Annotated in this window: 80 protein-coding genes and 2 tRNA genes; 31 read left to right on the plus strand and 51 right to left on the minus strand. The window is 67.7% G+C overall.

Going from position 1 to position 83,260, the window contains the following annotated elements; all coding sequences use genetic code 11:
* Positions 1–145: 145 nt before the first annotated feature.
* Positions 146–1,453 (minus strand): hypothetical protein, encoded by a 1,308-nt coding sequence (locus ACFXN1_RS05250; protein WP_379443514.1) that lies wholly within the window; start codon positions 1,451–1,453, stop codon positions 146–148.
* A gap of 133 nt (positions 1,454–1,586) precedes the next feature.
* On the opposite strand from ACFXN1_RS05250, the gene ACFXN1_RS05255 reads away from it, so the two are divergent.
* On the plus strand, positions 1,587–2,138 hold the full coding sequence (locus ACFXN1_RS05255) for a TetR/AcrR family transcriptional regulator (RefSeq protein WP_379380818.1): 552 nt from the start codon (positions 1,587–1,589) through the stop codon (positions 2,136–2,138).
* 221 nt (positions 2,139–2,359) lie between these two features.
* Here the strand turns inward: ACFXN1_RS05255 and ACFXN1_RS05260 are convergent, their stop codons facing one another.
* From ACFXN1_RS05260 to ACFXN1_RS05270, 3 genes are all read right to left on the minus strand, one after another.
* Positions 2,360–2,896, minus strand: coding sequence for a YbhB/YbcL family Raf kinase inhibitor-like protein (locus tag ACFXN1_RS05260; protein ID WP_379443515.1), 537 nt, complete (start codon positions 2,894–2,896; stop codon positions 2,360–2,362).
* A 19-nt stretch (positions 2,897–2,915) separates the two neighbouring features.
* The gene (locus ACFXN1_RS05265) at positions 2,916–4,265 is read right to left on the minus strand and encodes a M20/M25/M40 family metallo-hydrolase (protein ID WP_379443516.1); all 1,350 of its coding nucleotides are present in this window, start codon (positions 4,263–4,265) and stop codon (positions 2,916–2,918) included.
* Positions 4,266–4,434: 169 nt separating this feature from the next.
* The gene (locus ACFXN1_RS05270) at positions 4,435–5,739 is read right to left on the minus strand and encodes a hypothetical protein (protein ID WP_379443517.1); all 1,305 of its coding nucleotides are present in this window, start codon (positions 5,737–5,739) and stop codon (positions 4,435–4,437) included.
* Positions 5,740–5,918: 179 nt separating this feature from the next.
* Between ACFXN1_RS05270 and ACFXN1_RS05275 the strand changes: the two genes are divergently transcribed.
* From ACFXN1_RS05275 to ACFXN1_RS05290, 4 genes are all read left to right on the plus strand, one after another.
* Complete coding sequence (locus ACFXN1_RS05275; protein ID WP_379443518.1) at positions 5,919–7,019, plus strand: phospholipid scramblase-related protein; 1,101 nt, start codon at positions 5,919–5,921, stop codon at positions 7,017–7,019.
* Between the two features lie 64 nt (positions 7,020–7,083).
* The gene (locus ACFXN1_RS05280) at positions 7,084–8,601 is read left to right on the plus strand and encodes an FAD-dependent monooxygenase (protein WP_379443519.1); all 1,518 of its coding nucleotides are present in this window, start codon (positions 7,084–7,086) and stop codon (positions 8,599–8,601) included.
* 169 nt (positions 8,602–8,770) lie between these two features.
* Positions 8,771–10,222: an FAD-dependent oxidoreductase gene (locus ACFXN1_RS05285; RefSeq protein ID WP_379443520.1), complete on the plus strand. Its 1,452-nt coding sequence runs from the start codon at positions 8,771–8,773 to the stop codon at positions 10,220–10,222.
* A 260-nt stretch (positions 10,223–10,482) separates the two neighbouring features.
* Positions 10,483–11,361 carry an NAD(P)-dependent oxidoreductase gene (locus ACFXN1_RS05290; RefSeq protein ID WP_379443521.1) on the plus strand — a complete coding sequence of 293 codons (879 nt, stop codon included), beginning with the start codon at positions 10,483–10,485 and terminating at the stop codon, positions 11,359–11,361.
* A 101-nt stretch (positions 11,362–11,462) separates the two neighbouring features.
* Here the strand turns inward: ACFXN1_RS05290 and ACFXN1_RS05295 are convergent, their stop codons facing one another.
* The 9 genes from ACFXN1_RS05295 to ACFXN1_RS05335 form a co-directional block, all read right to left on the minus strand.
* A complete protein-coding gene (locus tag ACFXN1_RS05295) occupies positions 11,463–12,686 on the minus strand; it encodes a hypothetical protein (RefSeq protein WP_379443522.1) in 1,224 nt (407 codons plus the stop codon).
* A gap of 5 nt (positions 12,687–12,691) precedes the next feature.
* The gene (locus tag ACFXN1_RS05300) at positions 12,692–12,913 is read right to left on the minus strand and encodes a hypothetical protein (protein ID WP_357005732.1); all 222 of its coding nucleotides are present in this window, start codon (positions 12,911–12,913) and stop codon (positions 12,692–12,694) included.
* A 107-nt stretch (positions 12,914–13,020) separates the two neighbouring features.
* A complete protein-coding gene (locus ACFXN1_RS05305; protein WP_379443523.1) occupies positions 13,021–15,387 on the minus strand; it encodes a GMC family oxidoreductase N-terminal domain-containing protein in 2,367 nt (788 codons plus the stop codon).
* A gap of 11 nt (positions 15,388–15,398) precedes the next feature.
* A complete protein-coding gene (locus ACFXN1_RS05310; protein ID WP_379443524.1) occupies positions 15,399–16,427 on the minus strand; it encodes a hypothetical protein in 1,029 nt (342 codons plus the stop codon).
* Between the two features lie 13 nt (positions 16,428–16,440).
* Complete coding sequence (locus tag ACFXN1_RS05315) at positions 16,441–17,964, minus strand: aldehyde dehydrogenase family protein (RefSeq protein WP_379443526.1); 1,524 nt, start codon at positions 17,962–17,964, stop codon at positions 16,441–16,443.
* Positions 17,965–18,188: 224 nt separating this feature from the next.
* Positions 18,189–18,911: a FadR/GntR family transcriptional regulator gene (locus tag ACFXN1_RS05320; protein WP_379443527.1), complete on the minus strand. Its 723-nt coding sequence runs from the start codon at positions 18,909–18,911 to the stop codon at positions 18,189–18,191.
* Positions 18,912–19,282: 371 nt separating this feature from the next.
* On the minus strand, positions 19,283–19,765 hold the full coding sequence (locus ACFXN1_RS05325; protein WP_379443528.1) for a hypothetical protein: 483 nt from the start codon (positions 19,763–19,765) through the stop codon (positions 19,283–19,285).
* 36 nt (positions 19,766–19,801) lie between these two features.
* Positions 19,802–20,575, minus strand: coding sequence for a hypothetical protein (locus tag ACFXN1_RS05330; protein WP_379443530.1), 774 nt, complete (start codon positions 20,573–20,575; stop codon positions 19,802–19,804).
* Positions 20,568–21,770, minus strand: a complete 1,203-nt coding sequence (locus tag ACFXN1_RS05335) for a neprosin family prolyl endopeptidase (RefSeq protein WP_379443531.1) — start codon at positions 21,768–21,770, stop codon at positions 20,568–20,570. The genes ACFXN1_RS05330 and ACFXN1_RS05335 overlap by 8 nt, the downstream gene beginning before the upstream one ends.
* Before the next feature lie 292 nt (positions 21,771–22,062).
* Here ACFXN1_RS05335 and ACFXN1_RS05340 point away from each other — a divergent pair, with 292 nt between their 5' ends.
* Positions 22,063–23,193, plus strand: coding sequence for a glycosyltransferase (locus ACFXN1_RS05340; protein ID WP_379463497.1), 1,131 nt, complete (start codon positions 22,063–22,065; stop codon positions 23,191–23,193).
* A gap of 136 nt (positions 23,194–23,329) precedes the next feature.
* On the opposite strand, the gene ACFXN1_RS05345 is transcribed toward ACFXN1_RS05340, so the two are convergent.
* Entirely contained in the window at positions 23,330–24,445 is a 1,116-nt protein-coding gene (locus tag ACFXN1_RS05345) for a hypothetical protein (RefSeq protein WP_379446646.1), read from the minus strand.
* Between the two features lie 325 nt (positions 24,446–24,770).
* On the opposite strand from ACFXN1_RS05345, the gene ACFXN1_RS05350 reads away from it, so the two are divergent.
* The 6 genes from ACFXN1_RS05350 to ACFXN1_RS05375 all read left to right on the plus strand — a co-directional run bounded on the left by ACFXN1_RS05350 (position 24,771) and on the right by ACFXN1_RS05375 (position 28,478).
* Positions 24,771–25,955, plus strand: a complete 1,185-nt coding sequence (locus tag ACFXN1_RS05350; RefSeq protein ID WP_379463498.1) for an anion permease — start codon at positions 24,771–24,773, stop codon at positions 25,953–25,955.
* Between the two features lie 11 nt (positions 25,956–25,966).
* Positions 25,967–26,260, plus strand: coding sequence for a hypothetical protein (locus tag ACFXN1_RS05355; protein WP_379443495.1), 294 nt, complete (start codon positions 25,967–25,969; stop codon positions 26,258–26,260).
* A gap of 3 nt (positions 26,261–26,263) precedes the next feature.
* Positions 26,264–26,566, plus strand: a complete 303-nt coding sequence (locus ACFXN1_RS05360; RefSeq protein WP_379443493.1) for a DUF3349 domain-containing protein — start codon at positions 26,264–26,266, stop codon at positions 26,564–26,566.
* 32 nt (positions 26,567–26,598) lie between these two features.
* The gene (locus tag ACFXN1_RS05365; protein WP_379396771.1) at positions 26,599–26,910 is read left to right on the plus strand and encodes a DUF3349 domain-containing protein; all 312 of its coding nucleotides are present in this window, start codon (positions 26,599–26,601) and stop codon (positions 26,908–26,910) included.
* Between the two features lie 186 nt (positions 26,911–27,096).
* The gene (ald, locus tag ACFXN1_RS05370; protein ID WP_379443492.1) at positions 27,097–28,203 is read left to right on the plus strand and encodes an alanine dehydrogenase; all 1,107 of its coding nucleotides are present in this window, start codon (positions 27,097–27,099) and stop codon (positions 28,201–28,203) included.
* Positions 28,204–28,256: 53 nt separating this feature from the next.
* On the plus strand, positions 28,257–28,478 hold the full coding sequence (locus tag ACFXN1_RS05375) for a hypothetical protein (protein ID WP_379396775.1): 222 nt from the start codon (positions 28,257–28,259) through the stop codon (positions 28,476–28,478).
* Between the two features lie 58 nt (positions 28,479–28,536).
* On the opposite strand, the gene ACFXN1_RS05380 is transcribed toward ACFXN1_RS05375, so the two are convergent.
* Both ACFXN1_RS05380 and ACFXN1_RS05385 read right to left on the minus strand, forming a co-directional pair.
* Entirely contained in the window at positions 28,537–29,037 is a 501-nt protein-coding gene (locus ACFXN1_RS05380) for an Lrp/AsnC family transcriptional regulator (RefSeq protein ID WP_379396777.1), read from the minus strand.
* Positions 29,038–29,103: 66 nt separating this feature from the next.
* Entirely contained in the window at positions 29,104–29,304 is a 201-nt protein-coding gene (locus tag ACFXN1_RS05385) for a hypothetical protein (protein ID WP_379443491.1), read from the minus strand.
* Positions 29,305–29,620: 316 nt separating this feature from the next.
* On the opposite strand from ACFXN1_RS05385, the gene ACFXN1_RS05390 reads away from it, so the two are divergent.
* The 4 genes from ACFXN1_RS05390 to ACFXN1_RS05405 all read left to right on the plus strand — a co-directional run bounded on the left by ACFXN1_RS05390 (position 29,621) and on the right by ACFXN1_RS05405 (position 32,608).
* Positions 29,621–30,496, plus strand: coding sequence for a helix-turn-helix domain-containing protein (locus tag ACFXN1_RS05390; protein ID WP_379443490.1), 876 nt, complete (start codon positions 29,621–29,623; stop codon positions 30,494–30,496).
* Positions 30,493–30,702 (plus strand): DUF397 domain-containing protein, encoded by a 210-nt coding sequence (locus ACFXN1_RS05395; protein ID WP_379396783.1) that lies wholly within the window; start codon positions 30,493–30,495, stop codon positions 30,700–30,702. Before ACFXN1_RS05390 ends, ACFXN1_RS05395 begins: the two co-directional genes overlap by 4 nt.
* On the plus strand, positions 30,702–31,478 hold the full coding sequence (locus tag ACFXN1_RS05400; protein WP_379443489.1) for a class I SAM-dependent methyltransferase: 777 nt from the start codon (positions 30,702–30,704) through the stop codon (positions 31,476–31,478). The genes ACFXN1_RS05395 and ACFXN1_RS05400 overlap by 1 nt, the downstream gene beginning before the upstream one ends.
* A 218-nt stretch (positions 31,479–31,696) precedes the next feature.
* On the plus strand, positions 31,697–32,608 hold the full coding sequence (locus ACFXN1_RS05405) for a DMT family transporter (RefSeq protein ID WP_379443487.1): 912 nt from the start codon (positions 31,697–31,699) through the stop codon (positions 32,606–32,608).
* A 73-nt stretch (positions 32,609–32,681) separates the two neighbouring features.
* On the opposite strand, the gene ACFXN1_RS05410 is transcribed toward ACFXN1_RS05405, so the two are convergent.
* Positions 32,682–33,509 (minus strand): acyl-CoA thioesterase, encoded by an 828-nt coding sequence (locus ACFXN1_RS05410; protein ID WP_379443486.1) that lies wholly within the window; start codon positions 33,507–33,509, stop codon positions 32,682–32,684.
* Positions 33,510–33,729: 220 nt separating this feature from the next.
* On the opposite strand from ACFXN1_RS05410, the gene ACFXN1_RS05415 reads away from it, so the two are divergent.
* Positions 33,730–34,392, plus strand: a complete 663-nt coding sequence (locus ACFXN1_RS05415) for an HAD-IA family hydrolase (protein WP_379443485.1) — start codon at positions 33,730–33,732, stop codon at positions 34,390–34,392.
* A 44-nt stretch (positions 34,393–34,436) separates the two neighbouring features.
* On the opposite strand, the gene ACFXN1_RS05420 is transcribed toward ACFXN1_RS05415, so the two are convergent.
* From ACFXN1_RS05420 to pruA, 6 genes are all read right to left on the minus strand, one after another.
* A complete protein-coding gene (locus ACFXN1_RS05420) occupies positions 34,437–35,120 on the minus strand; it encodes a hypothetical protein (RefSeq protein ID WP_379443483.1) in 684 nt (227 codons plus the stop codon).
* A gap of 80 nt (positions 35,121–35,200) precedes the next feature.
* The gene (locus tag ACFXN1_RS05425) at positions 35,201–36,628 is read right to left on the minus strand and encodes an amino acid permease (protein WP_379443482.1); all 1,428 of its coding nucleotides are present in this window, start codon (positions 36,626–36,628) and stop codon (positions 35,201–35,203) included.
* A gap of 389 nt (positions 36,629–37,017) precedes the next feature.
* Positions 37,018–37,563, minus strand: coding sequence for a GNAT family N-acetyltransferase (locus ACFXN1_RS05430; RefSeq protein WP_379443500.1), 546 nt, complete (start codon positions 37,561–37,563; stop codon positions 37,018–37,020).
* Positions 37,564–37,621: 58 nt separating this feature from the next.
* The gene (locus ACFXN1_RS05435) at positions 37,622–38,503 is read right to left on the minus strand and encodes a class I SAM-dependent methyltransferase (protein ID WP_379443480.1); all 882 of its coding nucleotides are present in this window, start codon (positions 38,501–38,503) and stop codon (positions 37,622–37,624) included.
* A gap of 306 nt (positions 38,504–38,809) precedes the next feature.
* Entirely contained in the window at positions 38,810–39,769 is a 960-nt protein-coding gene (locus ACFXN1_RS05440) for a proline dehydrogenase family protein (protein ID WP_379443479.1), read from the minus strand.
* Positions 39,769–41,427, minus strand: coding sequence for an L-glutamate gamma-semialdehyde dehydrogenase (gene pruA / locus ACFXN1_RS05445; protein WP_379443478.1), 1,659 nt, complete (start codon positions 41,425–41,427; stop codon positions 39,769–39,771). The genes ACFXN1_RS05440 and pruA overlap by 1 nt, the downstream gene beginning before the upstream one ends.
* 232 nt (positions 41,428–41,659) lie before the next feature.
* Here pruA and ACFXN1_RS05450 point away from each other — a divergent pair, with 232 nt between their 5' ends.
* Positions 41,660–43,372, plus strand: a complete 1,713-nt coding sequence (locus tag ACFXN1_RS05450) for a PucR family transcriptional regulator (RefSeq protein ID WP_379443476.1) — start codon at positions 41,660–41,662, stop codon at positions 43,370–43,372.
* A gap of 24 nt (positions 43,373–43,396) precedes the next feature.
* Here the strand turns inward: ACFXN1_RS05450 and ACFXN1_RS05455 are convergent, their stop codons facing one another.
* The 3 genes from ACFXN1_RS05455 to ACFXN1_RS05465 form a co-directional block, all read right to left on the minus strand.
* Positions 43,397–43,957 (minus strand): alpha/beta hydrolase, encoded by a 561-nt coding sequence (locus ACFXN1_RS05455; protein WP_379463513.1) that lies wholly within the window; start codon positions 43,955–43,957, stop codon positions 43,397–43,399.
* Positions 43,947–44,225: an alpha/beta hydrolase-fold protein gene (locus tag ACFXN1_RS05460; protein WP_379443475.1), complete on the minus strand. Its 279-nt coding sequence runs from the start codon at positions 44,223–44,225 to the stop codon at positions 43,947–43,949. The genes ACFXN1_RS05455 and ACFXN1_RS05460 overlap by 11 nt, the downstream gene beginning before the upstream one ends.
* Positions 44,226–44,326: 101 nt before the next feature.
* Complete coding sequence (locus tag ACFXN1_RS05465; protein WP_379443474.1) at positions 44,327–45,559, minus strand: lipase family protein; 1,233 nt, start codon at positions 45,557–45,559, stop codon at positions 44,327–44,329.
* Between the two features lie 140 nt (positions 45,560–45,699).
* On the opposite strand from ACFXN1_RS05465, the gene ACFXN1_RS05470 reads away from it, so the two are divergent.
* Entirely contained in the window at positions 45,700–46,764 is a 1,065-nt protein-coding gene (locus ACFXN1_RS05470) for a hypothetical protein (protein ID WP_379443472.1), read from the plus strand.
* 22 nt (positions 46,765–46,786) lie between these two features.
* On the opposite strand, the gene ACFXN1_RS05475 is transcribed toward ACFXN1_RS05470, so the two are convergent.
* Genes ACFXN1_RS05475 through ACFXN1_RS05485 form a run of 3 tightly spaced genes read right to left on the minus strand, consistent with a single transcriptional unit; the run spans position 46,787 to position 49,553 of the window.
* Positions 46,787–48,031, minus strand: coding sequence for a cytochrome P450 (locus ACFXN1_RS05475; protein ID WP_379443498.1), 1,245 nt, complete (start codon positions 48,029–48,031; stop codon positions 46,787–46,789).
* The gene (locus ACFXN1_RS05480; RefSeq protein WP_354832567.1) at positions 48,027–48,221 is read right to left on the minus strand and encodes a ferredoxin; all 195 of its coding nucleotides are present in this window, start codon (positions 48,219–48,221) and stop codon (positions 48,027–48,029) included. The genes ACFXN1_RS05475 and ACFXN1_RS05480 overlap by 5 nt, the downstream gene beginning before the upstream one ends.
* Before the next feature lie 18 nt (positions 48,222–48,239).
* Positions 48,240–49,553: a hypothetical protein gene (locus ACFXN1_RS05485; RefSeq protein ID WP_379443471.1), complete on the minus strand. Its 1,314-nt coding sequence runs from the start codon at positions 49,551–49,553 to the stop codon at positions 48,240–48,242.
* 455 nt (positions 49,554–50,008) lie between these two features.
* Here ACFXN1_RS05485 and ACFXN1_RS05490 point away from each other — a divergent pair, with 455 nt between their 5' ends.
* Positions 50,009–50,323 carry an NADPH-dependent FMN reductase gene (locus ACFXN1_RS05490; protein ID WP_379443469.1) on the plus strand — a complete coding sequence of 105 codons (315 nt, stop codon included), beginning with the start codon at positions 50,009–50,011 and terminating at the stop codon, positions 50,321–50,323.
* Positions 50,324–50,440: 117 nt separating this feature from the next.
* Here the strand turns inward: ACFXN1_RS05490 and ACFXN1_RS05495 are convergent, their stop codons facing one another.
* On the minus strand, positions 50,441–51,148 hold the full coding sequence (locus ACFXN1_RS05495; protein WP_379443467.1) for a TetR family transcriptional regulator: 708 nt from the start codon (positions 51,146–51,148) through the stop codon (positions 50,441–50,443).
* A 300-nt stretch (positions 51,149–51,448) separates the two neighbouring features.
* Between ACFXN1_RS05495 and ACFXN1_RS05500 the strand changes: the two genes are divergently transcribed.
* The 6 genes from ACFXN1_RS05500 to ACFXN1_RS05525 all read left to right on the plus strand — a co-directional run bounded on the left by ACFXN1_RS05500 (position 51,449) and on the right by ACFXN1_RS05525 (position 59,118).
* Positions 51,449–52,855 (plus strand): DUF1254 domain-containing protein, encoded by a 1,407-nt coding sequence (locus tag ACFXN1_RS05500; protein ID WP_379443466.1) that lies wholly within the window; start codon positions 51,449–51,451, stop codon positions 52,853–52,855.
* Positions 52,856–52,932: 77 nt separating this feature from the next.
* Positions 52,933–53,925 (plus strand): NADPH:quinone oxidoreductase family protein, encoded by a 993-nt coding sequence (locus tag ACFXN1_RS05505; protein WP_379443464.1) that lies wholly within the window; start codon positions 52,933–52,935, stop codon positions 53,923–53,925.
* Positions 53,926–54,080: 155 nt separating this feature from the next.
* Complete coding sequence (locus ACFXN1_RS05510; RefSeq protein ID WP_379443462.1) at positions 54,081–55,076, plus strand: RNA polymerase subunit sigma-70; 996 nt, start codon at positions 54,081–54,083, stop codon at positions 55,074–55,076.
* A 241-nt stretch (positions 55,077–55,317) separates the two neighbouring features.
* Positions 55,318–56,559: a glycosyltransferase family 4 protein gene (locus tag ACFXN1_RS05515; protein ID WP_379396828.1), complete on the plus strand. Its 1,242-nt coding sequence runs from the start codon at positions 55,318–55,320 to the stop codon at positions 56,557–56,559.
* Positions 56,556–58,655, plus strand: coding sequence for a glycogen debranching N-terminal domain-containing protein (locus tag ACFXN1_RS05520; RefSeq protein WP_379396830.1), 2,100 nt, complete (start codon positions 56,556–56,558; stop codon positions 58,653–58,655). The genes ACFXN1_RS05515 and ACFXN1_RS05520 overlap by 4 nt, the downstream gene beginning before the upstream one ends.
* A 49-nt stretch (positions 58,656–58,704) precedes the next feature.
* Positions 58,705–59,118 (plus strand): hypothetical protein, encoded by a 414-nt coding sequence (locus ACFXN1_RS05525; protein ID WP_379443461.1) that lies wholly within the window; start codon positions 58,705–58,707, stop codon positions 59,116–59,118.
* Positions 59,119–59,230: 112 nt separating this feature from the next.
* On the opposite strand, the gene ACFXN1_RS05530 is transcribed toward ACFXN1_RS05525, so the two are convergent.
* The 3 genes from ACFXN1_RS05530 to mihF form a co-directional block, all read right to left on the minus strand.
* On the minus strand, positions 59,231–60,580 hold the full coding sequence (locus tag ACFXN1_RS05530; protein WP_379443460.1) for a flavin monoamine oxidase family protein: 1,350 nt from the start codon (positions 60,578–60,580) through the stop codon (positions 59,231–59,233).
* Between the two features lie 551 nt (positions 60,581–61,131).
* Positions 61,132–61,216, minus strand: a tRNA-Leu gene (locus ACFXN1_RS05535).
* A gap of 139 nt (positions 61,217–61,355) precedes the next feature.
* Positions 61,356–61,670, minus strand: a complete 315-nt coding sequence (gene mihF / locus ACFXN1_RS05540) for an integration host factor, actinobacterial type (RefSeq protein ID WP_354832585.1) — start codon at positions 61,668–61,670, stop codon at positions 61,356–61,358.
* Between the two features lie 274 nt (positions 61,671–61,944).
* On the opposite strand from mihF, the gene ACFXN1_RS05545 reads away from it, so the two are divergent.
* Entirely contained in the window at positions 61,945–62,778 is an 834-nt protein-coding gene (locus tag ACFXN1_RS05545; protein WP_379446598.1) for a tetratricopeptide repeat protein, read from the plus strand.
* Positions 62,779–62,787: 9 nt separating this feature from the next.
* Here the strand turns inward: ACFXN1_RS05545 and ACFXN1_RS05550 are convergent, their stop codons facing one another.
* On the minus strand, positions 62,788–65,058 hold the full coding sequence (locus ACFXN1_RS05550; RefSeq protein WP_379446597.1) for an ATP-binding cassette domain-containing protein: 2,271 nt from the start codon (positions 65,056–65,058) through the stop codon (positions 62,788–62,790).
* Between the two features lie 174 nt (positions 65,059–65,232).
* Here ACFXN1_RS05550 and ACFXN1_RS05555 point away from each other — a divergent pair, with 174 nt between their 5' ends.
* A complete protein-coding gene (locus ACFXN1_RS05555) occupies positions 65,233–65,541 on the plus strand; it encodes a hypothetical protein (protein ID WP_379446596.1) in 309 nt (102 codons plus the stop codon).
* Between the two features lie 93 nt (positions 65,542–65,634).
* Positions 65,635–65,719: transfer RNA gene (locus ACFXN1_RS05560), tRNA-Leu, on the plus strand.
* Between the two features lie 78 nt (positions 65,720–65,797).
* On the opposite strand, the gene ACFXN1_RS05565 is transcribed toward ACFXN1_RS05560, so the two are convergent.
* The 6 genes from ACFXN1_RS05565 to ACFXN1_RS05590 form a co-directional block, all read right to left on the minus strand.
* Complete coding sequence (locus tag ACFXN1_RS05565) at positions 65,798–65,944, minus strand: hypothetical protein (RefSeq protein WP_379444005.1); 147 nt, start codon at positions 65,942–65,944, stop codon at positions 65,798–65,800.
* Positions 65,937–66,350, minus strand: a complete 414-nt coding sequence (locus ACFXN1_RS05570; RefSeq protein WP_379444007.1) for a PPOX class F420-dependent oxidoreductase — start codon at positions 66,348–66,350, stop codon at positions 65,937–65,939. The genes ACFXN1_RS05565 and ACFXN1_RS05570 overlap by 8 nt, the downstream gene beginning before the upstream one ends.
* Positions 66,347–67,231, minus strand: a complete 885-nt coding sequence (locus tag ACFXN1_RS05575) for an AraC family transcriptional regulator N-terminal domain-containing protein (protein ID WP_379444008.1) — start codon at positions 67,229–67,231, stop codon at positions 66,347–66,349. Before ACFXN1_RS05575 ends, ACFXN1_RS05570 begins: the two co-directional genes overlap by 4 nt.
* Before the next feature lie 45 nt (positions 67,232–67,276).
* On the minus strand, positions 67,277–68,038 hold the full coding sequence (locus tag ACFXN1_RS05580) for an SDR family NAD(P)-dependent oxidoreductase (protein WP_379444010.1): 762 nt from the start codon (positions 68,036–68,038) through the stop codon (positions 67,277–67,279).
* A gap of 145 nt (positions 68,039–68,183) precedes the next feature.
* On the minus strand, positions 68,184–68,555 hold the full coding sequence (locus ACFXN1_RS05585; protein WP_379444012.1) for a hypothetical protein: 372 nt from the start codon (positions 68,553–68,555) through the stop codon (positions 68,184–68,186).
* Positions 68,556–68,587: 32 nt separating this feature from the next.
* Complete coding sequence (locus ACFXN1_RS05590; protein WP_379444014.1) at positions 68,588–69,670, minus strand: alpha/beta fold hydrolase; 1,083 nt, start codon at positions 69,668–69,670, stop codon at positions 68,588–68,590.
* 138 nt (positions 69,671–69,808) lie between these two features.
* Here ACFXN1_RS05590 and ACFXN1_RS05595 point away from each other — a divergent pair, with 138 nt between their 5' ends.
* Complete coding sequence (locus ACFXN1_RS05595; protein WP_379444015.1) at positions 69,809–71,011, plus strand: PucR family transcriptional regulator; 1,203 nt, start codon at positions 69,809–69,811, stop codon at positions 71,009–71,011.
* Positions 71,012–71,437: 426 nt separating this feature from the next.
* Here ACFXN1_RS05595 and ACFXN1_RS05600 read toward each other — a convergent pair whose 3' ends face one another.
* The 11 genes from ACFXN1_RS05600 to ACFXN1_RS05650 form a co-directional block, all read right to left on the minus strand.
* Positions 71,438–72,151: an aspartate/glutamate racemase family protein gene (locus tag ACFXN1_RS05600; RefSeq protein WP_379444017.1), complete on the minus strand. Its 714-nt coding sequence runs from the start codon at positions 72,149–72,151 to the stop codon at positions 71,438–71,440.
* 12 nt (positions 72,152–72,163) lie between these two features.
* Entirely contained in the window at positions 72,164–73,453 is a 1,290-nt protein-coding gene (locus ACFXN1_RS05605; RefSeq protein ID WP_379444018.1) for an NAD(P)/FAD-dependent oxidoreductase, read from the minus strand.
* Between the two features lie 9 nt (positions 73,454–73,462).
* Positions 73,463–74,338 carry a family 3 encapsulin nanocompartment shell protein gene (locus ACFXN1_RS05610; RefSeq protein ID WP_379444019.1) on the minus strand — a complete coding sequence of 292 codons (876 nt, stop codon included), beginning with the start codon at positions 74,336–74,338 and terminating at the stop codon, positions 73,463–73,465.
* On the minus strand, positions 74,332–75,156 hold the full coding sequence (locus ACFXN1_RS05615) for an SDR family NAD(P)-dependent oxidoreductase (protein WP_379444020.1): 825 nt from the start codon (positions 75,154–75,156) through the stop codon (positions 74,332–74,334). Before ACFXN1_RS05615 ends, ACFXN1_RS05610 begins: the two co-directional genes overlap by 7 nt.
* Positions 75,157–75,162: 6 nt before the next feature.
* Positions 75,163–76,104: a sulfotransferase gene (locus tag ACFXN1_RS05620; RefSeq protein ID WP_379444021.1), complete on the minus strand. Its 942-nt coding sequence runs from the start codon at positions 76,102–76,104 to the stop codon at positions 75,163–75,165.
* A 15-nt stretch (positions 76,105–76,119) separates the two neighbouring features.
* Positions 76,120–77,274: an MFS transporter gene (locus tag ACFXN1_RS05625; protein WP_379463499.1), complete on the minus strand. Its 1,155-nt coding sequence runs from the start codon at positions 77,272–77,274 to the stop codon at positions 76,120–76,122.
* Positions 77,271–78,458, minus strand: coding sequence for a DegT/DnrJ/EryC1/StrS family aminotransferase (locus tag ACFXN1_RS05630; RefSeq protein ID WP_379444023.1), 1,188 nt, complete (start codon positions 78,456–78,458; stop codon positions 77,271–77,273). The genes ACFXN1_RS05625 and ACFXN1_RS05630 overlap by 4 nt, the downstream gene beginning before the upstream one ends.
* Positions 78,459–79,674: 1,216 nt before the next feature.
* Complete coding sequence (locus ACFXN1_RS05635) at positions 79,675–80,439, minus strand: class I SAM-dependent DNA methyltransferase (RefSeq protein ID WP_379444024.1); 765 nt, start codon at positions 80,437–80,439, stop codon at positions 79,675–79,677.
* A gap of 100 nt (positions 80,440–80,539) precedes the next feature.
* Positions 80,540–81,181 (minus strand): hypothetical protein, encoded by a 642-nt coding sequence (locus ACFXN1_RS05640; protein ID WP_379444025.1) that lies wholly within the window; start codon positions 81,179–81,181, stop codon positions 80,540–80,542.
* Positions 81,182–81,252: 71 nt separating this feature from the next.
* The gene (locus tag ACFXN1_RS05645) at positions 81,253–81,609 is read right to left on the minus strand and encodes a DUF1330 domain-containing protein (protein WP_379444026.1); all 357 of its coding nucleotides are present in this window, start codon (positions 81,607–81,609) and stop codon (positions 81,253–81,255) included.
* Between the two features lie 28 nt (positions 81,610–81,637).
* Positions 81,638–82,195, minus strand: a complete 558-nt coding sequence (locus ACFXN1_RS05650; protein WP_379444028.1) for a TetR/AcrR family transcriptional regulator — start codon at positions 82,193–82,195, stop codon at positions 81,638–81,640.
* A gap of 67 nt (positions 82,196–82,262) precedes the next feature.
* On the opposite strand from ACFXN1_RS05650, the gene ACFXN1_RS05655 reads away from it, so the two are divergent.
* Positions 82,263–83,210 carry a haloalkane dehalogenase gene (locus ACFXN1_RS05655; protein ID WP_379444029.1) on the plus strand — a complete coding sequence of 316 codons (948 nt, stop codon included), beginning with the start codon at positions 82,263–82,265 and terminating at the stop codon, positions 83,208–83,210.
* The last annotated feature ends 50 nt before the right edge of the window (positions 83,211–83,260 follow it).

Genomic DNA, 83,260 nt, shown 5'->3' on the forward strand with positions numbered 1-83,260 from the left:
TTTGTGGGGGGGTGGGATAGATGTGTGTGGCTCGTGTGCCGCGCCCCCCCCCCACCCCATGGAAAGAGGGGTGTTCTGGCAAGCTCCCCCCACCCCCACAGCCGTTTTCGCGTCCGCTGCTACGGTCGCCGCATCGCCGGTGGCGTCACCCGCGCGCCGCGGCCGTCCGGGTCACCCGGGCCAGCAGATCGCTCATCGACTCGGCGATCCGCCCCATCTGGCGGTGACTGTGCTCGGCGGTGTCGTACTCCACCTGAATCGTCAGCCGATCTCCGACAGTGAAGATCGTCATCTTCGGCGGCATGCCGGCCGCCATCGCGAACACCTCGTCCCGCACGAACTCCAGGCCCGGCGGCATCGGATGCGCGGGCAGCCGGCCCATATTCGACAGTGCGATCGCCGGCGCACCCGACAGTATCGCCGCCACCTCCGGCGTCAGCGCCCGCTGCGAGGCCCGCATGAACAGCGCCGGGAACCGTGTGTCCAGCATCTGCCGCATGGTCGCGTCGACCACCGCGCCCAGCGCCCGCGGATCGGCATCCCGATCCACCAGCGCCGGGGTTCCCGCCCCCGAGGCGCAATTGAGCATCGTCGAGACCGGCAGTCGCGGCGACAGTTCCGGCCGCAGATCTGCGGCATGCCCGCACATCAACGGCAGCGGCCCGTCCTCGGCGAGCTCGGCGCGCACCGCCGCCAGGGCGGCACCGGCGAGCAAGCTGTTGACCGAGATCCCCTGTCCGCGCGCCACCTCCACCAGCTCGCCGGTGTGCCGGGGCGACAATTCGATGCGGCGCAACGCCAATCGCCCGCCGGGATCGCCCGACCCGTCGCCGTCGTGCGGCAAGGTCCGCGGCGCGCCCTCGGGCCCGACGGTCGCCGCCATCTCCCGTACCTGCGCGAGGAATCCGTCGACCTCGGCGTCGGTGGTGACCCGAGCCAGCAGTCGATCGACCCCGTCGAGCAGGTCCCGATCCGAATCCTCCAGCGGCAGTATCGTTCCCGCGAAGTGTGCGCTGTAGCGCCGCCACATCTCGTCCAGCAGTGCGAAAGCCGAACGCCCATCGCTGATCCCGTGATGGATGACCAGCACGATGTGGTTGTCCACGGGCCCGCGCAGCAGCACCGCCCGGAACAACCCCGCACTCCAGTCCGGGCGGGTGTTGACCAGTTCCCAGTACTCGTCGACCTCGCCGTCGCGCACCTCCAGCGGCGGCGCATAGCGCTCGTCCACATCGAACCGCGACACCCCCGCCGCGGTGACGGCCCGGCTGCGCAGCAGCACATGCCCGGCCGCGAGCTCGCCGAGCACCCGCCGCAGCACGGCGGGATCGATCGCGCCGCGCACGGTGGTGCCGATGAACAGCGGCATCCCGCCGATCGGCACGCTGCCGAGGCGGGTGTCGGTGGCGAAGTAACTGGTTTCGAAGGGGGACAACAGTCTCTGCTGAGTCATATCCAGGCTCGTACTTCCGTGTGATGGATCGTGCCGAACTCGACCATACACACGTTTCAAACATATGTACAAAACATCTGTTTTAAACGGCCGTTACAAACGACCGTTTCACCCGGTGCTAGGCTCTACCGCCGTGGGAACCCGAGAAGATCTCCTCGCCGCGACCAAGCAGTGCCTGGCCGACCGCGGCTACGCCCGGACCACCGTGCGCGACATCGTCGCCGCCTCCGGCGCCAACCTCGCGGCCATCAACTACCACTTCGGCACCCGCGACAAGCTGCTGAACCAGGCCATGCTCGAGGCCACCGCCGCCGCAGTCCAGCAGATCCTCGACTCCCTGCCCGCCGATCGGGCCGGCGACCCGGCCGCCCGCCTGAACACCTTCTGGCACAAACTGATCGACTCGTTCACCACCGATCGGGTGATCTGGACCGCCAATATCGAATCCACCGCCCAGGCACTGCACTCCCCCACCCTGCGCGCGGAAACCGGTGCCGCACAGCAACAAGCCCGCGCCGGCCTCACCGAAGCCCTCGGTGCCGGCGACCCCGCCATCGGCGCACTCCTGCAAACCCTCATCGGCGGCCTGCTGGTCCAATACCTCATCGACCCCGACCACTCCCCCACGCCCGAGGATCTCGCCGCGGGCCTGCGCGGCCTGGCCCAGCTCTCGACCCCCGACTAGCCACCTGCACCCGCCGGTGGGCTCGGCCGGCCGAGCCGCCGCTGCCACACCGCGACGAACCTCGGGTGTCCGAGTCGGGCGACCGGCCCAGTCTCGTTGGACCCCAGCGCCGTCCGGGTGCTGTCGGATGTCTCCACGGTCGGACACGGGTCGTGTTGCCCGGACATGACTGTGGCCCCGAGCGAATTCGCCCGGGGCCACAGTCGTTTCGGCGTGGACGCCTACTTCTGCTCGTGAGTGCCGATGATGGTGGCGCGGCCGATGGCGTTCATGAACAGGTTGAAGCCCAGGTAGGCGGGCGAGGCGTTCTCGTCGACCTCGAGGCGCTCGACGCCGACGGCATGCACGACCACGAAGTAGCGGTGCGCGCCGTGCCCGGCGGGCGGGAACGCGCCGGTGTACTCGTGCAGGCCCGCGTCATTGCGCAGGTGGATGGCGCCGGCGGGCAGGGTGCCGCCCTTGCTGGCCTGCCCGCTGGTGAGGCTGGTGGTGGTGACGGGGACATTGGCGAGGACCCAGTGCCAGAAGCCCGAAGCGGTCGGCGCATCCGGGTCGTACATGGTGACGGCGAAACTCTTGGTCTCGGCCGGGAACCCCGACCAGCTCAGCTGCGGGGAGATGTCCTGTCCGCCCGCGCCGCCCAGCGCGCTGACCTGATCCAGGTGCAGAGGCTTGCCGTCGCTGATATCGGTGGAGGTCAGGGTGAACTCGGGCAGCTGCGGCAGCGGCGCGTAGGGATTGTAGGAGTAGTCGGGCACGAGCAGTCCTTTCGAATCGTCAGCTGTGCAACAGGAAGTGTTCCAGTACGCGGGTACCGAATTCGAGCGATTCCACCGGAACCCGCTCGTCGACCCCGTGGAACAGGGCGGAGAAGTCCAGTTCGGGCGGCAGCCGCAGCGGAGCGAAACCGAAGCAGCGAATCCCCAACTTGGCGAAGGCTTTCGCGTCGGTGCCGCCGGAGAGCATGTAGGGCACGGTGCGCCCGTTCGGATCATGGGCCAGGATGGCGTCGTTCATGGCGTCCACGAGATGCCCGTCGAAGGTGGTCTCGTAGGAGTCGAGCTTGGTGATCCACTCCCGTTCCACATCCGGTCCGATGAGCGCGTCCACCTCCCGCTCGAATTCGGCCTGCCGTCCCGGCACCACCCGGCAGTCGACGACGGCCTCGGCGGTCTGCGGAATCACATTGGCCTTGTAGCCCGCCCGCAGCATGGTCGGGTTGGCGGTGTCGCGCAGGGTCGCGCCGATGATGCGGGAGATGGTGCCCAGTTTGGCCAGCTGACCCTCGATATCCGGTGAGCCGGGATCGAATTCGAGCCCGGACTCCTCGGCGACGGCGGCCAGGAACTCCGCGACCGAATCGGAGACCACCAGCGGGAAGGTGTGGGTTCCCAGCCGCGCTACGGCCTGCGACAGGATCGTCACCGCGTTGTCCTCGTGCAGGAACGAGCCGTGCCCGGCACGGGCCTTGGCGCGCAACCGCATCCAGCCCAGGCCCTTCTCCGCGGTCTCGACCAGATACAGCCGCCGGTCGCTGCCGTCGGGCCGCGGCACGGTCAGCGAGAATCCGCCGACCTCGCCGACCGCCTCGGTGACGCCCTCGAACAGGTCGGGCCGATGCTCGACCAGCCACTGGCAGCCCCAGCGCCCGCCGTTCTCCTCGTCGGCCACGAACGCCCACACGATGTCGCGCGGCGGCACCGTGCCCTCGATCTTGAACTGGCGGGCCACCGCCAGCATCATGCCGACCATGTCCTTCATGTCGATGGCCCCGCGGCCCCACACGTAGCCGTCGCGCACCGCGCCGGAGAACGGGTGCACACTCCAGTCGGCGGCCTCGGCGGGCACCACGTCCAGATGCCCGTGCATCATCAGGGCCCCGCGCGAGGAGTCCGCGCCCTGCAGCCGCGCGAACACATTGCCGCGCCCCGGCGCACCCGATTCGACGTATTCGGTGGTGTACCCGGCATCCTCGAGCTGTGCGGCCACCCACTGCGCGCATTCGCGCTCGCCCTTGGTGGTTTCCAGTTCGCCGGTATTGGAGGTGTCGAACCGGATCAGCGTGCTGACCAGGTCCACCACTTCCGACACGGCGCGAGGGGTGCGGGTTTCGGCGGTTTCGGACACGTCACCTTTCCTACCACCTCCCCGGCACCCCGTCGCCCACCGCCGCCCGCACGACCCGCCCCGCCGCAGGTCGACCGACGACCGGGAGTTGGAATCATCCGTGGCACAAGGGTTCCCGTACCCGGCGGGAAAGCACCCCGCGCGCACCCGATCGACGACGGCGGCGCGTTCAGCGCAGGAAACGAATCGTGTTGGTCAGCGTGGCCAGCAGCGAATCCAGGTGCTGGTCGGCGATGCGGCGTTCGAGGACCTCGAGGTCCAGGCGGGTGGCGGTGGCCCACAGCTCGCCCACCCGGGCCTGGACCTCGACATCGGTCGCGGACAGCACCCACAGCAGCGGCGGCCACAACCGGGCGGCCTGGGCCAGCGCGGGCAGCATGAGCAACGTGGGGGCGTCGAGGGTGGCCAGGCGCAGGCCCGCCCGGCGGCGCACCTCGGAGGGAGTGCGGGCGAGGGGTTCGAGGACCCCGCGCCACACCGCCAGGTCGCTGCTGCCGTCGACGGCGTCGACGAGGGTCTCGGCGATCTCCGGCAGCACCGGGTTGAGGGCCAGCCGGGTCAGGGCGTTCGGGCTCAGCCGGCCGAAGAAGCGCAGCATGTCGTCGGTGGCGTCGGCGGCGATATAGGTGGCGATCAGGTCCGCCACCGCCGAGGGCGGGGCCACCTCGAAGAGGATGTCGCCCACCGCGGCGATCACATCGGGGCCGCAGCGCGCGAACACCGACAGCGCCGCGAGCCGTAACTCCTTGGAACCATTGATGACCGTGCCCAGCAGCCGCGGCACCCGCTGACCGCTGCCCGCGAACACCGACAGCGCCGCGAGCCGTAACTCCTTGGAACCATTGATGACCGTGCCCAGCAGCCGCGGCACCCGCTGACCGCTGCCCGCGAGCAACTGGCGCATCACCGCACTGAGCGATTCCCCCGAATATGCGTAGGCGGCCGAGCGGATGAGGCCCTCGTCATCGGGTACCCCCTCCTCGACCGCCTGGATCAATTCCGGTGTCGCATAGGCCAGGAACGGCCCCGCGGTGATGTAGTCGCGCCGGGCCAGCAGCTCGTTCAGGATCGCCACCACCGGCGCGGGCGGCGCGTCGTCGGCGAGCTGGCCGACCGTGCGCGGATCCAGATACGGCGCACAGTCCGCGGCGTATCCGACATCCAGCCGCAACAGCGCCTCGATCGCCTTGGCCGGATAGTTCACCCCGATCGCGCCGGCCGCGCGCCCGGTCATGGTAGGCGGCACCAGCCGCTGCACGATCGGCAGCGAGATGCTCAGCGGGATGACGGGGACCAGCCTGGCGATGCGCTCGAACACCGTCGCATGCTGGTCGAAGAGGTTGCCCGCCATGCGTTGTTGCAGCTCGTGCAGGCGATGCGGGCCGAGCCGTTCGAGGTGGGCGAGCCGTTCCACCGGCACGTGCAGGGTCCGGGCCAGGAGGACGAGCTGGGCTCGCGTCACCAGTTCGGTCATAAGCCCGGCCGCACCGTGTACGCGTGGCAACCCGCGAATTCGACTGTGGCGGACATACTTTCCCCGTTCCCCCGGTGACCCGAGCTGGGCCTCCGGATGTCGACCGCCCATCATAGAGGTGACCGCGGGGCGAAAAGTGCAAAAAGTGCAGAGTCCCTGTACACCGTTAGGATGCGGCCATGAGTCAACCCGCGGGGTGGTACCCCGAGCGTCCCGGATCTCCAGTGCTCCGGTGGTGGGACGGCAGCCAATGGACGAATCACACTCAGCCCCAGCAGCAACCGGCGCCGGCGCCGCAGCAACCGGATCGACCCCGGTCCGACCAGTTCGCGCAGCAGCCCCGCCCGCAGCACCCGAACCAGCCGCACGCGCAGCAGTCGCAGCCGCACCAGGTCCAGCAGCAGTCCGCGCCGCAACAGCAGCAGTACGGCCAACAGCCCCAACAGCAATACGGCCAACAGCCGCAACAGCAGTTTGCCCAACAGCCGCAACATCAATACGGTCAGCGCCCGCCACACCCGCAGCAGCCGGGCCAGTCCTATGGCGCGCAACCGCAGCAGTTCGGTGGTCGCAGTGAGGCCAGCCCCTGGGAGCTCGAGGTCGGCAGCGCCAACAACCCCGCCGACATCCAGCGCCAGGTGCAGCAGCAGGCCGGGATCGCCCCCGCCCAGGCCGGTGGCGGCACCGTGTTCACCGAACCTGTGCTGGTGGTGAACCAGAAGGTCAAGTTGATCGAAATGGTCAACGAGTACAGCGTTTTCGACCAGCACGGCCGCCAGATCGGCGCGGTCGCCGAGGTCGGGCAGAGCGCGCTGAAGAAGGCCGTGCGCTTCCTGTCCAGCTACGACCAGTTCATGACCCACAAACTGGAGATCCGCGACGCACACGGCCAGTGCCTCATGCGAATCACCCGCCCGGCCAAGGTCTTCAAGTCGAAGTTCCTGCTCGAGCACGGCAATGGCGCGCCGATCGGTGAGATCATCCAGGAGAACATGATCGGCAAGATCAACTTCGCCTTCGTGGTCAACGGTCAGCAGATCGGCGGTATCCGCGCCGAGAACTGGCGGGCCTGGAACTTCGCCATCCATGACCACACCGGTCAGGAGGTCGCCCGCATCACCAAGACGTGGGAGGGCCTGCTCAAGACCATGTTCACCACCGCCGACAACTATGTCGTGCAGATCCACCGCCAGCTCCCCCAGCCGCTGCTGTCCATGGTGGTGGCCTCCGGCCTGGCCATCGACACCGCCCTGAAACAGGATTCGCGCGGCTGGAACTGACCGCGCAAGCGGCGCGCAAGCTGACGCAAGCGCCCGGTGATCGGCCACCACCACAGTGATTCTCATGAACGAGACGCGAGATGTCGTGGTGGCCGGGGCCGGACCGGTCGGGCTGATGCTGGCCTGCGAGCTGCGGGTGGCGGGAGTGGACGTGCTGGTCGTCGAGCGCCTCGCCGAACCGAATACGACGATCAAGGCGGGCGCGATCAATGTGCCCACCGCCCAGGCGCTGGGCCGGCGCGGTCTGGTGCCGGAGCTGCGTGCGGCCCACGAGGCGGCGCTGGCCCGCATGGGCCGGATGTTCGCGGGCGCAGCGGTTCCCACCGCGCCGCGGCGTACACCGGCCGGCGCGCACTTCGCCGGGATCATGCTGTGGGCCGACAATGTCGACGGCGCGGATCCGGCCTTCGCCGATCTGGGCCCGGCGGCCGAATACCGCTTTCTCGATCAGCAGACCATCGAGGCAGTCCTGGCCCGCCGCGCCGCCGACCTCGGAGTACCGGTGCGGCGCGGGGTCGAGCTGACCGGATTCGACGACGACGGCGTCGGTGTCACCGTCGACTGCGGCGGGCACACCGTGCGCGCCGGCTGGCTGGTGGGCTGCGACGGCGGCCGCAGCACCGTGCGCAAACTGGCCGGATTCGAATTCCCTGGCCTGGACCCCGAAATCACTGGCCGCCAGGCCCTGGTCGAGATGACCGGTGCGGAAAACGTGCCCCTGGGCTGGCACACCACCCCGACCGGCATCTTCGTCAACGGCCCCCAACCCGGCCGCATCCTGACCGTGGAACTCGACGGCCCGCCCGCCGACCGCACCAACCCGGTCACCGCCGGGGAGCTCGCGGACAGCTTCGAACGCGTCACCGGGGTGAAAGTGCAGATCTCCAGGGTGGTTTCGGCCACCCGCTTCACCGACAACACCCGTCAGGTCCCCAACTACCGCAGGGGACGGGTCCTGCTGTCCGGCGACGCCGCCCACGTCCACTCGCCGTTCGGCGGCCAGGGCCTGAACCTGGGTATCGGCGATGCGGTCAACCTGGGCTGGAAGCTGGCCGCCGTGATCCGCGGCCGATCCCCGGAGGCGTTGTTGGACACCTACACTCGCGAACGCCACCCGATCGGCGCCTGGGTGCTGGACTGGACACGCGCGCAGATCGCGCTCATGCGCACCGATCCGCGCAGCCGCGCGCTGCGCGCGGTCACCACCGACCTGCTCGATACCCCGGCGGCCACCACGCAGGTGGTGAAGAAGCTCTCCGGCGTGCTGCACCGCTACGACCTGGGCAGCGGTGACCCGCTGGTCGGTGCGGCCACACCCGATTTCGAGCTGTCCGACGGCACGAGCGTGTCCGGTCACTTCGCCGACGGCCGTGGCCTGCTGCTGGATCCGAGCGACTCCCCCGCACTGCGCGCCCGGGTCGAGCCGTGGGCGGATCGCATCCGGATCGTCACCGCCAAGCCCGCCCAGCCGCGCGAGCCGCTGTCACTGCTGATCCGCCCCGACGGCATCGTCGCCTGGACCTCCGCCGAGCCGCATGGGTTCGAACAGGCCTTGACCACTTGGTTCGGCAGCCCGGCGTGACCGGCCCCGCGGCGCCGGCCCGCGGTGGGCAGCTCACTTCACCACCGCGGCCGACGGCGGCAGTTCGCGTGGCCGCGTCGGTGGTATCCGGTGAGTGAGACAGGCCTTTTCGGTCGGCGCGACGGGCTGGGACCGTTCGCGGTGGACGAGATGGAAGGACGGTGCGGTCGTGGCCGACTCGGGTGTGGTGTGGGATGTCGAAGCCGATGTGGTGGTCGTGGGATTCGGCGGGGCGGGCTGCGCGGCCGCCGTCGCGGCCCACGATGCCGGGGCGCGAGTGCTGGTGCTGGACAAGGAATCCGGTGGCCGGGCCGGTGGCAGTACCCGGGTGTCGGGCGCGGTGTGGTTCGACAACCGGGATCCCGAGCGGGCCGCGGTCTACCTGCGCAGCCTCAGTGCCGGGCGGCCGATCCCGGAACCGGTGGTGCGGGTGTGGGCGCAGGAGACCGCCCGCAACAGCGAGTGGATGGAAAGCCTCGGCATCCCGGTCGGTCTGGCGGTGCCCGCGCCACCGGAATTCCCCGACCTCGACGGCAGCGACGTCATGTGCGGCTGGATCGGCGTCGAGGGCCGCATGGGTGACGGACTGCTGTGGGCGGCCCTGTCGGAGGCGGTCCGCGCCCGCGGCATCGAGGTCCGGTTGCAGACGCCCGCACACGAATTGATCACCGGCGACGGCACGGTGCTCGGCGTTCTGGCCACCGCACCGGACGGGAGCGCCCTGCGGATCCGCGCCGACCGCGGAGTCGTGCTGGCCACCGGCGGATTCGAGGCGAACCCGGAGATGGTGCGCGATCAGCTGCGCCTGACCGACCCGGTGGTCTGGGGCACGCCCGCCGCCACCGGCGACGGCCTGCGCATGGCGGTCAAGGCCGGAGCGGACCTGTGGCACATGTCCAACATGATGACCCTGCCCGGATTGCGTGCTCCCGGTTACGAAGCCGGATTCTACACCGCGTTCCCCAACACCAACAGCTTCGTCTACCTCGGCCTCGACGGTCGCCGCTACTGCAACGAACGGGTGGCCCTGGGCCACGGCCATGCCCGCATCAACGGCAGCTACCAGCTGTTCCCCACCACCCCGATGCACATCGTCTTCGACGAATCCGCCCGCCGCGCAGGCCCGATCGTGCCCGGACGCGACCGCCTCGCCGTCGGCTGGGCCAGTCTGATCGAAGGCTACGACTGGAGCGCCGACAACAGCGCCGAGATCGGCAAGGGCTGGATCCACCGCGCCGGCACCCTCACCGAACTCGCCGCCATCCTGCACGTGGACGCCGACGTCCTGCAGCAGACCGTCGACCGCTACAACGCCGCCTGCGCGGCCGGGATGGACGACCAGTTCGGCCGCCCCGCAAAGACTCTCGCACCCCTGTCCGAGCCGCCCTACTACGCCTTCACCGCTGCCCCCATCCTGGCCTGGAGCAACGGCGGCCCCCGCCGCAACGAGAACGCCGAAGTCCTCGATCCTTTCGGCGCGGTCATCCCCGGCCTCTACGCAGCGGGCAATGTCAGCTCCACCTACTCCTGGTGCAAGGACGGCGGTTTCCACATCGCCGACGCCCTCGCCTTCGGCCGCGTCGCCGGGCGGCACGCAGCCGAACGCGGCGGGAGCGCGTAGCGCCGAGCGCCGGGAGGCGGGACTGGCAAACTGGCCAATATTCAGCAACCCCGAGATCTCACCTCCGATCGGAGCCACAGATGAAGGCAGTCCCCTTCAGCCGGTTCGGGGGCCCGGAGGTCCTCGAGCTCTGGAGACAAACCTTTTCGTAAGTAGCTGAGCTATTTGTGCGTACTTGTGGGACGACTCCCTAACCGGCAGCCTCGAATTCAGCGCGCGCCGGAACCACTCGCCAACGAGCGACAAGGAGTTGTCCTGTAATGACGAACATCCAGCACAGCCCGGTGACCGTACTCGGCCTCGGTGCGATGGGGCGGGCGCTGGCGGCCGCGTTCCTGAAGGCCGCCGTGGCGACCACGGTGTGGAATCGGACGCCCGGGAAGGATGCCGAACTGGTTGCCGCGGGCGCGGTTTCAGCTCAGACGGCCGGGCAGGCGGTGGGCGGCGGTGAGCTGGTCGTCACGGTGCTGCTCGATCACGCGTCCGTGCACGAGACGCTCGATCCGATCGCGGCGGAGCTCCGCGGCAGACACTGGCTCAATCTCACCAGCACCTCACCCGAACAGTCGCGGGAACTGGCGGCCTGGGCGGCCGGGCACGGCATCGATTTCCTCGACGGCGGGATCATGGCGGTCCCGGACATGATCGGGGCGGAGGGCTCGAGCATTCTCTACAGCGGGTCGCAGACGATCGTCGACGCCCACCGCCCCACCCTCGAATTACTGGGCTCGGCCGAATATTTCGGCACCGACGCGGGCCTGGCCGCGCTCTGGGATTTCGCGCTGCTGTCGACCATGTACGCCATGTTCGGTGGGTTCTTCCAGGGCGCGGCCCTGGTCGGCTCGGCCGGAGTTCCGGCCTCGGAGTTCGCGACTCGCGCGGCGGCATGGGTGACCGCCATGTCCCGGACGCTGCCCGCCTACGGCCGCATCATCGACACCGGCGACTACACCGGCGACGTCTTCCAGGACCTGGTCTTCACCAAGACCGCCCTGGATACGTTGCGTCAAGCCGCATTCGATGCCGGAATCACCGCCGAACCGCTCGACGGGATCGCCTCCCTGGTGGACCGTCAGGTCACCGATGGACATGGTGCGGCCGCGTTCGAACGCAGCATCGAGGCCCTGCGCGGGCAGTGACGGCCCGCGCGCCCGGGCGGTGACCGCGTCGTCCGTGAGTACCGAAAGCCGCTGCGGCCCCCAGCGACTCGAATGTCGCCGGGGCCGCAGCGTCGGCGACATTATTGCGTGAGCTGCAATGTTGCGATCAGTGTCGTCAACTGCTCGCCCAGGCCGAGATCGGCGATGCGCTGCTCGATCTCGTTGCGCTCCAAAGCCGGCAGCGGCGACCACAGTTCCCCGATCCGCGACTGCGCGTCCGGCTCGGCGGTGGCGAGGACCTTCAGCAGCGGCGGCCACAGGTGCGCGGTCGCCGCCAGCCCCGGCAGCCCGGTCAGCGTCGCGGTGTCGAAATGCGAGATGGCCCCGCCGATCCGGCGCGCGATGCCCGGCTCGGTGCGCTCGGCCAGCTCCAGCAGACCCCGCCAGACCGCGGCCTCGCTGCTGCCGTCGGCCGCGCCCGCGACGGCGTCTATGGACTCCGGATCGGCCAGAATCGGATTGGCCGCGAGCAGGTCCAGCGCCGCAGGACTCAGCTGCCCGGCGAAGCGCAGCGTCTCCGGTACCGCCCCGGCGGAAATGAAGGTCTCGATCAGATCGGCGATCTCGTCGGCCGAGCCCACATCGAAGAGGATGTCGCCGATCGCCACGATCACATCGGTGTCGCAGCGCGCGAATACCGACAGCGCCGCCAGCCGCAACTCCTTGGAGCCCTGCAGGATTGTGCGGACCAGTTTCGGAACCCGCCGCCCCTCGCCGGTCAGCAGGTGCCGGATGATCACGCTGATGTTCTCACCGGAGAACGAGTACGACGCCGACCGGATCAGGCCCTCGTCGTCGTGCACGTCACGCTCGACCGCGTGCACCAGATCCGGTGTCGCATAGGCCAGGAACGGTCCCGCCGTGATGTAGTCCCCGCGCCGCAGCAGCTCGTTGATGATCCGCATGACCGGCCCGGCCGGCGCGATATCGGCCAGCTGCCCGACGCTGTGCGGATCCATGTAGGGCGCGGCCTCGGCCGCATAGCCCGGATCGAGCATGCCGACCGCTTCGGCTGCCTTCCGGGGGTGATCCACCCCGATCGCACCCGCGGCGCGACCGGCCATCACCGGCGGCACCAACTTCTGCACCAGCGGCAGCGAAATGCTCAGCGGGATGATCGGCACCAGCAGCGACAACCGCGAGAAGATCGCATTGTGCTCGGCGAACATCACCTGCGCCATGCGTTCCTGCAGTTCGTGCAGGTTGGCGGCGCCGAGCTTCTCGAGATGGGCGAGCTTGTCCTCGGAGACGTGCAGCGTCCGCGACAGCAGGGTGATCTGCGCGCGGGTGACCAGGTCGCTCATCGCCCCTACCCGAGCTTGTTGCCGAACATGATCTTCTTGGCGGCCGTGCGCAACGGCCACGGCAGCGCGCCGACGGTCTTGTCGACGGCCTCGACCATGGCGATGTTCTCGGTGCGCTGCGCCTGCTGGAAGATCGCCAGCAGATCGGCGGTCTCGGCCTCGGTCAGCAGATCCAGCGCGGCCAGCGACCCACCCAGTTCCCGTTCCAGTTCGGCTCTGGCACCCATTGATTCGTCCCCATCCTCCGGCATGATCCGGATCACCCCTTTTGTGCTTACACCAATCTCTACCAAGATCACAGGTGGTGCGCCAGAGGGTGACGGGGCGAATCCGGTCAATTGAGGTCGGCTGCAATCAGATCGGCGGCGCGCAGCGCGAAGGCCATGATGGTGACCTGCGGATTGACCCCCAGTGACGTCGGGACGACCGAACCGTCGGCGACATACAGACCGGTTGTGCCGAATACCCGATGGCCGAAATCCACCACCGCCGTCCGGGCATCACGACCCATCCGGGCGGTGCCCAGCGGGTGCGGGCCCATCATGCGGAATTGCCGCGGACTCAACCGGATCTCGCCGACCGTGCGGGCCTGATCGAGGGTGCGGATCGGCGGGGTCCCCGCGATCGGCAATGCCACCGCCTCCGCCCCGCCGCGCAGGAACAGCTCGGCCAGGCTCGCGCAGGCGTGCTGCAACGCGGCCTGGACGCGCGGGGTCAGGTGATAGCGGATCAGGGTCCGCCCGCCCGGACCGTGATGCACGCTGCCGGTGCCGGTGTCACGCACCATTGCGCCGAACTGCTCGGTGTGGGTCCAGCGGTTCATCCATTCGGTGAGCCGCGCACCGTGGAACGGCAGCGTGCCGGCCGCGAACTGCGGTGGGATGGCCACGCCTTCGAAGGTGACCAGCGGATCGCCCAGTCCTTCCACCTGATAGCCCTGCGGGATCCCCGACCACGGTGTTCCGGGCGTCGGCATCATGGCCACCGCGCCCAGGGACGGATGCACCGACAGGTGGCGTCCCAGCGCGGACAGGGTCAGGCCGTTGCGGCGCAGCAGCAGCGGCGTCATGAGCGTGCCGGCCGCGATCACCACCGCGCGGGCGTGGATCTCCACCGTTCGCGGCGCGCCGTGCGCGTCCTGGCCCTCGGCCAGCACACCGGTGGCACGGCTGCCCGACAACAGGATTCGGGTGACGGTCAGATTCGTGAACAGCTGCGCACCGCCCTTCAACGCCCGCGGCACCCAGCTGACATTGCTCGAGCGTTTGGCCTCGGTTGGGCAGCCGTGCACGCACTGGCCCTGCCCGTCGCAGCCCACCGCATTGCGCGGCAGCGGACCGTGCGCCGCGCCCAGCGCGTCCGCCCCCGCGCCGATGATCTCCGCGACCCGGCCCAGATAGCGGGGATCGGCGGGGCCGATACCCAGTTCGGCGGCGACCTCGTCCAGGTAGGGCGCGAACGCCTCGGGGGTGAAGTCGCCGGGGAAGCCGAGGTCCAGCCATTCCCGCAGCACCGCGTCCGGGGTGCGGAAGGCGGTGCCGGAATTGATGGCGGTCGTCCCGCCCACCAGCCGACCCGTGCTGACGCCGAGCACCGTATTGCCGAGTGCCAGGTTGTATCCGCCATCGCGCCAATACTTCTGGGTGCGCTCTCCCAGATCCCCGCGGAACTGTGAGCGACCGGCGTAGTCGCCCTCCTCGACCATCACCACGCCGAGGCCGTGCTCGGTGAGCCGGGCGGCCGCGGCCGCACCGCCCGCGCCGGTGCCGATCACCACGACATCACAGTCGATCGTCTCCCGCCGCGACAGCTCGGTCGGGGTGGTGACATTGGCCATCCAGCCCGGCCGCTGCTCGAGCACGGGCTCGTCATAACGTGGCGCGCCGATCGCATCCAGATAGCGGCGGTCACCGAAATGCGCGATCCGCAACGGAGTCTCGACGGCATCGACCGCGTGCCGTAGGGCGCCGGCGCGCCGGGCCTCCTCCACGAGGGCCCGGCGTTGCGGAACCGTCAGCGTCGCAGCGCGTTTGCCGTGCCGGGCGCGCGCCGCCGCATCGAGGCCGCGCAGTGCCGCCCGCAGCCCGGATTGCATGAGCGGGGTCATATTGCCGATATAGGTGTCGACCCGGTCGATGGTGGCGGTGCCGACGGGCGGCACCGACCCGCCCGGTTCGATCAGCACCTCGGCCAGCGCTGCGAGAGTCTCGCGATGGCCCGGGCCGAGTATCCCCTCCGGATGGCGACCCTCGGGCAGGTCGGCGCGCAGCGACACCCATGGCTGGAACGAGCGCAGAAAACTCGGATAGTCGTTGGCGAAGAACTGCATTCGCCCCTGCGCGACCTGTTCGCCCTCGCACGACAGGGTGGTGGCGAGGTTGGTCAGGCTGGCGTGCGCGCCGCGCAGCCAGCGCACATCCTTGCGACCGCTCAGCTGCCAGGCGCGACCGTCGTCGTCGCGGAACTCGAGTTCGTAGCTCATCAGCCGCTTGGTCACCGGTAGCGCGATGAGGGTGCCGAGCACCGCCGCGCCGTCGGCCCACGGCAGCGCCCGGATGGTGCCGGTGATGCGGGCGCGCCCATTGGTGACGAATCCGCGCGCGTGCCCTGATTCGCAGCGCAGATCCATGGCCACGTGATGAGCCAGCCCGTCGGCGTCGTAGAGCTCGCCGCGCATGGTCTCGAAGAAGGTCAAAGGCATAGCGAGCTCTCTCAGACGATCGGGGACACCGACGCAACCGGGTGCGGGACAAGGAATTCCAGCGCGCCGCCGTGCGGGCTGCGCAGCTCGAAGGCATTGCCGTTGATCGGGGTGACATGCACGGAGACGGCGGCGGTCTTGGAATTGAGGCAGTAGCTGGTGTCGCGCGCCGGGTTCCGGTAGGCCAGGCACACCATCTGCTCGGGCTCGGCGTACATGCGCAGGTCCGCAGTGCCGTGGCGGCCGCGCATGCGCAGGGTCCATGCGGGGAAGTCGAGCCGGGGGCGCTGCCGCCACAGGTCGACGATCCGGTCGAACCGGAATTCCTCGTCGCCGCGGCGGATGACCAGCATGGACAGCAGCGGCGAGGTGCGGCCCGCGATACGGGTGCGGCCCGAGGCGGCCTCCATCACGGCGAAGGGCTCGCCGCTCCGGGCATCGGTGAAAACGCACTGGCCCCAGGCGTATTCGGGGCTGTGTTCGCGGCCCCAGTTGTGGCCCTGCATCCCGTGCCAGCCGCTAAGGTCCCAGCGCTCGCCCTGCCACTCCAGCCGGCCCGTGCAGGTCAGCACTGGAAACGGGGTTACCAGTTTGTTGTTCGGCACCGGAGTATCGAGCAACCGGTCGCTGGGCAGCAGCGACATCGGCTCACCCAGGCCCTCCACCTTGCTGAACCCCAGATCCCAGGCGACGGTCTGTGCGGCATCGGACAATGTGCCGCCGGTCGTACCGCCGTTGCCGGTCAACGACAGGGTCAACGGACCCACGGTGACGTCCTGCCCGATCGCGTGCGCCTCGAATCGCGCCGCCGCCAAGGGAATATCGAGACACCACGCGTGCGTGCGCTGCCCGTCGAAGACGCTGCACCACGCCTGCGCCACCGCGGTCCCGTCGCGCGCGGTGAGCACGGTCGCCTTGATCCACACCGCGCGCGGCGAGTGCGGGTCATTGGCGCGCACGAACCACGATTCGACGTTATCGGCCCCCGCTCGCAGCCGCGGCGCGTTCTGGGCGATCGCGGTCATGACTTGGTTGTTCACCGATTCCCGTCCTTCAGAGTTTCGGCTGCCGGCTGAGCATGCCCAGCAGCAGGTGACCGGCCCGCCCGTATCCTCGCAGCCGAGCCGCTGCCCGCGGCGTGACCGCGCCGGAGGCCAGCGCCCGCATGGCGTCCTCGAGTTCGGGCCCGTACGGATACCACCAGGGCCGCTTCGGCCCGAACGCCGGGCCGCGCGGCAGCTCCACCACCTGCACCCAGCTCGCATCCAGCAGCGCGTCGACCCCGTGCGAGCGGCCGAAGCCCGACCCGCCGACCCCGCCCCACGGCAGCTCCGGTGTCGAATACATGGTCGCCGCAACATCATTGATCGACACCGCGCCCGCCCGCAGCCGCTGCGCCAGCGCGCGGGCGCGCCCGACATCGGCGGAGAACACGCTGGCGGTGAGCCCGTACTCGGTCGCATTGTGCAGCGCCACGGCCTCGTCATCGGACCCGAACCGGGCGATCGCCGCCACCGGCCCGAACGTCTCCTCCCGCCACACCTCGGCCGTCGTGACACCTGCACCGCTCACCAGTGCGGGCGAGAGGTGGCGGTCCCGCAACGGTTCTCCGCCGTGGACCTGCACGCCGCCCTGCCGCGCCGCCGCGAGATGGCGCTCCCACACCCGCTGCTGGCGCTCATCGATGGCCGGCGCCAGATCCCGCGCGGTGTCGATGCGCCGCACCTTGTCCTCGAGCCGGACCACGAACGCATCGTGCAGCGACTCGTGCACAAGCACCCGCTCGATCGAGCAACAGGCCTGTCCCCCATTGAAATTCGCGCCCCAGGCCACCGCCGAGGTGGTGAACTCCAGGTCGGCATCGTCGAGCACGATCGCGGCGTCGATCCCGCCCAGCTCCAGCCCGACCGGAATCGGGAAGCGCGCGGCCGCCGCCATCACCGTCCGCCCGGTGGCCACCGAACCGGTGAACAGCACCTTGTCCGGCCGCCCGGCGATCAACTCGGCGCCGACCGCGCCGTCCCCGACCGCCAGTTGCAGCACTCCGGCGGGCAATCCGCAGTCGGAGATCAGCTCAACGAGCGCTTCGGCGACCCGCGGCGTGAGCTCGGAAGGCTTGAGTACCACCGCATTTCCCGCGATCAATGCGGGCAGCACTTGACTGAACGGAATCAGGAACGGCAAGTTCCAGGGCGCGATGGCGACCACGACCCCGTAGGGCCGATGCGTGCGCAGCGCCTTCCGATGCGGCACGGTCGCCGAGCTGATCCGGGTCGCGCCCAGGGTGGCGACGGCACTGTCTAGGTGATGGCGAGCCAGGGCGATCGCCGGGACGACCTCGTGCGCCAGCGCCTCGGCGAGTGGCTTGCCGTTCTCGGCGACGATCTCCTCCGCGATCCGGTCCATCCGGTCGAACAGCAGCTGCGGCAGCGACCCGAGCGCCTGGACCCGTTCGGCGACCGTCAGCGCAGCCCACTCCGGCTGCACTTCCCGCGCCTGCTCGAGCAGCACGGCCGGGGCAACCATGTCCGGCCGCTCGGCACGAGCCTCGCGTTGCGATTGCAGAGAGGGCGTCATAGAGGTACCGCCTTGTCCTGACAGATGATCTTGGCCTGATGGCCAAGTGGTCAGACCAATATATCGATCCAGTGTCGAAACACAAGACTGTCGTCCGGATCTGTCAGCTGTGCCCAACGGTCGCCGGGGTAGGGCTCGGTACGCGCGACGATCTACACGCGGCGGCCGGGCCAGTGCGGGCGGTGGGTTCCTACGCGCGGGCCCGGCCGGTGCGAGCGGGCTTCCTACACGCCGGGTCGAGCCTGCCGCAGAAATGCGTCGAACGACTCCGCCGCGATCGCCAGGAGGGCATCCGCCGCCGCTCGCGCCTCCTGGGCGTCGCCCGCGATGACCGCCTCGGCCAGCCCGCGGTAGCGATCGATGCTGCCCACCTCACCCGCCATCACCCCCGCCAGCGCCTCCACCGCGGGTTCGTACACCGCGCGCAGATCGTTGTAGAGCAGCCGGTACACGATCGAATCCGCACCATCCACCAGGTGATCCCAGAAGGTGACCGCCGACATCTGCTGTGTCACCGGATTGCGTTCCGCCGCAAGCGCTTCCACCGCCGCGTGTAGCGCCTCGGCCAGCCCGGCTCCGGCGCGCTCGGCGGCCAGCCCCGCTACCTCCCGCCCGAGCACCCGCCGCGTCTCCAGGATCGACCGCACCACCGCGTGGTCCAGCTCCCCCTGCCGGATCAGCAACCGCGGCAACATCTCCAGCCCCGCGTGCCGCCGAAAGTCCTGTACCGTCGTCGACCCACCCTGCCGCACCTCGACCAGCCCCGTGTGCGCCAACCGCTGCAGCGCCTCCCGCACCGTCGGCCGCGACACCCCCAGCGTCTCCGCCAGGGCCCGCTCGGCCGGCAAGGCCGTCCCCGGCGCCAACTCTCCATCCAGCACCTCGCCCACGAGCTGCTCGAATACAGTGTCCGGCACCGTCCGCCGATCGATCCGCTTGAACGCCATCCCCGAACGCTAAATGCGCCCACTCGACAGGTCAAGCGGCCAGACCAGTCACCGCCCGCTACCCCACACCCGAACCGCCCGCAGCGGCGGTGAGGTCCTGACAGCAATCGCACAGGACCCTCTGATGGACCCCAGTCCGACGCAGCCTGTCGCTGAAGAGCCTGCGACGCCATCAGCCTGCTGGCTGCACCGGCGACCGAAGTGCGCCAAGGGTTTTCGACACATTTCTGGACCCGAATCGGCAGGATGACCAGGGGATCCGGTCCCTGTAGTGCCAGCAACAGACGTCACGGGCCCGCGATAGTCGAATACGCGACCTCACCAGTCCGGAACCCCGAACTGCAGCGCGAAGTCGTCGCCGCCCTCGGGGATCAGGCGCTGCGCATGTGTCCGGCGGTATGGACTTCGGCCTTGTCGTCGGTTGGTGTGTTGCCGGCCCCCGCCTTGATCTGGGCGATTTGCTTGGCGGCGTCTGCCGTGAAGTACCCGCCGACGACAACGCCGGTGAGCACGGTGAAGTTCGCAGTCAACGGATCCAGGCCATTCCCGCCTCGACCGATGAGATTCAAGAAGGCCGTCCAGGCGACGAGAACCAGATAGGTTACGACGAATCCGGCGGCGATGGCATCACGCATCGAGTTCCGGTTCGCCCGCCCCTGTGCGTGCTTGCGTTGTATGAGCCAGACCCCGAAAAAGGTCGCCGCCGCTATCACGCCGGCGCCGCCCGCGAGCGGGGCATCCCTCTTGCTGAAGAAGTAGTCCCACAGTGGGGCAGCAGCCGCGACGACGATGACTGAGGTCACGAGAACCGTCGCGCCGACCGTGGTCGCGCTGAGTTCGGAAAGTTTGGGCATGGTGTTCTCCCGAGGGCAGGTCCGCCCGGCTCGGTGTCAGCCACCGGTTCCGTTGAGGGTGTTGATATCGGCGCGGAGGGCGGCGATGTCGATGAGGTGCGTGTTGGTGTCCTCCTGGGTGATCACGACCCAGGCCTCGTCCAGGCAGGCCGCCGTCCATGCAGTGGTGGACTGCTGCCGCGCGCCCCAGGTGACCCAGGTGTCGGTGCCGTTGCCGTCAGCGGCCACCTTGAGGATGCAGTGGCCTTCGCGCGGGTCGGGCTGTTCACCGTTGGCGACGGTCCACGGCCGGCGTCGGCTGAACAGCTGGTCGGCATCGTCGGTGAGGGAGACCCCGCAGTAGGTGCCGGTGAAGGCGGCCATAGCGGCGTCGACGGCAGTCGGGTCGGTGTGGTCGACGGGGGCGAAAGCGAGGATCTTGTCGGCCCGGTACCACGCGAGCAGCAGATGGGCGATGTTGGCTCCGTTGTCCACCCCATGGTCGTATTTCAGATATTCCGCGACGAGATCGTTGGAGCTTTCCCAGCTTTCGCTTTCCTGGCCGCGGGCCGCCTTGGCCATCCGGTAGTGCTGGCGGCCGGCGAAGGTACAGTCGCCGACCCCGTTCGGGTGACTGTTGCAGGCCGGGTCGGGTCCGTTGCCGAGCATGCCCCAGTCGGTGATGCCTTGACTGACATCGACCGGGTATTGGGGTGCGGGCAACGGTTGGCCCGACCGGGTGTAGTCATGCAGATATTTCAGCGGGAACCGGTCGGCGGGCGCCAGTGCCGGGAGCCGGCCGCGTTTGCCGGGGAGGCGGTGGTCAGACATGTGCTTCTGCCTTTTCGGTGACGAGTCGCGTGAAAGCCGGTGCGACGCCGTTGCCCGGGCCGCCTGCGAAGAAGTAGCTGCCCCAGTCGGCGCCGCTCTGCATGGTCTGGGCGATGTCGTAGTAGGTGGAATCCTCTTGGGAGGCACTGCCATTGAGGTCGGACATGGTGCCGTCGCTGACGGTTTGGACCTGAATGCCGTGCTGGAAGCAGGCATTCGGCCAACCGGCCTCGGCGAATTCGCCGCTGCCCATCTGCGTCGTGGTCTGGGTGGGGTCGGCCAGCGCGGAATACACCTCACCCCAGAACCCGGCCCAACCGGCGTGGTCGGCCAGGGCGGCGGTCCCGAACAGCGAAGCCGGATAGTAGCCGAGCCAGACGCCTTGCACCTGGAACCACCAATTGCCCTGCCACAGCCGGAATTTCATGCTCACGCCGAGTTGCGGGCCGCCGATGACGCTGACGCCGTTGATCGCCGCGCCCGGGTGGGCGGTGGCGTCGTATTGGATCCAGCCTTGCACGGTCTCGTTGTAGCCGCCGAGGTTGTCGCCGTCCTTGGTGTAGCCGTTGGTGGTGTAGTAGGTGAAGATGTGTGGGTTGGCGTCGCCGTTGAGGCCCTGGTCGACAGTCCAGCCCGCCTCGAGCGACTGCGGCTGCGGATTGTCGTAATTCTGCAATCCGAATTGATTGATCGAGTGATCACTGCCGTTTTCGACCGACGGGTCGTATACCGCGAGGTAGGACTGGCAACCGTAGAACGTGCCCGACTGGCCGCTGGTGGCGTGGTAGTAACCGAACGGATTCGGGTCGGCGGCACCGGCATCCTGCCCGGCGCCGCGACGGTCGATCCCCTTCTTGTCGGCGCCGCGCCGGGCGACGCGACGAGCGTGGACGGCCAGGTCCCGCAGGATCGGCACGGTGCCCTCGGGCCCGCGTTCGGCGTTCGGGTCCTGCAACTCGAACGCGACCGCGCCGAGTTCGCCGGGAGACGGGGCGGTCGCTTGCCGCGAACCGGAATCTTCGGGGGCGGGCGGCGGTGTCGCGACCTGTCCGCCGGGAACCTGGGATTCGATCGGTACCCAGTCGATGAGCCGCCCGCCTGCAGTGGTGGTTGTCGCCACGGCCGCGGGATGCGGTGCCACATGCCGAGCGGCGATCGCCTTGGCGTCCTTGTTCGAATCTGTCTCGTTGTTCATGTCTACTCCAGTGGAATCGGGTGCCCTCCACTACAGCCGCATACCGGACCTGCGGAAACGATCAAATCGAGCCAAGGTTTTCGCCGATTGCGATCGCCACCGGGAAACGGGACGGACGCCGGGAACTGTGCCTACCTCAGGCCAGGCTTCCCGATCTTGGTGGTCTGGGTCGTTCGGGTGGGCGGGTGCGGGGTGCCGACTACGCCGGGTTCGCTGGGTCTTTCGCGGGTGTTCATGTGGTGTTGGCGCCAGGGGTGCCGACGGTAACCCGTTGCCCTGCACGATCGGCCACGTGCGCATCGTTCAGCTGGCGAACTTCTATGGTCCGCGGTCGGGTGGGTTGCGCACCGCGTTGCATCACCTGGGTGAGGGATATGCCGCCGCCGGGCACGAGGTGGTGCTGGTCGTGCCGGGGCCGAAGCGGGCCGAGGAGATGCTGCCGACCGGGGTACTGCGGATCACTGTGCCCGCCCCGCAGATCCCGTGGACCGGCGGTTACCGGGCCGCGGACCCGCGCCGGGTCGCCGACACCCTGGCCGGGCTGCGGCCCGATGTGCTGGAGGTGTCGGACCGGTTGACACTGCGTGGCTTCGGCCGGTGGGCGCGCCGCCGCGACATCGCGGGCGTGATGATCTCCCATGAACGTCTCGACCGGTTGCTGGGCCAGATTTTGCCCGGTCCGATCGCCCGCCGGGCCGCCGACGCCGCCAACCGCCGCACCGCCGAGGACTACGACGTCGTCGTCTGCACCACCCAGTTCGCGCGCGAGGAGTTCCACCGCATCGACGTCGAGAACGTCGAACTCGTCCCGCTAGGCGTCGATCTGGACATGTTCCGGCCGGACCGCCACGACCATCGCCTGCGCACCGATCTCGGCGCCGACGACTACCCGTTGCTGGTGCATTGCGGCCGCCTCTCGGTCGAGAAACGGGTCGACCGCAGCATCGCCGCGGTGAGCGCACTGCGTCGCCGCGGCCTCGACGCCCGTCTGGTCGTCGCGGGCGACGGCCCCCGCCGCGACGCCCTCGAGCGCCGCGCCCGCACCATCCCACCGCTCCCGGACGGCCGCCCCACCGTCCACTTCGCCGGATTCATCGACGACAGAACCGCTTTGGCCACCCTGCTGGCCACCGCCGACGTCTCGCTGGCCCCCGGCCCGCACGAAACCTTCGGCCTGGCCGCACTCGAAGCCCTCGCCGCCGGCACCCCGGTCGTGGTCAGCCGCTCCTCGGCGCTGGCCGACATCATCACCGCCGAAGCCGGCGCGGTGGCCGCAGACCACCCCCGGGCCTTCGCCGAAGCCGTCACCGACGTGCTGTCCCGCCCCGCCGCCGAACGCCGCCGGGCCGCCCGCAGCCGCGCCGAGGAATTCACCTGGCCCGCAGCCGTTTCCGGCATGCTCGGCCTGCTCGGGCAGGGCTGACCGCTCGCCTCGGGGAGCGACGGATCAGCATGCCGGGTGAGCAGTGCGCAAGGCGCTCGCACCTCTCACCCGGGCTACCGGGGACGACCCTCGTACAGCAAACCTGACTCTCAGACCTGACTTTCGCTGAAGCCGGTCAGTCGCGCGACGGGTCGGGCTGCCAGGGCACGTAGGGCCGGCCCGACGCCTCCGCGGCATTTTTCGAGGAGTTCAGCTGGTACGGCGTGATCCCGCCGGGCTGCCACGGTCCGGCCGAGCCCGCCGCGAGCGCCGACCCGGCCTTGGGAACCAGGCCGATCTCGTTGCGCACCACCGTGATCGGGCGGTCGGCCAGCGAGAACCAGTCCAGGTCGAGGAAGTCGTGGCTGCCCTGGGTGAGCGCGCCGCGCCGCATGGCATCGCCGAGCCGATCGGCCATGCCCCGGGTGCTGAGGTGGCCCTCGTCGGCCTCGAACAGTCCCGCGCCCGCGCGCAGGTACCCGGTCTCGAACAGCGAAATCACCATGGCCAGCAGGCTGAACGCGCGCGGGTCGTCATTGGCGCGGGCCATGAAGGCGAAGACCTCGATCTCGTTCTCGAGGGTGGTCCCGTACCCGGCGAGCACGTGCACCCAGTCGTGCTGGGCCAGCAGCGGCGGCGCGGAACCGGGCAGACCCGGGGTGACGAAGCCCCGGTCACGGTAGAAGTCGGCGACACCGCGTCCCAGCGTGCCGACGGGCAGGTCCCACAGTTCGGCCCAGCGCCCGGCCAGCACCGGATCGTCGGTGACCGCGCTCCACGAGCTGTCCAGGCCCTCGGTGTGCAGCGCGTCCAGCCGCAGCGTATTCGTATTGCCCAGATAGCCATTGCGGGTGAAGTCGACCGCGGCCAGATCCACCGCGCCCTCGGCGTAGCGCTGCGCAACAGCGATCATGTCGTCGTCGACGCCCAGCGCATCGGCGAACTCCCGCAGCCGGTTTCCCACTTCCGCGGGCAGCGGCCGCACCACCAGCGCCGCGAGCAGCATGGTCTGCACGATCCGTTCCCGGAACACCCGATTGCGCCGCGCCATGCCGTCCGCGAACTCCGCCGCCCCGATCGGGCGCACCTCGGCCAGTTCCACCGGATGCCCGGTCATCGACAGGAACAAGGCCGGAACCAGCAACTCCTGCAGCGGCGTCAACCCCGCCTCTCCTGCCGCCGCACTGACCACACCCCGCGCCAGGAACCGCACCTCGGCGGCATCCGGCGGCGTGAGCAGCACCTCGTCCATCAACACCCTCCCGAACCTCGGGGCCCCAGCGGCCCGCCTCATTCTCACCGCGAAACACCGCCGCTGCGCGCTCATTTCACTGACGGCGTAGTCCGCCCACCTCCGGCCCCCGCGCGACTCCGAATCCTGCGGGAGGAGGTGATCGGGAATGAACCCGCTGCAGATGCTGTGCAACTGGATGTGCACGCTCATGCCCGGCTGCTGCCAGGGCATGTGAGAGGCCGGACAACCCCGGGCGACGGTCCCGGGGTTATCCGATTGAATTTCGAGTGAACACCGGCGTGTAGCCATGATGCGCGCGGTATTCCGTTGTGACACTGGAGTTGTGAGCGCTGAGCTACTGGTTCTCTTGATCGTGGTGGTTACCGCGTTGGCGTTCGATTTCACCAACGGGTTTCACGACACGGCGAATGCGATGGCGACCTCCATCGCAACCGGCGCGCTCGCTCCCCGGGTGGCAGTGGCCCTTTCGGCCGTGCTCAACCTGGTCGGAGCGTTTCTGTCGGTGGAGGTCGCCAAGACGGTCTCGGGTGGGCTGCTGAATATCGGCGGTATCCACGGTATGGCCTTGCTGCACATAGTTTTCGCGGGCCTGGTCGGCGGAATTCTGTGGAATCTGTTCACCTGGCTGGTCGGAATTCCGTCGAGTTCCTCCCATGCCCTCTTCGGTGGCCTGATCGGGGCCGCGGTCGCCGCGCTGGGCGCGAGCGGGGTGATCTGGACCGGGGATCAGAAGACCGGCCTGATCAACAAGATCATCCTTCCGGCCCTGCTGGCCCCCTTCGTCGCCGCACTGGTGGCCGGACTGGGCACCTACGCGGTCTACTGGCTGACCCGCCACTCCCGCAAGGACCGGGTGAGCACCGCATTCCGCTGGGGCCAAATCGGTTCCGCGTCCCTGGTCTCGCTGGCCCACGGCACCAATGACGCCCAGAAGACCATGGGCGTCATCTTCATGGCCCTGGTCGCCCGCGGCACCTACACCAATGCCGACGACATTCCGCTGTGGGTGAAGGTGTGTTGCGCCCTGGCGATCGCCGCGGGTACCTATCTGGGCGGCTGGCGCATCATCCGCACCCTGGGCAAGGGCTTGGTGGAGATCGATTCGCCGCAGGGTTTCGCGGCCGAAACCTCCTCGGCGGCCATCATTCTCACCTCGGCCCAGTTCGGCCTGCCGCTCTCGACCACCCAGACCGCGACCGGATCCATCCTGGGCACGGGCCTGGGCAGGCCGGGCGCGGAGGTGCGCTGGGGTGTCATGGGCCGCATGGCCGTGGCCTGGGTGCTGACCCTGCCGCTGGCCGGTCTGGTCGGCGCGGCCTGCTGGTGGGTCGCCGATCTCGGCGGTGGCCTGCTCGGTGTGCTGATCGTGCTGGCCGTGCTGATCGCCCTGTCGGTCTACATGTACCTGCGCTCGCGCCGCAATCCGATCGACACCAGCAACGTCAACGACGACTGGGCGGACGGCCGCACCCCGTCGGCCCCGCCGCGCGAGACCGCCGCGGCCTGAGGAGAGCGAGCATGCACACCTTCGACGCCATCGCCAAGTCCCTGGGCGAGGTCACGCTGATCGCGCTGGTGCTCGGGGTCGGGGTGCCGGTGATCTTCGGGATCGGCGTCCGGCTCTCGGCCCTGGAACCGGCCGCCGACGGCCCGGCCACCGCCAACCGCAACGTGGTCGTCACCGCCATCGCCTACCTCTGTTTCGCGGCCGCCCTGATCGTGGTCGCCGCCGGAATCCTCTATATCGCCAAGGATTTCATCAGCCACACCTTCGACATTCAGTTGTTCGGCGCGAAACCCCCGAAGAAGTGAGCCATGACGACCAATCGTTCGATCCTCGCCACCGTCCTGGCCTGGCTGCGCGCGGGCTACCCGCACGGCGTCCCGCGTGAGGACTACGTGGCCCTGTTCGCGGTGCTGCACCGCAAGCTCACCGACCGCGAAGTCGACGAGGTCATCGAGGGATTGCTCGTCTCCGGCGGCGTGCTGGACCGGGCCGCCATCGAAACCGCCATCGCGCAGCTCGCGCACGAGAAGCCCGGCGCCGACGACGTGAACCGGGTCGCGGCCCGGCTGGCGGCCGGCGGGTGGCCGCTGGGCAACCCGTCCGAGGCGTGAATTCCGTTCCGGCAGAGTAGAACCGAGCACCGATGGAGTTGTCCGAGCTACTGGCCAGAATTGTCGGCTGGCTGCGCGCCGGGTACCCGCACGGTGTTCCCGACACCGACTATCTGCCGCTGCTGGCCGTGCTGGCCCGGCGGCTGTCCGAGGACGAGGTGCGGCAGGTGGCCGCCGAGCTGGTGCTGCTCGGCGCGCTGCCTGCCGACCGGGCCGACGTCGGGGTGATCATCACCAAACTCACCGACGAGATGCCGCGCACCGCCGATCTGGATCGGGTCCGCGCCCATTTGCGGGCGGGCGGCTGGCCGATCGACGACAGCTGGCCGGAGCCGTTGCAGTAGCGCCGCAAACGCCGAAGATGCTTCGGTGTGACCCAGCTCGCACTCGCGGAATTCGAGTATTCCGATAGTCGAGTGCGAATTCGGAGAATCTTATTCACCACTCTGGTACTGATATCGCACAATATTCATACTGACTCTCTGGCGGCGATCCCGCCGAAACCCCAGTCGAGAGAGTCAGGAGTGCGGATGAAGATCGGAATTCCCCGCGAGGTCAAGAACCACGAGTACCGGGTGGCCTGCACGCCCGCCGGCGTGCACGAGCTGGTGGCCCGCGGCCACGAGGTGGTCGTCGAGGCCGGTGCGGGTGTCGGCTCGACGTTCGAGGACGACGCCTACCGCTTCGCCGGTGCGCAGGTGCTCGACACCGCCGACGAGGTCTGGGGCGTCGCCGATCTGGTGCTCAAGGTGAAAGAGCCCGTCGCCGAAGAGTATTCGCGCTTGCGTGAGGACCAGGTGCTGTTCACCTACCTGCACCTGGCCGCCTCCCGGGAGTGCACCGACGCCCTGCTGTCCTCGGGCATCACCTCCCTCGCCTACGAAACCGTCACCGCCCCCGACGGTTCCCTGCCCTTGCTGGCTCCGATGAGCGAGGTCGCGGGCCGGCTGGCGCCGCAGGCGGGCGCGTATCACCTGATGCGCAGCGGAGGCGGCCGCGGCGTGCTCATGGGCGGTGTGCCGGGTGTGCGCCCGGCCCGCGTGGTGGTGATCGGTGCGGGTGTGTCCGGGCGCAATGCCATCGCCGTCGCGCACGGCATGCACGCCGAGGTCACGGTGCTCGACTTGAACATTCAGCGCCTGCGCGAGATCGACGACCTGTACCACGGCCAGGTGCGCACCGTCATGTCCAACCGGCTCGAGGTCGAGAACCTGGTGCGCGAGGCCGACCTGGTCATCGGCGCGGTGCTGGTGCCCGGCGCGAAGGCGCCGACCCTGGTCTCGAACGACCTTGTCGCCCAGATGAAGCCGGGTTCGGTGCTGGTCGACATCGCCATCGACCAGGGCGGCTGCTTCGCCGACTCCCGCCCCACCACGCACGCCGAGCCCACCTACCAGGTGCACGACTCGATCTTCTACTGCGTGGCCAATATGCCCGGCGCGGTGCCGCACACCTCGACGGTGGCCCTCACCAACGCCACCCTCCCCTATGCGGTCGCTCTGGCCGACAAGGGCTGGCGCGCCGCTGTCGCCGCCGACTCGGGCCTGGCCGCGGGCCTGAGCACCCACAAGGGTGAACTGCTCGCGGAATCGGTTGCGGCAGCACACGGTTACGCCGCACACTCCCTGGCTGCCTGAGGCCACACATCCGGAAAGGTCGACGCGGTAATGCCCGGGGATGGCGATCGGCCATGAACATCGAAGGATGGTTCCCGCCCGAAGGTGATGTCCACGTGCGAATCTGGCTGGCCGACGTGGGCTTCGACTACACGGTCACCGCGGTGGCGGTACGCAACTTGATCCACGATTGGAGGCAAAAGCATTGGTTCACAATCGAATTCATACGCAACACCTTCGACGACTGTCGGCTGCTGCCGCGCCTGCCGTGCGAACGACTGTTCGTCGGACCGTGAGGGTTCCCGCCTGCTGAACCAACCTTTCCGGACATGGCACCAGCCCCCGCGCCGCCGATCAGGTCGCGGGGCGATGCCCCGGGCGCACGTGCTCGAAGATGAGGATCGTCTCCGTGGACGCGACGGCGGGATGCGCGCTCAGATGCTCCAGCACGAAGGTGCGCAGCTCGCCGGAGTCGGCGGTGGCGACATGGATCAGGTAATCGTCGGCCCCGGCAATGAAATACACGTTCTCGACCTCCGGCAGCGCGGCCATCTGCTCACCGAATTCGGCCAGCTGGCCGCGCGCCGCCGCATGCACCCGCACTGCGATCATGGCCTGCAGATCGCGACCCAGCGCGGCCGGGTCGATATCGGCGTGGAACCCGCGGATCACCCCGTGCTCCACCAGCGCCCGCACCCGGCCCAGGCAGGTCGAGGGTGCGATCCCCGCCGCCGCGGCCAGCGCATTGTTGGTCATCCGCCCGTCGCGGGCCAGCTCGTCGAGCAGCAGCCGGTCGATGGCATCCAGCGGAACCGCCCCGCCCGACACATTCGATCCTGAAGAAACCTTCTTCATGGAGGAACTGTATCGAACTTCCTTCGTGCGGGAGGGGCGGATCAACGGAATATTCGTCCCGAGCGGTCACTCACCGGCCCAGATGTTCCAGCTGGTGGCGCCGCGCTCCCGGTACCCGCTCCGCTCCAGGTAGGGCACCTGTCGACTGAAGTACCGCTTCGCCTCGCACTCCTCACCGCACTGTGTGTGCTGAGCCAAGGCTCGTTGCGCGACTTCCAGATTCAGCACCGGGTGGTCCGGCATGCTGTGCGTAACAGGTCGATTCACCACATCAACTCCCTACGTGTCGAGCGTCGGCGGGTGCCGGCGCCCCGCACGCGATGAGCCGACGCTTGGCCTGGTTCTTCACCGGACACACCGAAACCGGACAATTCCGGTGTGTCTGCATGGTCAGATGCGCGTATTCGATTGTCATCGTTGGCAATTCGCTATGGTCGGTGATGGATGGGTTGGACACGAACTCAGATTTACTCCGATGCCAAGAGATTTGGGGCCGCCATGGGTGGCCGGTCGCGGCTATTGCGCCGGACTTCCACTACGGGGGGTTCCAAATTTCAGTGCCTTCGATAGAAAGGCTAGGAAAATGTCTGGCTCCACCCTCGCCGCCCGCGCCCTCGGTCGACTCTTGGCCGAATACCGTCAACGCGCGCAGCTGACCAGATCCGCCGCGGCGCGGGTCGTGGACACCTCGATACAGACCATCGGCCGCCTGGAAGACGGTCTCAAGACCAAAGTGTCGCGGGTCTGGATCAATGCGCTCGCCGACGCGTACAAGTGCAGCGACGACGAGCGCCGCCTATTGCTCGGCCTCGCCCAGGAAATGGCCTCGGCGCAGCAGAATTGGTGGCGGGCGTACGAGGATGCGATGAAGCCTCGATTCGATTACTACCTCGGGTTGGAAGCTTCCGCCCGCCACGTGTCCTTCTGGCGACAGGCGGACGTACCCGGACTGTTCCAGACGCCTGCGTATCGTCGCGCGATCGAATGGACCGAGCATCCGACGATGCCACCAGAGCAGGTGGAGAGGCGCGTTGAAATGGCCATGAGGCGAAAGAACCGATTGGAAGACAAAGGGTTCGAGATCGATGTCGTTTTGTCGGAAGCTGCCCTGCGGGGTCAGATCGGCGGACCGGCAGTTCTGGCCGAGCAGCTTCGATACTTGGCCGATCTGAGCCAGCTGCCGAACGTGTCGATTCGGTATGTTCCCCACGATGCTCCGAGTCATCTCGGTTCGGTGGTGGAATCCTTTGTCCTACTAGAGTTTCCCAAACTTCCGGCAACCGGGATGGTCGAGCCGCCGGTGGTCTACATCGAAGGTTTTGTGGGAGACCTCTACCTGGAACGAGAGCCAGAGGTGCGGCGGTATCGACATGCGTTCGGCGAGATCAGCCGAGTAGCATTGGATCCGGTCACAACCAGGCAGGTCATGTTGTCGAGAGCCAAGGAGTGCGGCGAATGAACATCGAACTGTCCGAAGCCGATTGGTTCAAATCCAGCTACAGCCATTCGGGCGGAGAATGCCTGGAAGCCGCCCACCTCAGCCGCGGCAGGGTCGGAGTACGGGATTCGAAACTGGGAGACTCGAGCCCGGTGCTCGTGTTCGCTCCGGCGGACTGGGCCGTGTTCAACGCTGCCGTGCGGGCCGGGAAGTTCGATCTCGGCTGATGTCCGGGGACGGTCGAGGGCCTGGTCCGTGGCATTTCGATGCCCAGGCAGAGATCTACGATCGCGCTAGACCTGACTACCCGGCCGCACTGTGGAAACGGTTGCGGGAGTTCGGGTTACTACGGTCCGGCGTCCAGGTGGTCGAGCTCGGCGCCGGCACCGGATTGGCGACGGGGCCGATGCTGCAGGCCGGTGCCGCCGTCACCGCTGTCGAGCCGGGGCAGGGCCTCGCCGCCCGACTGCACCGTCGATGGCCGGCAGCGTCCGTGCTCATCGACAGCGCCGAAGCAGCGCCCTTGCCGTCCGCCGCCTTCGATCTGGCCGTCGCGGCGACTGCCGTCCACTGGTTCGATCTCGACGTGGTGCTGCCGAGAATTCACCGCGCGCTGGTCACTGACGGTCATTTCGCGGTGTGGCGTCACGTCTTCGGCGACCCGTCGGCCGCCACCACCCCATTCCGGCAGCGAATAGCCGAGATCGTCGCGCGCCGCGGCGACCATTCCCCGTCGCGCAGACCGGCGGACTTCGACACCGAGGCATGGGTGCGCCGCCTGACCGGCAGTGGGCACTTCGTCCCCGCCCATGTCGAACGGTTCTCCTGGACAATCGAACTGAGCGCCGACCGGATCCACGATCTGTTCACCACCTTCAGCGATTGGACGGCCGCCGAAGTCGACGAGGCCGCCGGCGCGGCACACGCCCTCGGCGGGTACGTACTCGAGCACTACCTCACCCCGCTGATCATTCTGAAACGCGCCGGAACCGCCACCACCTGACCACCGGGCGGACCGGGCGGACCGGGCGCGAGGCTGTTGGGTAGTCTCGGCCCATGGGTACGTTCTGGCACTCCGTCACGCCGCCGCCGGCCGCCTGATCGGGCGCAGCGGCAGACTCTCGTTTCGCGTTCCGGCTGACCTCCGACGGCAGCCCGGATCCGTCGTGCGCCCGTTTCGATTCCTTCCCCCTTCGGAATTCGACGACGGAGTACTCGACAGTGTCCGAACGCACGTCCACGCTGACCCCTGAACAGACCCCTTCGACCTCTTGGCGCGGTAGTGCGCCGATCCTCGCCGCGTCGGTGCTGTGGGGCAGCACCGGTACCGCGGCAACGCTGGCTCCAGCCGGAACATCGGCTGCCGCAATCGGTTCGGCCGGCTTGGCCCTCGGCGGACTGCTGCTGTTCGTCACCGGCCGCGGGCATCGGATGCGCGCCGCCGTGTCGGAACGGTGGCTGCTGCTGCTCAGCGCGTGTGCCGTGGCGGGGTATCCGGTCACCTTCTATCCGGCCGTGGCCCGCACCGGCGTGGCCGTGGCCACGGTCATCGCCCTCGGAAGCGCACCGGTCTTCGCGGGCCTGCTGGCCTGGCTCACCGGCCGGGGACGACCGTCCGCGAGATGGTGTGCCGCCACCGGGCTGGCCGTAATCGGTTGCGCCGTACTGGTTATGGGGCCGCGATTCGGGAATGCGACCCCGATCGACCTGCTGGGCATTCTGCTGGCAGCCTGCGCGGGCCTCACCTACGCCGTCTACTCCCTGATCGGTGGCACCCTCATTACCCGCGGCCACGCCTCCGGCTCGGTCATGGGCATCATGTTCGGTCTCGCCGCCGTCCTGGTCCTGCCCGTGGTCGCAACCTCCGGCCCGATCTGGCTGACCACGCCGCGGGGCCTGGCGGTCGCCCTGCACCTCGCGTTCTTCACGACCTTTCTCGCCTACCGCCTGTTCGGTTACGGACTGCGCCACACCACCGTGGCGTCCGCCACCACCCTGACGCTCGCCGAGCCTGCGGTCGCCGCTCTGCTCGGCGTCACCGTCGTCGGCGAACGCCTACCCGTGCTGTCCTGGTGCGGCCTGGTCGTCCTCGGTGCCGGTCTGGCCGTCCTGACATTCCCGGCCGAGCGGTGAACGCCGCTGTTCCCCAACCACTTCCGTTGTCCGTAGTCGGGGCGCGCCGACTGCTGCCCACGGTGGGGCGGGGTCAGTCCTTGAAGTACACGAGCTGGTGACTCGTGGCCAGCGCGGTGCCTTCTTCGGTCCACAGGTGGGCCGACTGATCGAAGAAGCCATTGCCGAAGTGCTGTGCCCGGGCGGTCGCGAGAACGAACTGTCCCGGATCCGCGAGCGGGTCGAGATCGGCGTGGAAGTAGGTGGTGAGCGAGACGGTGCCCGCGGGGACCATCCGGCCCAGGCGCAGCATGACGCGCGGGAAGAAGATATCGCTCATCGCCGCCATGGCCCGAAAGTCCAGCGAGCGCGCAGGCGTGTCCCGAACCCACAGGGTGGAGGTGGACGTCGGGGCCGGTGCGCCGTCATCGCCCCCGGCGAACGGGCCGCGGCCCGCCACGAACCGCATCTCGTAATTCCGCAGCCACGCAGGAGATTCGGGCAGTTCCGCCACCTCGAGGGAGTCCGGTGCGGGCGCGGCGGGCGGGCTGATCTCGGTGTCGGACCAGGTCGAGCGACGCAGCGCGCACACCACGGTCGCGGTGGTGGCCACGGTGTCGTCCTGCCGCATGGTCACGACCCAGTGCTGGGTGGTGCGATTGGTCCGCACGGGCTCGGCGTCGATGGTGAACGCTCCCGTGGCGATGGGCCCGGCGTAGTTGACCGTGAGCGACAGTGGACTACCCGCGCAGCGTGGGTCGTCGAGAACGGCCCGCAGCATGGTTGCGGCCGTGATCCCGCCGAAGGGACCCACCATGTTCGAGTACTCGGCGGCGGTGTGGCCGAGAAAGCGGCCCTCCCCATCCGGGGTCAGCGCCGTGGCGGTATCGAACGGGTGCTCGAGGGTTGTGGTCGACCCCAAGACGAATTCTCCTTCGGACAGGTGCAGATTCGTGCGCGCGAGCGCGTGGCCCTCCGTCTCGTCGGAGAATAGCCTCCGTCGACCATAACGACCGTTATAGACCGGTCCGGCACGGGCCTGCAGCTGTGTGGCTCCGAGGTGCGAAGTGCGAGGATTCGTTGCCCGCGACACGGATTCGAGACATATTGCATGCCCGGTATCTTGTGGTTATAACCAGCTTATGACGGTTGATGCCACGCTTGCCGCCCGCGGCCTCCTGCTCGATATGGACAGCACACTCGTGAATTCCGAAGCCGTAGTGGAGTTGCTGTGGCGACGCTGGGCCACCGAGCACGGCCTGGCGGCAGCCGATGTGCTGGCCGTCGCCCACGGCCGCCAGGGCTGGGCGACCATGGCCGAACTGCTTCCGGACCGCCCCGCCGAGCTCAACCGCGCCGACAACGACCGCATGCTCGCCGAGGAAGCCACCATCGTCGACGGCGTCATACCCATCGCCGGCGCCCCGGAGTTCATGGCCGCCCTCGCCGACCTCCCCCACGCCCTGGTCACCTCCGCCAACCACGTCCTCACCGAAACCCGGATGACCACCGCCGGCCTCCCCATCCCCCGGATCCGCATCACCGCCGAATCGGTGACGGTGAGCAAACCCGACCCGGAAGGCTTCCTGAAAGCCGCCGCCGAACTGGGCCTTTCAGCCGACGACTGCCTGGTCTTCGAGGACTCACAAGCAGGCATCACCGCCGCCAAGGCAGCAGGCATGCGCGTCATCGGCGTCGGCCCCCGCGCCGCCACCCTCAACCCGACCGCCCACGTCCCCGACCTGACCCATATTCGGATCGCCCCGCGCCCGGACGGCTCGATCGACATCCACGTGTCAGCGTGACCCCGAACGGGCCTCATCCCTTCCGAGTCTCCGGTCGGCGCGGATCACAAAAAGTCGGTGAGGTTCCTGAGATAAACCCTGACGGTGTTGTTTCTGATGTACACGCTCGCTGTTTCGAATCGGTCCGTGCGACAGCCCGGGCTGAACCAGTCGAGAGAGGTGCTCGGCAAAGGGGAACAGCCGTACGTGTCGTGGAGGTGTTGTTCTATCCGGGCAGCGATCTCCTCGGGCGTGCCCGGGCCGCTGATGGAGTACGCCCGTGTGCAGGCGTCGGTCGAATCTCCGCTCGTGCAACCCTGGTTCTCGGTGCTGATCATCACCAGCGGGCTCGGCAGGAGCAGGATGGCGTCTGCGGCGGGGGCTTTGGTCACGAGCAGGCCCAAGATCAGCATCCCCGCGAGCAGCAAGGCTGTCAGGCCGGAGTAGACGAGACCGACGCAGTGCCCGAAGAACATGCGTACCTTGGTGATTCGGGATTCTTCGCCGAGGTTTCTCGTCAGCGGAAGTTCGGCGAATGGTGCAGCGACCGCCACGACGATCCCGACCGCAGCCAGACCCATCGGCCCGTAGTCCCGCAGATCGTTGCCGAACCATCCGTTACCCGCTGCCCACTCGGCCAGCATCAGGACGCCGAGGACCGCGGCACCGACCAACCGCCCCATCCAGGTGCGGGCCGCCAAAGCCCATAAGAGCGTGGGAATTCCGGTGAAAGCCAGCGCGAAGATCACGCCGCGAGACTAGCCCGCGGCAGGTGTGAACCGGGTCCGGGCGGCGCCGGCGTCGGTGCGCCGCCCGGAGTCTTTCCGGCTCAGATGTTTTCGATCGAGGCCGGGCGGCCGAGGCGGGAGTTGAAGCGGGAGTAGCCGAAGTACACGATGAGGCCGACGATCAGCCAGGCCACGAAGCGCACCCAGGTTTCCCACGGCAGCGACCAGATCAGGTAGATGGAGAAGCCGATGCCCACCACCGGCACCACCGGCATGAGCGGCAGCCGGAATTCGCGCGGCTCGTCGGGGCGGGTGTAGCGGAGCACGATCACCGACACGCTGACCACGATGAACGCCATCAGGATGCCGATATTGGTCAGCTCCGCAACGGTATTGATGGGCAGCAGCCCGGCCAGGATCGCCGAGCCGGCGCCCACGATCCAGGTCACCCGGGTGGGAACCTTGCGGGTGGGATGGGTTTTGGCGAACCATTCCGGCAGCAACCCGTCGCGGCTCATGGCGTACCAGACGCGGGTCACGCCCAGCATGAAGGTGAGCACCACGGTGATGATGCCGACGATGGCGCCGATCGCGATGATGTTCGCGATGCCCGGCATCCCCACGGATTTGAACGCGGTGGAGAACCCGGAGGTCGGGCTGATCTCGGTGTACTTCTGCATGCCGGTGAGCACCAGCGTGGCCAGCACGTACAGCACCATGGCGATGGCCAGCGAGTAGATGATCGCCTTGGGCAGATGCTTTTTCGCCTCGGTGGACTCCTCGGCTGCGGTGCTCATGGCGTCATAGCCGAAGACGGCGAAGAACACCGTGGCCGCGCCCGTCCACACCGCGCCGGTGCCGAACGGGAAGTACGGGTGGTAGTTCGCGCTGTCGATCTTGAACAGGCCGAGCACGATGATCAGCAGCACGATCGCCACCTTGATCCCCACCGCGACCGTCTCGAACCGTCCCACGCTCTTGATACCGCGCGACAGCACCCACGCGCTGCCCAGACAGAACAGGATCGCGAACACATCCACCACATGCCCGTCCCCGGTGCCGGAGGCCCCGAGCATCCAGTGCGGCAAGGTGATTCCGATCTGATCGAGCAGGAAATTGAAGTACCCGGACACGCCGATGGCGACCACCGCCGCCACCGCCACGTACTCGAGCAGCAGATCCCACCCGATGAACCAGCCTGCCAGCTCACCCAGCGACACATACCCGTAGGTGTAGGCCGACCCCGCTCTGGGCACCATGCCCGCGAATTCCGCGTAGCAGAGTGCCGCACACGCACTGGCCACACCCGCGATCAGGAACGAGATGAGGACCGAGGGCCCGGTCGTATTGTGTGCGACCGACCCGGCCAGGGCGAAGATGCCCGCGCCGATGATGCCGCCCACCCCGATGGCCGTCAGCTGCCACAGACCGAGGTGTTTCGACAGCCGCTCGTCCGCAGGCGTGTCGTCGTCTACCTCCGAGATCGGCTTGCGGCGCAGAATCTGGCCGCGCAACTCCGCAAAAGACATGCGGGATCCTTTCGTTCCGCTGCGCACCGCCACTCTGCGGTAACGCAGGTCACACTCGAGCTAGCTCAGCTAATCGGACCATGGCCGATGCTGTGATCGGGCGGTTGGTTAAATAAAGTTCAGAATCGTCGTCTTATCGGCCAAAGCTCTCGTGTTCGGCGTGTGTGTTGTGCAGTGCGCCTACCCGCCGCGTCGTCCGAGCCGCTATCGCGCGGAACGCCCTGTGGCTCGGGGGTTTCGGTAGTCAAGGTCGCCGAGTTGATCGGCCCATACCTACACGTTCCGTGGTGTGATCTCCAACGGCGACGCTCTGGACATGGAGGTCCATCGGTGCCGGATCCTCTACAACACGATCTTGCCGCAGACGGCGGGGGCGTTCGCGACGGAGTTCATGGCCGCCATACGAAGCGGATATCCGGCTCGCGCTCCTCGTTCCGCGAGCCGTCCGTTCGGTCGACCTCGACGAATCCGTGCCGCTCATAGAATCGCCGCGCGGGTTCGTTGACCTGGAATGTCCACAATCCCAGCCCGTTCGGTCTCAACCGCTTGGCCAAGTCCACAAACCGGTCCTCGAGGCCACTACCCCGCCATGACGGTTCCAGATAAAGCTGTTCCAGTTCGCCGGCATCGAGAACCAAAAGCCCGCGGACCACACCGTCGGCAACTGCAACCCACGTCTCCTGCTGGGGCACAACCACATCGGAGAACCAGCGCCGAACGGCAGCATCGGTGCCCACGTCTGACCATCGGCAGCGCTGCGGCATACGATCGCAGCCACACACCAGCGATGTCGGCAGCATCGGTGTTCTCGGCACGCCGAAACAGCAGATCCATGGCCCGAACGCTAACCCGACGAGGCTGACCCCGGCTGCCCGACCGAATACGCGGCATTCGGCTACTCGAGACTGGACCGGGGTGGTGGTGTCGGCCAACATCACCCCCGGCACCCCGGCGGCGCGCAGCGGCCTCGGCCACGACGGCGCCGAACCGTCCTCACGACCCGATCTTGATGCAGGTGAACTGCATGACGTCCAGGTGGCCGTGACGGAAGTAGTCGGCCCACCCGGTCATATGGCTGATGTAGGCGTTGTAGGTGTCGCGCCCGGCCAGTTCGATCGCCCGATCGCGGTGCTCGTGCAGCGCGGTGGCCCAGTTCTGCAGTGTGGTGGTGTAGTGCGGTCCCAGTTTCCCGATTCCGGCGATGGTGAATCCGGCATCTTCCGCGTACTCGGTGACCCCCTTGGGGTTGCGGCCGGTCGGTGGCGGAACTCGGTCGAAGGGCAGGATAGTCCCGGGCGTGAACACGGAATCGGTACTCGCGAAACGCGTCTGGTGGGCATCGGAGGGGTCGCGGCCCGGTGCGACGACGGTCTGCACCAACAGCACTCCGTTATCGGGCAGGATCCGGTAGGCGAAATCGAAGAAATCGGCGTAGCGCTGCGGGTGGAGGTGTTCCAGCGTCCCGATACACACGATGCGGTCCACGCGGCGGTCGAATTCCTCCCAATCCTGCCGCCGGACTCCGCCGTAGGGGCGGCCGCGGATCAGCCGGTCGACGAGCCGGTCCCGCACATACCGGTACTGATGGCGATTGCTGGTCAACCCGATCGCGTTCACCCCATAGGCGTCCATGGCGCGCAACATGGTCGAACCCCAGCCGCAGCCGACATCCAACAAGGTCATCCCCGCCTGCAGACCGCACTTGGCCAACGCGAGGTCGATCTTCGCCGACTGGGCTCGTTCCAGGGTGTCGTCCGGGCGAGTCCACAGCGCGCAACTGTAGGTGCGGGTCGGGTCGAGAAACAGGGCGAAGAATTCATCCGGGAGTTCGTCGCGAGATCGGACCTCACCAAGCACGGGTAGATCGACAGTCATGATGGCGGATCCTTCGTGCGATCGAGCACTGCCGTGGACAGCAGCCGAGGTAGCCCGCTCCCTCGTCACCTCCATCTGGGAGGTCGAGCACCCTGCCGAGCCTAGGCGACCTCACATACCGGACTGAAGCCTTGTGAGCAGGAGTTCACCCGCAGGTAACGTGCGCCGGTGCGCTACGCGGGCCCGGCCGGTGCCCTGCGCTTGGCCCAGCGGAGCCCGGACGGGGCGGGGTCTCAACCCGATGGGGTGTCGGTGTCGCCGACTTCGAGGGTGAACATCCTTATCCAACCGGTCGGCTGGAAATCCTCAGCGGCTCGCGCCCGGTCCGAACGAGCGCAGGAAGAACGCGAGATTGGCCGGGCGCTCGGCCAGTCGGCGCATGAAGTAGCCGTACCACTGGTCGCCGTAAGGCACATAGGTGCGCAGGTGTGCGCCCGTGGCGACCAGCCGCTGCTGCTCGTCGTCGCGGATGCCGTAGAGCATCTGGAATTCGAAGCGGTCCGGCGACCGCCGCGCCGCCCGCACGTAGTGGGCGGCGGCGTCGAGCATCACCGGGTCGTGGGTGGCCACCATGGGATAGCCCAGGCCGCGCATGAGGATGTCGAGGCAGCGCAGATAGGACGCGTCCACCTCGTCGCGGCCCTGGTACGCGACCCCGGCCGGTTCGCGATAGGCGCCCTTGCACAGGCGGATTCGCGATCCGGGACCGGACAGGTCGAGGCAGTCGCCCTCGGTACGCAGCAGGTACGCCTGCAACACCGTGCCCACCCAGGGGAAGTCCGTCCGCAGCGCGTGCACGATGGACAGGGTCGAATCGGTGGTGGTGTGGTCCTCGGCGTCCACGGTGACCCAGACCCCCGCCGTCGCGGCGGCCGTGCAGATCTTGTGGGCGTGTTCCAGTGCGATGGCGTGGCCGTCCCGGGGCAGCGCCTGGCCGAGTGCGGAGAGCTTGAGCGAAACCTCCAGTGGCCGCACCTCCTTCGTGGATCCGGGCAGACCACCCAGGGTTTCGAGCAGGGCGAGGTAGTGGGCGACGGTGGCGCGCGCCTGCGCGAGATCGGTGGTGTCCTCGCCCAGGTAGTCGAGGCTGACGTACCGCCCGGAGTCGAGCAGCGTCCCCGTGGCCGCCGCGGCATCCGCCTCGGATTCCCCGGCGACGAAGCGCCGCACCATCTTCCGGGTCGATGCCAGCCCGGTCACCGTCCGTTCCACCCGCGCCGACCGCGAGGCCGCCAGCAGCGCCGGACGCAGCACGGTCGTGAACATCAGCGCTCCCCCGCTTCCGTCGCGACGGCCTGGTGCGGATACCGGTGATCGGTCGGCGGCACGAAGGTCTCCTTGATGGTGCGCGCCGAGGTCCAGCGCAGCAGGTTCTGCGCCGACCCGGCCTTGTCGTTGGTGCCGGAGCCCCGCGATCCGCCGAACGGCTGCTGTCCGACCACCGCGCCGGTCGGCTTGTCATTGATGTAGAAATTGCCCGCCGCGTACCGAAGCCGCTCGGACGCCGTCGCGACCGCCGTCCGGTCGTCGGCGATCACCGCGCCGGTGAGCCCGTACGAGGACCCGCGATCGACCAGATCCAGCACCGCGTCGAACCCGCCCGGCGTCGCGTCGTCGTAGACGTGCACGGCCAGAATCGGCCCGAAGTACTCGGTTCGGAACGCTTCGTCACCGGGATCCTCGCCCAGCAGGACGGTCGGCTCGACGAAGTAACCCACACTGTCGTCGGCGCGCCCACCGGTGAGCACGGTCAGACCGGGTGTCGCCTTGGCCCGCGCGAGGGCGTCGGCATTGCGGTCGAAGGCGCGCCGATCGATCAGCGCCCCACCGAAATTCGTGAAATCGGTGACGTCGCCGTAGGTCAGCTCCGACACCTTGCCCAGGAAGTCCCCCGACATGCGCGACCACACCGATTTCGGAATGAACGCCCGCGACGCCGCCGAACACTTCTGCCCCTGGTAATCGAACGCCCCGCGAATCAGCGCCGTGCTCAACACGTCCGGATCCGCCGAACTGTGCGCGACCACGAAATCCTTGCCGCCGGTCTCGCCGACCAGCCGCGGATAGGTGTCGTAGCCGGCGATGTTCTCGCCGACCGTGCGCCACAGCCGCTGGAACGTCCCCGTCGAACCCGTGAAGTGAATGCCCGCCAGCCGCCGATCGGCCAGCGCCACGGCCGACACCTCGGGACCGTGGCCGTGCACCAGATTGATCACGCCCGGCGGCAGCCCCGCCGCCTCCAGCAGCCGCATCGTCCAATAGGCCGAAAACGCCTGTGTGGGTGAGGGTTTCCACACCACCGTATTGCCCATCAGTGCCGGCGCGGTCGGCAGATTGGCCGCGATGGCGGTGAAGTTGAACGGCGTGACCGCGTACACGAACCCTTCCAGCGGCCGGTATTCCACCCGATTCCACACCCCCGGCGTGGAGATCGGCTGCCCGGCGAGGATCCCGCGCGCGAAGTGCACATTGAACCGCCAGAAATCCACCAGCTCACACGGCGCGTCGATCTCGGCCTGATACGCGGTCTTCGACTGCCCCAGCATGGTTGCCGCCGCCACCGTCTCCCGCCACGGCCCGGCCAGCAGATCCGCGGCCCGCAGGAATACCGCCGCCCGCTCGTCGAACGACAGCGCCCGCCATCCCGGCGCCGCAGCGGCCGCCGCCTCGATCGCGTCGGCCGCATCCCGCGCCTCGGCCACCGTGATGGTCCCGAGCACCGCCGAATGCCGGTGCGGCTGCACGACATCCACCACCTCCCCCGCACTCCGCCGCTCGCGTCCACCGATCACATGCGGAATCTCGAGCGGCGTCGCGGCGAGTTCGGTGAGCTCGGCTTGCAGTCGCGCGCGCTCCGGGGTGCCGGGAGCGAAGGTCTCCACCGGTTCGTTCACCGGCGGTGGAGTGACTGTGACGGCGTCCATGACAACCTCCTGGCGGATTGTGGCCCGTGTCACCGGGCGAGTACGCCGAGTCAACCCCGAATCGCGCCACGGATATTGAGCCGATCAGCCAAAGAACCACCGAACCTGTTGTACGTTCGGCTGAACATCGCTGACGCGCTCGTGCCCGGATCGATGGCGCTGTTCCGGCCACGACCCGCAGGGCCGAGCGCGTCGGCGCGGCAGTACCCAGGCTTTGAACACCGGAGACAGCATGACCGCAGATGAACGCCACACCTCCACCGGTCTGCGGGCCGCCGAGCTCGATCGAACCGGAGTAGCGCTGCGGGAACTGCTGGGAGCACTGGGCACGACGCTCGTCGAACTGGTCGGCGCACCGCTCGGGGACGAGGTGGCCATCCGGTCGGTGGCACTGGTCGACAGTTCGGACCTGAGCTCGGAAACCGTTGCGCACGCACCCATGTCGGACATGTACCTGCACGTGGGGATCGCCGAGGCCGAGGCCGTGCGGTGGCTCGAGGAGGTCGCCCAGCGGGCACCGGCGCAGCGACCCCGCGCGGTGCTGTCGAAGTCCGCGGCCGCGGCGGGCGGGTTGCGGCGGGCCGCGCTGCGGGCGGGGGTGGCGGTGGTCGGGGTGCACCCGCAGGCCCGATGGGATCACGTGTACCCGCTGATCCGGCGGATGCTGGATCGCACGGGCCCGGCCCGCGACAGCGCGGACCAGGATCTGCTGGCCGCGGACACCGACTTGTTCGGGCTGGCGCAGATCATCGCGCAGAACGCGGGCGGCATGGTCACCATCGAGGATGCGCACTCGCACGTGCTCGCCTACTCGGCCTCCAACGATGCCGCGGACCGGCTGCGGATCCAATCCATCCTGGGCCGGGAGGGGCCGCGCGAGTATCTGCGGATCCTGCAGCAGTGGGGTGTCTTCGACCGGCTGCGGCACACCGACGAGGTGGTCGACCTGCCCGCGCACGCCGAGATCGACATCAAACACCGTCTGGCCGTGGGGATTCGGCGGCCGGGTGAGGGTAGCGCCGCCACCGTGCTCGGATCGATCTGGCTGCAGGAGGGCGAGCGGCCGTTCAAGTCCGATGCGGCCGAAGTGCTGCGGGGCGCGTCGGCGATTGCCGCGCGCATCATCTCGCGCAGCCTGGACGCACCCTCCACCGAGGCCCTGCTGATCCAGCGCCTGTTCGGCGCGCGCGGCGGGGGTGTCGATGTGCCGTCGGTGGCGAGTGCGCTGGGTATCCCGGTGACCGGCCCGGCCGCGCTCATCGGGTTCGCATCCACCGGCGCGATCCCCGCCGCCGCGGAACTGTCGGCGATGGGCAGCACACTTCGCCTGCGCGCGAGCGCCTTCCGCCGCGACTCGCTGGCGACCCTCATCGGTGACCGCGCCTACATCCTGCTCCCCCGCTACCACTCGGCCCGCGCGGTCACCGCCTGGACCCGGCAGCTGGTCGACCAGCTGGAATCCACCGGCGCCCCGATCCTGCGCGCCGCCATCGCCGTTCCCGTCGCCGAGCTGACCGACGTCGCCCGCGCCCGCCTCGAGGTGGACCGCGTCCTGGACAGCACCGCGGCGGGCTTCCCGAAGGATCGGGTCACCACCCTCGCCGAATCCCGTACGGCCGTCCTGCTGGGCGAGATCCTCGATCTGATCGCCGCCCGCCCCGAACTCGAGGACCCGCGCCTGACCGTCCTGTTCGACTACGACCGCGGCCACGCCGCGCAACTCGAGGCCAGCGTCGACCACTACCTGCGCCATCACGGCGATGTGCGGGCCGCGGCCACCGCGTTGCGTATCCACCCCAACACGCTGCGCTACCGCCTGCGCCGCGCCCAGGACATCACCGGCATCGACCTCGACGACCCGGCCGATCGCCTACTGCTCGAACTGCAACTGGCCCACCACCGCCGCGGCGCGGACCGGACTCGGCACCGGCCGACCCAGCGCTGAGCAACCGCCCAGTGTGGTACCGGCCTATTCCGTCAGCGCCGCTTCCGGAATCGGCCACGATTCATGCAGATCCTCTTGCCAATACGGCCAGGAATGCGTGCCCAGCGGATGGAATACGACGGTGGCCGGTACACCGAGGTCCTGCAATCGCCGCTGGAACGATTCGGTACAACCGTGCACCAGATATTCCAGCACCGCACCGAACGTCACCGCCTGCGGCATGAGGGGGTCGGTCAGTGATTCCGGTCCCGGAATCCCACTTCCCGCCGAGACGTACACCGCCTTCCCGCGCAGTGCGGGCGCATTGGTGAGCGGATCGTGCGCCCGCCACGCCGGATCGGCATCGGTTCCCCACATATTCTCCGGATTGCCACCCATCCACCTCACCGAATTCCGGATGACGAGCCTGGCACTCGCGCTCACGGTGTCGAGACAACCACTGAAGGCCGCCACCCCGCGATACAGCTCCGGATGCCGGGTGGTCAGCGTGACCGCCGAGAGCGCGCCCATGGACAGCCCGCCGATGACGTTGCGCCCGTCGCTCCGGAATTGCGCGTCGATCAGCGGTGGCAGCTCACTGGTCAGGAAGGTCTCCTACCGCTGCGCCCCGCCGAGTGCGGGATCGGGCTGCTGCCAATCGGAATAGAAGCTGCCAATCGGAATAGAAAGTGCCCTTGCCGCCGACCGGAAGCACCACGTTGACGCGCTTGTCGGCGAAGAACGACACGATATCGGTCTTTTGTGTCCAATTCGTCTCCGCGGCACCGGAATCCACACCGTCGAGCAGATAGTAGGTCGGACGCGGCTCGTCATCGGCGGGATGCAGTACATCGACGGTGACCGTGCGGTCCATGGCGGCCGAGTACACCGATATTCGCGTCCGCGCCGCCGATGACTCAATGGCAGCGGCACCGAAGATATTTTGCGGGATGTCAGCGAAATTTCCGCGGCTGGTCAGCGACCCGGACCGGTGCACCCCGGCGGCACCAGCCGACCGGCCAGCAGATCCTCGATCCACCCGGTGGTCAGTGGAATGGACAGCGCGCCGACGATGAAGTGCTCTCCCGGGAACGGCTGCAACCGCACCCGGGCGCCTCGCGCGCACCAGTCGTCGAACAGATGCTGCGCGCCCGCGAAGGGAACGAAGATCTCATTGACGCCGTGGAAGAGGAACACCGGCGCGGCCGGCGCGCTGCGGCCGGGGCGGTTCTCTTCCAGAATCCGCTGCACCGCAGGCAGTTTCAATGGATCCGGCACGACCGAGAGCTGGTCCACCCGCAGCGGCGTGATCAGCCCGAGCGCCGTCTCCTGTGAAATGCAGATATCGCGGAACATCCGCGCCAACCGCCACCCGTTGTCGTTGAACAGGCCCATCAGTTCCGGGTACTCGCGCGCCAGCCCGAGCACGGCCGCCAGCAGGACCCCGGTACCCCAGTTGCCGTTCATGGCGGGCAGCAGCATCTGATAATCCGCCGGAGTCCCCCCGATTATCACGCCCGCCAACCGGATCTCCGGCGCGTAGGTCGGCGCGAGCTGCGCCGCCCAGCTGGTGGCGATCGAACCGCCGGAATAGCTCGTCATCACCACCGGTGTCGCCGGCCCGAGCTCCGGCATGTTCGCGCGGGTCACGCCCCGGATGGAATCGAGCACGGCATGCCCGCCCATCAGCCCCGCCGCGTATGCCTGCCGCGGGCCCTGGTGGTCGGGAACGACCACCGAATAGCCCTTGGCGAGAATCAACCGGATCGCCACGACATCGGCCGACACAGCCCGCTTGAGTTCCGTGGAGGGCGCACAGGACTGCCCCAGCGAGGAGATCGGAAGGTTGTACGACACCAGCGGTCTCGGTCCTGATTCCTTCCACGCCTCGTTCGGCAGCAGCAGGGTGGTCACGATGGCGACCGGCTGATTGTGGGAGTCGGTGGAGCGCACCAGCAGCTGGTAGGCGCGGGCGGCGGGAAACAGGCTGTCGGTGGTACGGGCCGAGAGCACGCTGCCCGGCGGGCGGGCCTCGAAACCGGGCCCGGGCGTGAAGAAGGGGTCGGTCGGTGGCGACGGCAGCACGCTGGCCGGATCGTGTGCCGGATTCAGCAGATCCGAGATGGGATCGGCGTGCGCATGCAGTGGGAGCAGCGCCGTCACCAGCGCCACCAGCATCCATATCCGTGTGAACCGGACAGCAGCCACGAGGAGAGATCGTCACACGCCGTCTGGTGTGCGGCCCGGATTTGCCTCGGCGCGGCGGTTCGAGTCCCGCGGGAAACGCGCACAACCGACAAATCGCCGGATCGGTCTGACACCCTGTCCCAATGAGGTGGTCAATCGTCGTGGTCGCAGTTCTCGTGCTGGCGGCCGGGTGTGCTGCGCGGCCATCGGATTCGCCCTGGCGCGAGGTATCACTGCCGCAGCACGGGGCGCGGGTGCTGGAGTTCGCGCCGATCGCGGGCGGCGTGCTGGCACTGGGCTCGATTCCGGTCGGCGACGGACGCGCCCCGGCCGCCTGGTCCTCCCCCGACGGCACGCGCTGGACATCTGTCCCCGTCCGGCCCGACAGCCCGTACGGCGCACTGGCGGAACTGATTTCGGCGGGCACCGGCACGCACACCGTGGTGCTGGGTCAGGCTTTCGGTGGCGCGCACAGCAATCCGCGCATGACCATCTGGAGCGGCGACGGCCGGGGCCTCACCGAACACACCCAGGCCATGGAGATGTTCGGCGGTCCGCACGCCATCGCGGTGACGGCGGCGGCCGCGCGCGGCGGCACCGATCTGCTGGTGGGCGGCTGGGACGGCGACAACGGCCGCTACGGCGCCGCGTTCTGGACCTCCGCCGACGGCGCCGACTGGCAACGCCACGCGGACGATCCGGCGCTGTCGTCCGCACCCGGCGAACAGACCGGCGCGGCCGGGGTCGGCACCGGCGCGCAGGGCTTCGTCATCGTCGGGGAAACTCTGCGCGACAACATCCTTCGGCCACTGGTGTGGACCTCGCCCGACGGCCTCGGATGGCAGCGTCACGAGCTGCCGGGGGCGAATGCCGTCGCCGCGCGCGTCGGCTGCGGCAGTGCCGGCTGCACGGTGCTCGGCCAATCCATCGGCGCCACACCACACGTGCTGTGCTGGCCGTCGGCCGAGGCCGACGCCGTGCCCGGTCCGGGCGCGTCAACGGTCGACGTGCTGCAGGTCCTGCCGACCGCGTCGCGCGTCCTGGGTCTCGTGGCGCTCGACCACGTGGTGCAGCTGGCGTCGATGACGCCGAATTGCACTGAATGGCAACAGATTTCCCTGCCGGTGAGCGCCCCCGGGGCTCGCATGATCGCGTTGCCCGCCGCCCTGCTGTTGGCCACCACCGAGGCCGACCGCAGCAGACTCTGGCTGCATGCCCTGCCCTGACGGCAGGGCACTGGTCACCGCATCACCATGCGACGGGCAGCGACCGCACCCCGTACACCATCGCGTCGTACTTGAAATCGATATCCTCGGTCGGCACGGTCAGGCGCAGCCCCGGCACCCGCCGGAACAGCGTCTGCAGCACCATGCCGAGCTCGATGCGCGCCAGCTGCAGACCGATGCACTGGTGCCGGCCCGAGCCGAAGGCCAAGTGCTGCGCGGCATTCGAGCGCGCCAGGTCCAGGGTGCCCGGCTCGGCGAAGACCTCCGGGTTCCAGTTCGCGGTGGCCAGGTCGAACACGATTGGGTCGCCCGCGCGGATCACCTCACCGCCGACCTCGATGTCCTCGATGGCGACCCGCCGCAGCCCGGTGTCGACAATGGTCATGTAGCGGATCAGCTCGTCGACCGCATTGCCGAGCACCTGCGGGTCGTCGGTGTCGCGAATGATCGCCAGCTGCTCGGGCCGGTCGAGCAGCGCGATGACGGCCAGCGAGATCATGTTCGCGGTGGTCTCGTGCCCGGCGACCAGGATGCCGACCGTCTGCAGCGCGGCCTCCCACACCTGCAGCTCACCGTCGCGCACCAGTTCGGCGACATCGGAGAGCAGATCCTCGGCCGGGTTCTCGGTCTTGGCCTCGACCAGCTTGTTGAGGTAGCCGAGCATCTCCAGCGTCGACTGCTGCTGCTCCTCGGCGGTGGCATTGCCGCCGAAGCCGAGTTCGGTGGCCTCCTGGAAGAACGCGTGGTCCTCGTAGGGGACACCGAGCAGTTCGCAGATCATCAGCGACGGCACCGGCAGCGCCAGCGCCTTCATCAGGTCCGCCGAGTTGCCCTGCGCCAGCATGGCGTCGATGGTCTCGTCGATGTGCTTCTGGATATTGGGCCGCATGGCCTCGAGCCGCTTGGGAGTGAACGGCTTGGCCAGCATGCGCCGGTAGCGGGCGTGCTCCTGGCCGTCGGTGTTGAACATGGTGCGCGGGCTCATCTCCGCGACCGTCTTCATCCCCTCGTGGATGTGCGGGTAGGAGGGGTGGTGGTTGTCGGCGCTGACGCGGGCGTCGGCGAACAGCTCGCGCGCCTCGGTGTAGCCCGTGATCAGCCACGGCTGCTTGCCCTCCCAGGTCCGGACCTTGGAGATCGGGCCGGCGGCGGCGAGTTCGCGGATCTCCGCGGCGGGCGCGAACGGGCAGCTCGCGGCGCGGCGACCGGGATAGAAGGTCGGCTCGGCGGGGGCCTCGGTGCTGGACTCAGGCATGTTCGGGTCAATCCTCGATCTGGATGGCTTGCGCTGGGCAGAATTCGGCGGCCGTTCGCACGGCAGGGGCCTGCTCCGGCGCCGGATTCTCGTCGAGCAGCACGACGACACCGTCGTCGTCGCGCTGGTCGAAGACTTGGTCGGCACGCAGCACACAGTGACCGGCTGCGATGCACTTCTCTTGACTGACAGCAACTCTCATGGCGCGTCCGGCCGCGAGTCAGCCACGATCCGCGTCGGCGTCGCAGATGCAACGGACCTGGTCCCGGATCGCCTCGGTCACGCGGCCCATCAGGGCGTGACTGTTGCGGGTGGTGTCGTAGTTGACGTGAATGACGAGCCGCTCGGCGACGGTCCACACGGTCAGCTTCGGCGGCATGCCCTTGGCCATGCCGAACGCCTCGTCGGAGACGAATTCGAGCCCGCCGGGGATCGAAGGCGTCTGTTCCACACCGAGATTCGCCATACCCAGCGTGGGCTGCGCACCGAAGATCGCGGCGGTCTCCGGGTCGAACGCGCGCTGCGAGGCCCGCATGAACAGGGCCGGGAACCGGGCGTCGAGGGCGGCGCGCATGGCCACCTCCGTCGCCTTGGCCAGCTCGATCGGATCGGTGTCGGCGGCGGCGAAGACCGGGGTGGCCACCCCACCCGCGCAATTGAGCAGCGTCGACTGCGGGATCGGCTCGGCGAGCGAGGCGCGCAGATCCACCGCGTGCCCGAACACCATCGGTACCGGCCCGGAATCCGCCTCGAGCTGGCTGCGCACCGCGACCATGGCCACGCCGGTGACCAGGCTGTTGACCGAAACACCCTGCGCGCGTGCGACACCGAAGAAGGCGGCGCTCTGCTCGGGGTCCACCTCGATGCGCTGGGTGGCGAACCGGCCCACCGGGTCGCCGACGCCGTCGCCGTCGCGGGGCAGCTCGAGTGGCGCGGGCACCGCGTCACCGGCAGCCGCGATACCGCGCAGCATCGCGACCAACTCGTCGACCTCGGCCTCGGTGACACTGCCCGCCAGCAACGTATCGATACCGTCGACCAGCTCGTTGTCCGAATTCGACGGCGGCAGTGGCGAACCCGCCAGCTGGGCGCCGTAGCGCTGCCACATGTCGTCGCGCAGCGCCAGCGCCGACCGTCCATCGCACATGCCGTGGTGCATGATCAGCACGATCTGGTCGAGGCCGCCCTCGCGCAGCACGTGAGCCTTGAAAAGGCCGGTGCTCCAGTCCTGTTCGATGTTGACCAGCCGCTGGTAGCCGTCGGGTCCCCACTCGGTGACCTCGAGCGGGGGCTGGTACTCCTCGCGAACCCGGAAGACCGGCTCACTGCCGGGCTCGTTGACCATGACCGCGCGCAGCAGCGCGTGGTCGGCGGCCAATTCCGCCAGGACCCTGCGCATGACGTCGGGATCGATCTCACCGCGCACCGTGGTCGCGACGAACAGCGGCACACCGGCTTTCGGCACGTCGCCCCAGCGGGCGTCGGGGTCGAAATGCTTGAACTCGAAGGACGATAGCGGTCGTTGACTACTCATGAAGCCCTGGCACTCCCGATTCTGAAACATGCCCTTCCGACCATACACACGACTGGGACAATCGTCAGGACTGTTGTCGGTAACCGGTTCCGGCTCCGAGTGCCCGAATGCCTTCCGGCACAAGAATGTTGCCTGGCCTGCCCTGATGCTACGGGCGGACGAGATGACCGGCCCGCGCGCTGAAGGCAAGAGCGCCAGCGCTTTCGGGTTGCGGCACTGAACTGAAGCGCAGATATTTCGGAACGATCGCCATCCGCTCGATGGTCGAAATCCCAGGGCACGTGCCGATTCGAGGGCTGGGTGAGCTGAACCGCTCTCGCGGGGAAACCGTCCGGCAGCCCGGACGGCCCCGCACCCCAGGCTAGTGACGCACATCACTGCGCCGGGATGTCGCAACGCGTGGGCTCGGCGGCACCTTGTGTCGTCGAGTCGTCACCACCCGAGGAGTAATCGGCATGACCAGAATCGGCATCATCATCGGCAGCACCCGGCCCGGCCGCAACGGCGAGAAGGTGGCCCGCTGGGTGCAGGCCATCGCCACCGAACATGCAGGCGAGACAGCCGAATTCGAGCTGATCGATCGGCAGGATCACCAGCTCCCGCTGCTGGACGAACCCGTCCCGGCGGCCCGCACCCCCGGACGGCACCCGCACACCCGCCGCTTCGCCGAGCACGTCGGCTCCTGCGACGCCTTCATCTTCGTGATCGGCGAACTCCTGGCCTGGACCCACGCCCTGACCCCACTCCGCGAACCCGCCACCATCGCCTGACCAGAGCGGGCAGACATCCTGCGCCCCAGCATGTTCGGAGCCAATGGCCGACCGCGTCATAAACCGCGGGCGCTACCCCGCCGGGATCCGGTGGATCCGGCGCGGAACCACGATCAGCTAGTCGCCGCTGGCCGCGCCGATCAGAATCTGCCACGGCCAGGCCGGGTCCGACGGGTTGTCGGGCAGCTCGGTGAGGAGGTTGGCGGCGGTGCCCGAGACGGGGGCGGTGAGCATGCCGACGGTGGCGTCGACGATGTTGGTGGTGAACAACGCAGTGCGCGGATCGTCGGCGGCCGGGGCGGCGTGTTCGAGACCAGCGAGGGCACGGACGGCGAGCATCATGCTGAACGACAGGCGGGTGCGCAGGACCGGGGCCGGAATGCGGGTGAGCCGCTCGGCCAGGGCCGCCAGGACGGTCCGGACGCTGTCGGTGACGGCGGGATCGGCCTGGGTCAGAGCGTAAACCCAGGGGGGCGTGGAGACCTGGGCGAGAAAACGCAGATAGTGGGCGTCCGGGCGGGTGGCCTGCTCGGCGAGCGGGCGGATCAGAGCGTCGGCGAGTTCGGCGACGCCGAGGCGTCGGCTGTCATGGCCGAGTTCGGCGAGCAGCTCCCAGCGGCGCTGATTCACCTGCCCGGTGTGCTGTTCGAAGATCTCCCGGACCAGCTGTTCCTTGGTGCCGAAATGGTATTGCGCGGCAGTCTTGTTGCGCTGACCGGCGGCCGCGGTGAGCTCACGCAGCGACACCGCGTCGATGCCGCGCTCGGCGAACATGCGCAATGCGGTCGAAGCCAGGATCTGCCTGGTGGATGGGCCGTCTGACACTCCGACATCGTAGTGATCCGATCCCGGTCCCCGAGGGAGGCGCACCTGGCCCGGGGACCGGGACCGTGAGAACTATTTGGCCGCAGGCATGTTGGGCACGAACGGCTCGTTGGCAACGCCGCTGCCGCTGAGCGATGGCATAAGTCCCGGTCAGCGGGACTCTCGAAATCTGGGGTGGACCCCCCGATCGGATGTCAATGCCCAGGCCCAGGGATCAGACCAGCCTTTGACAAGCCGACCTCTCGAGGCATACGCATTAAGGCAGTCGCCTTACAGTTCGGATATATCGAGGAGGGTTCCATGAGACCTGTCCGAGGCAACCGCGCTCTCTCCGCTCGTACCGCACGGGCACTGGCCGGAGTCGTCATCGCCGCGGCACTGGCAGCCTGCGGGACCGCCTCCGGCCCGGCCGCGCCGGCCGACACGGACACTGCGATCCGCACGGCCTACGACTACGCGTTCCCGCTGTACTTCCTTTCGCAGCTGCGATGGAACGCGCTCGAGACCACCGGAGGCCGCACCAGCACCACGCTCGATCACTTCGCGCACTCCCGCGCTGTGGCCGGGCCGCAGGACACCTGGGCCAACGCGCCGCTGGTCGACGCGCTGTATTCGACAGCGTGGACCGATCTTTCGCGGGGACCGGTCTTCCTCGACACCCCCGACACCGGCAGCCGCTACTACGTGCTGACCCTCATCGACTTCTACTCCAACACCTTCTTCTACGCGGGCCCGCGCACCACCGGCAGCGGCGCCCAGCACTATCTGCTGGTCGGACCGCAGTGGAACGGCCAAGCGCCCCAAGGGGTCTCGGTCGTGCACGCGCCCACCAATGACGTCTATGTCAACCTGCGGGTCCAGACCACGGGCCCTGCCGATCAGGCCGCCGTCAATGCTGTACAGGACGGGTTCACCTTCACGCCCGCGCAGCCCACCACGACCGAGCCGACCGCCCGCGTCCAGCCGGTTCCCGGCGACCCGGAGAACTACCTGGCCGTGGTGAACCAGATGTTGACCCTCGATCCCCCACCCGCTGCCGACCGTCCCCTGCTCGACACCCTTCGTCGGGTCGGCATCTGCGGCGCGGACTGCGGCTTCGACCGCCTGCCGCAATCGGCGAAAGACGCCTGGCGCAGGCTGTTTCCACAGCTCGGCGCCTACATGAAGCAGTACGCCGCACAGACCGCGAAGGCCAAGGGCTGGATCGACTACAGCCCGCCCGGATCCCTGCTGGGCACCACCGACCAGCGCGACCACGCGCAGCGCGCCCTGGCGCTGGGCAGCGGCACCGGCATGCTCGGGCTGCGGCGCGAAGAGGCCAACTACTGGATCACCTTCACCGACGGTGCGGGACAACCGATGACCGGGAACACCGCCTACACCCTGCACCTGCCGCCGGGCGGCATTCCCTCCCACGCGTTCTGGTCGGTATCGCTCTACGAGGTCCAGCCGACGGGCCAGTTCCTGACCCCCAACCCGATCAACCGCTACGAAATCGCGGGCAACACACCGGGAGTCGTCACCAACCCCGACGGCAGCATCGACATCTGGATCCAACCGCAGACGCCGCAGCCCGATCGCCGCGCGAACTGGCTGCCCGCCCCGGCCGCCGGCCACCCGTTCATCCTCTTCGCCCGCTCCTACGTGCCCGGCCCCGACATCCTGTCGGGCCGCTTCACCATGCCCGCGGTCACGCCGATCGGCTGACCGATTCCGGCGGCCGATTCCTTTCTCCCATGGCGGCGGTCTACCTGGTGACAAACCGAGAAGGAGTGCTGATCGCCATGACCATTCCCACCACCATGCGGGCCCTGCGGCAGACCTCGCTGCGGGGCCCGCAGGACCTGCGTCTGATCACCGACGCGCCGGTACCGGTTCCCGGTCCGGGCGAGGTACTGATCCGGGTCGCCGCCGCCGGAGTCAATTTCGCCGATATCTCCCAGGCCCACGGAACATTCCTGGGCGGACCGCGGCCGCCGTACACGGCGGGGTTCGAGGCCGCCGGTGAGGTCGTCGCGGCGGGAGACGAAGTGGCCGAGCCGCTTTCGGGGGACCGCGTCGTCGGCGTCGGGGCCGGAGCATTCGCCGAATACGCGGTGCTGCCCGCAGTCTCGGCCGTGCCGATCCCGTCCGGGTGGACCGCCGAGCAGGCACTCGGACTGGTCGTGAACTGGCCAACCGCGCTCGCCGCGTTGAAACCGTTGGGCCGCATAGCCACTGGCGAGACGGTGCTGATCCATGCCGCAGCGGGCGCGACCGGCCAAGCCGCGGTCGCCATGGCCAAGCACTACGGTGCGACCGTCATCGCCACCGCCTCGCCGGGCAAACACGAGATCGTGCGGAGACTCGGTGCCGACCACATGCTGGACTCACGGTCCGAGCACCTCGCCGCCGAGGTGCTGGAACTGACCGGCGGCGCCGGAGCCGACCTGGTGCTCGAATCCGCCGGTGGCGCCACCTTCACCGAGAGCCTCGCCGCGGCCAAACGGGTCACCGGACGGGTCGTCGTCTACGGCATGGCAGGGGGCGACAGCGCCATCACCAACTGGGAGTTGGTGTACAAGCACCAGATTCACCTCATCGGCCTCAATATCGGCGTGCTGATCCAGGCCGCTCCCCACGTTTTCGGCGAGGTCATGGCCGAAATGTTCGCGCTCATCGCAGCGGGTGTCCTCGCCCCCAGTAGACCCACCGCCCATGATCTCGCCGACGGCCCGAAGGTCCTCGCGGAAATGGAATCCCGCGCCACCATCGGCAAATTGGCCCTGCTGCCCTGACCATTCCGGATACCCGCTGACCTGGGCTTCGATTCCTTCGGACCGCCGCAGCGGTCGTAATGGGCGAGGACCCGATCAGCGGGGACACGATCCGGAAAGAGACAGCCCATGACAAGTAGCCATTCCGCAGCCCGGCGGCAGCCTAAACTCGCCGCATGACGGCGCACCTGGCGGAGGCGGCCGATCGGAGCCGCTTCGCCGCCGAAACCGAGCGGTTCCGCCGGGAACTGCTGGCGCACTGCTACCGCATGGTCGGCTCGGCCCACGACGCCGAAGACCTGGTCCAGGAGACATACCTGCGCGCCTGGCGCTCCTACGCCGCTTTCGAGGGCCGCGCTTCGATGCGGACCTGGCTGTACAAGATCGCCACCAATATCTGCCTGTCGGCGCTCGAGCCGCGCCGCGTCCGAGTACTGCCCTCGGGCCTGGGCGGTCCCGGCGACGGGTCCGAGGGAGCGCCGAGTCGCGTTGCGCCGGGCGAGGTTTCGTGGCTCGAACCATGCCCCGGCGAATGGATTGCTCCGGCCTCGGACGATCCGGCCGCCGCGGTGGTCGCCCGCGAGTCACTCCGCCTGGCCCTCATCGCGAGCCTCCAGCATCTCCCCGCCCGCCAGCGCGCCATCCTCATCCTGCGCGAGGTTCTGTCCTGCTCCGCCGCCGAGACCGCCGAAATCCTCGGCACCACAACCGCGGCGGTCAAGAGCAGCCTGCAGCGGGCCCGCGCCCGCCTGAACGAATTGCCCTCGGGGCCAGAGGAATTGCTCGAACCATCCGACCACCGGGCGCGGGCACTGCTCGACGGCTACATCGCTGCCTTCGAGCACGCCGATGCCGCTCTCCTGGAACGGGTACTGCGCGCCGACGCGACGCTGGAGGCGACCCCGTTCCGCGATTGGCAGGCGGGCCGGGTGAACTGCATCCGCATGCTCGACACCTACGTGATGGGCCGGCCCGGCGACTGGCGGATGCTACCCACCACGGCCAACCGCCAGCCCGCCGCGATCGAGTATCACCGGGACACCGATGGCGTGCTCCGCGGCCACGGCATCGTGGTCCTGGCTCCGACCGCCGCCGGTGTTCGCGGTGTCGTCTCGTTCCACGACCCGGCGCTGGTCGCATTGTTCGGATTCCCCGAGGTGCTTGCGGAGTGAGTCGGTAGAAAAGGATTCTCGCCGAGCGCTACTGCCGAGATTCGCGAATCCCTCACGGTGCAAATGCATTTCATACTCGATGGGTGGATAAGGATACCCGCAATTCAAGCTGATAAACCATCGACATAACTTTTGAATTGCGACCGCCCAAATCGGACGAACATCACTTGCCGACCAGCGTCGTTCGTGGCAACGTATACGAGGGTTTGGCTCAGTTCAACTCACGACGAGGAGTTTCGAAATGAGTAGCGAACTTACGTGCGATGCCTCACTCGAGAACGCCTTCGACTTTCTGCAGCTTCAGCCCGAAAACTCCGCTGTGTTCGGCGCGGTCAATTCCCGGAAGCGGTCGCTGCATATCGTTCTCGCCGCTCCACCGTATTTCGACATCCCACCGGTCGGCTACGGCGGTATCGAGGCTGTGGTCGCCACGCTGGCCGATGAGCTGGTCGATCAGGGTCACCGCGTCACGCTGCTCGGCGCCGGCCACGCCGGTACAAAGGCCCGATTCGTCCGGGTCTGGGACGAGATCCAGTCCAAGCGGCTCGGCGAGCCGTACCCGGAGATCGTCAATGCCATGAAGACCTGGCAGATCATCGAGGCACTGCACGCCGAGGACCCGGTGGACGTCGTGCACGATCACACCTTCGCCGGCCCGGCCAACGCGGCCGCGTACCGGGGGCTCGGGATTCCCACCGTCGTCACTGTGCACGGTCCGGTCGACCCCGAGATGCACGACTACTACCAATCGCTCGATCACAGTGTGCGGCTCGTGGCGATCAGTGACCGGCAGCGCGCGCTCGCGCCGGATCTGAACTGGATCGGCCGCGTGCACAACGCGATCCGCCCCTCGGAATGGCCATTCCGCACCGAAAAGCTCGACTACGCCCTGTTCCTGGGCCGCTACGCGCCCTACAAGGGACCCCACCTGGCGCTGCGCGCCGCACACTCCGCCGGTGTACGCCTGGTCCTGGCGGGCAAGCTCAACGAGCCGCCCGAGCACGAGTTCTTCGACAACTACATCGAGCCGCTGCTCACCGAGAGCGACGATGTGTTCGGCGAGGCCGACGCGACCGCGAAACGCCATCTGCTCGCCGGCGCGCGCTGCCTTTTGTTCCCGATTCGGTGGGAAGAACCCTTCGGCATTGTCATGATCGAGGCCATGGTCTGTGGCACACCGGTGATCGCGCTGCGCGGCGGTGCGGTGGAAGAGGTCGTCGAACATGGCGTGACCGGATGGATCTGCGACGATCCCGACGAACTACCCGGATACATCGCCCGCGCCGATGAGATCGACCCCTACGCCTGCCGGGAGCGTGTCGAAAGGCTGTTCGCCACGGACCTGTTCGCGCAGGGCTACGAGGCGGCCTATCACCGGGCGATCGAGATGGCGGCGCAACGGGCGTCGCGAACCGCCGTCCGGATGCGGGTGCCCGCGGGGACCCCGATCCTCAGCAGCCCTGCGCCGGGCGGTCGCCCGTGAGCGTATTCAATGCCGGCCCACCCGTTCTCATCGAGGGTGGCGCCGGTTTGATCACCCTCGTCGAGGCCGGAACCTTCTGCCTGTCCGACCGCCTCGGGGACCTTCACCCCGGCACCGCGCACGGTTTGTACTACCGGGACACGCGCATCCTGACCCGATGGGAGCTGCGCGTGGACGGTCTTCCGCCGGAACAGCTTTCGGTGGTGGTGCGCGAACCCTTCCGGGCGCGATTCGTGGCCCGGAAACCGCCACCGCACGGTATCGCCGACGCGACGGTGCTGGTCCAGCGCCGTCGCGTCGTGGGTGAGGGAATGCAGGAGATCATCAGCGTGCTCAATCTCGGCGACGAGGACACCGCCCTGACCGTGGTTCTCGATGCCGAGGCGGACTTCGCGGACCTGTTCGCGGTCAAGGAGGGCCGGGCGGGCGGTGGCGGCAGCGAATCGGCCGCCACCGAGCAGGCGCTGCGCTTCACCGACCGCAGTCAGCAGGGGCGTGGCGTCATCATCACCGCCAGCGAGGACCCCGAGGTTCAGCCCGGATCGCTGACCTGGCAGGTGCTGGTCCCGGCAAAGGGCAGCTGGCAGACGGTGGTGCACTGCCAGCCGATCAACGACCATCGGGCCGTCCCGATGAACTTCGACGACAACGACGAATACAGCCCGGCGGACAAGATCCGCCGCTGGCGCGCCTCCACCACCACCCTCACCGCGAGCGGCGCCGGCCTCAACGCCATCCTGCAGCGTACCGAGACCGATCTCGGTGCGCTGCGCCTCGACGATCCCGCCGACGGCACCTCCTATGTGGCCGCCGGCGCGCCCTGGTTCATGGCCCTGTTCGGCCGCGACAGTCTGCTCACCTCGTGGATGGCGCTGCTGCTGGATTCGGACCTGGCCCTGGGCACACTGCGCCAGCTGGCGAAACTCCAAGGCACCGAGTCGAATCCGCTCACCGAGGAGGAACCCGGCCGCATCATGCACGAGCGGCGCTACGGTCCCGGCAGTGATCGGGTGCTCGGCGGCACCGTCTACTACGGCACCGCCGACGCGACCCCCCTGTTCGTGATGCTGCTCGCCGAATGCCGTCGCTGGGGTATCGGCGCCGCGGCCGTACAGGAGTTGCTGCCGGCCGCCGACGCGGCGCTGACCTGGATCGACACCGACGCCGACCTCGACGGCGACGGCTTCGTCGAGTACCGGCGCAAGACCGACCGCGGCCTCGCCAACCAGGGGTGGAAGGACAGCTGGGACGCGATCGGATTCGCCGACGGCCGCCTCGCCGACCCTCCGATCGCCCTGTGCGAGGTGCAGGGCTACGTCTACGCGGCCCGGATCGGTCGCGCCGAACTGGCCGAGGAGGCCGGCGACCACGCCCTCGCCGAGCGGCTGCGCACGCAGGCCGCCGACCTCAAAGCCCATTTCGACGAGTCCTTCTGGATGCCGAAGAGCAGCTGCTATGCCCTGGCGCTGGACGGCTCGAAGCAGCCGGTCGATGTCGGATCGAGCAATCCCGGCCACTGCCTGTGGACCGGCATCGTGCCCGACGAACGCGCGGCCGAACTGATCGAGCGGCTGGGCGCGGCGGACCTGAACAGCGGATTCGGTTTGCGCACACTGTCTTCCACCGCTCGCCACTTCAATCCCATGGGCTATCACACCGGTTCGGTGTGGCCGCACGATACGGCCATCGCGGTGGCCGGTCTGATGCGCTACGGCCACATCCCCGGCGCACTGGACCTGAGTGTGAAACTCGCGAGCGGACTGCTCGAGGCCATCCTGGAATTCGGGGCCCGGCCGCCCGAACTGTTCTGCGGCTTCGCGCGCTCCGATTTCAGTTCCCCGGTGCCGTATCCCACCTCGTGCTCCCCGCAGGCGTGGGCGAGCGCGGCGCCCCTGCTGCTCATGCGATCGTTCCTGGGGCTGATGCCCGACGTCCCCGGGCGCACCCTCACCATCGCGCCGCGCCTGCCCGACCGGGCGGGCGTCATCCGGCTCACGGACCTCCGCCTGGGTCCGGCGACCGTGTCCATCGAGGCGTGCGGCACCGACGCGAAAGTCCAGGGGCTGCCGCCGGATTGGCAGCTGAACCGGAAATAGCGACAGGCGGTGCCGGCCGATGACGCAGCGGAAGGAAACGCTGCTGACAATGCCTCCCAGGCGGGAGCTGTCGGCGTACAACAGTGTCGCGCAGTTGCGGAACGACATCTGGTGGCACATCGCCGATACCGCGCGGCGGCTGGCGGCGCTCGGCCCGGACGCGAGAACCGAGGTGGCGGACCTGGAGCGCTACCTGGCCTACGACGACGACCGATGCGAGTACCTGCCCGCCGACCAGGTCCGCGAGCGGCTCGGCGCCGGGCAGCCGGTGGTATCGGCCACCTTCGTCACTCCGTATCCGCCGGGATTCCCGGTACTGGTCCCCGGTCAGGAGTTCAGCACGGACATCCTCGACTTCACGGACGCCCTGGACACCAAGGAGATCCACGGCCTCGACCCGGGCCGCGGGTACCGGGTGCTCAACGCCGCCGCGTTGGCGGCGGTGACAGCCGTGACGACCTAGGTGTACCGACCTGAGAGTTTGGGAACCCGGCCGGCCGACGGGTGACCGCCGAGTGCGGTATGGCCGCGGTGGCGTCCGGAATGTCCCTGTGTTCTCTCGATCGCGGCCTCGGCTATCGTCGCCGGCTCAGGCTCGCCAGTACGGCCTTCCCCGCTTGCTCACCCGACGCGGCCGCGTCGGCGAGCGATGGCAGATCGAGCTGATAATCGCCCGCGAGGTATATCGATCCGAACGGATTCCGCAACGTCGGAAGCGAGTTCCTCCGGCCGGGCGCCCAGAACGGGACGACCCGATGGTGCTTCCGCACAACGCCGTCGCCCAGCTTCCCGTCCAGCTCGGGGAAAACGGTGAGCAGGTCCTTCGTGAATCGCGACAGGATTTCCTCGTCGGGCAGGTCCAGCAATGCGTCGGCCTGAGCCCCGCCGGCGAAACAGGCCAGTGCTCCGCCTGGCTTTCGATCGCCACCTTTGCGCATCGCCGCGGCGTGGTTGAACATCGCTTGGAACGACAACTGCGGCGTCGAGACGCCGAAGAAGTCGTCCCAGCGCTGCCGCCCCACTTCCTCGGTGAAGAACCCGACCACTACGTACCGGCCGTACGTGATGTCGTTGAAAGCGACGCGGTACCGCTGCGGGAGGTCTGGAATTATCCGCTCGGCGATATCGCCGGGCGCGGTCACGATCGCGCGCTCTGCCCGAATCCTCGCCGGACGGTCACCATCGAGGTAGTCGACGACGACGCCGTCGCCGTCCTGGCGTACCGATCGCACCACCGAGTTCAACCGGATCCGACCGCCGAGGTCTTCCGCCAGTACATCGGTCAAAGTCTGGTTGCCACCGACCGGCAGCGAGAAGTTCGGAATCTTCTCCGGGTCGGCCAATGCGATCGCCACGGACGTGACGAACTGGGTCGCGGCCGTCTCCTCCGCCTCGCATCCCATCCACTGCGCCGACCACGACCGGACGACCTCGCCGGCCAGCTCGGAGCGGACGCCCTGGAGTAGATACGACGCCAGCTTGGTGTCGAGCTCGGCGCGAACCCGTTGCGCGATTCGGCTCTGCGACTCCAGGAACGGCATGACGGCGAGAATGCGCGCACCGACGATGGCCATGCCGAGACGATCCATCATCGTCATCTTCGTACGGAACATGAGCGCGAGGGGATTCGCGGTGTCGACCAGCCCGCCATTGAGGTACAGCGCGACGCTTTTGCCTGCGAGCGAACCCATCTCGATGCCGTGCTTGTTCAGGGCATCGATCAGCGCACCGGTGCCTTCGGTGAACTGAGTGCCCACGTTGATCCAGTAATCGCCCTTACGGACGGTGTCGACTCGCCCGCCCGTGCGGTCGGTGGACTCGAGGACAACCACATCGGTCGTCGGCGCCAGCGTGGTCGCTGCCATCAATCCCGCCATCCCGGCGCCGACGACAACTACCTCTGCGGTCTCTTCGTGCGCAGTCATATCAACTCCTGACTCTCGATTGGGTTGACCACCTCGGTGTCGTGGTGTTTGCGAACTGCCAGCGGCGCACAGCTACCTGCCACGCCCTCGAGGGGCCGGTGGTCGACATATCTCCGCCGCCGTGGACGCCACGTCGTTCCGGTGACCTCGGCGATGAATCAGGGCCGGAACCCGGCCCTGATTTTTGTAGAACTCGAATCGATATCGAGTTTATGAGGCTCGCCGTCGCGCTGTCAACACGTGCTTCATGTCGGCCGCCGCCACGCTCGCCCGGATGACCCGAGTTCGATACGGTGATCACCGAACTCGGCAGGCGCAGTACGGAATTCGCACTTTGTGAGAGGTGTTTCAGTTCGGGGTTCGATCGCGGTGCGGAGGCTGGACCTCGGTACCCGCGCAAATCGCCACGATCGAGGCGAAATCCGTTGCAGACCACAGGATGAGCCGGGAGAAGATTCGGCAGACGGTCGATTTCCTCGGCGGGCTGTGACCATGAAAAAGGGCGGTTTTGGTGGAAACTGCTCCAAAACCGCCCGTGGGCCTACTGACTGTGTCCGGAGGGGGACTTGAACCCCCACGCCCTAATACGGGCACTAGCACCTCAAGCTAGCGCGTCTGCCATTCCGCCACCCGGACCGGTGATGCTCAGCAAGGTTATCGGATTGGACCGCCTGGACCAAATCGGTCGATGTCCTGCATGTTCACCGAGGATTCGGAGGCGGTGGGAGTGGTTGCCGCCGGGCCGGTTCGCGACCCGGCAGGCCACCCCCCGATCTCAAGCCTTCAGCGCCTCCAGCAGCGCGGCCCGCTGCCGGGAACCCAGGCCGCCGATCCGGCGGTCCGCGGGGATCTCGGCCTCGTCCATCAGCTTGGCCGCCTTGACCGGGCCGATGCCCGGGAGCGCCTTGATGACCGCCGCCACCTTCGTCTTCTTGACCAGGTCCTCCTTGTCCGCGCGCTTGAGCACCTCGGCGAGGCTGACCGACCCCTTCTTGACCTGCGCGATGAGTTCCGAGCGGGCCTTACGAACCGCCGCGGCCTTCGCCAGCGCCTCGGAGCGTTGTTCGGGGGTCATGGTGGGCAGAGCCATATGTCCTTACCTTTCACTCGTTCGCTGGTACGTCGCCGACGATTCAACATGACACCAGGCCGTCCGCAAGAACGACACACCGCGTGGACGTGGCCGCCACGTCGATCGATCGGCGAAATCGGTACACCGGGCACCGGTCGGACGCCCGGAAAGATGCCGGTCATGCGACCAGGAGTTTGCTGGATCGCGGAGCTGGCAAATCCGGGACGCAGAAGGTGGCATCGGTACTACGGTAGCCCCGAATATCACCGGGCACCGGCGGAAGGCGGGGCAGATGAAGGGGTCGTATTCGTACGCCGAGCCGGGCACGACCGAACCAACACTGGCGGACCGATACGACAGCGCAGACCCGGTGACCTGGAACGGAGCGCAGGTCTTCCCCCTGCACTCGGAGGGTCTCGGCGGCTCCCCCACCATGGTCCGGCTGACCCTGCGCAGCGCCGCCCCGCGCCACGGGGTGCGCAGCCTGGGCATCGGGCTCGCCGTGGAGCGCGGACATGTGTTGCTGGAAGGCCGCCGGCTCAGGGGGGTTGACGTCTGGAGTGATGCCATGTCGGGCGGCATCGAGCTACAGGTGTGCCCTGCCGAGACCGATGCCACCATCACCCTCACCCCTGTCTGGGTGGACGACACCGAGGCCACCGTCTCCTGGACGGGTAACTACGGCATGCTCATCGCCCGCGAACCCGCCATGACGGTCCTGCACTGCAGCACCGGCGTCGGCCCGCCCGACTTCGGCGAACTGGTCGTGGAACTCACCATCGGCCCCATCCCGCCGCCCCCGGCCCCGCCCACCGATGCCAGCCGCTACCAGCACGCGCTCTACGAGCTGGGCGTGGCCATGCAGCGCCGCGGCGACGAGGAGCAGGCCTGCCAACTATGGACGCAGGCAGCCGAATTCGGTCATCCGGGCGCCGCCTACGACCTCGGCGTCTTCCGCTATCGCCGGGGCGATTTCACCGAGGCCGAGCATTGGTGGCGCGCCGCCGCGACCCAGGGTGACCCCCGGGCCACGGCCGGTCTCGCCGAACTCCTCAATCGCCGCGGCAATCCCAGTGAAGCCAGGGCGTGGCGGGCGGCAAGTACCGCGGACGATCAGTACCCGTGACGCTCTTCGTCAGGCGGACTTGTAGCGGCGCAGGTACTCCCCCGTCAGCGAGGCCGGGTCGGTGAGCAGTTCGGCGGGAGTACCGGTGAACACGACCTCGCCACCGTTCTTGCCGCCGTCGGGCCCGAGGTCGATGACCCAGTCCGCGTGTGCGACCACGTCCAGGTTGTGCTCGATGACCACGACCGAGTTCCCACGCTCGACCAGGTTGTCCATGAGCGTGAGCAGGGTGTCGACATCGGACATGTGCAGGCCGGTGGTGGGTTCGTCGAGGACGTAGACCGTACCGGTGTTCTGCAGCTGCGTCGCGAGTTTGATGCGCTGGCGTTCGCCGCCGGAGAGGGTGCTCATGGCCTGGCCCAGGCTCAGGTAGTCCAGGCCTACCTCGTTCATGGTGCGCAACTTGGCATTCAGCGTCTTCTCGGGGAAGAACTCCACGGCCGCCTCGGCGGAGAGCTCGAGGACATCGGCAATCGACTTGCCGCGCAGGGTGAGTGCGAGGACCCGATCGGAAAACCGCCGCCCGTCACAGGATTCACAGTGGGTGGTGACCGGGTCCATGTAGGCGATCTCGGTGATGATGACGCCGCGGCCGCCGCATTCGGTGCAGGCGCCGTCGGAGTTGAAGCTGAACAGACCGGCCGGTTCGCCGGTCGCCTTGGCGAACAGCTTGCGGATCGGATCCATGAGCCCGAGGTAGGTGGCGGGCGTGGACCGGGAGGACGCGGCGATGGCGGACTGGTCCACGAAGACCGATTCCGGGTAGCGGACCAGGAATTCGTCGCGGATGAGGCTGCTCTTGCCCGAGCCGGCGACACCGGTGACGGCGGTCAGGATGCCGGTCGGAATGGCGACGGTGACATCTTTCAGGTTGTGCGCGTTGGCATTCGCCACCGTCAGCGTGCCCGTCGCGGGCCGGAAGTTCTCCTTGACCCGGAAGGTGCGGCGCAATCCCGCGCCGGTGGGGGTCTCGGCCTGCCGCAACTCGGCGAAACTGCCGGTGAAGACGACCTCGCCGCCGTGGACGCCCGCGCGCGGACCGACGTCCACGATGTGGTCGGCGATCTGGATGACATCCGGATCGTGCTCGACGACCAGTACGGTGTTGCCCTTGTCCCGCAGCGCCTCCAGCATGTGGTTGAGCCGCCCGACATCGCGCGGGTGCAGGCCGACGCTGGGTTCGTCGAAGATGTAGGTCATCCCGACCAGCGTGCTGCCCAGGTGCTTGATCATCTTCAGGCGCTGGCCCTCACCGCCGGACAGGGTCGAGGTGGTGCGGTCCAGGCTCAGGTAGCCCAGCCCGATCGCGGCGACACGTTCGAGCGCGACCCGGGTGGCCGCGGCCAGCGGGACGGCGGCCGGGTCGTCGATTTCGCCGAGTACCTCGATCAGATCGGTGATCTGCAGCCGCGCCCAGTCGGCGATATTGCGTCCATTGATGGCGGTGGCCAAGGCCTTCGGATTCAGTCGCGCCCCGTGGCAGGCCGGGCAGACGCCCTCCGTGAGGAAGCGCTGGATCTGTTCGCGGGTCTTCTCCGACAGCCCCGAGGTGTCGCGCTTGAGCCGGGTGCGAGTGAATTTGTCGACCAGGCCTTCGTAATTGGCTTTCCAGGTGCCTTTCGCGAAAGACAATTCCACTTTGCCGCCGGTGCCGTGTAGCAGGTCGCGCCATTCCGCGTCGTCGTAGTCGGCGAGTTTCTTGTCCGGGTCGAATCGGCCGGAGTTGGCATACAGCTGCCAATCGCCGCTGCCGACGGTGTAGCCGGGTACCAGTAGTGCGCCCTCGTTGAGCGATTTGGTGCGGTCCACAAGTTTGCCCGGGTCGGCGGTGATGGCCACGCCGAGTCCGTCGCACTCGGTGCACATGCCCTGCGGGGTGTTGAAGGAGTAGTCGTAGACCAATCCCGTGGACGGAGAACCGAAGCGCGCGAACAGGGCTCGGATCAGGGCGTAGATGTCGGTCATGGTGCCGACCGTGGAGCGTGGCCCGCCACCGACCGCCTTCTGGTCGATGATGACCGGCGCGGTGAGGTTCTCGATGGCCTCGGCGTGCGGGCGTTCGTAGCGCGGCAGGAAATTCAGGACGAAGGCCGGGAAGGTGGCGTAGAGCTGCCGCTGGGATTCGATGGCGATGGTGTCGAAAACAATGGAGGACTTGCCGGATCCGGAGACCCCGGTGAAGACGGTGATCTTGTTCTTGGGAATGTCGATCGAGACGTTGCGCAGATTGTGCTCGCGGGCGCCGAGGATCCGAATTGTTTCGGTGGAGGCCAGGGACATGTCCCCACCATGCCAGGCCGACCCCCCTCGATGTGCGGGCAAATGTGATGTAAATCACAGCGATTCGGATCGGATCTCCGGGTCCAGCCCCGATTGCCGAACAGTCGCACCCATCTACAGTGGCGGTCGATCGCGCGGCCGACACCGCCGCGCACGACCCACGAGGAACGCATGATGAACACCGCCCGATGGACGGCCGTGGCCGCCGCCGCACTAGCCGTCGCCCTGCTCTCGGGTTGCTCGGATGTCGAGAAGGCCCTCAACCAGGGCGGCGACACCAAGTGCAGCGACTACCTCGCCCAGAACGCCGACACTCAGCGCGTCACCATCACCAAGTTCATCAAGCAGCAGACGGGCAGCGACCACGAGCCCGCCGGCACCCAGGTCGACCTGTCCATGGCTGCCGTCCAGGGCCTCTGCCAAGTTCAGGCCAACAAGGACACCCCCATCAAGAACGCCAACCTGGCAGGCATCCTCCACTAGTCCCCAAACCTCCCCCGCGCACCCCATTTCGCCTGGCCCAGCCCCGATTTCCGTTTCCGCCAATCTCTCCGCTAATCTTGTGCAGCATCACCGGTCCGGGTGGCGGAATGGCAGACGCGCTAGCTTGAGGTGCTAGTGCCCGTATTAGGGCGTGGGGGTTCAAGTCCCCCTCCGGACACAACGAAGCGTGAATTCCTTTGTAGCGCAAACGAATTCACGCCATTCGTTTCCGAAGCCGTACCGAGGAGTACAGGGCTCAGGCCCCGACCCTGATAGCCAGCGTTACGCCTACTGCCGCAAACCAATCCAGCAGATCCGGGTTGTCGACTGCACTGCGATCGACCACCTTCGACATGGTCTTCGCGCCGCCGATTTCGGGATCGAAGCGGTGGAGATCAGCCATCAGATGGGCTGTCGTACTGGACCGGCGGTGCGAAGGTGGTGATGGCAATGCCGACGGTGTTGTCCGGGCCACGACGGAATTTGCCTGTCCAAGCGACGAGTGTGCCCAGCAGACCATATTTTTCGCGGATCAGCGCACGCACGTGAATTGTCGCGGCGGGGTCCAGGATTTCGGCGTGGCCGTCGACGACGTCTCCTCTTGTCCTGACGCCCCTGGCATCACAGAGTTGCAGAGTCACGCTCGGGTTGCGCCGAATGCGCTTGATCTTCCAGCTATCGGCATTGGCGGCCACCACGATTCGGTCATCCTGTGCCGCCAGCCAGACCGGCGACGCGACCGGGCTTCCATCCTTCTTGTACGTGGTCAACAGCGCGTACTTGCCCGCGCCGATCTCGCTCCATGTCATGTCTCGCTCCTTTCGAACCGCAGCGCGTCTTGGCTGGGTGGCGCGCCGAACAGGCGGCGGTATTCCCGGCTGAACTGAGAGGCGCTGTCGTAGCCCACGAAAAATCCGATGCGGGCAATGTCTTTGGGATTTGCTGCCAGCATTAGGCGAGCCTCTTGGAGTCTGATCTGCTTCTGGTACTGGATGGGTGTGGTTCGGGTGATGGCCTGGAAGTTCCGGTAGAAGGCCGACGGACTCATTCCGATGCGCTCCGCCAGCTCGTCGACCCGAAACGGCTCGCGGTAGTTCTGGCGAATCCACTCCACTGCTTCGGCGATCGGGGAGAACCTGGGATCGGTGAGACCGATCCGCCGGACCGTCGGGCCGTGATGGCCGGTTATCAAGCGCCACAGGATCTCCCGTTTGACGAGGGGAGCCAGCACGTCCCGGTCACGTGGCTGGTCGAGTAGGCGCACCAGCCGCACGGTGGCGTCGAGGAGTTCGACGGAAGCGTCGGCGAAGACGACTGCGGGCGAAGCGATATCCGTGTCCTCGGGAACGGTGCCGCGAGGGGCTTGCACCATCATCTCGGCGACCTCCGCGGGTTGCAAGCGCAAGCACAGGCCCAGTACGGGCCGTTCCGGGGTGGCATCGGTGAAGTCGCACTTGAGGGGCACGGCGACGGATGCCACGAGGCATTGCCCAGCGCGGTAGTTGTACACCTGGTCGCCGTACGCGAGACGTTTTGAGCCCTGGGCGATCAGCGTCATGCGCGTACCGGCCATGGACGGCGGTGGCGTCGTGTCCGACACCTCCCGGCCGATCAACAGATCCGCGATGGCGGTGGTCGCGTCGTCTCGGGCGTGACGGGCCAGTAGCACGCGCAGCTCTTCGAGCCGCACGCTCACAGCCTGGTTCGCCGATGTGCTCATGATCCGGTGTGGTCGTCAGATCTGCTCGGTGGGGCGGACGAGTAGTTCCGCGATGGCCACGTGCCGCGGGCGGGTGACGATGTAGCTCACCGAATCGGCGATGTCGTGAGCTTGCAACCGTTCGATGTCACCGAAGGCGGCAGCGAGCTGCTGCTTGACGGCTGCCGAATTATGTTCCCGCAGTTCGGTATCGACACTGCCGGGCTCGACAACGGATACTCGGACATGCTGGCGCGCGAGTTCCTGTCGCAGCGCCTCGCTGAAGGCACCGACGCCGAACTTCGTAGCGCAGTACACCGCGGACATGGCGAAGGCGCCACGGCCGGCCAGCGACCCGATATTGACGATGTCGGCAACCTGACGCGGTCCTTGGGCGGCGGCCGCGACCAGATGCGGGATGGCAGCGTGAGCGCTGTACATCAGGCCCATCAAATTGATGTCGATCATGCGCCGCCAGTCGTTCAGGTCCGCACCGGGAGCAGGCCCGAGCAGCATCAGACCGGCGTTGTTGACCAGGGTGTCCAGACGGCCCAGAACCTCGACGGTGCGTTCCACCGCTGCGGCTGCGGCGTCGGCGTCGGTGATATCGGCGGGCACCACCAGGGCGCGCCCGCCGGCGTCGCCGATTTCCGCGGCGAGATCGGCGAGCCGATCCTTCCGCCGACCGACCAAGGCCACCGCTGCACCCTCACGGGCAAGCTCCGATGCGGTGGCGCGGCCGATGCCACTGGAAGCCCCGGTGATCAGAGCGACGGTTCCTTCGAGACGAAGAGTCATGGTTCAAGCCTTTCGCTGGATATCCACATCGCTGCGGAGTCGCACGAACAGAGACGAACCATTCAAACAACATGACCTGCGGAAACGTTAGATCGATATTCGCCCGGTCTTGCACAATCCTCGCACGTTCCTCGTCCGCCGGTTGCTAGGCGGTCCGGGGATCGCTGCGGTCAGAGACGTGCGCCGGTGGGGCCGCCCTGCTCAGCTCGTCTTCGCTGGCCGCCGACTTCGGAATCAGGGCCGTGGCGAACAAGCCCAGTAGGACGAAGCCCGCGGCGAGGTAACTGCCCACATGGATGCCATCGGTCATGGCAGTGCGTCCGGCATCGGCGATCGACTGTGTCTGCGGCTGGGCCGCAAACGCTTCGATCGCAGCACCCGCACTGCTGGTGATGGCGTGGGCGTACTGATCGGCTTGGATCGCGAGTACACCGTCCCCCTCGAGGTGGTCGGCGACCTGCGAACTCAGCGTCGTGAAGAATTCAGCCAGCCCAATCCGCCACTGCCGCACCGCCACACCGGACTCCTCGAAACACCTGAGGGCGCGAGCTATTCGCTCACGCGAGCAATCCAGGCGATCAGGTCGTCTTCGACCTCGTCACGGTTGATCTCATTGAGGATCTCGTGGCGAGCGCCCCCGTAGACCCGGTAGGTGATGTCGGTCAGGCCGGCGTCGCGGTAGCGTGCGATCAGCTGGTTGCTCAGACGCAGATCGTCGTTGAGCGGGTCCTGATCACCCACCATCACGTAGATGGGAAGGTCAGCGGGTACGGTCGTCGGCTTCGACAACCGTTCGGCGGCGACCGATGCCAGCAATGCCATGTTGTCGGGGTCGATCTCGAACCCGCACCATGGATGCGTCATGTACGCGTCGACCTGAGCCTCGTCACGGCTGATCCAGTCGGCGGTCGTTCGAGTCGGCTGGAACCGAGCGTTGAACAACCCCAACAGATCACCGTCGGACTCGGCGATTCTGGCGAACAGCTGGTCGACGGCAGTGGTCCCGCACAGGACGACGTCGTCGATCAATCCTGAATGATCGAGGATGTACTGCTGGACGGCGAAGGATCCGAGGCTGTGGCCGAACAGCACGACAGGGATTCCGGAGTGTTTGTCGCGCAACAACTTTGTTAGTGTCGCGAGGTCTTCCACCAGCAGGTTCCATCCATTTGCACCGAGGTCGCCGGGCGTACCGGCGATGCTGTGGCCGTGGCCACGGTGATCATTCGCGTAGACGGCGTATCCGAGGCCGGCGAGCCGCTCGGCGAGGTGAGCGTACCGGCCGGCGAATTCGCCCATCCCGTGCGCGATCTGCACGATGCCGATCGGCTCACGATCGGTAGGCAGCCACTCCCGAACGTGGATGATGGTGCCGTCACTGCTGGTGAATGTGGACATGGAGATACTCCTGTACGGACGTTCGAATGAGAGGACGACGAACTCCGGGACGTTCGGCAGCATCACCGCCACCCGGCTACCCGGGGTTACGCCCTCGGCGCGCAGCAGTGCGACGACGCGGGCGGTGTGTTCCTCGAGTTGCGCAAAGGTCAGGACCGTGTCGCCCAATCGCACCGCGACCCGGTGCGGGAAGCGCAGAGCGGACTGGAGCAGATTCACGATCGGGGAGGACATCGTCGACTTTCCGTTGGCGCTGAACCACGACACCGAAATCGTTGCACCGATGTGACGGCGGTCCCATGGCTGCGCGAACAACATCACTGCCCCTCCGATTGTTTTCAGGAACAGTCGCGATGCCGATAATCTGCGGAAATGTCCCGATCCATCCCGCCCGAAGAGGTCGTCGAAGTAGCGGACATCCTGCTCGAACGAATCGATGACCTCGGACTCCGGCTGGCCCAGCGCTTCCTGATCGAACTCGACACCTACCGCAACGAGGCGCAGGTTCCCTTCGACAGCATTCGAACGTCGTGTACCCGCAATCTGACACTCATGCTGCGGCACTTCACCACCGACGCACCGGCGGATCCGGAACCACCGAAGGAAACGGGACGGCTACGCGCACAACAGGGGGTGCCGTTGGCGGAAACCTTGCACGCCTTCCGCATCGGATTCGAATTCCTGTGGTCCGAACTCGTCACCGAGTCCCGACACCACCCCGAGGTCACCGACGCCATGCTCGTCCCACTCGCCGCGGACGTATGGGCACTGTCCGGCGAGTACGCGGTCGCGGTCGCGGCCGCCTACCGGGACATGACAGCGGAACTGATCATGCAACGCGAACACGAGCGTTCGGTGCTCGTGGAGGCTCTGTTCACCGGGATGATCGCCGATCCGGCCACGCTCGGCGAGGCCACCCGGATTCTCGGCTTACCGCCCACCGGACGGTATGTCGTCGTCGCGGCGGATGTGCCCGCCACCGGCCGCGAGGCGCTGCCCGGCATCGAGGCCGTACTGCGTGCCCAGCAGATCACCTCAGCCTGGCGACTGCTACCAGACCAACAGATCGGCGTCCTCGCCTTGCCCGCCGCCCGAGAACCAGTCGCACTCAAAGCTTTACGGAAGCACCGCAGGCGGATCGGAGTCAGCCCGCCCTACGATGCGCTCCCCGAAACCCCGCAGGCTCTGCATTTCGCGCGGCTCGCACTGGCCGGGCTACGGGGTCGCACGCATGGTGTGGCCCTGTTCGACGACGACCCCCTCGCCATGCTGATCGCGGCCGCCCCGGTCGAAGCCGAACGGATGGTGCGGGTTTCGCTGGGACCACTGCTGGCGCTGCCGTACGAAGAGCGGGAGCGACTGCTGGAAACCCTGCGCACCTGGTACGCGGCAAAAGGTTCCGCAACCGAGACCGGCCGACAACTGTTCCTCCACCCGAACTCGGTGCGCTACCGACTGCGCCGAATCGAGGAATTGACGAGCCGCTCGCTGAACAATCCACAAACCGTCCTCGAACTCGGCGCCGCATTGCGGGCACTGCCGGTCTCGACGAACACGCGCCGCGCGGGATCGTGATGCCACCTACCTAACTCTCCAGACCGCGCAGCCCTCGGGCTCTATTCCTCGTCAGATGACACCGACGAACTCAGCAAGAAGACCATCGCGCCATCCTTCGGTCTGTTTTCGCTGGTGGAAGGCGTGTGCGTAGTGGTCGTGTCGCCCTCCGGACACCGGTCACGATGAGAGCCGTTGCAGAGCAACGGCTCTCATTGCCCTTCGGGGCATACCCGACATGAACACCTGTGGGATGCCGTAGACCCGATCCCGGCAGGGCGCCCGCTTCGTCAACATTGAGTTCACGAAGTTCCGAGAAACAGAGATCGTCTCCGGTAGAACGCATGCACGTAGTGGCTGATACCCCTCCGGACACAACGGGCATGAAATCCTTCGCGATGCAGCAAAATTCATTTGCTCGAATTCGGCAGCCGCAATCGACATGTCCTACCGTCGGCTGTGAAAGGGCTGGTGGGATAGGCTGCGGTGCACCATTTCGGTGAGGGTGACGATGTCGAAGACCGGCACGCCGAGATGCTTCTGTATCGCGTGCCGGTACGGCACGAGGTCGGTGCATTCGATGATCAGCGCACCCATATCGGGGTTGTGCGCGGCCATTCGCTCCACTTCGTCGAGTACCTCGCGGCCGAGCCGGTCGACGTCGAGGTCGCTGCGGCGACCTTCGAGGATGACCTCGCGGAATTCCGGGCGCTCGGCCATTCCCGCTACACAGATCGGCACGGACTCGCCTCCGATCGCAACCAAATGGCGGCGGGTGAGGGCCTGTTCGTCGGCGACCAGCAGGCCGACCTTGCGATCGGCGGCCACCATGCGGTGGACCATCGGCAATTGAACGAGGCTCGAGCTGTAGAGCGGGATTTGGACGGCATCGGCCAGCCGCTGCTGGAAGACGACCAGGAAACCGCACGCGGCGGTGATCGCAGCCACGCCTTCGGATTCGAGCTTCCGGGCCGCGCCGATGAACGGTTCGAGCAGCGTCGGATCCGCTTCGGTCACCACTCGACGCGGGGTCGCGCCGTGGACCACCTGATAGACGACCGGGAAGTCGAAGGTCGCCGGATTGCGGATGTGGCCGAGGATCTTGGTGAAAGTGGTGTCGAGACACAGGACACCGATCCTGATGTCCGCTCGGTCTGCCATCTCATCGCCGTTTCAGGTGAATGCGCCGAAACGTGTCGGCCGCAAGGGAATCGGGTCGGTGAGCGGTGGATCGCCCCCGAGCATCTGGCTGATGAGTTCGCCGCCGGCGGGCGCGAGTCCCATGCCGATATGGCCGTGCCCGGCCGCGATGAGAAGGTTGCGGAGATCGCCCGCGGGACCGATCAGGGGCAGGCTGTCGGGAGTGCACGGCCGTAATCCACTCCAGGTCTGCAGGGCCGGTGTTTCCTCCAGTGCGGGAAGGAATTCGCGCACGGTACGCAGCATCGCCCGCACTCGGCGTCCGGAGACCTCGGTGCTCATCCCGGTCAGTTCGAGCTGCCCGCCGATCCGCAGCCGGTCGCCGAGCGCGACCATCGCCACCTTGCCCTCGCTCAGTAATACCGGCCGGCCGGGTGCGCTCGGTGGCATGGCTACGGTCACACTGTGGCCCTTGATCGGTTGGAGTAGCAGGTCGATGCCCGCTAGGCGGGCACACTCGGCCGACCACACGCCTGCGGCGATGACCACATTGCCGGGGTGCAGGTCTCCGCGAGTGGTGCTGAGGCGCACGACATTTCGCTCTCGCACCTCGAATGCGGTGACCTCGGTGTGCTCACATATCTCCACGCCCGAATCTCTCAGGACTCGGCCGAATTCGACGATGAACTCGGGGACGTGCAGATACGCGCCCTCGGGGTTGTACAGCGCGCCGTGGATATCGAACACGGTCTTCGGCTCGAGCTCGTCGAGTTCACCCGGGCCGAGGACGCGCAGCGGCACACCGGCGGCGACGGTGCGCGCGACAGCGCGTCTCGCATCGTCGAAACCCGCCGCGGTCTTGAAAGCCAAAACGATGCCCGTTGACTCGAAAGTCGCGGCAATGCTTTCGGTAGCGCATAGGTCGAGCAGAATCCTCAGGCTGCGCTTCTTCATTGCGATCAGCGCCCGGAATCCGGCCGTAGCCGCATCGGCCGAGCAGGCACGCCGGAAATGCTCCAGCCAGCGGGTCAATTCGGCGTCCGCCCGCGGTTCGATGTACCAGGGTGAGTCCGGGTCGGTTGCACCGGGAACGGCGAGTGTGCGCATGCCGGGTTCGGCCAGGGGTGCTGCACCATGAGTGCCGACGAATCCGGTGTTTCCGTAGGAACACGACTGCGGCCCGCCGAGCGCACCGCGCTCGAGCACCGTCACCGTCGCCCCGCGCAGCCGTAGCTGGTGGGCGCAGAACAGTCCGACGACACCGCCGCCGACGACCACCACATCCGGGTGCTCGAGCACGGGGGTTTCCTGATCGCGCGTCACGACTTCGACCTAGACGGTGACGACGAAGAAGTTCGTCGGCAGATTGACCACGACTCGCTCGTAGATCTCCGCCTGCAGCGCGATACCGGGCTCGGTGAACGTTCCTTCGGGTGGCTCGGCGAAGCGGATCACCGAACGGCCGGCGTCGAAAAGCTGTGCACCGTGACCGAAATCGCCGACGATGGCGGTCCCGGGCTCGACCAGGCGGGTACGGACGATGAAGACGCCGTTCTGTTCCAGATCGTCCATCAGCCGTCCGGTGCCCAGCGCGCGGTAGTAGTCGACGGGGTTGATGATCATGCCATCCGCCGTGCCACCCATCTGCTCGATCTCGTTGCAGGCACGCAGGATTGCCGATGCGAAGGGTCCCGGCGACATCATCCTTTCGATCCCGGGCAGGTTCAGCAGCCCGCCTGCGCCGCTGATGATCGTGTGATTCTCGGCGGTGCAGAGGCGGACGATCAAGCGGTAGTTGATGAAGGTCTCGAAGGTTTCGGGGTCCTTCCACAGATCCGGCGGGACCTGCACCCAGGCCGTGGTGGTGAGCAGTTCCGGAATCGGCGATTTGCCGAATCGGCTGGCCAGTTCACGTCGGACCTCGGCGCCCGCGATCGGTGTGTCCCCTGCCGCGGGCGCGCTTTCGTGCCAGTAGAACTGGCGCGGATCGCGAGACAGGTCGATGGTCTTGAGCATATTGCGGGCGGGATTGCGCGGTTTGCGCCGCGAGCTGGTCAGCGAATCGGTGATGGTCACGTCGTACTCGACCGCCGCGTCCAGCCCGTGTTCTACGCAGGCTTCGACGAACATCCGGCCCGGCGACAGTTCCTGCTTGCGGTCGGCGACGACCTGCGCCAGTGTCTGTTTGATGGTGTCTGCCTTCAGCATGTCCCCTCCTGGGAAACGGTGTAGTGCGATGAGGACGCGCCGAGCACGCTCGAGCCGCCGTCGATCAGCTGGACGGTGCCGGTGATGTAGCCAGCGCGTTCACTGGCCAAAAACGCTGCCAGGGCGGCGATTTCGTCGGGACGCGCGACTCGTCCCACGGCGGTTCCAAGGCCGACGGCGTGCAGCTGGTCCTCGATCCGGCCGTCGGTGGATCCCTGCGTCAGGACTCGTTCCAGCAGCGGCGTGCGGGTCGCGCTCGGCGCGAGCACATTGACGGTCACACCGTCGCGGCCGACGTCCGCGGCGAGGGCCTGGGCGAACCGAACGATCGCCGCCCTGGTCACTCCGGACAGGGCCAGTCCGCCCATGGGGACCAGCGCCGTTTCCGAGGCAACGAAAAGCACCCTGCCCCAGTGCGCATTCCGCAGCTGGGGCAAGGCTGCCAGCGCCAGCTCGACCGCCGGCATCAGCACCGTGTCGACCGCCTCCCGGTAGGCGGCCGACTCGAAGGTCGACGCGCTCCCGGTCGGCGGAGTGCCGCCGCTGACGACGACGATATGGAGTCCGCCGAACTCCCCGGCGACCTCGTCGACCCAGCGGCGGGTCGCCGCAGCGTCGGTGATGTCCACACGCGCGGCGTGGATGCGGCCGCGCGCCACCGCCTTGATGGCCCGCTCGGCCGCGGCGAGTCGTCCCGGGTCGCGCGCGCCGATGGCGACATGCGCGCCCTCGGCGGCCAGCTCGCGGGCGATCGACAGCCCGATGCCGCTGGATCCGCCCGCGACCAGTGCGACCTTGTCGGTCAATCCCAGATCCACTGTCGCTCAACCTCTTCCGCTGGACTTCGCACCGCCGTTGAGATATCCGTACCGAAGCGACAGCGGCCAGGACAGCACCGACGCCGTTCGCCTCGCCGAATCCGGCAGCGCGCTGCGCCAGAAGTCGTCGGTCGGTCGGATCACGGTGACACCCGTGTTGAAACGGTCCGGGTTTCCGGTGACCGTGTGATTGGAGTGCAGCTCTACCGTTCGATCGGTCATCGGGTTGGACGCCGGGTCGATCTCGCACAATCGCAGCAACGTGTCGACCGTCGCTGCCGGCTCGGCGATGAAGTCCTCGTAGCGCAGGAACAGCGACCGCTGCGGATAGCGTCGGGTGATCGCGTGCGACGCGAGATTGAAGCCACTCCAGTAGCCGGTGCTCTTCCCGGGCGACATCGCGTACACGTATTCCTTGGGCCTGCTCCATGATTGGGCCACAGCTCGCGGATCGCGCACCAGATGGACGTAGTACGGGGTGAGGCCGCCGAGGCGCGCGAGCATCGCCGCCTCCCCCGGCATCTTCGAGGTGTCGACGATCACCCGCGAATCGCTGCGCTCCGCGACGGCCCGGTAGATCTGGGTCATCAGGTCGGCGTGCGCGCGAATCTCCCCATTGTGCAGACCGCGGTGCAGTACCTGCCAGGTATGCCTGGTCCGGACATTGCCGAGCTGGCGCCTGATGACCGTGTCGGCGTGGGCTTCGAGGGTGGTACCGTCGGGTCGGCCGACCGGCAGGATCGTGGACCAGAACGGGCAGTCGACGAGCTTGTGGCCGCAGCCGCACTGCTCGTTCACGCCGCGGCCCGCCGCGTTCTTCCAGAGGAAGTGCAGTTCGCCGACGTGGAATACGCCGGGAATCTCATTGAGGATATTGCCGAGGATGGTGCTGCCGTTGCGGCACCATCCCGTGATGGACAGGACCTTGACCGGTGCTGCGCTTGTCATCTGCCGACTCCTTTCTCAGCCGGTGGCGACCGATTGCCGAATCGTGTTGGCCATGACCGCGGCGGTGAATGCGCAGCCCGCGCCGACGAGGTACACGGCGGGGTAGCCCAATCCGCTCGCGATGGCGCCGGTCGCCGGGCCCCACACGAACAGGCCCAGATCCCAGAACGAGGTGTAGGCGCCCAGTGCCGCACCCTGTTTCGAGCCTTCGGTGCTGTTCATGACCATCAGCGCCAGCGAGGGGTGCAGCAGCGAGAACCCGACCCCCATGACGACGACGCCGAGCACCGCCACAGGCAGGTTCGGCGACCACGCGATGATCAGCAGCCCCGCCGCCTCGCCGATACCGGACCAGGTTCCGACTCGACGAGGGCCGAGCTGGTCCGGCAGCTTCCCGATGACCAGCCGCGTACCCGCGTAGACCCCGCTGAATATGCTCAATATGACTGCGCCGGAACCGATCCCGCGCACTTGCAGGTCGCGGATGATGAACGCGGCCAGCCCGACATAGCCCGCGGCCGCGAGGGCCAGAGCCAGGCCGGGCAGCGCCGCGGGTCGCAGCATCAGTCCACGACCCCCGCCGGACCGCGCCACCTGCGGCTCCGGCGCGACAAGGCTGATCAGGACGAGTCCGGCCAAAGGTGCTGCGGCGCACAGTGTCCAGACCGCACCGATCCCGAAATGCCGCAATGCCGCGCCGAGCGCCGTCCCCAGTGAGATGCCACCCCACATGGCGACGCCGTAGAGCCCGATCAATTGGCCGCGCCGATCGTGCGGTACGAGCAAGACGGTCCAGGCGGCGCCCGCAGTGAAGAGCGCGGCCTCGCCCACCCCGACCAGCAGGCGCACCGCGATCAGACCGACCAAGCCGAGCGGCACGAAATACAGCAGACCGCCGACCGCCAGGGCGAGAGCGCCGAACCGCATGAGCGACCGGTAACCGTGCCGGTCGGCCAGCCCGCCGAACACGGGCCGGGTGAGCAGCGCGGTCAGCGCGGTGGCCGTGACCACGAGCCCGACCATGAGATCGCCCGCATCGAACCGGTCGCGGACGTGGTCCGGCAGCACCGGGATGGCCGCGGACAGGCCCAGGTAGCCGCAGAACAATCCGCCGAACACCCCGGCGAGCGCGAGCCGCGGGAACGTTCCGGTCTCCGAGGATGCCGTCATCGTTGCCCGGCCCGCGAGGAATCCGCGGTGAGGACGGCTGCGACCTTCCGCACCGCGGCGACCAGATCGTCGCAGTCGGCCCGCGACAGGGTCGAGGACAGCGGAATGTCCACCGCCTCTTGCAGATACCGGGTCGCATTCGGCAGGGACGCCTTGACTGCAGCGGTTTCCATGCCGCGGAACATGAATCGCCAGTTCCAGAAGGCGCGGATATTGTGGTCGGAGTCCGAGCCGAGATTGCGCGCCTCGATGCCCTCGCGGCACAACGCCCGCGCGAACCACTGCGCACGGCCGTCGGCCACCCGGAAGATGAATGCCTCGCCGAGGTAGGCGCCGGGTGCCACCGGTCGCCGGATTCGGATGCTGTCGAGGTCGGCCAGCGCCGAGGCGACATAGTCGTAGTTGTCGCGGAAGGCTGCCAGTCTGACCGGTAGCCGTCCCAGTTCGGACCGCAGCAGGGCGGCGCGGATCTCGTCCATCCGGAAGCTGAACAGCGGCAGATCGAGATCGGTGGCGATCGGCGGCTCGCCGTCGGGAAAATGCCGCCGCAACCGCCCCTCATAGGCGCCGGAAAGCACTGCAGCACGGGCGAACAGGGTGCTGTCATCGGTGATCAGGAAGCCGCCCTCGCCGCTGTTGAGCGACTTGTCCGACTGAGTGCTGAACGCGCCGGCCAGACCGAAGGTGCCGAGTTTGCGCCCATCCAGTTGCGCGCCGAGCGCCGGGACCGCGTCTTCGAACACCGGCACACCCTGCTCCTCGGCGAACCGCAGCAGCGCGCCCATGTCTCCGGCGAAACCGCGCATATGGACCATCACGAGCGCCTTGATTCGCGGTGTCCACCGCCTGCGCAAATCGGCCACGTCCAGGTGGAGGTTCTCGTCGACGTCGACGAGGAATGGCGTGCATCCGGCGAGCAGGATGGAGCTGGGCGTGGCGGCGAAAGTGAAACCGGGACAGGCGATCAGGCTCCCCGGTTCGATCCCGGAAGCCATGATCGCAAGTGCCAGGGCGGTGGTGCCGCTGGAGGTGGCCAGCGCGTGCCCGGACCCGAAGTAGCGGCACAGCTCTGCCTCGAATTGCGCGCACTCGGTCTCGTGATGCGGGCGGTGGTCGTACCGGAAATAGAGGTGACTGCGGAGGGCGCGCAGCGTCGCTTCCTCGTCCTCGGGATGGACGCACACCGCGCCCCGGTCATATGTAGGCCAAGGGGTGTGTCGTACCGGATCCCCGCCGGACAGGGCCAGTCGCGGACCACGGGCCGGCTCCGTGACGGGTGTTGTCGGGGCAGATGTCGAATCATCAATCACGTTGTCCGCCATCGTGTTTCTGGCTATCCACCGACACGGCGCCGGCGGTTCTGACAGCTTGTCGACCGAGGTGCTCATGACGGGGAACCTGGTGAATGTTCAAGGCACGCTACGCCGATTTTCACTGTCCATGACCAGAATGCCGTTAAATCCTGGTCATGCGTCCGGAACCGATCAACTGTGCAAACTGTTGTGCCCCAACGGATATTAGGAGCTCGACCCTGGGTGCGGGGACGTCGACGGGAACCACCGCACGCGCCTGCGGTTCTTCTCCACCACACCGATCGACATACCGGTCGTACTCGCCCGAAGTGACCTCATGGCCAATGAAGCATCCGTTCTCACCGCTGACCACACTGCTCGAACCGGCCAGGCACACCCCGTCCGCCGCTGGAATGCCGCACCAGTCGACGCCCACCAATGCGTGATGGGCGTGCTCGAGCCCCGTCAAGCCAAGCATCCGGTCCGGACTGCGCTGGTTGCGAGCCCCGAGTGGTTCCCGTGACGGACGCCTATCCCTCGACGATCGGCAGTTTTCGCTGGTGGAAGGCGTGGGCGCAGTGGTCGCGTCCCCCTCCGGACACAGTGCGTAACCGGGTGGTGACGACGGGTTCTCTGTCGTCACCACCCGATTGCGTTGCGAACCAACCTGTTCCGGCTATGCGGTCGTAGATCATAGTGTTGAACAACGGGGTTCAGTGTTCGATCACTGTGGCGCGGACAATGACGGAAATGTACGACTACAGCCTCGACTGGAAGTATGCGGCCGCGCCGCTCCCGATAAGCACCCGCGGCCGCAACCGTGCGGGTATCTGATCGGGTTGCGGGTTGATGCGGCTCTGGCGCAGGGGGTCATCACTCCGGCGGCCTTCACCGGCGTCCCGCAGTATCCGGGCATCGGGACAGCCCTGGATCCGGTCACCAATCGAATGCGAAACTGAGGACTCATCGAGAGCCTGCGGTGGGACGGCGATCCCCAGGGTCCGCTGCGCCTGACCTACTTCGTCGCCGAATCCAGTCAGCGCCAGGTGTTCAGCGCCTTGCAAAATGTCAACCAGATGTCGATCTCAGCTGCAGGGCGTCCAGGGGGTCAACCCTGGGACGGCATCGCCTGATTGGACGGGATGCATGACATTGCCAGCATGGTGGGGATGGTGCTGAACCATTTCTGGTAATCGGTCCACTCGGATACTGGAATGTCGTTGTGCGGCAAGGACGGCGGCACATGAATGCCGGTGATCACCAGCCCGTGCGCGGTCAGTTGTTCGGCATACCAGGACAGCGGGCGGTGGTAATGACGATGCCCGCCGAAGGACTCGATCCACCGTGTCTCGTGCTCCAGGTAGCAGGTGACGGTGACCTTCCGATAGCGCTCGCCGCCAGGTCCTTCGTCGACGATGTTCTGGCTGAAGAATGCTGGATGCAGTATCGAGAAGAGGAACACGCCGCCGTCCCGCAATGCTGCCGCGACATCGGTGAGCAACTGGCCCAGTATCGGAATATCCATCAGGACCATGTGCGCGACAACCCTGTCGAATCGGCCCGGGCCGGGTAATCCGAGCGTGAGATCGTGCCGCTGGAAGTCGATCTCGGGGTATCGCGTCCGTGCGACCGCCAGCAGCGCCTCGCTGCCGTCGACACCGGTGACGCGGGCTCCGGCCTGCCGCATCTGGCCCGCCAGCCAGCCATGCCCACACCCCAGGTCCAAGACATCGAGATCAGAGATCGATCCCAGATGAGACCACAAGAACTCGTGCATCCGCCGATAGAAGCTATCGGCGGGACCCGACACCGTCGCTGCATAACTATCGGCGACCGCATCCCACAGACGCAGATCATCAGAGCTGTTCGTCACCGGAAAAGCCTGCCCGGCAACGGCACGCCGAGCAAGCCGGTTCTGATCGTCGCGGAACCGGTCGTGCAGAGCGCATCGAGCCGGCCTTGCTCGCGGGTGGTCAGGATTCGGTGGCGTGGTGGTAGCCCTCGGTGAAGAAGGTGAAGAGGGCGTCGGCGGTGCCCAGGGCGGTGAGGGTGTGTGCTGCGCCGAAGGATTCGTTCCAGAAGGGGCCCGTGTGGGGGTACCAGGGGCCGACGTAGGCGTAGGGCTCGGGGATGTGGGGGTCGCCGGGTGAGACGCCGAAGTTGATGCGGTCTGCGGTGATGGTGATGCCGAGGTCGAAGTGTTCGGGCCAGAGGACCGGGGTTTCGGTGGGGTTGAGGCGGCGGAGGGCTCGGTCACCCCAGTCGAAGGCTCGGGCGATGGTCTGGGCGTGGTCGAGGTCGAGGTCGACGTGGATGGTGTCGGTGAGGGTGCAGCCGGAGCTGTCGGAATACAGGTCGGCGGGGGCGCCGGCGTCGATGCCGGCGTGGGCGGCCAATTCGGCAAAGGTTGCGCCGCTGAGCTTTCCGGCCACCGAACCGTCGACCAGCAGCAGGTCGCCGTCCACCGCGACCAGTGGAGGATGGATCGTGCTGAATCCGCCCGGGGCCGGGCGCAGCTTGATCGTGCCGTGGGCGCGGTACTGCGGGCCGGCCATCAGCAGTTCGGCCACACCGTGGAGACTGCGGCGGGTGCGGGTGTAGTCGTCGGATTCCATGGGAATGTCCTTCCTCCGGGGGCCGCCGAGGGACTGGGTCGAGAATATTCCACGGATCTTGCCCGGTGCGGTCAGTGGGTGGCGAGGGGGTGGCAGGCGATGAGCTCGGTGCGGGCGATGCCCGACTCGCGGTGCTGGTGGATGCGCTGGTATTCGGGGGCGGTCACCATGTCGAGAAATGCTCGGCGGCTGGGGTATTCGACGAGGGCGACGTAGTCCCAGTCGGCGTCGCCGATCAGGGTCTGCTGCGGTTCGCCGTGCCACAGGAGGCGGCCGCCCTGCTGTGCGACCAGGGCGAGGACGGCGGCGCCGTAGGCCGCGTATTCGGTGCGGTCCTGGAAGGTGATCAGGTTCAGCATGACGACGGGGCCCTCGTCGGTGGCGGCGGCGAAGCGGGTGAACTGGTCGGGGTCGGGCGTGATCGACATGGGGGTGGCTCTTCTTTCGACGGCCCGCTCAGCCGGTGAGCAGGCGGGTGAGGACTGTGGTCACCGCGGCGCGGGCGGCGGCGACGGACAGGGACTGATGGCGGCGTAGGACGTCCCAGGTTTCCCAGGCGCAGAGGGCGTAGGCGGCCTCGCGGGCCGGGGGGTCGAGATCAGCGAGTTCGGGCAGGTGGGTGCGCAGGTGGGCGCGCAGCGCGGCGCGGCTCTCGTCCAGCCGTTCGGACAGGACGACGGATTCGTGTTCACGCAGCAGGGCGGCGCGGCGGGTGCCCGCGACACGCTCGAACAGTTCGGCCCGCAGTGCGACCAGGCGATCGACGCGCTCGTCCAGGTCGCCGCTGACGGGTTCCATGAGCAGTACCCAGTGCCGGGCGATCTGTGTCTGCGCGGCATCGAGATACAGCGTCTCCAGGTCGCGGAAGTGGTGATACACCGAGCGGGTCGCGACTCCCGCGCGTTCGGCCACTGCCTGCGCGGTGGGCTGCAGATTGCCCTCCTCCATCAGCGCCAGCGCGGCGTCGAGCACCGCCTGACGGTTCTTGGCTCCACGTGCGGTCCGTCCGTCCATCATTGGCAACCCTACACACGCGGAATGGTAGTTGCACGTCGCGTGCAACAACATTATCGTCGCCCTCATGCACGCATTGCGGACACCGGACGAGCGGTTCGCCGCCCTGCCCGACTTTCCCTTCGAACCCTGCTACCTCGAGGTCGAGGCGGGCGACGGCAGCGCTACCCGGCTGCGGTTGCACTACCTCGACGAGGGCCCGCGCGACGGCGAGATCGTGCTGCTACTGCACGGCGAACCGTCCTGGAGCTTCCTGTACCGCCACATGATCCCGGTGCTGGTGGCAGCCGGGAAACGCTGTGTCGCACCGGATCTGATCGGTTTCGGTCGCAGTGACAAGCCCGCCGACCGCGCCGACTACACCTACGCCCGCCACGTCGAATGGGTGCGCGAGGCGCTGTTCGATCACCTGGACCTCTCGGGCATCACCCTGGTCTGCCAGGACTGGGGCGGGCTGATCGGCCTGCGGCTGGTCGCCGAGCACCCCGACCGCTTCGCCCGGGTGGTGGTCGCCAATACCGGCCTGCCCACGGGCGAGGCGAAACTGACCGACGCCTTCGCCGCCTGGCAGCGGTTCTCCCAGGAGACACCGCAATTCCCCGTCGGCGGCATCATCGCGGGCGGCTGCCGCACCGAGCTGTCCCCCGCGGTGGTGGCCGGATACGACGCCCCGTTCCCCGACGAGACCTACAAGGCGGGCGCGCGCGCCTTCCCGATGCTGGTCCCCACCAGCCCCGACGACCCGGCCGGCCCCGCCAACCGGCGCGCGTGGGAACAGTTGGCGCACTTCGGGAAACCAGTGCTCACCGCCTTCTCCGACGGTGATCCGATCACCGCTGGCGGCTATCGCGCCTTCCAGGAGCGGGTGCCGGGCGCGGCCGGTCAGCCGCACATCACGATCACCGGCGCCGGTCACTTCCTGCAGGAGGACCGCGGCCCGCAGCTCGCGACGGTGGTGGCCGAGTTCATCGCCGCCACCCCGGCTCCCGACACCACCGGAGGATCCACGAAATGATCAGCAGGCGAGGATTTTTCGGCACCGGCGCCATGGCCGGTGCCACCGCC

It is taken from the genome of Nocardia sp. NPDC059154, from assembly GCF_042755705.1.
In the GTDB taxonomy this organism is placed as follows: Bacteria; Actinomycetota; Actinomycetes; order Mycobacteriales; family Mycobacteriaceae; genus Nocardia.

What these genes read in the sequence shown, in the direction of transcription:
- ACFXN1_RS05425 (WP_379443482.1), bottom strand. Translation starts at nt 36,628, where the DNA reads ATGTCTTTTGCGGAGTTGCGCGGCCAGATTCTGCGCCGCAAGCCGATC.
- ACFXN1_RS05280 (WP_379443519.1), top strand. Translation starts at nt 7,084, where the DNA reads ATGAACGAGACGCGAGATGTCGTGGTGGCCGGGGCCGGACCGGTCGGG.
- ACFXN1_RS05415 (WP_379443485.1), top strand. Translation starts at nt 33,730, where the DNA reads ATGACGGTTGATGCCACGCTTGCCGCCCGCGGCCTCCTGCTCGATATG.
- ACFXN1_RS05650 (WP_379444028.1), bottom strand. Translation starts at nt 82,195, where the DNA reads ATGGACGGACGGACCGCACGTGGAGCCAAGAACCGTCAGGCGGTGCTC.
- ACFXN1_RS05345 (WP_379446646.1), bottom strand. Translation starts at nt 24,445, where the DNA reads ATGGACGAGGTGCTGCTCACGCCGCCGGATGCCGCCGAGGTGCGGTTC.
- ACFXN1_RS05295 (WP_379443522.1), bottom strand. Translation starts at nt 12,686, where the DNA reads ATGAGCGACCTGGTCACCCGCGCGCAGATCACCCTGCTGTCGCGGACG.
- ACFXN1_RS05365 (WP_379396771.1), top strand. Translation starts at nt 26,599, where the DNA reads ATGGAGTTGTCCGAGCTACTGGCCAGAATTGTCGGCTGGCTGCGCGCC.
- ACFXN1_RS05290 (WP_379443521.1), top strand. Translation starts at nt 10,483, where the DNA reads ATGACGAACATCCAGCACAGCCCGGTGACCGTACTCGGCCTCGGTGCG.
- ACFXN1_RS05525 (WP_379443461.1), top strand. Translation starts at nt 58,705, where the DNA reads ATGCCTCCCAGGCGGGAGCTGTCGGCGTACAACAGTGTCGCGCAGTTG.
- ACFXN1_RS05570 (WP_379444007.1), bottom strand. Translation starts at nt 66,350, where the DNA reads ATGACATGGAGCGAGATCGGCGCGGGCAAGTACGCGCTGTTGACCACG.
- ACFXN1_RS05335 (WP_379443531.1), bottom strand. Translation starts at nt 21,770, where the DNA reads ATGAACAACGAGACAGATTCGAACAAGGACGCCAAGGCGATCGCCGCT.
- ACFXN1_RS05565 (WP_379444005.1), bottom strand. Translation starts at nt 65,944, where the DNA reads ATGGCTGATCTCCACCGCTTCGATCCCGAAATCGGCGGCGCGAAGACC.
- ACFXN1_RS05620 (WP_379444021.1), bottom strand. Translation starts at nt 76,104, where the DNA reads ATGACAAGCGCAGCACCGGTCAAGGTCCTGTCCATCACGGGATGGTGC.
- ACFXN1_RS05270 (WP_379443517.1), bottom strand. Translation starts at nt 5,739, where the DNA reads ATGACCGAACTGGTGACGCGAGCCCAGCTCGTCCTCCTGGCCCGGACC.
- ACFXN1_RS05325 (WP_379443528.1), bottom strand. Translation starts at nt 19,765, where the DNA reads ATGCCCAAACTTTCCGAACTCAGCGCGACCACGGTCGGCGCGACGGTT.
- ACFXN1_RS05500 (WP_379443466.1), top strand. Translation starts at nt 51,449, where the DNA reads ATGAGACCTGTCCGAGGCAACCGCGCTCTCTCCGCTCGTACCGCACGG.
- ACFXN1_RS05590 (WP_379444014.1), bottom strand. Translation starts at nt 69,670, where the DNA reads ATGTCCTCCCCGATCGTGAATCTGCTCCAGTCCGCTCTGCGCTTCCCG.
- ACFXN1_RS05380 (WP_379396777.1), bottom strand. Translation starts at nt 29,037, where the DNA reads ATGAAGAAGGTTTCTTCAGGATCGAATGTGTCGGGCGGGGCGGTTCCG.
- ACFXN1_RS05480 (WP_354832567.1), bottom strand. Translation starts at nt 48,221, where the DNA reads ATGAGAGTTGCTGTCAGTCAAGAGAAGTGCATCGCAGCCGGTCACTGT.
- ACFXN1_RS05395 (WP_379396783.1), top strand. Translation starts at nt 30,493, where the DNA reads ATGAACATCGAACTGTCCGAAGCCGATTGGTTCAAATCCAGCTACAGC.
- ACFXN1_RS05355 (WP_379443495.1), top strand. Translation starts at nt 25,967, where the DNA reads ATGCACACCTTCGACGCCATCGCCAAGTCCCTGGGCGAGGTCACGCTG.
- ACFXN1_RS05305 (WP_379443523.1), bottom strand. Translation starts at nt 15,387, where the DNA reads ATGCCTTTGACCTTCTTCGAGACCATGCGCGGCGAGCTCTACGACGCC.
- ACFXN1_RS05490 (WP_379443469.1), top strand. Translation starts at nt 50,009, where the DNA reads ATGACCAGAATCGGCATCATCATCGGCAGCACCCGGCCCGGCCGCAAC.
- ACFXN1_RS05505 (WP_379443464.1), top strand. Translation starts at nt 52,933, where the DNA reads ATGACCATTCCCACCACCATGCGGGCCCTGCGGCAGACCTCGCTGCGG.
- ACFXN1_RS05275 (WP_379443518.1), top strand. Translation starts at nt 5,919, where the DNA reads ATGAGTCAACCCGCGGGGTGGTACCCCGAGCGTCCCGGATCTCCAGTG.
- ACFXN1_RS05430 (WP_379443500.1), bottom strand. Translation starts at nt 37,563, where the DNA reads ATGTTGGCCGACACCACCACCCCGGTCCAGTCTCGAGTAGCCGAATGC.
- ACFXN1_RS05450 (WP_379443476.1), top strand. Translation starts at nt 41,660, where the DNA reads ATGACCGCAGATGAACGCCACACCTCCACCGGTCTGCGGGCCGCCGAG.
- ACFXN1_RS05320 (WP_379443527.1), bottom strand. Translation starts at nt 18,911, where the DNA reads ATGGCGTTCAAGCGGATCGATCGGCGGACGGTGCCGGACACTGTATTC.
- ACFXN1_RS05600 (WP_379444017.1), bottom strand. Translation starts at nt 72,151, where the DNA reads ATGGCAGACCGAGCGGACATCAGGATCGGTGTCCTGTGTCTCGACACC.
- ACFXN1_RS05515 (WP_379396828.1), top strand. Translation starts at nt 55,318, where the DNA reads ATGAGTAGCGAACTTACGTGCGATGCCTCACTCGAGAACGCCTTCGAC.
- ACFXN1_RS05330 (WP_379443530.1), bottom strand. Translation starts at nt 20,575, where the DNA reads ATGTCTGACCACCGCCTCCCCGGCAAACGCGGCCGGCTCCCGGCACTG.
- ACFXN1_RS05655 (WP_379444029.1), top strand. Translation starts at nt 82,263, where the DNA reads ATGCACGCATTGCGGACACCGGACGAGCGGTTCGCCGCCCTGCCCGAC.
- mihF (WP_354832585.1), bottom strand. Translation starts at nt 61,670, where the DNA reads ATGGCTCTGCCCACCATGACCCCCGAACAACGCTCCGAGGCGCTGGCG.
- ACFXN1_RS05555 (WP_379446596.1), top strand. Translation starts at nt 65,233, where the DNA reads ATGAACACCGCCCGATGGACGGCCGTGGCCGCCGCCGCACTAGCCGTC.
- ACFXN1_RS05610 (WP_379444019.1), bottom strand. Translation starts at nt 74,338, where the DNA reads ATGCTGAAGGCAGACACCATCAAACAGACACTGGCGCAGGTCGTCGCC.
- ACFXN1_RS05640 (WP_379444025.1), bottom strand. Translation starts at nt 81,181, where the DNA reads ATGGAATCCGACGACTACACCCGCACCCGCCGCAGTCTCCACGGTGTG.
- ACFXN1_RS05545 (WP_379446598.1), top strand. Translation starts at nt 61,945, where the DNA reads ATGAAGGGGTCGTATTCGTACGCCGAGCCGGGCACGACCGAACCAACA.
- ACFXN1_RS05485 (WP_379443471.1), bottom strand. Translation starts at nt 49,553, where the DNA reads ATGAGTAGTCAACGACCGCTATCGTCCTTCGAGTTCAAGCATTTCGAC.
- ACFXN1_RS05645 (WP_379444026.1), bottom strand. Translation starts at nt 81,609, where the DNA reads ATGTCGATCACGCCCGACCCCGACCAGTTCACCCGCTTCGCCGCCGCC.
- ACFXN1_RS05360 (WP_379443493.1), top strand. Translation starts at nt 26,264, where the DNA reads ATGACGACCAATCGTTCGATCCTCGCCACCGTCCTGGCCTGGCTGCGC.
- ald (WP_379443492.1), top strand. Translation starts at nt 27,097, where the DNA reads ATGAAGATCGGAATTCCCCGCGAGGTCAAGAACCACGAGTACCGGGTG.
- ACFXN1_RS05440 (WP_379443479.1), bottom strand. Translation starts at nt 39,769, where the DNA reads ATGTTCACGACCGTGCTGCGTCCGGCGCTGCTGGCGGCCTCGCGGTCG.
- ACFXN1_RS05550 (WP_379446597.1), bottom strand. Translation starts at nt 65,058, where the DNA reads ATGTCCCTGGCCTCCACCGAAACAATTCGGATCCTCGGCGCCCGCGAG.
- ACFXN1_RS05315 (WP_379443526.1), bottom strand. Translation starts at nt 17,964, where the DNA reads ATGACGCCCTCTCTGCAATCGCAACGCGAGGCTCGTGCCGAGCGGCCG.
- ACFXN1_RS05375 (WP_379396775.1), top strand. Translation starts at nt 28,257, where the DNA reads ATGAACATCGAAGGATGGTTCCCGCCCGAAGGTGATGTCCACGTGCGA.
- ACFXN1_RS05580 (WP_379444010.1), bottom strand. Translation starts at nt 68,038, where the DNA reads ATGACTCTTCGTCTCGAAGGAACCGTCGCTCTGATCACCGGGGCTTCC.
- ACFXN1_RS05400 (WP_379443489.1), top strand. Translation starts at nt 30,702, where the DNA reads ATGTCCGGGGACGGTCGAGGGCCTGGTCCGTGGCATTTCGATGCCCAG.
- ACFXN1_RS05390 (WP_379443490.1), top strand. Translation starts at nt 29,621, where the DNA reads ATGTCTGGCTCCACCCTCGCCGCCCGCGCCCTCGGTCGACTCTTGGCC.
- ACFXN1_RS05460 (WP_379443475.1), bottom strand. Translation starts at nt 44,225, where the DNA reads ATGGACCGCACGGTCACCGTCGATGTACTGCATCCCGCCGATGACGAG.
- ACFXN1_RS05595 (WP_379444015.1), top strand. Translation starts at nt 69,809, where the DNA reads ATGTCCCGATCCATCCCGCCCGAAGAGGTCGTCGAAGTAGCGGACATC.
- pruA (WP_379443478.1), bottom strand. Translation starts at nt 41,427, where the DNA reads ATGGACGCCGTCACAGTCACTCCACCGCCGGTGAACGAACCGGTGGAG.
- ACFXN1_RS05300 (WP_357005732.1), bottom strand. Translation starts at nt 12,913, where the DNA reads ATGGGTGCCAGAGCCGAACTGGAACGGGAACTGGGTGGGTCGCTGGCC.
- ACFXN1_RS05625 (WP_379463499.1), bottom strand. Translation starts at nt 77,274, where the DNA reads ATGACGGCATCCTCGGAGACCGGAACGTTCCCGCGGCTCGCGCTCGCC.
- ACFXN1_RS05530 (WP_379443460.1), bottom strand. Translation starts at nt 60,580, where the DNA reads ATGACTGCGCACGAAGAGACCGCAGAGGTAGTTGTCGTCGGCGCCGGG.
- ACFXN1_RS05510 (WP_379443462.1), top strand. Translation starts at nt 54,081, where the DNA reads ATGACGGCGCACCTGGCGGAGGCGGCCGATCGGAGCCGCTTCGCCGCC.
- ACFXN1_RS05435 (WP_379443480.1), bottom strand. Translation starts at nt 38,503, where the DNA reads ATGACTGTCGATCTACCCGTGCTTGGTGAGGTCCGATCTCGCGACGAA.
- ACFXN1_RS05250 (WP_379443514.1), bottom strand. Translation starts at nt 1,453, where the DNA reads ATGACTCAGCAGAGACTGTTGTCCCCCTTCGAAACCAGTTACTTCGCC.